This window comes from Delftia tsuruhatensis NBRC 16741 (genome assembly GCF_001571325.1).
GTDB classification, from domain to species: domain Bacteria; phylum Pseudomonadota; class Gammaproteobacteria; order Burkholderiales; family Burkholderiaceae_C; genus Comamonas; species Comamonas tsuruhatensis.
The window spans coordinates 1-99,152 of record NZ_BCTO01000043.1 but is presented as its reverse complement, the minus strand read 5'-3'; the positions used below and the strand labels follow the sequence as shown (position 1 = coordinate 99,152).

The following is a 99,152-nucleotide window of genomic DNA, read 5'->3' as shown; positions in this document are numbered from 1 at the left end:
AAACCGGCAGCAGCCCAGCGCCCCGTGCGGGCGCGTGGATTGAAACATTGCAGGAGCTGGCGGCGGTGGGTCTAGCTGGGAGGTCGCGCCCCGTGCGGGCGCGTGGATTGAAACATCATTCGGGGGTGCGGGCGTCACCTGAACAACAGTCGCGCCCCGTGCGGGCGCGTGGATTGAAACCGTTTGCTCCCACCAATTAATTACAACCGGCAACAGTCGCGCCCCGTGCGGGCGCGTGGATTGAAACATGAGGTAGGCCACAGGCGCATAGGCCTCGACACGGGTCGCGCCCCGTGCGGGCGCGTGGATTGAAACATGCGCTACCTGCAGAGCCAGCAGGCGAGCCGTCTGTCGCGCCCCGTGCGGGCGCGTGGATTGAAACCGTCCCACCAGAACCAACTGCCGAGACCTGTGTGCAGTCGCGCCCCGTGCGGGCGCGTGGATTGAAACCTTGCTGCCGAAGTAGAAGGACCTGCCTCGGCCAGTCGCGCCCCGTGCGGGCGCGTGGATTGAAACGTCGTATGCAGGAGCAGTCCAGGGACGATCCGAGGTCGCGCCCCGTGCGGGCGCGTGGATTGAAACCAACAAGCGTCAAGGCGGGCGAAGCGTCAGCGGACGTCGCGCCCCGTGCGGGCGCGTGGATTGAAACATGATGTGCCTGCAGATGGCCATCCCGCCCATTGGTCGCGCCCCGTGCGGGCGCGTGGATTGAAACCCATGTGCGGCTGTCTTTGACGCCGCTGCGCTTTTGTCGCGCCCCGTGCGGGCGCGTGGATTGAAACGTACTGCCCGCGCTCCTGCGGGCTCTGCTCGCTGTCGCGCCCCGTGCGGGCGCGTGGATTGAAACGCCGCCTCGGCCGCCGTGTCCGCTGACTTCTGCGCGTCGCGCCCCGTGCGGGCGCGTGGATTGAAACTTCGCCGACAACCCCGGCGCGGCACTGCTGGCGGTCGCGCCCCGTGCGGGCGCGTGGATTGAAACCCGTTGATCCAGTTCGGGGGCTTGCCCCGGCCGGTCGTCGCGCCCCGTGCGGGCGCGTGGATTGAAACTGGGCGATCAGCGCGTCCTTGAACGCCGTGTACAGCGTCGCGCCCCGTGCGGGCGCGTGGATTGAAACGAGTTCTCCAGCAAGGAGACCCAAAAGGGCCTCGTCGCGCCCCGTGCGGGCGCGTGGATTGAAACAGGCATATCGGCCACCCCATCACGCTTGTCGCTGTCGCGCCCCGTGCGGGCGCGTGGATTGAAACATCGACCACCTCCGCCAATGGTCAGCGCCTTCCAGTCGCGCCCCGTGCGGGCGCGTGGATTGAAACTGGAACGAGCCAGCGCCGCCGCCAGGGGTGAACAGGTCGCGCCCCGTGCGGGCGCGTGGATTGAAACGTTCCCGGTCTTGTTGTGCTCGCGTGGGTTACTTGTGTCGCGCCCCGTGCGGGCGCGTGGATTGAAACATGCTAATGTGCGCGCGCTAATCGGCCGTCATGTGGTCGCGCCCCGTGCGGGCGCGTGGATTGAAACCAGTCCATGACTAGTAACGTGGGTCAGGCTCGCGAGTCGCGCCCCGTGCGGGCGCGTGGATTGAAACACGCCCGCCGTGGCGCCCTGCACCATACCAGGAGGTCGCGCCCTGTGCGGGCGCGTGGATTGAAACTCCAGCGCATCGTCGCGCTCGTATCGCACCCGGGTCGCGCCCCTTGCGGGCGCGTGGATTGAAACTCCTGATACGGTGAAGACGGTGCGGGGTCTGCGGTGTCGCGCCCCGTGCGGGCGCGTGGATTGAAACATCCACTCGTTGTAGTCGTAGAACTTCTCGCCCTGTCGCGCCCCGTGCGGGCGCGTGGATTGAAACACCGCTCAGGTGGCTGCCTTGCAGCAGAGGCCGGTCGCGCCCCGTGCGGGCGCGTGGATTGAAACTTCGCCCGGATGCCCGAGATCAACGCGAAAGCTGCGTCGCGCCCCGTGCGGGCGCGTGGATTGAAACAAGGCCAAGGTGCGCCATTACGATCACGGTGCACCGTCGCGCCCCTTGCGACCGCGTGGATTGAAACCCCTGCCGCCACAGCAAGCGCCCCACGCATTTGAAACGAATCGCCTGACTCACTCCTCGCCGCGCAGACCGCCATTGAGAGAGAGTCCAGCCACTGCCTGCAGCAGGTACCCGCGTGCCTCATCCAGCGAGGGACCTGCATGCCCATCGATCCGCCGGATATAGGGAGATGTGAGCACAGCCATGGCATTGCCATCAGGCCCGAGGATGGGGCAGGAGATGTCCACCACGCCATAGGACTGCAGGCTTTCGCTCTGCCTGTAGCCCGTGCTGCGTATCTGTTCCAGCATGTCGTGCAACTGCGTCTCGGGCAGTGGCACCTCGCCTTCCAAAGGCGTGTGCTCGGCCAGCATCTGCGCGCGGCGTTCGGGTGTCTGGCAGGCCAGCAGTACATGGCCTGACCCGGTGTCCAGCAGCCCGACGCGTGCGCCCAGCCTGATTGACAGGCCCCAGTTCCCGGGGCCGGGGACCTGGGCCACGATCAGGACATTGCCACGGTCGTAGAGGCCCAGGTGGCAGGACTGCTCGGCCTGCCGCGCATAGGCATCCATGACGGGCAGCGCCTGGGTCACGAGGCGGTTGACGGGCGGGTGGCGGTGCGCCAGCGCGAACATCTTGAGGCTGAGCGCATGGCGGTCGCCGCCGGCCGAGCGCATCACATATTGCCGGGCCACCAGCCGCTCGAGCATGCGGTAGATCTCACTGGGGCCCCGGCCCAGTTCCTTGACGATCTCGGCCCGCGTCAGGCCATCGGGGTGCTCGGCCAGCAGCTCCAGGATGTCCAACCCCTTGTCCAGTGCCGGCGCGCGGTAGCGCTCGCTGTCTTCTGCGTTGTCCAGTGCTTTGCTCATGCGTGCAGATCTTACGTTCGGGATAGGACAAGTCCTGTTTTTGCTGCCGACCTGCGCAAGCGGTGCGTGGGCTGGGTAAACCATAGCTGCCGAAGTGAGATTTATTTATAAATAATTAATTCATGGATGAATAAATTGCCCCAGCGATGTGCCACGCGCCATCGGCAAAAAGGCGTTCCAGCGGCACCGCCGGAGTCCCGGCACACATGAGGAGGCACTTTCCATGGCTGCACTGCACGGCGTTTTCCAGGTTCCGGCCGGATGTTCCGCAATGCTTTGCCGGCTCATGTCCGCTGTAGCCGCGCTGGCTTCAGTGGCGGCGCTGGCCGGCGCGGGGCCGGCGCTGGCGGCGGAACCTGGCCCGGCGCAGGGCAGGATCGGGGTCAACCTGCCACTGCTGACCTCGCCGTTCTGGCAGGCCTACAACGGCTACCTCCCGCAAATGGCCAAGGCCCTTGGGGTCGACATCCTGGCGCCGGTGAACTCCAACCAGGACCCGGCCCAGCAGATCACCGACGTGGCCAATCTGATCAACCTCGGCGCCAAGGGGTTGGTGGTGGCGCCATTGGATTCGGCGGCCATTGGTCGCGCGCTCGCCTTGGCCGAGCAGGGGAAGATTCCTGTGGTGGCGGTGGACGTGGCGCCTACCCGGGGCAAGGTGGCGATGGTGGTGCGTGCCGACAACCGCGCCTATGGCACGCGGTCCTGCCAGTACCTGGGCGCGCAGGTGAAGGCGGGCAAGGTGGTGCAGATCATGGGCGACCTGGCATCGGTCAACGGCCGTGATCGGGCCGAGGCTTTCCGCAGTTGCATGAAGGATTTCCCGGCGCTGCAGTTGCTGGAGATTCCCGCGGCCTGGAAGTCCGATGCCGCCGCTGCCGCGCTCGACGGCCTGCTGTCCGCGCATCCGGACCTGAAGGGCATCTACATGCACGCAGGCGGCGTCTATCTGGCGCCCACGCTGCAGACGCTGCGGCGCAGGGGGCTGCTGCATCCGGCCGGCGATCCGAGGCACATCGTGGTGATCAGCAACGACGGCATCGCCCAGGAGCTGGATGCCATCCGCAGGGGCGAGATCGACGCCACCATCTCGCAGCCCGCCGATCTTTACGCAAAGTACGGCCTGTACTACATCAAGGCAGCGCTGGCAGGGCAGTCGTTCAAGCCCGGGCCCACCCCGCATGGCAGCCGCATCGTGGAGGTGGCGCCCGGCATTCTGGAGGACCAGTTGTCCGCACCCGTGGTGACCCGCGAGAACGTGGACGACAAGTCGCTGTGGGCCAACCAGCCATGACGATGCCCCCCGGATTCATGGCTGACAGACCGGGCACGCCGGTGATGGAGGCGCGTGGGCTCGGCTTGCGTTTCGGCTCCACGACGGCCTTGCACGATGTGAGCCTGGCGGTCATGCCGGGCGAGTCGCATGCACTGGCTGGCCGCAACGGCGCAGGCAAGTCCACCTTGGTCGCCCTGCTGACCGGCCTGCACCAGCCCGGCACGGGAAGCATCCTCTTCAACGGCCAGCCCGCGCCTGCGGTGGCCGACCGCATGGCCTGGCGTCAGCATGTGGCCTGTGTCTACCAGCATTCGACCATCATCGGCGAGCTGTCTGTCGCCGAGAACCTGTTCATCAACCGGCAGCCGCTGCGCCATGGCTGGATTTCCTGGCGCGTGCTGCGGCGCGAGGCAAGGGCCTTGCTGGATGCCTGGCAGATCGATGTGCACGAGGATGCGCTGGCCCGGGATCTGACGGTGGAAGCCCGCCAACTGGTGGAGATCGCGCGGGCGCTGTCGCTGGGCGCGCGCTTCATCATCCTGGACGAACCCACGGCGCAGCTGGACCACGACGAGACGCGGCGGCTGCTCAGGCGCGTGCACGACCTGCAGCAAGGCGGCGTCACGTTTCTCTTCATCTCGCACCACTTGCAGGAGATCTATGAGATTTGCCAGACGGTCACCGTGCTGCGCGATGCGCGCCATGTGGTGACGGCGCCGGTGGCGCAGTTGCCCCGGCAGGCGCTGGTCGAGGCCATGACCGGCGAGCGGGACAGCCTGGCCGGCTCGCCTTGCGCCGCCCACGCACCCCCGGCAGGCGGGGGCGCGGGCGTTGCCCCCGTGGTGCTGGCGCTGCAGCAGGTGTGCGGCAAGGGTTTCGGGGCTGTCAGCCTGCAGGTGCGGCGTGGCGAGACCGTGGGGCTGACAGGCTCCACCAGCAGCGGGCGCACGGCCGTGGGTGAGGCGGTGGCGGGCCTGCGGCGCACCACGGCAGGCCGGATCCTGGTGTCGGGCCGCGTGCTGCCGCCCGGCGATGTGGGCGCCGCGCTGGCGCACGGCGTGGGTTGCGTGCCGCAGGACAGGCACCGCCAGGGCCTGGTGCCGGGGCAGTCCATTGCCGAGAACGCAACCATGACCATCATGGACAGGCTGGGCCGGTTCGGGTTCATCGCGCCATCGCGCAGGCAAGCCGCGGCGCTGGCGGCCATGCGCGCACTGGATGTGGCGGCCAGCGGGCCGCAGCAGGCCGTGTCCGGCCTGTCGGGCGGCAACCAGCAGAAGGTGGTGATGGCGCGCGCCCTGGCCAGCGAGCCCGATGTGCTGGTGCTCATCGATCCCACTGCGGGTGTGGATGTGAAGTCCCGGCAGGCATTGCTGGCCGTGGTGGAGGAGGAGCGACGGCAGGGCCGGGCCGTGCTGCTGGCGAGCAGCGAGCTGGACGACCTGCGCATCTGCGACCGCGTGCTGGTGATGTCGCATGGCCATGTGGTGGCCGAACTCGCCAGAGGCTGGGACGACGGTGAACTGATTGCCTCCATGGAAGGAGTGAGCCTGCATGCGCACTGAAGCCTTTGTCTCGCCGAACACGGCTGTGCCCGTGCCGGCCGCCGGGCGGCTCGCCCTGCACCGGCTGCGCGACTATGCGCTGGTGCCTGCGCTGGCCCTGCTGTTCGTGCTGGGAGCCTTGACCAGCCCCAGCTTTCTGACACCGGCCAACCTGGTCAGCATCCTGGGGGCCTCCGCAGCCCTGGCGCTGGTGGTGCTGGCGGAGTCGCTGATCATCATCACGGGCAAGTTCGATCTGTCGGTGGAGTCCACGGTGGGCATTGCGCCGGCGGTGGGCGCCATGCTGGTGATTCCTGCAGCCTCGGGAGGCTTTGGCACGGAATGGCCGGTGGCGGCGGGGCTGCTGGCCATCGCGGCCGTGGGCGCATGCACGGGTTTTCTCAATGGCCTGTTGGTCGTCAGGCTGCGGCTCAATGCCTTCATCGTCACGCTGGCGATGCTGATCGTGCTGCGCGGCGTGCTGGTGGGCGCGACCAGGGGCGGCACCCTATTCGACATGCCGCAGCCTTTCTTCGCCCTGGCCACGGCCACGCTGCTGGGGCTGCCGCTGTCGGTCTGGCTGGCGGCGCTGGCGTTCGGCACGGCCGCCGTGGTGCTACGCCACCACCGGCTGGGCCGCGCGCTGTATGCGATTGGCGGCAACCCCCATGCGGCGCGCGCGGCGGGCATCAATGTGGACCGTATTACCTGGGGCGTCTTCGTGCTGGCCGGTGTGCTGGCCGCAGTGGGCGGGCTGGTGGTCACAGGCTATGTGGGCGCGATCAATGCCAACCAGGGCAGCTCGATGATTTTCACGGTGTTCGCGGCGGCCGTCATCGGCGGGATTTCGCTCGATGGCGGCAAGGGCTCCATGTCGGGGGCGCTGTGCGGCGTGCTGCTGCTGGGCGTGGTGCAGAACCTGCTGACGCTGGCCCAGGTGCCATCGTTCTGGATACAGGCCATCTACGGCGCCATCATCCTCGGCGCCCTGATGCTGGCCCGGCTCGCAGGTGAGCAGCAGCAATAGGCGCGGCCCGCGAATCGCCCATGCAGAAGCTTTTCAAGGGAAGGAATGGCTCCATGAGACTCGCCGGAAAACACATTCTCGTCACCGCAGCCGGGCAGGGCATAGGGCGTGCCTGCGCGCTGATGTTTGCCCGCGAGGGGGCCAGCGTGCTGGCCACCGACATCGACATGCATGCGCTGGCAGAACTGGAGGGACGGGACGGCCTGCGTACGCGGCGGCTGGATGTGACCGATGCGCAAGACATCCTGGCACTGGCCGGGCAGGAGAGGGCTTTCGATGCAGTGCTCAACTGCGCGGGCTTCGTGCACCACGGCAGCATCCTGGACTGCAGTGACGAGGACTGGGCCTTTGCGTGGCAGCTCAACGTCACCTCCATGCACCGCATCATCCGCGCCCTGCTGCCTGCCATGCTGGCCCAGGGCGGCGGGTCGATCATCAACATGTCGTCCGCGGCCTCCAGCGTGAAGGGCGTGCCCCTTCGCCATGCCTATGGCGCCACCAAGGCTGCCGTGGTCGGGCTGACCAAGGCCGTGGCGGCCGACTTCGTCACGCAGGGAATACGCTGCAACGCCATCTGCCCTGGCACGGTGGAGTCCCCGTCGCTGCAGGCGCGCATCGCCGGCCAGGCCCGGCAGCAGGGCGTGCCGCTGCAGCAGGTGCGCGCGGCCTTCGTGGCGCGCCAGCCCATGGGGCGGGTGGGTCGGCCCGAGGAAATCGCCGCGCTGGCCACCTATCTCGCCAGCGATGAATCCCGCTTCGTCACCGGCACGCTGAGCGTGATCGACGGCGGCTGGTCCAACTGAACTGCACAGGAGCGCACCATGAAATTGCTGCGATACGGCCCCAGGGGCCATGAAAGACCGGGCCTGCTCGATGCGCAAGGGCGTGTGCGCGACCTCTCGGGCGTGGTGGACGACATTGCCGGCCCTGTGCTGCTGCCGGACAGCCTGGCGCAACTGGCCGCCCTGGACCCCTTGCAGCTGCCCCTGGTGGAAGGCGTGCCGCAGCACACGCTGCGCCTGGGCCCCTGCGTGGGGCGGGTGGGCAAGTTCGTGTGCATAGGCCTCAACTACTCGGACCATGCGGCCGAGGCCGGCATGCAGGTGCCGCCCGAGCCCGTGGTGTTTGGCAAGTGGACCAGTGCCATCTGCGGCCCGGACGATGCCATCGAGATTCCGCCCGGCTCCGTGAAGACGGATTGGGAGGTGGAGCTTGGCGTGGTCATAGGCCAGGGCGGGCGCCATATCGACGAGGCCCGGGCCATGCGGCACGTGGCGGGCTATTGCGTGGTCAACGACATCTCCGAGCGCGAGTACCAGCTCGAGCGCGGCGGCACCTGGGACAAGGGCAAGGGCTGCGACGGCTTCGGCCCGCTGGGGCCCTGGCTGGTCACGGCCGACGAGGTGCCCGATCCGCAGGCGCTGCGCATGTGGCTGGATGTGGACGGCCGGCGCATGCAGGACGGCAGCACGGCCACCATGGTGTTCGGCGTGGCCTTTCTCGTCAGCTACCTGAGCCGCTTCATGAGCCTGCAACCGGGCGATGTGATCTCCACCGGCACGCCGCCGGGCGTGGGCATGGGCCAGAAGCCGCCCATGTACCTGCGTGCCGGGCAGGCCATGCGGCTGGGCATCGCCGGCCTGGGCGAGCAGCGCCAGACCATGGTGGCGGCCCGCGTGCAACCGAATCCCTCGACAACCGGCAAGGCCTGAGAAGACCATGACGCGAATCCTGTCCCTGCGCGTGCTCGATGTGCGCTTTCCGACCTCCAGTCACCTGGATGGGTCTGACGCCATGAACCCGGACCCGGACTACTCCGCCGCCTATGTGATCCTGGAGACGGATACGCCCGGCCTTGAGGGGCACGGGCTGACCTTCACCATCGGTCGCGGCAACGAGGTCTGCTGCGCCGCCATCGCGGCCATGCGCCACCTGGTGGAGGGCATGGAGCTCGACTGGGTCCGCCAGGACATGGGACGCTTCTGGCGCCACATCACCTCCGACAGCCAGTTGCGCTGGATCGGCCCGGACAAGGGGGCGATGCACCTGGCCACCGGCGCCGTGGTCAATGCCGTGTGGGACCTGTGGGCCAAGGCCGAGGGCAAGCCGCTGTGGCGTCTTGTGGCCGATTTCACGCCCGAGGAGTTCGTCCGCGCGCTGGACTTCCGCTACATGACGGATGCCCTGACCGAAGCCCAGGCGCTGGAGCTGCTGCATCGCCAGTCGCCGCGCAAGGCCGAGCGCATCGGCGTGCTGGAGCGCGAGGGCTATCCCTGCTACACGACCTCGGCCGGCTGGCTGGGCTATGACGACGACAAGCTGCGCCGCCTGTGCCGCGAGGCGGTGGCCGGTGGCTTCAACCACGTCAAGCTCAAGGTGGGGCGCAGCCTGCAGGACGATATCCGGCGCGTGTCCATCGCGCGCGAGGTGCTGGGGCCGGACCGCCAGCTGATGATCGACGCCAACCAGGCCTGGGAGGTGGGGCAGGCCATCGGCTGGGTGCGGGAGTTGGCCTTTGCCAGGCCCTGGTTCATCGAGGAGCCGACCAGCCCTGACGATGTGGAGGGCCACCGCGCGGTGCGCGAAGCCGTTGCTCCGGTCCAGGTCGCCTCTGGAGAGATGTGCCAGAACCGCATTCTCTTCAAGCAGTTCATCCTGCGTGGCGCCATCGACGTGGTGCAGATCGACGCCTGCCGGCTGGGAGGGGTCAACGAGGTGCTGCTGGTACTCCTGCTGGCCGCAAAGTACGGTCTGCCCGTGTGTCCGCATGCCGGGGGCGTGGGCCTTTGCGAGTATGTGCAGCATCTGTCCATGATCGATTTCGTCTGCGTGTCCGGCACGCGTGACGGGCGCGTGATCGAGTACGTGGACCATCTGCACGAGCACTTCGTGGATCCCTGCGTGGTGCGCAATGCGGCCTACATGCCTCCCGGTGCGCCCGGCTTTTCCATCACGATGAAGCCGGAATCTCTGGCCAGGTATCGCTTCCAGGCCTGAGCCATGGCCCTGTCCCATTCCCATTCACTTTTGCATCCGCGCATCGATGCACACCTGCATTTCTGGCGCTACAGCGCCGGGGACTATCCATGGATAGGCGCGGACATGCGGGCCCTGGCGGTGGACCGCACGCCCGGCCATCTCCTGCCCCAGCTGTCTGCCTGCGGCTTCACGGGCGCCATCGCCGTGCAGGCGCGCGCCACGGTCGATGAGACGCGGTTCCTGCTGGAGCTGGCGCGGCGCAATGACTGGATACGCGGCGTGGTGGGGTGGGAAGACCTGACCTGCGAGGGCCTGGGCGAGCGCCTGCAGGACTGGCGTGCCGAGCCGAGGCTGTGCGGCTGGCGCCATCAGGTGCAGGACGAGCCCGATGCCGCAGCCTTTCTGGGCTGCGCCGCATTCGGGCGCGGCATGGCCTTGTTGCAGCGCCAGGGCTGGGCGTATGACCTGCTCGTCTTCCATCACCAGATGGAGGCGGCTGCCGCCTTCTGCGCACGGCACGACGCGCACTGGCTGGTGCTGGACCATCTGGGCAAGCCCCCGCTGGCCGTGCTGGCCCGGGAACAGGCCGCATTCGGCCACTGGCAGGCGCGGCTGGGGCGTTTTGCCGCGCTGCCGCATGTGGCCTGCAAGCTCTCGGGCCTAGTGACCGAGGCCGACTGGCGCGCCGGGCTGGACGGGGCAGGCAGGGCTTGCCTGCTGCGCTGTCTAGATATGGCCTTGCAGGTGTTCGGTCCGCAGCGGCTGATGTTTGGCTCCGACTGGCCGGTCTGCCTGCTGGCCGCGCCATACGCCACGGTCTTTGAGCTGGTGGATGGTTGGGCGTCGTCGCGGCTGTCGGCCTCCGAGCGTGAGGCGCTGTGGGGCGGCACCGCCGCGCGCTGCTACGGCCTGCATCCGCAAGGCATGACCTGACCACATGGGAGGCAGCATGGACCTGAACCTGAAAGACAAGACCTTCATCGTCACGGGCGGTGCCAGCGGCATCGGGGCGGCCATCTCGCTGCGGCTGGCCGGTGAAGGTGCGATTCCGCTGATCTGCGGCAAGGACACCATGTGCGCGCGGTTCGAGGCGCAGCTCATGGAGCTGCAGCCCCGGGCCCGCCACTTCCGCTTCGACCTGGTCGATGAACAGGCATGCGGAGAGATGGTGGCCCGCGCTGCGGCGGACTGCGGCCACATCGACGGCCTGGTGAACAACGCGGGCATCAATGACGGCGTGGGCCTGGAGGCAGGGCGCGACGCCTTCGTGCGCTCGCTGCAGGCCAACCTGGTGCACTACTACGTCATGGCCCACCATTGCCTGCCACACCTCAAGGCCAGCCGTGGCTCCATCGTCAACATCTCGTCCAAGACCGCGCTGACCGGGCAGGGCCAGGCCAGCGGCTACTGCGCGGCCAAGGGGGCCCAGCTCTCGCTGACGCGCGAATGGGCTGCCGCGCTGGCAGCCGATGGCGTGCGCGTCAATGCCGTGGTGCCCGCCGAGGTGATGACGCCGATGTACCTGCACTGGCTGGGCCGCTTCGACGACCCCGGGCGCCAGCTGGAACAGATCAGCGCCCGGATTCCGCTGGGCCGGCGCATGACGGCGGCCGAGGAGATTGCGGACACGGTCGTCTTTCTTCTGTCCGAGCGGGCATCGCACACCACGGGGCAATGGCTGTTCGTCGATGGCGGCTACACCCACCTGGACCGCGCGCTGACCTGACCACCATGGAGACACCATGCGCCAATGCCTTGCACTCGACCTCAGGGATGACCCGGCGCTGATCGCCCGCTATGAAGCCCTGCATCGCAGGATCTGGCCCGAGGTGGAAGCGCATCTGCGCGGCCATGGCGTGGTCGGCATGGAAATCCACCGCCTTGGCACGCGCATGGTGATGGTCATGGACACCGATGACGCAGTGCATGACGCCCGGGCCATGGCCCTTGCCTCCGCCACCGATCCGAAGTTGTGCGAATGGGAAGACCTGATGTGGGCCTTTCAGGCCCCCACGCCGTGGACACCACCTGGAGACGAGTGGACGCCCATGGCCTGCATTTTTCGGCTGGAGGATTCTGCGCAGGAGTGAGCGACTGAGCATCCGTCGGCCATGCCCCATCCCCGAACGTCGCTCAACCCCCTTCCAGGGGAAAACACCGGGGCGCCCGCGCCGCAAATGCATAGGTCTGCGCATGAATCGCTCAGGCCTGGCGCCATCCCTGCGGAGAATTCATGAAAGCAGCCTGCAGGGCATCGCAACCACGGGGCTGCATGCACCCGCAATAGCAAGAAGCACAAGAACAAGAAGCACAAGAAAAGGGGCTGGCGACCGGTTTCAAGCTGCTCCCCATGGCAGCCGTGCTGCGGCCATGGGGATTTTCGCCAATCGGCAATGTCAAGGAGGAGAGGGAGATGAATAAACGCATGATCCGCAGCGCTGGCCTGGCCGCGCTGGTGCTGGGCACGGCCCTGGCGGCCCAGGCCCAGAGTTCGGTCACGCTCTATGGGCGTGTGGTCGCGGGGGTGGACTACCAGAACAATGTGTACGACCCGGCCACGGGGGGCTCTGGCAATCTGTGGCGGGCCGTGGGCAACCAGTGGGGCACGAGCATGCTGGGTTTCAAGGGGGAGGAGGACCTGGGCGGAGGGCTGCATGCGCTGTTCACGCTGGAGTCGGGCTTCAGCATCGACGATGCCAGGTTCAACGGCGCAGGTTTCTTCAACCGCCGCACCTTCGTGGGCCTGCGCAGCGGCTGGGGCACGCTGAAGCTGGGCAAGGACCTGTCGATCTCGGATGCGCACTGGGCGCTGGACCCCACGGGCCAGCAGTTCATCGGCTCGGCCACGCTGGTGCGGGGGCGCAACTGGGGCGGGCATGACAACATGGTCTCGTACGAAACGCCCAGCTGGGGCGGCCTGCGCGTGCTGGCGCTGACCGGCCTGGGCGAGCAGCCGCAGGGCGCATCGCGGCTGCGCAAGGATGCGCTGTCGGTGTCCTATACCGCGCCCACGTTCGAGTTGCGCGCCATCTACGATGTGGCCCGCGATGCCAATGGTCGCTTCAGCGATCTGTACACCACATCCCGCAACCTGACGCTGGGCGGCACGGTGACGCTGTCCGCGCTCAAGCTGTTCGCGGGCTATGAGCAGCTGTCTGCGCCCGACAGCGCGGCTGGCGTGCCCAACAAGGCGCGGCAGTACTGGATGGGCGCGCGCTACAAGGTGTCAGGCCCGCTGACGCTGATCGGGGCGGGCTACCGCACCACGGTCAACAACGGCGGCGGCAGCGCCAACCTGTTCATGGCGGGTGCCGACTACGCGCTGTCCAGGCGCACGCTGCTGTACGCCAGCGTGGGCAATGTGCGCAATGGCGGCAATGCGAACTTCTCGGTGGAGACCACCAACAACAACCCGGCGCCGGGCGGCAGCCAGACCGGCCTGTACCTGGGCATGGCGCATTCGTTCTGACAGGGGCGGGGCACTTTGGCGGAGGTTGCCGGCCCTTGCTCAAGGGGCTTGCCATCCGCCGCCCAGCACTTTGTTGATCGTCACCTGGTTTTGCAGTTGCGCCAGGTGCAGGGCCGACAGGGCCAGCTGTGCGTTGCGGCTGCGCTCCTGCGCATCCAGCCAGGTGCGCAGGGGTACCTGGCCTGCGCGGTAGCGTGCCTCGTACAGGCGGGTGATTTCTGCCGATTCCTGCATGACGCGCTGCTGTGCCTGCTCCTGGCTGGCCAGCTCGGTGCGGGCGGACAGGGCTTTTTCCGTTTCCGCCAGCGCGGCGTACAGCGACTTGCGGAAGTTGACCACGGCCTCTTCATGCTGGTTGCGCGCAATGGCGGTGTTCAGCCGCATCTCGCCCACGTTCAGAAAGGGCAGGGTCATGCTGGCGCCCAGGGCCGCCACGGGGTTGGCCAGCAGGTCGAGCAGCGAGTTGCTGGAGCCCCCCAGGTTGCCGGTCAGCGACAGCGTGGGGTAGTAGCGCGCGGCGGCCGCATCGCTGCTGGCCAGGGAGGCGCGCAGCCGCAGTTCGGCGGCGCGCAGGTCGGGGCGGCGGCCCAGCAGTTCGGCGGGCAGTCCTGCGGCAATGGCAGGCAGCGCGCCCGTGGGCAGGGCCTGCGGCTCGCCACCGGGTGCCTCGGCGCCCAGGAGCAGCTCGTTGAGCGCCTGCCGCAGTTCGGCGCGGGCCTGCGTGTACTGGCTGAGCAGCGCCTGCTGCTCGGCCAGCGCCTGCCGGGCCTCGCGCCGTTCCAGGCTGGATACGGCGCCGCTGCGGTACTGCGCCTCCACCAGCTCGCCGGTGCGGCGTGTGTACTCCAGGCTTTGCCGCGCAAATTCCAGGCGCTCGTTGGCTAGGGCCAGTTGCCAGTACAGGCTGGCGGTGGTGGCCGCCAGGGACAGGGCCACGGCCTGCCTGTCCTGCTCGCTGGCCTGGGCCTCGAAGACGGCCGCATCGCGCTGGGCACCCAGGCGGTCGAACAGGTCCAGCTCCCAGCCCACGCTCAACGTGGCGCTGGACGTCTCCAGCGTGCTGCGCGGGTTGCCGGACAGCGGCCGGCTGGCCCCGGTGCTGAGCGTGCCGCCGGGTTGCGGCAGCAGGGCGCGGCCCGCCAGCTGCGCCTGCAGCGCGGCGCGGCGCACGCGGATGCCTGCCGTTGCCAGGTCGGGGTTGCGCGCAAGGGCCATGTCGATCCATGCATCCAGGCGCGGATCGCCGAAGGCGCGCCACCATGCCTCGGGCGAAGGCGCGGCCGCCGAGGGCTGCGCATGCTCGAACTGTGCGGGCAGCGCCACCTGCGGCGCCTCGTAGGTTGTGCGCGTGATGGCGCCGCAGCCGGCCAGGGCCACTGCGCATGCCAGCACGCCGGTCTTCAGCATATGCATGTCAATCTCTCGATAGAGCCTGTACGGGGTCGAGGCGCGCAGCACTGCGCGCCGGCAGGAAGCCGAAGCCGATCCCGATGAGGGAGGAGCAGGCCACGGCCAGCACGATGGAGGCGGCCGAGAACGAGAGCTGGAAGCTGGAGCCCGACAGGCTCACTGCCAGGCCCAGGCTCAGCGCCAGAGAGACACCCAGGATGCCGCCCACGATGCAGACCAGCACGGCCTCGATCAGGAACTGCTGAAGGATGTCCGACTGGCGCGCGCCGATGGCCATGCGCACGCCGATCTCGCGCGTGCGCTCGGTCACCGACACCAGCATGATGTTCATCACGCCGATGCCGCCCACCAGCAGCGCAATCATGGCGATGGCCGAGACCAGCAGCGTCAGCGTGGTGCTGGTGCGCGTGATGGCCTGGCGGATCTGGTCGGAGTTCCAGATGAAGAAGTCCTTGGTGCCATGGCGCTCGGTCAGCAGGCTGGTGGCGGCCTTTTGCGCGATCTCGGCCGGCACCGCGTCCTTGATGCGCAGCGTGATGCTGTCCAGGTGGTACTTGCCGACCAGGCGCGTGGCGGCTGCGGTGTAGGGCACGAAGAAGGTGGGCGTGGAGCCGCCGAAGCTGTTTTGCGCAGGCCGGAGCACGCCGACGATTTCCACGGGCATCTGGCCCAGCAGCACGACCTCGCCCAGCGGGCTGGGGTTGGTGGGGAACAGGGCGGTGGCGGTCTTCTGGTCGATCACCGCCACCTGGGCGTGCAGGTCCACGTCGCGCTGGTCGAAGAAGCGGCCCGATGCCAGGCGCAGGCCGCGCACGCGAAAGTGCTCGAAGCCCACGCCCGTCACCTGGGCCGTGGCCGCGTTCTCGCGGTACAGCGCCGTGACGCCGACCGACACATTGGGCGTGGCGCTGTCCACGTAGGGCTGCTCGGCCAGGGCCTGGGCGTCGGCGGCGACCAGGGTCTCGATGGCGGCCGCGCGCGTGTCGCCGAAGTCCTTGCCGGGGAAGATGTCCAGCGTGTTCGTGCCCAGCTCGCTGATCTGGTTCATCACCTGCTGCTGCGCACCGCGCCCCAGCGCCACCACCGAGACCACGGCCGAGATGCCGATGATGATGCCCAGCATGGTCAGGAAGGTGCGCAGGCGGTGGGCGTTCATGGCGCGCAGGGCCATGCGCAGGGCTTCGCCAAAGCGGTCCGACAGTCCGCGCCAGGAGGCCCGGCGCGCGCCGGATGCCGGCTCCACGGGCGGCCTGGCTTCGTGCGGGGTGCTGCGCCGGTCGGCAATGATGGCGCCGTCGCTGATCTCGATCACGCGCGTGGCGTGGGCGGCGACGGCCATGTCGTGCGTGACCAGGATGATGGTGTGGCCGTCGGCATGCAGCTCCTGCAGGATGCGCATGACCTGCTCGCCGCTGGCCTTGTCCAGCGCGCCCGTGGGCTCGTCGGCCAGGATGACGGCGCCGCCGTTCATCAGCGCACGCGCAATGGACACGCGCTGCTGCTGCCCGCCCGACAGCTGGCCCGGCCGGTGCTGCATGCGGTCGGCCAGGCCCAGGCGTTCGAGCAGGGCGGCCGAGCGCGCATGCCGCTCGCCGGCCGGTGTGGCCGCGTAGACGGCGGGCAGCTCCACATTGCCCTGGGCCGTGAGGTCGGGCAGCAGGTGGTAGCGCTGGAAGATGAAGCCGAAGTGCTCGCGCCGCAGCGCGGCCAGCGCGTCGGGCCCCAGCTCGCTGGTCTCGCGGCCCGCGATGCGGTAGCTGCCCGAGGTCGGATGGTCCAGGCAGCCGAGGATGTTCATCAGCGTGGACTTGCCCGAGCCCGAGGCGCCCACGATGGCCACCATCTCGCCGGCCTCGATGGTCAGGTCGATGTCCTTGAGTACCGCCACCGTGGTGTCGCCCGCAGGAAACTCCCGGCGCAGGCCCTGCATCTGCAGCAATGCATGGTCCATGCTTACATTCCCATCGGGTCGCTGCCGGCCGGCTTGCCGCCGGGGCTGGCCTCGCCGATCACCACCTGCTCGCCGGGCTCCAGCCCCGACAGCACCTGGGCCTGGGCGTTGGTGCGCAGGCCCACGCGCACCTTGCGCTCGGTGACCTGGCCCTGGGCATCGCGCACGCGCACGCTGTAGTTGTCGTCGGCATCGCGGCTGCCCAGCGCGGCGGCCGGCATGAGCACGGCCTTGTCGGCCTGGGCCACGCGCACGGTGACCTGGGCGGTCATGGAGGGGCGCAGCTTGCCTTCCGGGTTGGGCACGTCGAACTGGGCGTTGTAGTAGATGGCCTTGGCGGCCTGGGCGCCGGTGGCGGTCGCTGCGCCAGCGGTGGCGTCCGTGGCGATGGAGGCGGGCGCAGGCTCTATGCGCTCGATCGTGGCGGTGTGGCGCTGGCGGCCGCTGCCCAGCGTGGTGAACCAGACCGTCTGGCCCAGCTGGATCTTGTCCACGTCGGCCTCGGCAATCTCGGCGCGCACGGTCATCACGTCGAGCTTGGCCAGCATGACGATGGTGGGCGTGGTCTGGAAGGAGTTCAGGGTCTGGCCCTGCTTGGTGACCACGGCCACGATCACGCCGTCCATGGGCGCGACGATGCGGGTGTAGCCCAGGTTGATGCGCTCGGTCTCCACCTGGGTGCGTGCCTGCTCGATCTGTGCCTGAAGGGCGCCGACATCGGCCAGCGCGGTGTCCAGCGCAGCCTTGGCGGCTTCATGGTCGGCGCGCGAGGTGGCGTCGGCCTGCAGCAGCTCCTGCTGGCGCTGGAAGGTCAGCCGGGCCTGGACGAGGGCCGCGCGCCGCGCGGCCAACTGGGCCTGCAAGGCGGTGACGGATGCCTCGGCATTGCGCAGCTTGATGCGCTGCGGCTGGGCATCGACTTCGGCGATCAGGTCGCCGGCCTTGACCTTCTGGCCCAGCTCCACGTGCAGGCGCCTGACCTGGCCCGAGACCTGGGCGCCCACGGCCACCAGTTCCTTGGGGTGCAGCCGGCCCACGGCTAGCACGGTCTGCTCCAGGTCGCCGACGGTGACGGGTGCGGTTGCGAATTGGGTGGAGGGCTTGGCACTGGCCTTCCACCACACCAGGCCTGCGACCATGCATGCGCCTGCGACGGCGACCATGGCCCATTTGCGATTGAACTTCATTCTTCCCCTGCCGCGCGGTCGGCCGCAGGGGAGACAGTCCCTGCCCGGCGCCGCGCCAGATGCTCGAACTTACCAGTCTGGCGCGGTTCGATGTCCCGGCATTGACCAAGGCATGGAGATTCAGTGGAGAAAAGCGAGGAGAGGGAGCGGCCGGGCTGCCCCCTCGGCTCACCGCAAGTTCAGCGCAAGTTCAGCGCCAATATTGGCACTTGCTCTCGGCCTTGGTGGTCCAGACCTGCTCGGCCGGCAGCTTCTTGACCAGCTTGTAGTAGTCCCAGGTGCCCTTGGATTCGGCCGGGGATTTCACTTCCATCAGGTACATGTCGTGCACGTAGCGGCCGTCCTCGCGCAGGTAGCCGCTGCCGAAGAAGTCGTCCATCTTCATGCCGCGCCAGGTGGCCATGACCTTGTCGGCATCCAGCGTGCCGGCCTTTTCCACGGCCTTGAGCCAGTTCATGGTGGCCGAGTAGTCGGCCGCATGGATTTCGCTGGGGCGGCGCTGGGTCTTGGCCATGAAGGCGTCGGCGAACTTGCGCGAGGCATCGTTCATGTCCCAGTACCAGCTGGTGGTGAACTGCATGCCCTGCGTGTTCTTCAGGCCCAGGCTGTGCACGTCGGTGAAGAACACCAGCAGGCCGGCCAGCTTCATGTCCTTGGTCACGCCGAATTCGCGCGCTGCCTTGATGGAGTTGATGGTGTCGCCACCGGCATTGGCCAGGCCCAGGATCTGGGCCTTGGAGTTCTGCGCCTGCAGCATGAAGCTGGAGAAATCGCTGGCGTTCAGCGGCGTCTTGACCGAGCCCAGCACCTTGCCGCCGCGCGCCTCGATGATCTTGGTGGTATCGGCCTCCAGCGCATGGCCGAAGGCATAGTCGGCGGTCACGAAGTACCAGCTCTTGCCTCCGGCCTCCACCACGGCCGCGCCCGTGCCCTTGGCCAGGGCCACGGTGTCGAAGGCGTAGTGCACGGTGTAGGGGCTGCACTGCTCGTTGGTCAGCGCCGAGCTGCCCGCGCCGTTGTCGATGAAGACCCGCTTTTTCTCCTGCGCCACCTTGGCCATGGACAGGGCCGTGGCCGAGTTCGTGCCGCCAAACACCAGGCTGATGCCCTGCGTGTCTATCCACTCGCGCGCCTTGCTGGCGGCGATATCGGCCTTGTTCTGGTGGTCGGCCGTCAGCAGCTCGATGGGTTTGCCCAGCAGCTTGCCGCCGTAGTCGTCGATGGCCATCTGTATCGCCACGGCGCCGTTCTTGCCCTCGACATCGGCATAGAGACTGGACATGTCGGTGATGAAGCCGATCCGAACCTTGTCCTGCTGCGCCAGGGCCGGCGTTGCCAGTGCGGCGGCGCACAGTGCCAGGGCCAGCGGTGTCATCAGCGATGTCTTGGGGCGTTGCTGCATGAAGTCTCCTTGCTTTGGATGGAAAAAGCCCGCTGCTGTTGCGCAGGGGCCGGGTGATTCCATGCTGGCAGGGACAGGGGTCTGCCGCATTGGGGCAAGCACGGGCTTGGTGGCCCCGGTGCGACAGTACAGCCGCTCATCCTTGCAACGTGGCCGGCCCGTTGATTGATCGCCATGCGCTGCGTATCCCGGCCGTGGCTTGTGCGCGCGTCAGGACCTGCTTTTCCGTTCCTTGACCTGGGAATGCGAAAGCACTGGACTTGAATTAATTTGTCTGGAAAAACAATCAAAAAATTAGGTTTTGCTTAGAATAATGGACAAATGAAATCGCCAGAAAGGTCCACCCTTCTTCAGCGCCAACTGCTTTTGCAGTTCGGTGAACGGCTCAAGCGCCTGCGCAAGGAGCAGGGGCTGGGCACGGTCGAGATGGCCTCGCGCGTAGGCATATCCCGCAGCACGCTCGCTGCAGTCGAGTCCGGCGATCCCGGGCCATCCATGGGCACGTACCTGCGGGTCATGTCGGAACTGGGCATAGGGGGAGAATTGGCATTGCTGGCGGGCGACGCCCTGCAGCCCGCGCCCGCAGGAACTGCCGCAGCCCGTTCGCGCCATGCCAGGCCCGTCGTACAGGTTCTGGTGCGTGCGCAGGATGCGCGCCATGAAGTGCAGGATCTGCAAAGCCTCGCATTGCATGAAGAAGCCGTGCGCCTTGTGCGATCTGACCCGGCATTGCTGCAGCAGGCACAGGACACGTTGGAGAGGTGGTTGAGCCAGGGGGATTCGCATTCCGCCAGCCTGTGGAGGCAGTGGCAGGATGTCTTGCAAAATGGCCGCTGGCGCACCATCCTGGCCCGCACGCGAAGGGCCCAGGAACTGCGCCAGGCCTCGCCCCTGACATCGGTGCTGCCCGAACAGGTGCGCCAGCAGATACGGGCGCAGGTGGGGGATCTCAAGCGGGGCGTTGCATTGGGAGATACAGGGCGGGCCTATGAACCGAGAGGATCTTGAGCACATCATTCGTGCGAGCGGGGATGTGACGAATGAGTATGAATTCGTCATCGTGGGAAGCCAGGCAATCCTGGGCTCCATCCCGTATCCCGAGCCGGTTTTCAAGATGTCCGCAGAGGCGGACATCTATCCGCTCAACGCTCCGGATCTGGCGGACCGGATCGACGGATCCATTGGCGAAGGCACTCGCTTCCACGAGTATGGCACTGATGGAGCATGGCCATGTACAGGTCGATGCGGCACTGAAACTGGCAAGCAGCATGCCGTTGGGTGATGACGGCAAACGGCAATTGCGGGCCCGGATTCAGCGCTGGTTCAAGGGGCTGAAAAAATAAAAAGCAGCCCGCAGGCTGCTTGTCGATTGCCGTGTCCGCGCGATCAGGCCGCAGGTCGCGCGGTGCGCACTGCGCTCTTGGGGCGGAACGCCTTGCACACGCTGTCATCCGTTTCCAGATAAGGCCCGCCGATCAGGTCCACGCAATAGGGCACGGCCGCAAAGATGCCGTTGACCTTTTGCGTGCCATCGGGGTTCTTCAGACCTTCCAGGGTTTCGGCAATGGCCTTGGGCTGGCCCGGCAGGTTGATGATCAGGCTCTTGCCACGGATCACCGCCACCTGGCGCGACAGGATCGCCGTGGGCACAAAGGCCAGGCTGATCTGGCGCATCTGCTCGCCAAAGCCCGGCATTTCCTTGTCGGCCACGGCCAGCGTGGCTTCGGGCGTGACATCGCGCGGGGCGGGGCCGGTGCCGCCCGTGGTCAGCACCAGGCAGCAGCCTGCATCGACCAGTTCGATCAGCGTGGCGCTGATGCCGGCCTGATCGTCGGGGATCAGGCGCGGCTCGAACGTGATGGGGTTCCTGAGCGCGCGGGTGAGCCAGTCCTGCAGGGCCGGCAGGCCCTTGTCCTCATAGACGCCGCTGCTGGCACGGTCGCTGATCGAAACGATGCCGATGCGCACGGCGTCATGGACGGGCTCACTCATCGTCGGCTTCCTCGCCAGCGCCGTCACCGTCCTCGGCTGTCTCGCGGCCCGTGCCGCCCAACTGCTGGCGCACCAGCTGGAACAGATCGCGGTAGGCGCGGCCCTTGCGCTGGGCCAGGCCGGTGGATTCCTGCACATTGGCCTCATGGGCGCCCGGCATGTCCTTGCGGGCCTGGCGGATCAGGGCGCGCAGCTGCTGGGTGTCGGTGTCGGGGAAATGGTCCAGCCAGATGGACAGGGCCGATTCCTCGGCAATCAGGCGGTCGCGCCATTGCTCGGCCGCATGCAGGGCCATCTTCTCGGCGGCCGATCCGTTGTGCTGCTCGTCCAGCGCGGCGCGCACGGCGGCGATCTCGGTCTCGTCCAGCTTGCGCATGAGCTTGCCGACGTACTGCATCTGGCGGCGCTTGCCTTCGAAATTGGTGATGCGCTTGGCCTCGGCCAGGGCATCGGCCAGCTGGTCGGGCAATTGCAGGCGCTTGAACAGGTCGGAGCGCAGCGTCAGCAAATCCTTGCCGAGGTCCTGCAAGGCGTCGGACTCGCGCTTGAGATCCGTCTTGCTGGAGTCGGGGGTGCCTTTGAGTTCGGCCTTGAGCTGCAGGTCGAGTTCGCTGCCTTCGGCAACGAAGTGACCTTTGACGTAGTAGCCTTTTTTGGGTTTGCGTGACATGGGGTAGGGGACAAATACAGTGGCGGCGCGGAGGGCGCTGCAGTGGCGGCTATCATAGCCGCCGCTATGAAAAAACCCCGTCCCCGCGCGGCAAGCACCGCCAAACCGCAGGCTGATTCCGGCTTCAGCTACAGCCAACCGTTTTTTGAAGACCTGGTGGACCGTGCCCTGGTCCACGCCAAGAAGCTCGGCGCCACCGACGCCGGAGCCGAGGCTTCCGAGGGCTGCGGCCTGAGCGTGAGTGTGCGCAAGGGGGCGCTGGAGACCGTGGAGCGCAACCGCGACAAGTCGCTGGGCGTGACCGTCTACCTGGGCAACCGCCGAGGCAACGCCAGCACCTCGGACTTCTCGGATGCCGCCATCCAGCAGACCGTGCAGGCCGCCTACGACATCGCGCGCTTCACCGCCGAGGACCCCATGGCCGGCCTGCCCGATGCGGCCGACATCGCCCCGCCCGGCACCCACCGTGACCTGCAGCTGTTCCACCCCTGGGAGCTGACCAGCGAGGCTGCGGCGCAGCTGGCGCTGCAGTGCGAAGAAGCTGCCCTGGGCACGCACAAGCGCATCACCAACAGCGAAGGCGCTGGCGTTTCGGCCCAGCAAAGCCATTTCTTCAGTGCCCATACCAATGGTTTCCGTGGCGGCTACGCCAGCTCGCGCCACAGCCTGTCGGTGGCGCCCATCGCATCGCTGCCCGGCCGCAATGGCGAGATGCAGCGCGATGCCTGGTACAGCTCCATGCGCAACGCGGCCGACCTGGCCTCGCCCGAAGCCGTGGGCCGCTACGCCGCCCAGCGCGCCCTGAGCCGCCTGGGCAGCCGCAAGATCCCGACCACCGAATGCCCGGTGCTGTTCGAGTCCACGCTGGCCGCCGGCCTGCTGGGCAGCTTCGTGCAGGCCGTCAGCGGCGGCGCGCTGTACCGCCGCAGCACCTTCCTGCTCGACTCGCTGGGCAAGCCCGTCTTCCCCAAGCACATCGACATCACGGAAGATCCCTTCATCCTCGGCGGCAAGGGCAGCTCGCCCTTCGACGAGGAAGGCGTGCGCGTGCAGGCCCGCAAGGTGGTGGATGCCGGCCGCGTCGAGGGCTACTTCCTGTCCAGCTACTCGGCACGCAAGCTGGGCATGAAGACCACCGGCAATGCCGGCGGATCGCACAACCTGATCATGACCTCGCGCCGCACCAAGGCCGGCGACGACCTGCCCGCCATGCTCAAGAAGCTGGGCACGGGCCTGTTCGTGATCGAACTCATGGGCCAGGGCGTGAACTACGTGACCGGCGACTACTCGCGCGGCGTCAGCGGCTTCTGGGTGGAAAACGGCGAAATCGCCTTCCCCGTGCATGAGATCACCATCGCCGGCAACCTCAAGGACATGCTCAAGGGCATCGAGGCCGTGGGCGCGGATGCCTACAACTACGGCGCCAAGACCGTGGGCTCTATCCTGATCAACCGCATGAAGGTGGCTGGTAGCTGATTGGCTTGCGGCTGCGCATGCTGATGAAAAGCGGCCCGAAAGGCCGCTTTTTTGTGGGCACCCAGTCACCGCGTGCCCCGGCCGCAGTTGGCCGCACCAGCTCGCGTCCCGCGAACCCCAAGTGACCTTTGTCCTCCCCTGAGGTTCGCATTTCTGCAAGCCGTTGTTTTTGTTGAGGCATCACTGCGTCTTTCGTGGTCCTTGCCGTTTTTCCGTGACAGAGCGCGCAGGTTCGCGATGGCGAAGCTTTTTATGCAGTGGTACGGCTGGGTTATAAGCATGCCGTCGCGCCCCGTGCGGGCGCGTGGATTGAAACTTTTTCGAGCTCACGCAGACGCACAGCGAGCTCGTCGCGCCCCGTGCGGGCGCGTGGATTGAAACTGGCGGTAGGCCCGGCTGTTGTTCACTGCCTGCGAGTCGCGCCCCGTGCGGGCGCGTGGATTGAAACGGTGCTGGAGCGCCGCAAGGAGATCGCGCCGAGGGTCGCGCCCCGTGCGGGCGCGTGGATTGAAACACTCTGCGGGGCAAATCGTTTCGATGGCCTTTTTGTCGCGCCCCGTGCGGGCGCGTGGATTGAAACATGAGACCCCAGATGACGACGCCGGCCGCCATGAGTCGCGCCCCGTGCGGGCGCGTGGATTGAAACTGCTGCACTCTGTATATCAATCCCGACCACAAGAGTCGCGCCCCGTGCGGGCGCGTGGATTGAAACCTTGAAACGGAACTCGCTCATTGCGACGCCCTATCGTCGCGCCCCGTGCGGGCGCGTGGATTGAAACGGCTCTGGACAGATCGCGAGTCCGAGCCCCAGCCGTCGCGCCCCGTGCGGGCGCGTGGATTGAAACCTCAAGGACGAACTGACCGAGGTGCTGGAGCTGGTCGCGCCCCGTGCGGGCGCGTGGATTGAAACACCCCATCGGACTTACGCCTGCTGGGGCGCTGGGGTCGCGCCCCGTGCGGGCGCGTGGATTGAAACAGGGCGTCAGTAGACAGCGACCCGAGAGCGGTCTGTCGCGCCCCGTGCGGGCGCGTGGATTGAAACCAATTGATAGCAACGGAACACGACAGCCTCACCGTGTCGCGCCCCGTGCGGGCGCGTGGATTGAAACTCCCCGAGATTGAATGCAGCCCGGTCGTGTCCAGGGTCGCGCCCCGTGCGGGCGCGTGGATTGAAACGTCCATGTCGCTGCTCGCTGCGTCCTCTTGATTGGGTCGCGCCCCGTGCGGGCGCGTGGATTGAAACTGCCAGGGACAAACACCATTGCGCCCCCTGGCACTGGTCGCGCCCCGTGCGGGCGCGTGGATTGAAACGGCGGCGTGCTGGACAAGGCCCGAGGCGGTGCCGTCGCGCCCCGTGCGGGCGCGTGGATTGAAACGGCGCCAAGGCTGTTGCAGCAACTGGCATGGCCATGTCGCGCCCCGTGCGGGCGCGTGGATTGAAACAAGGCTATTTGGGACATGGCTACGGACCTTGTGTGTCGCGCCCCGTGCGGGCGCGTGGATTGAAACGCAGAGCTGATCAAAGACCTGACCACCGAAGACCGTCGCGCCCCGTGCGGGCGCGTGGATTGAAACTCTTTGAGCGTGTCCAGCTGGCTGAGCAGGGGCGTCGCGCCCCGTGCGGGCGCGTGGATTGAAACCACGGCGCCGAGCCGCCAGCGGACTGGCGCGAAGGTCGCGCCCCGTGCGGGCGCGTGGATTGAAACTAGGGCGACGATTTGCGGCCCGCTGTGCGGCAGTGTCGCGCCCCGTGCGGGCGCGTGGATTGAAACTTACGGGCGTAGTCGTCCCGGTAATAGTCTCGATCGTCGCGCCCCGTGCGGGCGCGTGGATTGAAACCTGCCTGCGACCGAGCTTGCTGGCCCCTTCGACGGTCGCGCTCCGTGCGGGCGCGTGGATTGAAACGTCGATGACGTACAGCGGACCTTGATCCTTGTCGGTCGCGCCCCGTGCGGGCGCGTGGATTGAAACGTGCAGGCCGGCAGCGACTGGCGCAGCCTCAACCGTCGCGCCCCGTGCGGGCGCGTGGATTGAAACTATGCCGTGGGCCTTCGCATTGGGATTGCAGAGGTCGCGCCCCGTGCGGGCGCGTGGATTGAAACCCGAACGCTGGATACTGGCGGAGACTGTCCCTTTCGTCGCGCCCCGTGCGGGCGCGTGGATTGAAACCGGTCAAACATGTGCACGTAGACGGTCTGGAAGTGTCGCGCCCCGTGCGGGCGCGTGGATTGAAACCAGTCCCTGTTGGTCAAGGCGAACCGGAGCATGCGTCGCGCCCCGTGCGGGCGCGTGGATTGAAACATCACGCAGGACCCGACGCTGGTGCACCAGACTCGTCGCGCCCCGTGCGGGCGCGTGGATTGAAGCATGGCCATCAAGCGCGAAATGACGGGTTCTGGCAATCGCTGACAACCCGATGCCTGCATGTCGGCAAGGCGCTGTCCTACCGGATGAGCAGGGTTTGGGAAGGCGATGCGACTGATTCAAATTGTCAAATTTGTTCCCGGATGTGTTTCTTCCGTGCCAGCAGTCTGGCCGGTTTGCGTAGGTGGTTCGAGGGAGAGCGACGTGGGTTTTCTGAGGCGTATGAAGTTGGGAACCATGCTGGGCATGGGTTTCCTTGCGGTGATCGTGGTCTGCGTGTGCGTGGCCGGCTTCGGCTGGATGAAGCTGCACGATCAGGGGGAGCAGTTGCGTGTTTTGGCTGAGGACCGCATGGGCAATCTGGCCCGGCTGCAATCGCTCAAGGACAACGCCAATGTGTCGGCGCGGGTGGTGCGCAATCTGGCGCTGATCACCGATCCGGCGCAGATGGCCGAGGAGAGCCGCCGGCTGGATGAGGTGGTCGCCAGGAACGGCCTGGTCATGAAGGAGCTGGACCAGCGCCTGCAGACCGAGCAGGCACGCCGGCTCTTTGCCGACATCAGGCAGGCGCGCCAGCCTTTCGTGGAAACCATGCGCCAGGCCGGTGACCTGGGCCTGGCCAACCAGGGCGATGCCGCCAGGGATCTGATCATGGGGCGCCTGCGCTCCTTGCAGACGACCTATTTCGATGCGGTCGAGGCACTGGTCGATTACCAGAAGGCACAGACGCAGGCCACGGTGGACGGCTCCCTGCGCAGCGTGGCCGAAGACGGCGTGGCCATGCTGGTGCTGACGCTGCTGGCCGCCGCGCTGGGCTCTCTGGTGGCCTGGATGATCACCAGGACGGTCAAGCAGCAGCTGGGCGGAGAGCCCTCCTATGCCGCCGGGGTGGCGCGCCAGATCGCGCAGGGCGATTTGTCCGTGCGGGTGCAATTGACGCCCGGCGACACCTCCAGCCTGCTGCGCGCCATGGAGGACATGCGGGCCGGTCTGGCGCGCGTGGTCGCCGATGTGCGGCAAAGCAGCGAATCCATCGCGACCGGCGCCAGCCAGATCGCATCGGGCAATGCCGACCTGAGCCAGCGCACGGAGGAGCAGGCCAGCAATCTGGAGCAGACCGCCGCCTCCATGGAGGAGATGAACGCCACCGTCAAGCTCAATGCCGATACAGTGCGCACGGCCACCCAGCTGGCCGCTTCGTCGAGCCAGGCCGCCACTGGCGGCGGCAAGATCGTGGACCGCGTTGTGGCCACCATGGAGCAGATCACCGCGAGTTCCCGGAAGATCGAGGACATCATCGGCGTGATCGACTCCATTGCCTTCCAGACCAACATTCTGGCGCTCAATGCCGCCGTGGAGGCAGCGCGGGCGGGCGAGCAGGGGCGCGGCTTTGCCGTGGTGGCATCCGAAGTGCGCAGCCTGGCCCAACGCAGCGCGGGGGCAGCCAAGGAGATCAAGGCCCTGATAGGCGAGAGCGTGTCCAAGGTGGACGAGGGCTCGGGCCTGGTGGGCGAGGCGGGTTCCGCGATGAAGGACATCGTCCAGCAGGCGCAGCGCGTTGCCGACCTGATCGGCGAAATAGGCGCGGCCACGGCCGAGCAGGCCGACGGTGTGGCGCAGGTGGGCGACGCCGTCGTACAGCTGGACCAGGTCACGCAGCAGAATGCGGCCCTGGTCGAGGAATCGGCGGCGGCTGCCGCAAGCTTGAACGCGCAGGCTGCCAAGCTGGTCGATCTGGTCAGTCTGTTCAAGCTGGACGGGGTGTCCTCGTCCGTGTCCCTGCCCGCGTCCTCACCGGCCCAGGCGCCAGCGCCAGCCGCCTCAGGCAGCAAGGGCGGCCAGCGGACGAAGGCGTCCCCAGCGGCACCCAGGGTTGCTGCAGCGCCTGCCAAGGTCACCCCGCTGCGCAATGCGGGCGAGCGTGTGGACGAGAACTGGGAAGTGTTCTGACCGCGAGCGCGGCAATGCCGCGCTGTGCGCGTGGAACCGGGGGACTTGCCGGCCTCATGCCGTCGGATGGGGTGGGGTTTGCCCAGATGCCTGCCCCGGTGCATGGGCCGGCATGTTGCGCACATGCAGGTCCAGCTGCGGGAAGGCCACGGCAATGCCAGCGTCCTTGAGCCGGTCGTTGACGCGGCGGTTGAGGTCGTGGCGCACGGGCAGGCGGTCTTCGACCTTGCCCACGTAGGCGCGCAGCTCGAAGCGCTGGCCGTTGCCTTCCAGCGCCATGAACCAGCAGTTGGGCTCGGGCTCGCGCAGCACCTGGGGGTGCTCCCTGGCAATGTCCAGCAGCATGTCGCGCACCTGCTCGGGGTCGTTGCCGTGGGCCACGGGCACGTCGATCACCAGGCGGGTCACGTCGTCGCTCAAGGTCCAGTTCGTCACCTGGCCGGTGATGAAGGTCTTGTTGGGGATGACGATTTCCTTGTTGTCGAAGTCCAGCACCGTGGTGGCCCGCGTGCGGATGCGCGTGACGGTGCCGGTGAGGGTGTCGATGGTGATGACATCGCCCACGCGGAAGGGCCGCTCCACCAGCAGGATCAGGCCCGAGACGAAGTTGGCGAAGATCTCCTGCAGGCCGAAGCCCAGGCCCACGGTGAGCGCCGCCACCATCCACTGCAGCTGGCCCCAGCGCAGGCCCAGCAGCGTGAAGGCGCTGACCGTGCCCGCGATGGTGATGGCGTAGCGCGCCAGCGTGGCCAGGGTGTAGCGCGCGGAGCTGCTGATGCGGTTGGAGGCCGACAGCGTCACTTCCAGCAGGCCCGGCAGGTTGCGTGCAAAGCTGAAGGTCAGCAGCAGGATCATCACGCCCAGCAGCGCATCCATCAGGCTCACGGGGGCGGCATGCGCGATGCCGTCGGCGCCGGTGTTGGTGGTGTACCAGAGCACCACGCCTTCGGAGCGCAGCAGCGCAGGCAGCACGGGCAGCCAGGCGTAGACCAGGGTCAGCACGACCAGCACCTGCTGCAGCAGGCCCAGCAGCCGGTGCGCCTGGGCGCCCACGGTGACCAGGGCCATCTGGGTGGCTTCGTCGGTGGGGGCCTTGCCGGTGTCCACGCCCGAGCCGCTCTGGGCCAGCCTGGCGGCTTCGCGCAGCCGGTTCAGCGCCAGGCGCCGCTCGCCCAGCAGCAGCCAGCGCCGCAGCAGGTTGACCACGACCTCGACCGCGCCCAGGAACACGAAGCTGGCCATCAGGGCCTGGATGACTTCGGTGGCCGTGTAGACATAGCCGAGCACGATGCCCACGGCCAGCGCGCTGAGCATGAGCATCAGCACCACGCTGACGATCTGGCCCCAGTGGATGCCGGGCCGCTTTTGCTGCATGACACGGCGAAAGTACAGCCAGGCCATCCAGGCCAGCCCCAGCGACAGCATGAGGATGGAGATGCGCCCCCAGGTGCTGATGGCGTGGTTGTCATGGCTGTAGAAGGCCAGGCCGCCCAGCAGTTCGGCAGGCACGATCAGCCAGGCGGCGCGGCGCACCATCTGGCGCAGCATCTGCACGCGAGCAGCCGGCCAGCCGAAGTGGGCCAGTGCCAGCCCGCCCGGGCAGAACAGGGCGTTGAGCAAGGTGGCCACGAATATGAAATCGCTGAGCTGGACCAGGGTGGCGCCCAGCGGCTCCAGCGCCGTGCCCACGGTTTCCGGGCCTTGCAGCAGGCTGCCCAGCGCCGCGGCCGCAAAGCTCCAGGGCAGGGTGTAGAGCAGGCTCCAGCCCAGCGCCAGCAGGCTCAGCCCGAAGTGGTCGCGCATGAAGTCGCCCACGCGCACGGCGATGGACTGCAACTGGCGCAGCGCGTAGCGGCGCAGGCCCAGCAGCAGGGCCACGATCAGGCCGACGGCGCCAAAGGCCCAGGGATCGTTCCAGATGCTGGCGGCCAGGGCGCGCGCGGTTTTCCAGGGGGAGCTGCTGCCTTCGATGTCCTGCTCCAGCGCCTGCCACTCGCTGAGCCAGGTACGGTCCATGGGGCGGTGGCTGGGGAACCACAGCAGCTCCTTGTCCAGCACCTGGCGCAACTCATTGCCGCTGCGCAGGGCCGCGCGCAGTGCGTCGTCGGTCTGCTCCAGCACGGCGATGCGGCGCAGCAACACCGGCTGCAGTTGGTCGGTGAGTGCCACCTGCCGGGCCAGCAAAGCGGTCTGCTGGGCAGATACCGTGGCGTTGGCGGCCGGCTCCGGTGCCGCCACGCCGCCTGCATCCGCAGCGTCGGCCGGGGCCTGTGCCGCCGTGTCCGCGCCAGGGTTCTGGCGCCATTTGCTGGAGTTGAACAGTGTCAGGCGCAGCTCGGCCAGCTGGCGCTGCACGGCCCGGTGCCTGGCCTGCAGGGTGCTGCCGGAGGACAGCTCCACGCGCTGCTGCCACAGCCACTGGCCCACGGCCGCACTGCCACCGCCCAGCCGCAGGCGTGCCTGGGTGTCGCGCAGCGTGGCGCTCAATTGGTCGCGGACATATTCGTCATTGGCCAGGGTCTTGCGCTCCTGCGCCAGTTCATTGGAGTTCTTGAGGATCTGCGCGGCCAGCGCCGCATTGCGCTGGGCCAGGTCGCGTATGGCGGGATCGGCGGCGGAAGCGTGCTGGGCGGCCAGCTCCATCTCCTGCACCTGCTGCTCCAGTTGCTGGCGGCTGCGCTCGGCAATGCGCTGGGTCAGCCAGGCGGCGCGCGGCATGCGCTCCAGCAGCTCGCGGCGCTGGGCCTGCAGCTGGGCGGCCAGCAGGCGCTGGCGGGCTTCGATGGTGGACTGCTCTTCCTGTCGCAGCGCCAGCTCCAGCAGGGCGCGGCGGTGCTCTGCGCTGCGCCGTGCCTGGCGGGCCTGGGTGAGGTCGGGGGCTTCGCCGGGCTCGGCGGTCACGGGCTCGGCGTTTTCCTGCGCGCGTTGCTGGAGGATGGACAGATCGATCCGCCCCGGGCCGGGCTGGGACACCAGATTGGCCTGGTCGGCCGCGGATTTCTCGATGCCGGCCTTGAGGGCGGCAATGGCATCGCGCTCATCGGCCAGCAGGCGTTCCAGCACTTCCTGGCTGGCGTTGGCGGGAACGCGTTCCTTCCAGCGATCGAACAGGCTGCCCAGCTGCTCGTCGCTCAGCGGCGCGGGCAGGGGCGGCACGGGCGTGCGTGCCCTGGCGCGCATGCGGTCCAGTTCCTGGGCCAGCGCATCGGCTTCCTTTGTGGCCGAGGCTGCGGCATCGAGCTGGGTCTGAATGGCGTTGCTTCGTTCCTTGTCGGACGCGGAGCCACCGCCCAGGGTGCCCTGCAAGGCACCCAAAGGGCCTGCTGCCGGTGCGGCCTTGGCCAGGCCCGGTGCCAGCAGGGCGAGCAGCAGGCCGAGCACCAGGCACATGGCCCACAGCAGGTGCATCGGCGTGACGGCAGCCAGTTTGCGCGATGGGCGACCGGCGGCAAGTAGGGGGTTGTCGGCAGGAGACATCGGTTCTGAATTCGGGCCTGTGCCGCTGTGTGAGTGCGGACTATTATTTGTCAAAAGTGGGAGCGTGAGGCGCTGTATTCACGGGCCTTGCTGCAGGCCCGGCTGGCTCAAGCCCCTGTCCCGGCGCCGCAAAAAGCGGGGTAGTCCAGGAACCTGACATTGTGACCTCGCGCGCAATGCAGACATGTGGGACGTATGAGCTATTCAAAGCGGATGCAAGGTGCTACAACAGTTCCACACGGTAGCGAATGCCTTGCAACTTCGCGGCACTGTTCGCCCTCGGGTGCCGCCGGGAGAGGTCGTATGGATGTCATCAGCAACTCGGCTGCACGTTACGTTCGCCTTCGCGAAGAAGAGATGTCGCTGGACGAATTTCTCGCCCTGTGCCAGCGCGATCCCATGGCCTACGAGGGCGCCGCCCAGCGCATGCTGGCGGCCATAGGCGAACCCGAAATGGTGGACACGCGCAATGATCCGCGCCTGTCGCGGCTGTTTGCCAACAAGGTCATCCGGCGCTATCCGGCCTTCGCCGAGTTCTACGGCATGGAAGACTCCATCGAGCAGGTGGTGAGCTTCTTCCGCCATGCGGCCCAGGGCCTGGAAGAGCGCAAGCAGATCCTCTATCTGCTGGGCCCCGTGGGCGGTGGCAAGAGCTCCATCGCCGAGCGCCTCAAATACCTGATGCAGAAGGTGCCGTTCTACGCGCTCAAGGGCTCGCCCGTGAACGAGTCGCCGCTGGGCCTGTTCGATCCGGTGGAGGACGGGCCGCTGCTGGAGGAGCAGTTCGGCATTCCCCGGCGCTGCCTCAACCATGTGCTGTCGCCCTGGGCCGTCAAGCGCCTGGAGGAGTTGGGGGGTGATATCCGCCAGTTCCGCGTGGTCAAGCGCTATCCGAGCATCTCCAGGCAGGTGGGCATTGCCAAGACCGAGCCTGGCGACGAGAACAACCAGGACATCTCCAGCCTGGTGGGCAAGGTGGACATCCGCAAGCTGGAGAACTTTGCCCAGGACGATACCGATGCCTACAGCTACTCGGGCGGCCTGTGCCTGGCCAACCAGGGCCTGCTGGAGTTCGTGGAGATGTTCAAGGCGCCCATCAAGGTGCTGCACCCGCTGCTGACGGCTACGCAGGAGAGCAACTACAAGGGAACGGAGGGCTTTGGCGCCATTCCCTTCGACGGCATGGTGCTGGCCCACAGCAACGAGAGCGAGTGGAAGGCCTTCCGCAACAACCGCAACAACGAGGCCTTCCTGGACCGGGTCTACATCGTCAAGGTGCCTTACTGCCTGCGCGTGTCGGAGGAGGTGCGCATCTACGAGAAGCTGATCCGCGAGTCCTCGCTGGCCAGCGCCGTGTGCGCGCCCGGCACGCTCAAGATGATGGCCCAGTTCGCCGTGCTCACGCGGCTGAAGGAGCCCGAGAACTCCAGCATCTTCAGCAAGATGCAGGTCTATGACGGCGAGAGCCTCAAGGACACGGACCCGCGCGCCAAGAGCTTCCAGGAGTATCGCGACTATGCGGGCGTGGACGAGGGCATGTCGGGCATCTCCACGCGCTTCGCGTTCAAGATCCTGTCCAAGGTCTTCAACTACGACAGTACCGAGGTGGCGGCCAATCCGGTGCACCTGATGTATGTGCTGGAGCAGCAGATCGAGCGCGAGCAGTTCCCTGCCGAGCTGGAGACCAAGTACACCAGCTACATCAAGGAATACCTGTCGCCGCACTATGCCGAGTTCATCGGCAAGGAAATCCAGACGGCCTATCTGGAGAGCTACAGCGAGTACGGCCAGAACATCTTCGACCGCTACGTCACCTACGCCGACTACTGGATACAGGACAGCGAGTACCGCGACAACGATACCGGCGAGGCCTTCGACCGCAACGCGCTCAACGCCGAGATGGAGAAGGTCGAGAAGCCCGCGGGCATCGCCAATGCCAAGGACTTCCGCAACGAGATCGTCAACTTCGTGCTGCGCGCGCGGGCCAACAACCAGGGCAAGAACCCCAGCTGGACCAGCTACGAGAAGCTGCGCGTGGTGATCGAGAAGAAGATGTTCTCCAATACCGAGGAGCTGCTGCCCGTGATCAGCTTCAACGCCAAGGCCAGTGCCGAGGATGCCCGCAAGCACGAGGACTTTGTCACCCGCATGGAGGCCAAGGGCTATACGTCCAAGCAGGTGCGCCTGCTGTGCGAGTGGTATCTGCGCGTTCGCAAGAGCAACTGACGGGTGGGTGCGCCGCCCTTCGGCGCGCCCGGGCTGGGGGGAACAGATGGCATTGCAAATCATCGATCGCAGGCTGGCCGGCAAGAACAAGTCGGTGGGCAACCGCGAGCGCTTCGTGCGCCGCTACAAGGCGCAGATCGCCGAGGCGGTGCGCCGCGCGGTGGACAAGCGCGGCATCCGCCACATGGAGGAGTCCGAGAGCGTCTCCATCCCGCGCAAGGACATCCGCGAGCCCGTGTTCCACCACGGGCAGGGCGGCGTCCATGACACGGTGCACCCGGGCAACACCGAGCATGTGCGCGGCGACCGCATTGCCCGGCCGCAGGGCGGCGCAGGCGGCGGCGGCTCCCAGGCCAGCGACAGCGGCGAGGGCGAGGACGACTTCACCTTCACCCTGACCAAGGAAGAGTTCATGGAACTGTTCTTTGAAGACCTGGCCCTGCCGCGCCTGCTGCGCACCCACATCGGCAACACCATGCAGTACAAGACGCGCCGCGCCGGCTACAGCCACGACGGCACGCCGCACAACCTGGCCCTGCTGCGCACCATGCGCGGCGCCCTGGGCCGGCGCATTGCGCTGACCAAGGCGCCGCACCGCGAACTCAAGGCACTGGAAGAGCAGCTGCAAGCGCTGCTGGCGCAGGACGATGGCACCAGCGAGGCGGCGGCCGAGCTGCAGCAGCGCATCGATGCGCTGAAGCTGCGCATGGGCACGGTGGCCTTTCTCGACCCCATCGACCTGCGGTTTCGCAACCGCACGCGCGTGCCTGCGCCCATCAGCCAGGCCGTGATGTTCTGCGTGATGGATGTGTCCGGCTCCATGGACCAGGACCGCAAGGACCTGGCCAAGCGCTTCTTCATCCTGCTGTACCTGTTCCTGACGCGGCACTACGAGAAGATCGACATCGTCTTCATCCGCCACCACACGCAGGCGGCCGAGGTCAGCGAGGACGAGTTCTTCCACTCCCAGGAAAGCGGCGGCACGGTGGTCAGCAGTGCGCTGGTGCTGCTGGACCAGATCATCCGCGCGCGCTACCCGTCCGGGGACTGGAACATCTACGTGGCCCAGGCCAGCGATGGCGACAACTTCGGCGACGACGGCTCCAACTGCCGCAACCTGCTGGTCGACAAGATCCTGCCGCTGGTGCGCTACTTCGCCTATGTGCAGGTGGTGCAGGAAGAGCAGAGCCTGTGGCAGGAGTACAGCCAGGTGCTGCCGCTGTTCTCGCATTTCGCCATGCGCAAGGTGTCGGACGCCAGCGAGATCTACCCCGTGTTCCGCGACCTGTTCAAGAAAGAGGGGGTATCGGTATGAACCTCTCTCACTATCCCGTGCTGGCGCCCCGCCATGCCACGCCGCAGTGGAAATCCCATCTGGCCAGCGAACGGGCCCAGCGCATCGTGCCCTCCGCGCCGCTGCCGGCGGGGGAGCGGCCGGCCGAGCCTCTGCCCGATCCCAGCGACTGGACCTTCGAGCTCATCGAACGCTATCACGCAGCGATTGCGGCCGCCGCCGAACGCTACGGCCTGGACACCTATCCCAACCAGCTGGAAGTGATCTCGGCCGAGCAGATGATGGACGCCTACGCCAGCGTGGGCATGCCCGTGGGCTACCGCCACTGGAGCTATGGCAAGGAATACATGGCGACGGAGCGGCGCTACCGGCGCGGCCACATGGGCCTGGCCTACGAGATCGTCATCAACTCCAATCCCTGCATCAGCTATCTGATGGAGGAGAACACCACGGCCATGCAGGCCCTGGTGATCGCCCATGCGGCGTACGGCCACAACAGCTTCTTCAAGAACAACTACCTGTTCGGCATGTGGACGGATGCCGGCAGCATCATCGACTACCTGGTCTATGCGCGCGACTTCATCACCCAGTGCGAGGAGCGCCACGGCCTGACGACGGTGGAGCAATGGCTGGACTCCTGCCACGCCCTGTCCAACCTGGGCGTGGACCGCTACCGCCGCCCCTCCAAGAAAAGCCTGGCGCGCGAGCGGGCCGAGCGCGAGCAGCGCGAGGCCTATGCCCAGCAGCAGGTCAACGAGCTGTGGCGCACCCTGCCGGCCCGCCCGGGCAAGGACAGCGCGGCGCAGCACAGCGAGCGCTTTCCCAAGGAGCCCGAGGAAAACCTGCTGTACTTCATCGAGAAGAACGCCCCGCTGCTGGAGCCCTGGCAGCGCGAGATCGTGCGCATCGTGCGCAAGATCGCCCAGTACTTCTACCCGCAGCGCCAGACCCAGGTGATGAACGAGGGCTGGGCCACGTTCTGGCACTACACCCTGCTCAACACCCTGTACGACGAAGGCTGGCTGACCGACGGCGTGATGATCGAATGGCTGTCCTCCCACACCAACGTCATCTACCAGCCCCCGGCCGGTCACCGCGCCTACAGCGGCATCAACCCCTATGCGCTGGGCTTTGCCATGTACCGCGACATCCGCCGCATCTGCCAGGACCCCACCGAAGAAGACCGCCGCTGGTTCCCCGACCTGGCCGGCACGACCTGGCTGCCGGCGCTGCACCATGCCATGCAGAACTTCAAGGACGAGAGCTTTGTCGGCCAGTACCTGAGCCCTCAGCTGATGCGCGACATGCGCCTGTTCGCCATCCATGACGACGCCAGCGAACGCGAGCTGCTGGTCAGCGCCATCCACGACGACGACGGCTACCGCACCCTGCGCCAGACGCTGTCGCAGCAATACGACCTGGGCGCGCGCGAGCCCAATATCCAGGTCTGGAACGTCAATCTGCGCGGCGACCGCTGCCTCACCCTGCGCCACACCCGCTACCAGGGCCGGCCGCTGTCCGACGATGCGCTGGAAGTGCTCAAGCACGCAGCGCGCCTGTGGGGCTTTGGCGTGCAGCTGGAAAGCGTCAACGGCGATGGCGACGCGCCCGTGCTGTTGCACTCGGTGCCCGCTCCACCGGCCTGATCCTCCTGCCTGAGCCAGCCAGGCCCTAGCGCAGCGTGCCCACGTACTTGCGGTTTTCCGTACGCTGGCGCATCAGCTCGCCTGCGCGCTGCATGAGCGGCGAGCGCTCGGCGGGCCCGGCCAGCGCGGCATTCCAGGCCGCTTCGAAGCGATGGGTCCATTCCACCAGTTCGGGCGTGCTGCGCGCCCCTTCCTGCTCCCGGGCGAAGCGGATGATTTCGGCGGCGTACTCGGCATTGGCCGCTAGCCATTCGGTATCGGTCACGCGGCCGCAGCTTCTGCGCAGCAGCACATGCAGGTGCGCGGCGATGGCCAGGAGTTCGCTTTCGGGCATGTAGTGGCACTCCTTCGGTTTGACGATCATCGGGCGATCGGGTGCCGGGCCGCTTCGCGGCCCGGCCGTTCATCCACTCAGGCGTTCGCGGTGCAGCGCCAGGTCCAGGCCCTGCAGCTCGCTTTCCTCATCCACGCGCAGGCCGATCAGCATGTCCAGCAACCACAGCAGCACTGCCGTGGCCACCAGCGTGAACAAGGCCACGGCCAGCACGCTCACGGCCTGGGTGAGCACGCTGGCCTGCACGCCGCCGATCTGCGGACTGGCAAACACGCCGGTCAGCAGCGATCCCACGATGCCGCCCACGCCATGCACGCCAAACACATCCAGCGAATCGTCCGCGCCCAGCAGCCGCTTGAGGCCCGTGGCGCCCCAGTAGCAGGCGACACCGGCGATCAGGCCGATGCACAGCGCCGACAGCGGCGTCACGAAACCGGCTGCCGGCGTGATCGCCACCAGGCCGCCGACCAGCCCCGAGCACAGCCCCAGCAGCGTGGCCTTGCCGCGCACCACATACTCGGCCAGCGACCAGGCCAGGGCGCCCGCGCTGGCGGCAATGTGGGTGACGGCCAGCGCCAGCGCCGCCCGGCTGTCCCCGGCCAGCGATGAGCCGGCGTTGAAGCCGAACCAGCCCATCCACAGCAGCGCCGCGCCCATCATGGTCAGGGCCAGGTTGTAGGGCTCGAAGGGCTCGTGCCCGTAGCCGCGGCGCGGCCGCAGGAACCAGGCGCAGACCAGCCCGGCCACGCCCGCGTTCACATGCACCACGGTGCCCCCGGCAAAGTCCAGCGCGCCCATGCGCGCCAGCCAGCCGCCCGGCTCCCACACCCAGTGCGCCACCGGGGCATAAACCAGCAGGCTCCACAAGCCCACGAAGATCAGCATGGCACCGAAGCGCATGCGCTCCACCCAGGCGCCCACCAGCAAGGCGGCGGTGATCACGGCAAAGGCCAGCTGGAACATGGCATAGGCTGCTTCGGGCACATGCGGCGCCAGGTGGCTCACGGCCACCAGGCCCTTGGCGGCGTTGAAATCCAGCCCCGCGAACCAGGCGCGCGAATCACCGCCTATCCACGCATTGCCGGGCGTGAAGGCCAGCGAATAGCCCAGTGCGAACCACAGAATGCTCACCAGGCAGGCAATCGCCACCACGCTGGCCATGGTGTTGAGCACGTTCTTGCGGCGCACCATGCCCGCATAGAACAGCGCAATGCCGGGCAGCGTCATCAGCAGCACCAGCACCGTGGCCGTCATCAGCCAGACCGTGTCCACGGCGCTGAGGGATTCCACCGCCACCAGCGACGGCCGCGTGATCGCCTGCTCGGCCGCCTGCGCCGTCTGCGCCACACCCAGGACCGCGACCCATCCTCCCGCCACCAATGTTCTCAATGCCCGTGCGCACCTGTGCATGCAATGACTCCCTTGTTTGTTGTGGTCATGGGGCCGTCTGCCGTTGCCGCCATGGCTGCATTGGCCGGCCTGCAGCGGCCTTGCACAAGTCGTGCCAGCGCAGACGGGGCCCTTGGGGGCCGTGCGATGCAGCCGGAACACCAAAACGGGAAAACCGCGAGTCAAAACAGGGCAGCCGGGCGGGCGGTGCACCATCGGCGTGCGGTGGTGCAGCTCTTAAACTGCCGGCATGAATCGAAGAAATCTGATGTGCGCCGCGCTGCTCGCCTGTCTGTCACAGGCGGCGCTGGCGGCTGCCGAACTGCAGGACAGGCCCGAGTGGGCCCGCTTTTTTGCCGATGCCAAGGTTGATGGCAGCATCGTCGTGGTCGATGCCAGAGGCCCGGCCGAAGCCGTCTACGTCCACAACCGTGAACGCGCGGTGAGGCGCTACTCGCCCGCTTCCACCTTCAAGATCCCGCACAGCCTGTTCGCGCTGGACGCCGGGCTGGTGCGGGATGAATTCCAGCGCATTGCCTGGGATGGCGTGAAGCGCCAGTTGCCGGCCTGGAATGCCGATCAGGACCTGCGCTCGGCCATGCGCAACTCCACCGTCTGGGTGTACGAACGCTTTGCCGGGGAACTGGGCAGCGCGCGCGAGGCTGCCTACATGCGCAAGATCGACTACGGCAATGCGCTGGCCACGGGCGAGGCGCCTTTCTGGGTGGAGGGCGACCTGGCCATCTCGGCGCTGGAGCAGGTGGCCTTCCTGCAGCAGCTGTACCGCAATCGGCTGCCATTGCCGGTGGAACACCAGCGGCTGGTGAAGGACGTGATGATCAACGAGGCCGGCACCGACTGGATACTGCGCGCCAAAACCGGCTGGACGGGCCGTATCGGCTGGTGGGTGGGCTGGGTGGAATGGCCTGCCGGCCCCGTGTTCTTCGCCATGAACATGGACACGCCCCACAGGCTGGCCGACCTGCCCAAGCGCCAGGGCATCACGCGCGACATCCTGCGCTCCATCAACGCGTTGCCCAAGGCGCCGTAGCGCGCGGGACAAGGCCCATGCGTCAGCCCATCAGCCCATCAGCCCGTCAGCCCATCAGCCCTGGAGGCCGCTTGTCGGCCTTGCGCTCCACGGGGTTGGCGGTGAGCCAGTTGGAGGGGTACTGGCGCATGAACTCGCGCGCCTTTTCCACGCGCGCGTTGAGCCAGGCGTCGTAGGCGCCCTCGTTGAGAATCGCCGGCATGCGCTTTTCCGCGCCGGGCTGCTGGTAGCGGTGCAGCAGCGCATGGCTGTTGGCGTTGACCGTGAGCAGGGCGTAGCTCAGCAGCACCTCGCCATCCGGGCCCGTCCACTGCGCCCACACGCCGGCCACGCCCATGGGCTTGCCGTCGATGCGCGAGATGCGCGTGGGCAGGGCCTTGCCGTTGCGGTAGTCATCCTCGAAAAAGGCGGCCATGGGCACGATGCAGCGCTGGCCATTGAGCCAGGCATCGCGGAAGGCCTGGGCCGTGGAGACGGTCTCCGAACGCGCATTCACCAGCTTGAGCGCGCGCAGCCGTCCATCGGAGGCTGACTTCACCCAGTGCGGCACCAAGCCCCATTGGGCGGCAACCAGCTCGCGTGCGGGCGGTGCCGCAGGCGCGGGCGGTGTGTCGGAAGCGGAGGGTTCTTGCTGTCCGGTGGCGGCATCCGCGGCCACGGCGACGCTGCGGATGAAAAAGCCGGACTTGCGCGGTGTCATGTTGCGCTCGCTGGCGGCAGGCGCCTCCACGCCGAAGGCGTCGCGGTAGGCGTCGGCTTGCGACAGGGATTCGTAGTGGGTACTCATGCGCGGATGGTACCTGCGTGCCAGCGCAAAGTCGGGCGTCAGACGGTAATGGTCCCGGTCAGATAACGCGCGCAATGGCCGGCCACCTCGACGCTGGCATCGGTCACCTCGCAAAACAGCGTGCCCGTGCGGCGAGAGGCCTGGTGGCCGATCAGACGGTTCTTGCCCAGCCTGCCTGCCCAGTAAGGCGCAAGCGCCGCATGGATGGAGCCCGTGACCGGGTCTTCCTCGCCGCCATTGGCGGGCCAGAAATAGCGGCTGACGAAGTCATGGGAGGCGCCCGCATCCGCAGGCGCCGTCACCACCACGTCCAGCGGGCCCAGCGATTTGAGGCGCTCCAGGTCCGGCTTGACGGCTCGCACCTGGTCTTCGGTTGCGTAGACGGCCACGTAGGCCTGCTGGTTCACGAGATAGGCCGTGGGTGCGGGCGTCAGGCCTTCGCGCAGTGCGGCGGGCACCTCATCCAGCGACTTGGCATCGCGGCGCGGGAAGGTCATGACGATGCGTCCGCCATCCTCCTGCGCGGCCGTGACCTTGCCCACGGCGGCGGCCCAGAACGTGATGCTGCGCAGCGCCGGGTCGGCCTCGAACAGCACGAAGGCGCTTGCCAGCGTGGCATGGCCGCAGAACGCGATCTCGGTCAGGGGGGAGAACCAGCGGATCTCGAAGGCGGCGCGCTCGGCACTCCAGACCAGGAACGAGGTCTCCGAAAGATTGTTCTCGGCGGCAATGGCCTGCAGCGTGGAATCGGCAAGCCATGCATCCAGGGGAATGACGGCGGCCTGATTGCCCTTGAATCGTTCCGATGTGAATGCGTCGATGACGTGGATGGGGAGTTGCATTTGCAAAAGGCCTTTGGGTCGGATTCGTGTGCAGCCCGTCATTGTTGTCTCTGTCTCCAATGGCTGCGCGCGGATTCTACGGTCCGGCAGGATGGAGCTGAGGCATGCATGCCCGGCATGCCGGCCCACGCGGCTGCGGGGCGCCGCGTGGGATGCCTCGCCCCATCCCTTGCTTGAAATGCCCGCTCCCGGCTGCAAGGCTCACTCAATGCCCAGAACCGTTTTCATGGCAGCCCAGGCCACGCCGTTCAGCCGGGTGGAATAGCTGAGCGCCTGGTCTTCGCTGGCAATGGCGGCAGGCAGGCGATAGCCGAATACGCTGCCGTCGAATTCCGTATAGCCCCGCGTCACGCCTTGCATGAAGGTCTTGCCAGGGAAGTCGGCAAAGCTCAGCAGGCGCACGCCCTGGGAGGTGGAGAGGGTGTACGCGCTTTGCGAATGCACGGTGCAGGCGCCCAGATCGCTGTAGGCCGGAGGGGTGGACTCACAGCTGTAGAACTGGGCGTTGGCCGCATCGATGAAGGCCACGCGCAACACATGGTTGGCATCGACCGGCCCCGCCGCCCCGACTGTCGAGGCGCGCACGGTGGCTGGAGTCGACAGGTTCACCGCGCTGGCCGGGCGGCCGGCAATCATGGCTTCCAGCGTGGCGAAGCCGAAGCGGTCCGTGGCCGTGTTGTTGATGAAGGCCGGCGACCGGTTCAACTGCACCGACAGTGCAGTGCGCATCTGTGCGCCCTGCGGGAAGACGGCCGAGCCCAGCGTGGCAGGGTCCATTTCGATGGAGCGGTCATGGCGGATGCCCTCGGCCTGCAGCGTTGTGTCTCCGGCACGCAATTGCGTAATGACTTCGGCCATGGGCTTGCCGCTGACGTCCTGCGAAGCGGTGGTAAAGCCCAGGTAGGCGGTGGACTGGTTGCACAGCAGCGTGCGCGAGGGAACCCCCTGTGTCGTCAGGCGCGCAACGGAATTGTCGCAGCGCGTCCATCCGGTGCTGGTGAGCGTGACGGACGGGAACAGCGCTTCCTGCGTACTGGGTGCACCGTTGGTTTTTCCGCTGCGTGTCTCGAACTGGTGGGCAAAGCCGTCTGCCTGGACGACGCCGTCGGACCTGCGTTCACGCACGGAGTAGTTCTGCGCGTTGCCATAGTTCAGGAACGCCAGTTGGTTCGATGCCACGGCCGCTGCGCCAGGTGCCGTCACCTGGATAGGCACGCCCAACTCAAGCGCGTAGGCGGTGACCTTGGCGGCTGTGCGCGCGGTATCCGCAAGCACGGCGGCACTGGAGGCCGCGTCGCTCTGGTAGTCGTAGATCCTGGCGGCGTCGATGCCGAGCTGGCGGGCCACTGCAGCCTCGGCCACTTCCCTGGCTGTGCCGGCCGCGATGGCCTTTTGCACCAGGCTGGTCAATGGATTGATCTGCGCCGATTTGCCAGCCGGTGCAGACAGCACGAACGCCTTGGCTGTGGCGGTGCTGGTGGGGTCCGCAGCGTCCACGGATTCGGGTGTGATGCGAGCCAGCACGGGAGCCTGGTTGAAGGCAGCGGTGGCTGCCGCATCGCCGGGTTGATAGGTCAGGCTGAACGTGCCGTCGCTGCCGGTGGCCGCTGCGCTGGGCTCGCCCGTGTCGCAGGCTGCATTGGCGTTCAGATCCACGCAGACTGCAGCGTTGCGCACGGCCTGGTCGATGGCGACGGTGCCTGACAGCGTGATGGCCGGCTGTGTCACGGTGCCGCCGCCGGTGCCCCCGCCGCTGTCGGTGCCGCCGCTGCCTCCTCCACAGGCATAGAGGCTTGCAACAAGTCCGCACAGCAGCAAAGGGCGCACGGCGGGAAAGGAAGTGGATGCACTGGGGTGGATTTGCATGGTGTCGGTACAGGAATGTGGGTGGCAAGCCAACTCTATGTGTGACACGCAACAAACAAAATGATGCAATTGCACTATCCTGAAGCGCTGCCGGGGTGGGGCAAGAGGGCACGGCTCGCGCAACACCCGCCCGTGCAGTCGATCTCAACGTATCGAAGAGAGGCAGGCAAGCCGCCATGGACGCTGCATACAACCACCTGCTGCTGAACCTCTACCGGCTATCGCACGAGCAGCCTGTCGAACATTTCCAGGACCAGGCGCTGGACCTGCTCAAACCCGTGCTGCCCTTCGACTCGGCCATGTGGGGCTCGGCCACCATGACGGCGGCCGGCATCGATATCCACACCATCCACCTTCATCGGCAGCCACCCGAAATGCTGCAGGCCTATGAAGAGGTCAAGCACCTGGACACGGCGGCGCAGGCCGTCACCATGCATCCCAGCGAGACGCTGGCCTTCGAAGCGAGGACTTGGTTCAGTGGCCGGCATCAGGGGGCGCTGCGCGACTACGGCAGGCGCTTCGAGCAGTCGCACTTCTTCATCGGCGGGATGCTGAACCCGAGCACTCTTTACACGCGCTGGCTCACGCTGTTTCGCGCCCGCACGGATGCGCATTGCACCGAGGGCGAGCGCCAACTGCTGGCCGCGCTGCTGCCCCATGTGCAGCAGGCGCTGGAACTCAACCGCCTCACGCATCTGGGGCAGCTTCGGCAGGGCCTGGCCCGTGATCGGTTGGGCTCGGCACTGGCAGACCCGCGCGGCATCATCCACCACATGGACGTCGTCTTCGAGCACGCCTTGCGCGCCGAATGGCCGGGCTGGCAAGGTCCTCGCCTGCCTGCGGCCGTGCAGACTGCGGCACAGGGCGGCGCCCATCGTCTGGTGGCCCACACCCTGGTCATCACGCTGTTCACGCAGCACGGTCTGCTGTGGTTGCGAGCGCGCCCCCGGTGCGCAGCCGACGGGCTGTCCCCCCGCGAAGCCACGGTTGCCCGGCTTGTGGTCCGGGGCCTGACCCACAAGCAGATTGCAGTCCAACTCCAGCGTGCTCCTGCCACGGTGCGCAATCAGATCCGCTCCATCTACGAAAAGCTGGGCATTGCCAACGTGGCATCGCTTGCCGAGGCACTCCGGCTGATGGATTGAGGCCAAGGTCCAGGAAAACCCTGGTGTAGTTTGCAAGTGCTTGTGAAAAATAGAATGAAGATTCGTTCTACGATCATTTCCCATGCAAGACGAGGCCTGGACCTTCTTTCCGCATGCGGGTTCGCGCCATGTGCAGACGCTGCGCGTGGCGCTCAGGCTGTTCGTGGAGCGGGGCTTCTTCAATACCTCGATACAGGACCTGTGCGCCGAGGCCGGCGTGTCCATCGGTTTCTTCTACAACCACTTTGCCGACAAGGAAGGCATTGCGCGCGAGCTGTACCGGCATTTGCTGGCGCGCATGAATGTGCTGCTCGACGATATCGAGGAGCGGCACGCGGGCAGCGCCCAGCGCTGCCGCGAGGTGCTGCGCATGCTGTTCGGGCTGGCCGAGGCCGAGCCCGAGGCCATGGGCTTCGTGGTCAATGCGCGCCACCGCGAGTTTCTGCCCGACGAGCAGGCCATCTGCTCGGCCTCGGCCTTCGTGCGCATGCGCGGCTTCGTGTTCGCCGGCATGACAGATGGCGAGATCCGCCAGATGGAGCCCATGGTGGCGGCCAGCCTGATGTACGGCAGCGCGATCCGCATGATCTGCCTGCGGCTGGACGGCATCATCGACACGCCCATAGAGCCCCTGTTCGACGCGCTCTGGGACGGGGTGTGGCGATCGCTCAAGCCTGACTGAGCGGCGCATTTTCCGGCGCGGGCGCCGTGCGGCGCCAGCGGTTGTTCCACTGAGGCGAAAGCACAAGGAGTAGCAGGGATGGCGCATCACATCTTGATCATCGGAGGGGGCATTGGCGGCACCATGACCGCCAACCACCTGGTCAGCAAGCTGTATCCGGAGGTGGTCACGGGCAAGGTGCGCATCACCATGCTGTCGAACTCGCCCTGGCACTACTACAAGCCGGCCTTCATGTACGTGGCCTTCAATGCCTTCTTCCGCGACGAGCTGCGGCGCAGGCAGCGCGGCCTGCTGCGGCCCGAGATCGACTTCCAGGTGGAAGAAGTGGAACGCTTCGACTTCGCGCTGCAGGCCGTGCACTGCAAGAGCGGCAAGCGCTTCGGCTACGACCACCTGGTGATCTCCACGGGCTGCGTGCCTTCGCCCGAGCGCATCGAAGGCCTGGCCGAGGCCGGCGACCACTTCTACCAGCACGCGCCCGCGCGGCAACTGGCCGACAAGCTGGCGCGCATAGAAAAGGGCCGCATCTTCGTCACCGTGACCTTTCCCAAGACGCCCAATGTGCCGCACCAGTGCGGCATCGCGCCCATAGAGACCACGCTGATGCTGGACGACCTGCTGCGCCGGCGCGGCGTGCGCGACAAGGTGGAGATCGTCTACACCTATCCCACGGTCTCGCAGCTGCTGCGCAACTGCCTGTTCCTGCAGAAGGACACCTGCGAGATCCTGCCCACGGTGTTCGAGCAGCGCGGCATTCGCCACCAGCGCGGCTTCACGCTGGCGCGCGTGGACCCCGAGGCCAAGGTGGCCCACTCGGAAGAGGGCCAGTCCGAGGACTTCGACATCCTCATGGCCACGCCGCCGATACGCGCCGTGCAGGCCGTGCGCGACTGCGGCTTGTCGCAGGCGCAGGACGGCGAAGGCTGGCTGCCCACCGACCACGAGACCATGCAGGTGCTGGGCCAGAGCCATGTCTATGTGCTGGGCGATACGGTGGACCTGCCGGTGAGCAAGGCCGGCGGCGCCTGCCACAACCAGTCGCCCGTGGTGGTGAACAACATCGCCTCGCAGATCCGCTTCGGCCGCACCAGCGATGCCTACGACGGGCGCGTGGTGGCCATCGCCCAGATGGGCCTGGACGGCGGCATGCCGCTTTGGTACGACTACCAGGTCGACGTCAAGCCCACGCCGCCGACCAAGCTCGGCTCCATGATGCGCAAGGGCTTCAACCGCGGCATGTACTGGGCCGTGGCCCGCGCCCTGGTCTGAGGCCAGGGCCTTTGCATTGTCATTCCAAGCACGAAGACAAGGAGCACCGAGATGAACATCGCTTCCGACATTCCCGTGGCGCAGCCCGCCGCCGGCGGCCTGCTGCAGGACGACGCCGCGCTGCAGGGGCTGGCCGAACTGATGGGCAAGCTGGAGCCGCTGCTGGCGGGCCGGCGCCTGAACCGCGTGGTCGATCTGCTGTCGGCCACGGCGGACCTGGTGGACATGGCAGACGACTACATGGTCGAGAAGGTCGCCAAGGCCTTCGAGGATGGCGTGGGCGGGGCCTGGGCCGCGGGCAATGCCGCGCGCATGGCGGCGGCCCAGGTGCAGGCCATGGAGGAAACGCCCACCCTGATCGGCCTGATGCGCATGGCACGCGAGCCCGATGTGCGGCGCGGCCTGGCCTTCATGCTGGCCATGGCCGGCGCGCTGGGGCGCCAGCATGCCCACGATCCCATCGACTACGCGGCGGACTGAAACGCAGGGCCGAGCCACGGCCGCCCGGCAGCGCACGGGCTGCGGTGGTACAAACGCCGGGGGCGGATGTGATCCGCCCTTTTTCTTTTTGCCCATTGCCCGCCATGCCTTCTTCCTGTTCCTTGCCGGTGCTGCCGGCCGCTGTCCCTGACCATTGCAGGCCCCGCTGCACCGAGGGCAGGGCATGACCGCGCAGCACCTGAGCCGTGGCGACTGGGCGCGTGCGCTGCTGGTCATCCTGATCTGGGGCACCAACTTCGTGGCCATGAAGTTCGGTCTGCTGACGCTGTCGCCCATGCTGCTGAGCGCGCTGCGCTTCGTGGTGGCGTCGCTGCCCTTTTTGCTGTTCGTGCGCCCGCCCAAGTCGGTGGGCTGGCGCTATCTGGCCGCCTATGGGTTGGTGCAGGGCGTGGGCCAGTTCGGCATGCTGTTCCTGGGCCTGAAGCTGGGCATGCCGGCGGGCATGGCCTCGGTGGTGCTGCAGACGCAGGCCTTCGTCACGCTGCTGCTGGCCGCCTTCCTGCTGGGCGAGCCCGCGCGCCTGTGGCATTGGCTGGGCCTGGTGGTGTCGCTGGGCGGGCTGGTTGCCATTGGCAGCGCCCATGGCGAGGGCGACAACGCCATGACGCTGGCCGGCTTTTTGCTGACCGTGGGCGCAGCCTGCATGTGGGCCGTGTCCAACATGATCACGCGCTATGCGGCGCGCAGCGGCCCCTACGAGCCCTTCCCCTTCATCGTCTGGAGCAGCATCTTCCCCATCGCGCCGCTGATGGCCCTGGCTGTCTGGACCGATGGCGCGGATACGGTCGTGCAGCAACTGGCGGGGATCGACCTGACCGCCGTGGCCTCCATCCTGTACCTGGCGCTGCTGGCCACGCTGCTGGGCTACGGCCTGTGGACGCGCCTGCTGCAGCGCTATGCGGCCGGCACGGTGGCGCCGCTGTCGCTGATGGTGCCCGTGGTGGGCCTGGTCTCGGCCATGCTGCTGCTGGGCGAGCGGCCCACCTTCATGCAGTGGATGGGCACGCTGGCCGTGCTGGCGGGCATGGTGATCAACCAGTTCGGCGGGCGCTGGCTGGCGGGGCGGGCGCGATAGGGGAACAGGCGCCAGGGGGATGGTCGGGGCCGGTGGCAGCAGGCCGGCTTTGCATTTCTTTAAATGACTCGGGTAATAAAAATCATTATCATTCCCGCTCTTTGAAAGGCGGCGTGCTCCAGGCGCGCGGCCAACGCCCGGCGCCGCACAGACCTTGAACTGTTGTGGCGCCTTTGTCCGTCCGGGCCTGCGCGCGGTGTCTGCAGCGGCCGCGGCGTCCATGACGGGCAACGATCCGCAAGAAAGGTCATCCCCATGCAAGCCTCGACCCCGGGAGGGTCCTCTCCATCCCTGCTGCGCTACCGCGTGGCCGTGGCCTCGCGCGCCTTGGCGGCGATCGGCGGCGGCTATCTGCTGTCGGCCGCCTGCGCCGCCACGGGCGCGCGCGCCATGGTCTGGCTGGGCGTGGAACGGGCCGATGCGGCGCTGGGCTCGACGCTGCTGGCCTTCATCATCTACGCCGTGGCGGCCATGTGGGCCTTTGGCTGCGCCAGTGCCTGGCGCGCCTGGGCCGTGATCGGCCTGCCGGGCGCGGGCCTGGGACTTCTGGCCTGGGTGCTGTCGAACGGAGCCGCCGCATGAGGGCAGACGGCAAACCCGAGGGACTGCGCCAGTCCATGTCCTGGCTGCACACCTGGAGCGGCCTGCTGCTGGGCTGGCTGCTCTACGCGGTGTTCTTCACGGGCACCCTGAGCTATTTCCGCGACGAGATCAACGACTGGATGCGGCCCGAGCTGCACGGCTCGGTGCAGGATGCCGATACCGCGCAGCGCGCACTGGAGGCCATGCAGCGCATCGCGCCGGAGGCCACGACCTGGACGCTGGGCCTGCCCGGCCCGCGCCAGGTGGCGGTGGCCGCATCCTGGCGCGAGCCCGGCGCCGCCACGGGCCGCGCAGGCACCAAACGCGCCGAGATCGACGCCGCCACGGGCGAGAAGCTGGAGCCGCGCGAGACACGCGCCGGCAACTTCTTCTACCGCTTCCACTTCGAACTGCACGCCATGCCGCGCATCTGGGGCCGATGGATCGTGGGCTTCGCCACCATGCTGATGTTCGTGGCCATCATCACGGGCGTGATCACGCACAAGAAGATCTTCACGGACTTCTTCACCTTCCGCCCGCGCAAGGGCCAGCGCTCCTGGCTGGACGCGCACAACGCCACGGCCGTGCTGGCGCTGCCGTTTCACATCGTCATCACCTTCAGCGGACTGGTGCTGCTGATGTTCATGCTCATGCCCTGGGGCATACAGGCGGCCTACAACGGCGACACCAATGCCTACTTCGCCGATGTGCGCGGTGCACGCGGGCAGGCGGCCAACCAGGGCCCTGGCGCGCGTGGTGGCAAACAAGAGCGCCAGGCCGCCGCGCTGGCCGACATCGCGCCCATGCTGGCCGAGGGCGCGCGCCGCTGGCCCGAGCACGGCGTGGGCAGCATCACCGTCAACGCGCCCGGCACCTCGCGCGCGGTGGTCGAGCTGCGCGAAGGCGGCGGCATGAGCCTCATCAACCGGGGCCAGTCCGAGACGCTGCGCTTCGACGGCGTGACCGGCCAGTTGCAGGCCAGCCCCGAGGCGCCCGCCATCTCCTGGGTGCGTGCCACCAGCAACGTGATCACCGGCGTGCACCTGGGTCGCTTTGCAGAGCCCGCCACGCGCTGGCTGCTGCTGCTCAGCGGCGTGGTCGGCACCTTCATGGCCGCGTCCGGCATGGTGCTGTGGGTGGTCAAGCGCATGCCCGAGCGCCGCAAGCTGGGCCGCACGCCCTTCGGCCACCGTCTGGTGGAGGTGCTCAACGTGGGCTCCATCGCGGGCCTGTCGGTGGCCGTGGCCGGCTTCTTCTGGCTCAACCGCCTGCTGCCCGTGCCCATGCAGGCGCGCAGTGATTGGGAGATCAACGGCTTCTTCCTGATCTGGCTGCTGTGCCTGCTGCATCCGCTGCGGGTCTCGCACCGCAATGCCTGGCTGCAGCAGATGGCGCTGGCCGCCGTGCTGTATGCGCTGCTGCCCCTGCTCAACCTGCTGACGGGCGGCGCATCGCTGGTGCAAACCATGGCCAACGGGCAGTGGAGCATCGCCAGCTTCGAGTTGCTGATGCTGGGCCTGGCCGCCATCCACGGCGTGGTGGCCTGGTGGCTGCTGCGCGGCAAGCCGGCAGCGGCTGCAGCGCCTGCAGCCCCCCGCACGCAAGCCCGCGCCGCCAGCCATGCCTCCACGCTGGAGCGCGCGTCATGATGATTCTTGCCACCCTTTGCCTGGCCTTTGCAGGCTTTGCCGTCATTGCCGCTTCCATGGACCGGCACCAGGACCAACTGGGCACCGAAGGCCTGGCACCCGCGCGCCTGAAGGCCTGGCGGCTGGCCGGCTACGCGCTGTTGGCCCTATCGCTGGCGCCCTGCCTGCTGCGCTGGAATGCCTCGGTGGCCGTGGCCGCCTGGCTGGGCCTGCTCACCTTTGCGGCCCTGGCCTTGGGCCTGCTGCTGACCTATGCGCCGCAGTTCGCGCGGCGTGTGGCGGCCGCTGCAGCGGCGGTGGGGCTGCTGGCCTGGCTGGTGGCTGGCTGATTCAATAGGCGGCAGCTGCCTGCTGTGCAGGCGCGGCCACCGGCGAATCATCGAACTGCCCCCGCAGCCTGCGCGCCGCATTCGCAAACAGCAGCACATCCACGCCCACGGCCACGAAGCTGCAGCCCAGGTCCAGGTAGCGGCGGGCCAGGGCGGGGTCCGAGGTCAGGGTGCCGGCCGCCTTGCCGCTGGCGATGATGGTCTTCATGGCGCCCTCGATGGCGGCCTGCACTTCGGGGTGGCCCGGGTTGCCGCGGTGGCCCATGGAGGCGGCCAGGTCGGCGGGGCCGATGAAGACGCCGTGCACGCCGTCCACCGCGCAGATGGCCGGCAGGTTCTGCAGCGCGGCCACGGTCTCGGCCTGTACCAGCAGGCAGACCTCGTCGTCGGCCACCTGCAGGTAGTCGGCGCGTGCGCTCCACTGCGATGCGCGGCCCACGGCGCTGCCCACGCCGCGCACGCCCAGCGGCGGGTAGCGCGTGGCGGCCACCACGGCGCGCGCCTGTTCGGCCGTGTCCACCATGGGCACGAGCAAGGTGGTGGCGCCTATGTCCAGCATCTGCTTGATCAGTGCCGTGCTGCCTTCGACCACGCGCACCACGGCCTGGGCCGGGTGCGGGGCCACGGCCTGCAGCGCGGCCAGGGTGCTGCGCACGTCGTTGGGCGCGTGCTCGCCGTCGATCAGCAGCCAGTCATAGCCGCAGGTGGCGGCCGCCTCGGCCAGGTAGGGGTCGGCCATGGACAGCCACAGGCCGATGCGAGGCTGGCCTGCGGCCAGGGCGGTCTTGAAGGGGTTATGGGCTGGCATGGTGTCCGGTGATTTCGTTGATGGAAAGATTCAGTCCAGCAGGCCCTGGCAGACGTACTTGGTGTGCAGGTAGTCGTCCAGGCCGTGGGTGGAGCCCTCGCGGCCGTAGCCCGATTCCTTGACGCCGCCGAAGGGCGCTGCCTCGGCGGCCAGCGCGCCTTCGTTGATGCCGACGATGCCGGTCTCCAACGCATCGGCCATGCGCCAGATGCGGCGCGCGTCGTTGCTGTAGAAGTAGGCGGCCAGGCCGAAGGGCGTGTCGTTGGCGGCGGCGATGACCTCGTCCTCGCTGTCGAAGACGGTGAGCGGCGCCACGGGACCGAAGGTTTCCTCGCAGGCGCAGGCCATGGAGGCATCTGCGCCTGTGAGCACGGTGGGCGCGTAGTAGTTGGCGCCCAGGGCATCCAGGCGCCTGCCGCCCGTGAGCACCCTGGCGCCGCGCGCTACGGCGTCCTGCACATGGCGCTCGATCTTTTCCACGGCGCGCGCGTTGATCATGGGGCCGATCTGCGAGGCCGGGTCGCTGGCCGGGCCCACGTGCAGCGCGGCCACGCGCGCGGCCAGCTTCTGTGCGAACGTGTCGTGCACGCTGCGGTGCACGAAGACGCGGTTGGGGCACACGCAGGTCTGGCCGCCATTGCGGAACTTGGCGGCCATGAAGCCGTCGACGGCGGCCTCGATGTCGGCATCCTCGAAGACGATGAAGGGCGCATTGCCGCCCAGCTCCAGCGAGAGCTTCTTGAGCGTGTCGGCGCTGCGCCGCGCCAGGTGCTTGCCCACGGGCGTGGAGCCCGTGAAGGTGATCTTGCGCACGCGCGCGTCGTCCAGCCAGACATCCACCACCTCGGGCGTCTTCTCGCGCGAGGCCGTGACGATGTTGAGCACACCGGCAGGCACGCCTGCCTCCTGGGCCAGCAGCACCAGGGCCAGCGAGGTCAGCGGCGTGTCTTCCGCTGGCTTGCAGACCACGGTGCAGCCGGCGGCCAGCGCGGGCGCGATCTTGCGGGCGATCATGGCGGCAGGAAAGTTCCAGGGCGTGATGGCGGCCACCACGCCCACGGGCTCGCGCAGCGCAAGCATGCGCCGGCCCGGCACGGGTGCGGGAATGATCTCGCCGTTCATGCGCGTGGCCTCTTCGGCAAACCATTCGATGTAGCTGGCCGCATAGGCGACCTCGCCTTTGCCCTCGGCCAGGGGCTTGCCCTGCTCGCGGCTGATGAGGCGGCCCAGGTCGTCCTGGTGGGCCAGCACCAGGTCGTTCCAGCGCTTGATGATGGCGGCGCGCTGTTTGGCGGGCGTCTTGCGCCAGGCGGGGAAGGCGGCATGCGCGGCGTCCAGCGCGGCGCGGGCCTCGGCGGCGCCGGAGTCGGGCACCTCGGTGATCAGTGCGCCCGTGGCGGGGTCGGTCACGGCCAGGCGCGGGGCAGGTGCGGCGGGCGTGGCCGTCGCGGTCGTCCATTGGCCGGCGATGAAGTTGGCGCTGCGCAGCAGCTCGGGGCGGGTGAGGGTCAGTGGCATGGAATCGGTGGATGCAGGTGTTGTAAAGGGCGGCTCAGCTCACGATGCCCAGGTGCCAGGGCACGAACTCATGGTCGCCCAGGCCCAGGGCCTCGCTCTTGGTGGGCTCGCCGCTGGCGTGGCGCAGGATCTGCGCGAAGATGCGCTGCCCCATCTCGGGCACGCCGCATTCGCCGTCCACGATCAGGCCGCAGTTGATGTCCATGTCTTCCTCCAGGCGCCGGTACATGGGCGTGTTGCTGGCCAGCTTGATGGTGGGCGCGGGCTTGCTGCCGAACATGGAGCCGCGCCCCGTGGTGAAGCAGATCAGGTGCGCGCCGCTGGCAATCTGGCCCGTGGAGGCCACGGGGTCGTAGCCCGGCGAATCCATGAAGACGAAGCCCGGCTCGGTGATGGGCTCGGCATATTCGTAGACGGCGCGCAGCGGCGTGGTGCCGCCCTTCATGGCCGAGCCCAGCGATTTCTCGAAGATGTTGGCCAGGCCCCCGGCCTGGTTGCCGTGGCCGACCACGCCGTTGAACTGCGCGTTCTGGCCGGCCGCGTAGCGCTCCCACCAGGCCAGGCGGTCCAGCAGCTTCTGCCCTACGGCTGGCGTGATGGCGCGGCGCGTGAGCATGAATTCCACGCCATGGATCTCGGGCGTTTCCGACAGGATGGCCGTGCCGCCGTGGCGCACCAGGATGTCCATGGCCGCGCCCAGTGCCGGGTTGGCCGTGATGCCCGAAAAGCCGTCCGAGCCGCCGCACTCCAGCCCGATCTTCAGGTGGCTGGCACTGACCGTGCTGCGCCGCGCGGCATCGGCTTCGGGCAGCATCTCTTCGATGGCGCGGATGCCTGCCTCTATGGTCACGCGCGTGCCGCCGACCTCCTGCATCACCAGGGTGCGCATGAGCCGGCCTTCGCACAGGCCCTGCGACTCCACGAGGGCATCGACCTGGTTGCGCTCGCAGCCCAGGCCCACGATGAGCACGCCGGCCAGGTTCGGGTGGCGCGCATAGCCGGCCAGCGTGCGGCGCAGCACGTCGAAATGCTCGCTGGGCGAGGACATGCCGCAGCCGCTGGTCTGGGCGAAGGCCACCACGCCGTCCACGTTGGGGAAGGCTGCCATGCGCTCGGCCGTGAAATGCGCGGCAATGCGCTTGATCACCGTAGCCGAGCAGTTCACCGACGACAGGATGCCGATGAAATTGCGCGTGCCCACGCCGCCGCCGGCGCGCACAAAGCCCTGGAAGCTGGCGCGCTGCGCCTCGGGCACATAGTCCACGGGCCGCACATCGGCGCCGAAGGCCGGGTCGCGGTAGTAGTCCACGATGCGCAGGTTGTGGCTGTGCACATAGTCGCCGGCCTCCAGCTCACGCGTGGCCACGCCGATCACGGTGTCGTACTTCTTCACCTGCTCGCCCTCTGCGATGCGGCGCGCGGCGATCTTGTGGCCCGCAGGCACCTGGGCGCGGGCGCGCACGCCCAGTTCGGGAATCTCCTGGCCCAGCGACAGAGCGGTCCTGGCGACCAGCACGTTGTCGTTGGGATGCAGGTGCAGCAGGGGGCTATCGGTGCGGGACATGCGGGGCTTTCATCGGTGTGGGTTCGCGGGCTGTCAGCCCTTCATCAATTCGCGCAGCTTGAGCTTGTCGATGAGGACGGTCTCTTTTTGATAGACCGTGTTGACGTATTTCTCGTAGTCCGGGCCGTCCAGGTAGAGCAGCGGTGCATCCAGCTTCTCGGCCACGGACTTGAACTCGGGGCTGGCCACGGCGGCGCGGAAGGCCTCGCGCAGCCTGGCCGCCACGGCCGGCTCCAGGCCACGCGGCGCGCCGATGCCGTTGGGCGCATCGACCACCACGTCGTAGCCGCATTCGCGCAGCGTGGGCACGTCCTTGAAGCGCGCCGTGCGCTGCTCGCCCCAGGTGGCCAGCAGGCGCAGCTTGCCGGCTTCCACATGGGGGGCCCAGGAGCTGGAGTCGGCCAGCGCATCCACGTGGCCGCCCAGCACACCCTGCAGTGCCTCGGCGCCGCCCTTGTAGGGCACATGGTTGAGCTGTATGCCGGCCACGCCCGCAAACTCCTCCATGCCCACATGCGTGGCACCGCCCACGCCTGCATGGGCATAGGTCACCTGGCCAGGCCGGGCCTTGGCGGCGGCCACGAAGTCCTTGAGCGTCTTGAACGGCGAATGGGCGGGCACGGCAATGCCGAAGGTCTGGCCCGAGGTGCGCGCGATGTAGGTGTAGTCCTTGCGCGGATCGGCCTGCAGGCTGCCCAGTTGCGAAAAGCGCGTGACCGAGATGGGAATCTGGCCGATGGTGTAGCCGTCCGCCCTGGCCGAGGCCAGCGCCTTGGCGCCGATCATTCCCGAGGCGCCCGCGCGGTTCTCCACCGCGATCGGCTGGCCCAGCAGCTTGCCGGCCACGGTGCACAGCGCGCGCATGGACTGGTCGGCCGTGCCGCCCGCAGGCCAGGGGCAGATGAAGGTGATGGGGCGTTCGGGCCAGCTCTGGGCGAAAAGAGGTCCGGTGGCGGCCAGTGCGCTGGCGCCGAGGGTGGCGAGCACGAATTCGCGCCGGCTTGCATGGCGTGTGCGTGGGGTGTTCATCGCTTGTCTCCTGTATTGGCTTTTTGCAGCCCTGTGATCCGGGCCCTGGGCTGACTGGCGCGATTGTTCAGTGCCTGATCATGACAATCCAATGAAAAGATAGACTGGCTTCATAACCTCAAAGCTATGAAGACCCCATGAGCAAGATAGACCGCGTGCTGCGCTCCAACCTCAAGCTGCGCCATCTGCAGCTGCTGGTGGCGCTGGACCAGTTCCGCCACCTGGGCCGCGCCGCCGAGTTCCTGGCCGTCACCCAGCCCGCCGTCTCCAAGACCCTGGCCGAGATCGAGCGCATGCTGGACATGACGCTGTTCGAGCGCTCCACGCGCGGCACCGAGCCCACGGCGGCCGGGGTCAGCATGGTGCGCTTTGCGCGCTCGGTGCTGGCGGGCTTCGAACGCACGCGCGATGAAATGGCGGCCGAGGCCAGCGGCACGCGCGGGCGCACCAGCGTGGGCGCCATGGTCGTGGCCACGCCCGTGCTGCTGGCCCGGGCCGTCGAGCAGTTGAAGGCGCGATCGGCCCAGACCACGGTGCTGGTCGAGGAGGGCGATCTCACGCGGCTGCTGCCCAAGCTGCGCATGGGCGAGCTGGACCTGTTCGTGGGCCGGCTCGAACCCGGCTATGCCTCGCCCGACCTGGAGACCGAAGCCCTGTACGACGAGCCCATGGTCGCCGTCGTGCGCCCCGGCCATGCGTTGCTGGCGCAGCCTGCGAGCTGGCAGGCGCTGGCCGACATGCCCTGCGTCATGCCCCCGCCCTGGGCATCGCTGCGCGTGAAGCTGGAGCAGCAGTTCTTCGCCCACGGCCTGCATCCTCCGGCCGATCTGGTCGAGTCCGCCTCATTCCTGTCGCAGATCAGCTTCCTGCACCAGCGCGGCGCCGTGGCCTTCATGGCGCGCGGCGTGGCGCAGCATTTCGCGCAGCAGGGGCTGGTCGCCGTGCTGGACCTGCCCGTGCCCATCGACCTGCCCCCCGTGGGCCTGATCACCCTGCGCGGCCAGCCGATGACGGCGACGACGCGGTTGCTGGTGGAGTGTTTGCGGGCGGTGGGGCGCAGCCTGGCAACGCGCTGATCCTGCGGCTGCGGCTGCGGCTGCATTGGCGCTGCGCCACCGGCGCCGCCGCATTCGGCATGAGGCTCTGTCCCTCCGTGGCCTGCACCGCATGCTCGCTGCCGCCGTGCTCCATGAAGGCAATGGAGATCATGGCGTGAGTGGGGCTTTGGAGGGGAGCGTTGGGAAACCGGGGCCGGCGCAGTGCGTGGCGGCGATGGCCTTGCGCGCAGCCATGAATTCGCCCGGCGAATTCACGCATTCGGCGGCGCACAGCTGGCCACCGCGCAGGTGCAGGACGGCGAACCTGCCGCTGGCCGGGTTGCCGCGCAGCACGGTCTGGTCGCCCTGGCCGGGCAGGCCGGCGATCTGCAGCCTGGTGTCGTACTGATCGGACCAGAACCAGGGCGTTTCATGGGCGGGCAGTTCGCTGCCCGTGATGGCGCAGGCCGCGCGCCGGGCCTGTTCGAGCGCGCTGGGCACGCTTTCGAGCCGGTGCAGCCCGGGGTAGCCGGCCAGCGGGCGGCGCGTGGCATCGCCTATGGCGTAGATGCCGCTCATGGCGGTACGGCCTTCGCCATCCACGGCAATGCCGTCGGCGCAGTCCAGGCCGAGGGATTGCGCCAGTTCCATGCAGGGCGCCGCGCCCACGCCGATGAGCACGGCATCGCACTCCAGTCGGGAGCCATCGGCCATCCACAGGGCCGTGATGCGGGTGGGGCTGTCTCCCTGGATGGCGGCGACCGCTGCATTGAAATGCACCTCCACGCCCTGGCCTGCATGCAGCTGCAGCAGATGCGCAGCCATCTGCGGCGAGGCGCTGCGCGTCAGCAGCCTGCCTTCGCGCTCGATGATCCGGACCTGCACGCCCAGCTTGCGGGCCGTGGAAGCGATTTCGAGGCCCGCATAGCCGCCGCCGATGATGGCCAGGCAGCGCGCGGTCTGCAGATGGCCCCGCAGCGCCTGCGCGTCTTCCATGGTGCGCAGGTAGGTGATGCCAGGCCGCTCATCCCCGGGCAGGACCAGCCAGCGCGGCGCGGAGCCTGTGGCAATGACCAGGTGTTCGTAGTGCAGCACCGATCCGTCGTTCAGCGCCACCTGCCGCGAGCCCGGCTCTATGGCCATGGCGCGCATGCCCGGGCGCAGGGCGATGGCCTGGTCCGCGGAGGCGCCGGCGGGCCGCGGCAACAGCTCGTCCGGGCCCATGGCCTGCTGCAGCCAGGCCCTGGACAGCGGCGGGCGCAGGTAGGGCTGCAGGTCCTCGCCGCCGACCACAGTGATCGGGCCCGGGTGGCCGTACTGGCGCAGCAGGGCGGCCAGGGTGCCACCGGCGTGTCCGGCGCCGATGATGACGGCATGGCCTTGGGGGTGTTGTGCGGGGTTCATGCTGCACCTTCGCAGGAGGCCCGGAGTACGGGGCGGGCGCAGATCTCGTCCCAGGCTTGCCGCATGAAGCGCGCGGCCGCCACGTTCTGCTCCAGCAGGTCATAGCCTGCGCCCAGGCCGTAGTCGGGGAGATTGATGAATTCGGTGGTGAGGTAGCGCAGCGGGCTGTGCGGCTGCGCATGGTGGCAGGCCAGCACCTTGCGGATGGCCTCTTTGGAGGGCTCCAGCAGGTAGGCATGCCAGGGCGAATGCCATTCGCCGGGTCCGGGCCGCAGCATGGGGTACTGGATGCCCCGGCCCGGGCTGCCGTCCTCGTCGCGGTGCCACAGGTTCAGGGGCTGGTTGGGGCCGGCCGCGCGCAGCTGGGCCCAGCGCACGATGCCCATGTCCAGCCATTGTTCGCACAGCGAGCCGGGCTCGAACGGGTCCAGCACCAGTTCGCCGCGCTCGAGCAGCCCGCGCACGCCCGACCGGTCCAGCTCGGCCGGGTTGCCGATCTTGAAGTTCACATGGCTGTAGTCCAGCGTGAAGTGAAAGGGCACGCCGCGTGCCTGCACGCGCCCGGCCACGCTGCGCACGCGCAGGAAGTCTTCGGTCCACGTGTTCACATGCAGCGCGAAGCTGGGCTCCACGCCCAGGCCCATGGCGTCGTCATAGACCCGCAGATAGTGTTCGGCGATTTCCACATCGGACAGCACATGGCCGTCGCGGTGGTGCTTGAAGGTCATGATGTTGTGGCAGCGCACGCCGATCTCGCGGCAGATGCGCAGGTTGCCGGCCAGCAGGACCTCGTCCTCGCCCAGGCGGTAGAACCAGCTGGCGGTGTGCACGGGCAGCTTGAATTCGGCGATGGCCGACTCGTAGTCGGCCAGCTGGTGGCGCAGCGGCAGGCGGTCGAAGCAGTCGAACACGCCGGTCTCGCTGACGAGGCGGAACTGCTCGCGTATGGGCAGCTCCTGCAGGCCGATGGGCTGGTGGCGCGAGGAGCGCTGCACGCCACGGCCGTTGCAGCCGATGGGCGGGAGGGTGGGGCGGGGGGCTTCGTGCATGACCTGCCCCTCAGCCGCCAGTGGGCGCGCCCACGATCATGCGGTCCGCCGGCAGAGGGTGGCCCGCGTTGCGCGACCCGGTCAACGGGGACCGGGCATCGAGTACATCGGTTGTCATGGATCTGTCTCCTTGTTGAGTGTGGTGTTGCGCCCCGGCCGCTGCTCAGCCCCATAGGCGCTGCGGGCCAAGAAGGCTTCATCGGCCAAGCGGCTCCCGGCGCCGCTGCCCGCACGGTGGAAGGCCTCCAGCGCGAACACTGCTTTCAGTCTGCTGCCCGGCGCGTGCGTTTGCCGCAGGGGCCAGAAGCTGGCCTGCATGCCGCCTGGCGCGGGCTCGCCATGCCCTGTCTTCGAATGCAGTCTGGGCATGGGATGTCTCCTGGGCTCCGATCGCGGCTCTCGACCCATGGCTGCTGGGTCGATGCGGAAAATCAAGGTGTATGCACTCGAATTAAGTCGGATTGCCTACAAAGAAACACCAAGGCTTTCCATGGAGCAATGCCTCTTTTTCCCCGCGTACAAGGATTGTGAATTTTTCGATTTGACTTGACTATCGGGAAAATACTTTATTTGTTTTTGACTATTTATTTGGGTGTTTGAGCGTAGGCGCTTGAAATTCCCGCGGTGGACGGATGTTTCCACCGGGGCCAGCGTGGCGACGCAGGACCCTGGACGGTGGCAATGCACCGCAAGCAGCTGAAATGTCAGCCCATAGCCATGCAGGCAGCGGCGGCATGCAGGGGCAGGAGGTCCATGTCGGGGGAAGGAAAAGGAGAAGGAGGAGGAGCGGAGCCGGCTGCGGATCGCGCGCAGCTTGCGGCTGCCCACCAGCGTCCGCGAGGCTGGCGTCAGGAGCACGGCGCAGATCGGCCGGCTCACGGCCATTCCCGATGCCTTCGCCCACCTGGGCGGCCTGGTGGCCCCCCTATTTGCCGGGCTGGCTCAAGGAGCTCACGCGCTCGCCCGGCGCGTGCCCTGCCCAGGGCGGTGGTCAACCGCCGAAGGCAGGTGGTGCGCGCCGTTCAGCGCATGGTCACGAACTCTTCTGCCGCCGTGGGGTGGATGGCCACGGTGTCGTCGAAGTCGCGCTTGGTGGCGCCCATCTTGAGCGCCACGGCAAAGCCCTGCAGCATCTCGTCCATCCCCAGGCCGATGCCGTGTATGCCCACGATGCGTTCCTCGGGGCCCACGCAGACCAGCTTCATGCGCGCGGGCTGGCGGTGGCGCGTGACCGCCGTGTACATGGCGGTGAAGGCCGACTGGTAGATCTTGACCTGATCGTCGCCAAATCGCTCGCGCGCCTGCGGCTCGGTCAGGCCCACGGTGCCGATGGGCGGGTGGCTGAAGACCACGGTGGGCACGTTGTCGTAGTCCAGGTGCTCGCCGGTCTTGCCGTTGAACAGGCGCTCGGACAGGCGCCGGCCTGCAGCCACGGCCACGGGCGTGAGTTCGATACGGCCCGTGATGTCGCCCACGGCGTGGATGCCGGGCACATTGGTGTCCTGGAACTTGTCCACCGCGATGTGGCCGCTGTCCTGCAGCGCCACGCCTGCGGCCTCCAGGTTCAGGCCCGAGGTGTCGGGCCTGCGGCCCACGGCCCAGACCACGCAGTCCACGGTGTGGCTGCTGCCGTCCTGCAGTTGCAGGTCCAGGCTGCCGTCGGCATTGCGGACCACGGCCTTCGGGGTGGCCTGGCGGTGCACGGCGGGGCCTTCGGCCTCCATGATCTCCATCAGGGTCTGGCTCAGCAGCGGATCGAATCCGCGCAGTGCCGAGTTCTGGCGCAGGAACAGATGGGTCTGCGAGCCCAGCGCGTGCAGCACGCCGGCAATCTCCACGGCGATATAGCCGGCACCCACCACGGCCGTGCGCGCAGGCAGGGCCTTGAGGGCGAAGAAGCCGTCGGAGTCGATGCCCAGCTCGGCGCCAGGTATGTCGGGCCGTGCCGGGCGCGTGCCCGTGGCGATGAGGATGTGGTCGGCACTGAGCCGCTGGCCGCCCACCTCCACGGTGCGCGCATCCACGAAGCGGCCAAAGCCCTGGATCAGCTCGACCTTGTTGCGTGCCAGGCCGCTTTCATACGAGGCATGGATGCGGTCGATGTAGGCGCTGCGGCTGTCCAGCAGGCGCTGCCAGTCCAGGCCCTCGACGGTGGCATCCCAGCCGTAGTCGGGGCCGTAGCGGTGCATGGCCTCGCCGATCTGGGCTGCATGCCACATGACCTTCTTGGGCACGCAGCCCACGTTGACGCAGGTGCCGCCGATCTCGCCGGCTTCGATCAGCGCGCAGTGGCGCCCGTGCATGGCGGCGCGGTTGGCCGATGCAATGCCGCCGCTGCCGCCGCCGATGACGATGTAGTCGTAGTGCTTCATGGAGATTCCGTGCTGTGTCTGAGCGGCCCGAATGCCGCAGCCGGCCATCTTGCCCTGTTCGCCGGCCAGGGGCCTGCGGCGGGGGCAATGCCGCCATCTCCGCGCCCAGACGACGGCCCGGTTGGACGGCGTATCGCCGCTTTGCAGGGCCGGGGGCAGCAGGCGTTTGGTGGCAAATGAACGGACGGTGGCGCGGCAGCCCGCGTTGCGCAGGGGGCGGGACGCACTGTCAAGAAAAGCGCAACGCGCAGTCAAGGCGCGGGCAGGTGCGGCCGCTAGGCTCCTGCATTGCCGGTACCCCCGGCACGGACCAGAAGAACAGCAAGTTGAAACGGGAGTGCATGTGAGAGAACGAGGCAGTCGCCTTCAGGCGGAATTTTCCAGGGCCATGATGCCGTGGGTGGTGGTATTCGGAGCCGGCCTGCATTGCGTCGCGGCCGTGGCCGCGCCGGCGCAGGGGCTGGTCATGACGGGCTACCAGACGCAGTCCAACGCTTGGTATACGTCCATGGTGACCGAATACACGTTCAGCGTGGGCGGCGTGGTGCAGCAAGGCGGCTCGCCGCCCTCCACTGCGGATTGGGTCACCCCTTCCAACTACTGGGATGACGGCTGGGGTCTCAACAGTTGGAACGAGGACTACACATACAGCTACCAGGGCCAGGTCCTGCGGACGACCGATCCCATGGGAATTCCCGCAGCGGCAGCCTGGGCCACGATCAGCTCCTTTCAGATCGAGGGGTCCTCCCTCCCGCGCCCCATCGACAGCACTGTTTTCCACTATTCGCTCGATGGCATCCAGACCCTGCTCGCCATGGACGCATCGTCCATCCCCGCCAATGCGGTCTGGGCGGGTCTGTCATCCCTGTCCGATGGGTGGCATGCAGCGCAAAACCCTGGGTTTGCCGGCTATGTGCTGGGCCGCCCGGTCTTCAGTCTGGCTCCCGTCGTCGACCCGCAGGCGGGCGGCGTGACGGCCAAGGCCCGCGTGGCGCTGGACCGGGACGGCACGGGCTACTGGCAGGTGCTTGCTGCGGCCGCCGCGGCGCCGGATGCCGCCACGCTGCAGGCCGGCGGCTCCCCGGTCGGCATGACGGCAGGCGTGGTCCACGATATCGATATCGGGGGGCTGGCGGTGAATACGGCCTACAGGCTGCACTTCATCGCCAGGGATGGCGCAGGCCGCGTGCAGCCGGATGTGGCCAGCGTGCCCTTCACCACGCTCAGGCTGGAGCAGAGCATCGACTTTGCGCAGCCGTCGGCGCAAACCTTCGGCACGGCATTCACGCCCGTTGCAACGGCTACCTCCGGCCTGGCCGTGACGTTTTCCGCATCTGCGCCAGAGGTTTGCACCGTCGATGCCGCAGGGGTGTTCAGCTTCCATTCCGCAGGCACTTGCACGATGACGGCCCGGCAGGGCGGCGACGCGACCTATGCTCCCGCCCCCGAGGTGGCTTACCCGGTGACGGTGCAGCCTGCTGCGCAGAACATCGTCTGGAGCATGCCGGCGCCCCTGGTCGTGGATGCACGGGTGGCTCTGAGCGCCGCCGGCGGTGGCTCGTCCCAGGCCGTGCAGTTCAGCTCCCTGACGCCGGCGGCGTGCTCCGTCAGCGGTGCCGAGGTGTCCGGCAGGCTGGCGGGTACGGACAACTGCCTGCTGGCCGCCGATCAGCAGGGGGATGCCAACCACCTGCCTGCGGCCCGGCAAGTCCTGTCCCTGAGCATCGGCAAGGGCGCGCAGGCCATTGCCTTCACTTCCGTGGCGCCAGCGGCCGCCAAGGTGGGCGATACCTATGCCGTGGCAGCAACGGGCGGGGCTTCCGGGAAGGCGGTGGTGTTCTCCGTGGATACGGCGACGGCTGCCCATTGCACCATCGCGGGCGGTTCTGTCTCCTTCATTGCGCCGGGACCCTGCCGCATCCTGGCAGACCAGGCCGGCGATGCGAACTACGAGGCGGCGGCAAGGCAGCAGCAAAGCGTGCAGATCGCCCAGGCCACAACCACCCTGGCGATCACCTCCACCCCCAACCCTTCCTGGCCCGGCGACGATGTGACCATCAGCGTGTCGGCCGTGACCGGGGCGCAGGACCGACGGGGGGCGCTGCGGGCGATGGCGGCGGCGCTCCCCTCGGGCAGCATCACGGTCTCGTACAACGGGGCGCAGCTGGGGTCGGCGCCCCTGGTTGGCGGCGCCGCCAGCATCACGGTCCGGCTGCCCGTGGCGGCCGGATCCCACGGCCTTGTGGTCGACTACAGCGGGGATGCAGTCCACGCCCCGATGAGCCAGGGCTTCACACAGGCCGTGGTGGCGGCGCCGGTGCCCACGCCTGTGCCGGCCCTGCACACCGTGGCGCTGGTCATGCTGAGCCTGCTGGCGGCCGGGATGGGGGCCGGCAGGCTGCCCAGGGGCAGCATGGGCCGCATGGGCCGGTAGGCCAGGCTGCCGGGCGGCATGAACCCCGGCGCGGCGCCTCAGGCGGCAGCGATGCGCCGGGCGATGGCCTGGCCCACCTCGGTGGTGCTGGCCGTGCCGCCCAGGTCGGGCGTGCGCGGGCCGCTCCTGATGACTTCCTCGATGGCCGAGACGATGGCGTCGTGCGCCGCGCGGCCTGCGCCCTGGCCGTGGGTCAGGAAGTCCAGCATCAGCGCCGCCGACCAGACCATGGCGATGGGGTTGGCGATGTTCTTGCCGTAGATGTCGGGCGCCGAGCCGTGCACGGGCTCGAACAGGCTGGGGAAGCTGCGGTCGGGATTGAGGTTGGCCGAGGGAGCCAGGCCGATGGTGCCCGTGGTGGCCGGGCCCAGGTCGCTGAGGATGTCGCCGAACAGGTTGGTGGCGGCCACCACGTCGAAGCGGCCCGGCTGCAGCACGAAGCGCGCGGTCAGGATGTCGATGTGCTGCTTGTCCAGCGTGACTTCCGGGTAGGCCTTGGCCACGTCCTCGGCGCGCTGGTCCCACCAGGGCATGCTGATGGCGATGCCGTTGCTCTTGGTGGCCAGGGTGACGTGCTTGCGCTCGCGGCTTTGGGCCAGGTCGAAGGCGTACTTGAGCAGGCGCTCGGCACCCTTGCGCGAGTAGACCGATTCCTGGATCACGATCTCGCGGTCCGTGCCCTCGTACATGATGCCGCCCAGCGAGGTGTACTCGCCTTCGGTGTTCTCGCGCACCACGTAGTAGTCGATGTCGCCGGGCTTGCGGCCGGCCAGCGGGCAGGGCACGCCTTCGAACAGGCGAACGGGGCGCAGGTTGATGTACTGGTCGAACTCGCGGCGGAACTTGAGCAGCGAGCCCCACAGCGAGACATGGTCGGGCACGGTGGCGGGCCAGCCCACGGCGCCGAAGAAGATGGCATCCATGCCGGACAGCTGCGCCTTCCAGTCGTCGGGCATCATTTTTCCGTGGGCCAGGTAGTAGTCGCAGTGGGCCCAGTCGAAATGGTGGAATTCGAGCTTGATCGCAAAGCGGCTGGCGGCAGCTTCCAGGGCGCGCAGGCCTTCGGGCATGACTTCCTTGCCAATGCCGTCACCGGCGATGACGGCGATCTTGAATGTGTCTTGCATGGTGTCTGTCCTTGTATCGAATGGATGGATATGAAGCGGCGCCGCTGACAGCCTGGCCGCATGCATGGCATTGTTGGCTGCGCCAGGGCTAAATACAATCGGCCAACTGTGGTTCCATTATTTACAGATCGTGAATAAACAGCCGTCTCCCGAAGACCTGCGCGTCTTCACCGTGGTGGCCCGCAAATCCGGCTTTGCCGCTGCGGCCGAGGAATTGGGGGCTTCGCCCGCTTATGTGAGCAAGCGCATCCGCCTGCTGGAGGAAGAGCTGGGCGTGAAGCTGTTGCACCGCACCACGCGCCGCGTGGCCGTGACCGAGGAGGGCGAGCGCGTCTTCCACTGGGCGCAGCGCATCCTCGACGACATGGACCAGCTGATGCAGGAGGTGGCCATCACGCGCAGCGAGCCGCGCGGCCTGCTGCGCGTGAGCAGCAGCTTCGGTTTCGGGCGGCATGTGATCGCGCCCGCGCTTTCCAGGCTGGTGGAGCGCCATCCGGGGCTGCAGGTGCGGCTGGACGTGTTCGACCGGCTGGTGGATGTGGCGGGCGAGGGCTTCGATCTGGATGTGCGCGTGGGCGACGAGATCGCGCCCCACCTGATTGCGCGGCGCCTGGCCGACAACCACCGCGTGCTGTGCGCCGCGCCTGCCTACCTGGCGCGCCGTGGCACGCCGCGCACGCCGGCCGAGCTGTCGGCCCATGACTGCCTGGCCATCAAGGAGCGCGACCAGGCCTTTGGCGTGTGGCGGCTGCGCGCGGGCGCGGCCGAGCAGGCGGTGAAGGTCACGGGGCCGCTGTCGGCCAACAACGGCGAGATGGTGGTGCAGTGGGCCGTGGACGGTCGCGGCATTGCGCTGCGCTCGCTATGGGATGTGGGCGCCCATCTGCAGGCCGGGCGCCTGGTGCAGGTGTTGCCCGAATGGCGGCAGGAGGCCAATGTCTGGGCTGTGTATCCGACGCGGCTGCAGCTGTCGGCCAAGGTGCGGGTGTGCGTGGAGTTCCTGCAGGAACACTTCAAGAAGGAGTGGATGGCAGCCGCTCCCTGAGCGGGGCGGCTGCTGCAGCGGACTGGCCGGGGATCAGCCTGCCAGGGCGGCCTTCACTGCGGCGGAGACCTGGCCCATGTCGGCCTTGCCTGCCAGTTGCGCCTTGACCGCGCCCATGACCTTGCCCATGTCGCCGGGGCCGGATGCGCCCAGTTCGGCCACGATGGCCTTGACGGCGGTGGCCACTTCCTCGGCCGACATGCGCTCGGGCAGGTAGGCGGTCAGCACGGCCATCTCGGCCTTTTCCTTGTCGGCCAGGTCCTGGCGGCCCGCGCCCTCGAAGGCGGCGATGCTGTCCTTGCGCTGCTTGATCAGCTTGTCCACGATGGCGATGACGGCGGCGTCGTCCAGCTCGATGCGCTCATCGACTTCCTTTTGCTTCATCGCTGCCTGCAGCAGGCGGATGGTGCCCAGGCGCTCGCTGTCCTTGGCGCGCATGGCGGTCTTCATGTCTTCGGTGATCTGGGCCTTGAGGCTCATGGCTTTTCTCCTGAGGTGATGGCGTCGGAAAACACGGAACAAAAAAACAAAAAACCCGCGCCTGGCGTCCCGAGCGCGGGTTTTGCGGCTGACGAGAGCCGGCTGGTCAAGGGCTGATCAGTACAGCTTCTTGGGCAGCTGCATGCTGCGAACGCGCTTGTAGTGACGCTTGACGGCGGCAGCCTTCTTGCGCTTGCGTTCGGCAGTGGGCTTCTCGTAGAACTCGCGAGCGCGCAGGTCGGTCAGCAGGCCGAGCTTTTCGATGGTGCGCTTGAAGCGGCGCAGGGCAACTTCATAGGGCTCGTTTTCTTTTACGCGGATGGTGGTCATTAGCTAGATTTCCAGATATCTGTGCTGACAGCGGGTTCCCGGGAAGATCGGGCCTGAGAGCCATGTTCAGCGGTTGGTCCCCGTCCAAAGTTAACTAGTATTGGCCGACGGGGCGATTGCCAGCAAAGCGGGCGATTATACGCGAGACGAAAGCGGTCTGACAAATCAGGCAGAAGGCAAGGCCTGCGCACAGGCGTGCCCACTGGCCCAGGCCCATTGGAAGTTGTATCCGCCGAGCCAGCCGGTGATATCCACCACTTCGCCAATGCAGTACAGGCCCGGCTGGGTCTTGCATTCCATGGTCTGCTGCGAGAGCGCCCGCGTGTCCACGCCGCCCAGCGTCACTTCCGCCTTCTTGTAGCCTTCCGTGCCCGTGGGCACGATCTCCCAGCGTGACAGGCGCTCGGCCAGCTGGTTCAGGGCCTTGTCGGAGGCTTCGGCGATGGGGCGCTGCCAGGCAGCATCCTGCTGCACCCAGGCATCGGCCAGTCGCGAGGGCAGCCACTGCGCCAGTTCATTGGCGATGAGCTTGCGCGAGCGCGACTTGGCCCTGAGCAGCTCGCCCTGCAGGTCCACCTCGGGCGCGAGGTTGATGCTCAGGGGCGTGCCGGGCTTCCAGTAGCTCGATATCTGCAGCACGGCCGGGCCCGACAGGCCCCGGTGCGTGAACAGCAGGTCTTCCATGAAGGCCATGCGCTCTTTCTTGCTGCCGGTGCTGATCTCCACGGGCAGGGCCAGGCCCGCGAGCTGGGCGTAGGGGGCCCAGGCGTCGCCATCGAAGGTCAGCGGCACCAGGCCCGGCGTGCGTTCGACCAGGGGCAGGCCGAATTGCTGGGCCAGGCGGTAGCCGAAGTCGGTGGCGCCGATCTTGGGGATGGACAGGCCGCCCGTGGCGATGACCAGGCTGTGCGCCTGCACGGCGCCCCGGCTGGTCTGCAGGCGGTATTGGCCGTCCGAGTGCGCCACGGAATCGACCTTGCAGGGCTGCCAGCGCTGCACGCCGCCGGCCTGGCATTCGGCCAGCAGCATGGCGATGATGTCTTCGGCCGAGCGGTCGGCAAACAGCTGGCCCTTGTGCTTTTCATGGTGGGCGATGCCGTGCCTGTCCATGAGCGCAATGAAGTCGGCCGGCGTGTAGCGCGACAGGGCCGAGCGGCAGAACTGCGGGTTGCCGCCCACGAAGTGCTTGTGGGGCGCGCGCACGTCCAGGTCGCGGTTGGTGAAGTTGCAGCGGCCACCGCCCGAGATGCGGATCTTCTCTGCCACCTTCTCCGCGTGGTCCAGGAGCAGCACCGACAGGCCACGCTGTCCGGCCTGGGCCGCGCAGAACAGACCGGCCGCACCGGCGCCGATGACGATGGCGTCGAAAGAGAGGGAAGAGGTCACAAAAAAGTCACTCGGGGGGCAAAAGGGCGCCCATTCTCGCGCACTTGAGCCAGCCCTTCGCGTGCCCTGTGAAACTGGCGTGTCCTGAAGCCAGGGACACCGAGGAAGGGCCGCCCCGCACCGAGGGTGTCGTCCCCCTCTGGGGGAAGGCGCGCAGCGACTCAGGGGGACCTAAAATCCAGCGATGAATTTCCCATCGCACCAGCTGAGCATGACTGTGCTCATGTCGCCCGACATGGCGAACTTTTCGGGCAACGTCCATGGCGGCGCCGTTCTCAAGCAGCTCGACCAGGTGGCCTATGCCTGCGCCAGCCGCTACGCGGGCCGCTATGTGGTCACGCTGAGCGTGGACCAGGTGATGTTCCTGCAGCCCATCCACGTGGGCGAGCTGGTGACCTTCCTGGCCAGCGTCAACCACACGGGCAAGTCGTCGATGGAGATCGGCATCAAGGTGGTGGCCGAGGACATCCGCACCCAGGTGGTGCGCCATGTGAACAGCTGCTTTTTCACCATGGTGGCCGTGGACGAGAACAAGCAGCCGGCCGCCGTGCCGACGCTGGTGCCGTCCAACGACGAGGAAAGGCGCCGCTGGCAGGCTGCGCTGATCCGCAAGGACCTGCGCCGCGAGCTGGCCCAGCGCTTCGAGCAAAGCCGCGTGACGGCCAGCAGCACGGTCAGGCCGGGCTGAGCGTGGAGGGCGCGGCGGGCGGCGGATGCCAGGTGCCGGGCGTGCCGCCCTGCAGCTCGTTCCGCACCTGTTCGATGACGCGCCTGAGGTCTTCCATGGCAGCCGGCTTGGACAGCACCTCGTCGGCGCCGGCCTGCAGGTAGCGCAGCGCTTCGGAGGCTTCGGGGCTGGCGGTCAGCGCGATCACGCGGCAGCGGCGCAGCTGGTTTTCGGCCTCGCGCTGGCGCAGGCGCCGGATGAACTCGAAGCCGTCCATGAGCGGCATGCGTCCATCGGTGATGATGAGATCGAAGGACTCGACCAGGCAGCGTGCCCAGGCTTCCTGTCCATCGCCGGCCAGGCAGATGCCGTGGCCCAGCGCGGCCAGCTGGCTCTTGAGCAGCTCGCGGTTGAACAGATAGTCTTCCACGGCCAGGATTCTGAGGTCGGACCCGGGCTGTGATGCGGGCAGGGGCTCGGCACTGGCCTGGGGCTTTCCTTGCAGCGCCACCGAGGCGGGCAGCACCAGGGGCAATATTCCCTCTGACGCGGGCGTGACGTCGGCCTGCATGCGATGGTCCGGCTCCACCAGTGGCAGGCTCAGCCTGACCGTGAAGCGCGAGCCTCGGCCCGGTGCGCTGTCCACCGTGATGGTTCCCCCCATGTGCTCCAGCAGGCGCCGCGTGATGCTCAGGCCCAGGCCGCTGCCAAAGGCCCTGTCCTGGTGGGCGCCTTCCACCTGCGAGAAAGGCTGGAACAGCCGGGCCTGGTCCTGCGGCGCAATGCCGATGCCCGTGTCCTCGACCTCCATCTGCAGCAGCAGGCGGTCATGCCGGCTGGCGCCATGCGCGCGCAGGGTGACGCTGCCGCGCTCGGTGAACTTGATGGCATTGCTGAGCAGGTTGAACAGCACCTGCTTGAGGTGAAGCGGGTCGGCCGTCACGCTGTGGTCCACGCCGCTGCCCACTTCGGTGCGCAGCGACAGCCGCTTGCCGTGGGCCAGTCCTTGCAGCAGCGGGGCCATGTCTTCGATCAGCGGGCGCAGTGCCACGGGCTGGAGCGTGGAGTCGATATGGCCCGACTCGATGCGGTGCAGATCCAGCACATTGCCCAGCAACAGCAGCATGCCCTGGGCGGCCTTGTGGGCGGAGGCCAGCATATCGCGGTGGGGCAGGCCGAGCTTTTCCCGGTCCTGCGCCAGTTCCAGCAGGCCGATGACGGCGCTCAGCGGCGTGCGTATCTCGTGGCTGGTGGTGGACAGAAACAGGCTCTTGGCCTGGTTGGCGGCCTCGGCGCGCCGCTCGGCCCGGCGTGTCCTGCGCATCTGGCGGCTCAGGTAAAAGCCCCAGACCAGGGAGATGACCGTGACCAGGGCCAGCGCCCCGGCCAGCAGCAGCAGGCGCTGGCGGTGCTCGCGCCAGAAGCTCGCGCCGTTGCCGTTATGGTGCGGCGCCCAGTGGTGGACGATTTCGGCCACCTCTTCGGGTGCGATGGACAGCTGGGCCTTTTCCAGGATGCCCAGCAGTTCAGGTTCGGCGGCGTGCACGGCCAGGCTGATGGGGCGGGTGTAGTCGTCCAGGATGCCGGTGAGCTGCAGCCGGCTGCCCAATTGCTGGGCGTTGGCATAGCGCGCCGCGTAGTCGTTGCCCACGAAGGCATCGCTGTCATTGGCCGCCACGCTGGCCAGGGCCTGGGTCAGGTCGGCATACAGCTGCAGCCGTATGCTCGGATGTTCCCTGCGCACCGTGCTTTCGAGAAAGAAGCCCGCCACCATGGCCACGCGCTTGCCCTCCAGTCGCTGGAGGTGGTGTATGGGCTTGTCGCGCGGGGTGCCTGCGTTGGCCTCGGGCCGGGCCATCACCACGACCGTGCTGCGCAGATAGGGCGGCAGCAGCCTGATATCGGGCGAGGCCGTGGGCGGCGAGGTGTACGCCGGGGTGAGCAGGGCCTTGCCGGAGCCCAGCACGGTTTCGAGTTCGGAATAGTTGCGCGCGGCGATGTACTCGAACTGCAGGCCGGCGCGGCGGCTGATCAGGTCCAGGTAGTCGGGGCCGATGCCCTGGGCCTGGCGGTCGGCATCGAGCTGTCCCAGCGGACCCAGCGAGCCGTTGAGGACCACGGGAATGCGCGGATGGGCATCCAGCCACTGCTTTTCCGAGGGCGTCAGCGCCACGCGGTCGCCGCCCAGCAGCGGGCGGCGGCTTCCACTCCAGCTGCGCAGGATGTCGTCGCCGTGCTGCACGGTGATGCTGGGCAGGGCCTGGTCCAGGTAGGCCTTCAGCTGTGCATCGCCATGCCTCACCAGCATGCCGAAGCCACGGCTTTCTATGGGCGCAAAGCCCTGCACGCGCAGGTTGAGCAGGTAGTTGGCCTGGATCAGGTAGTGCACCGTGACCGTGTCGCCGACGAAGCCGTCGATCTCGCCCAGGCTCAGCGCCTCCAGCGCGCGGCGGGGTGTTTCATAGGTCAGCAGCTCGCTGAGGGGATAGGCGGCAGCCACCTGGGAGCGCAGCAGCTGGTCGGGCGTCATGGCCAGCCGCGCACCCCGGCGCCGGGCGTCGAAGGGAGCATTCGACGGGGAGACCAGCACGGGCTGGCTGGGCAGGTAGGGCACGCTCAGGGCCAGGTCGGCGCGCTCGGCTTCCAGCTCGGTGCCGCCGCAGGCCAGGTCGATCTCGCCGCGGCGCAGCGCATCGAGCACGGCCGCACGCGATCCATAGGACTTGAAGCGCACGGGCGTGGGAAAAAGCAGGCCCAGGTGGTCGGCCGTGATGCCCTGGAAGCGATCGCCATCGATCATGCCCAGCGGCGGATGGTCCGGCGTGGAAATGCCCAGCGTCAGCGGCCCGCGCGCCTGCAGCCATTGGCGGTGCGCAGGCGTGAGCCAGGGCTTGGCGCCTGCCGTGACGCGCGTGGCCAGCACCATGTCGGCGCCGCTGGCCAGGCCGGGCATGGGCATGGCCATGCCAAGTGCGCAGCCGGCCAGCAGTTGGGCCGCCAGGTGTCGGCATGCCGGCCACCATGCCTGCGTCGCTGTGGAAGTGAGAGTACGGCTTGATGTTTTCATTGAATCCCCCGGTGGCGCTGCCGCCGTCCGGCGCAGCTGACGGCCTGCGAAAACGGTCTAGACGCTGTTTTCGGCAACCAACAGGAGATTTTTAATGAAAACTAATGATTTTATCTATCGATAGATTTTTTCTTTGTTGCAGCTCGGCACTCAGGCGGCAGCAACCGCAGGGTTGGGCTGCTCCTGGGGTTCGGCCATTGCCCGAATGCCATGGACCACATCTCCAACGACGATGACGCTGGGGCTGCCCAGGCCGGTGTCGGCAATGCATTGCACGAGCGTGTCCAGCGTGGCCAGTGCATGGCGCTGCTGCGGCAGGCTGGCGTGCTGGATCACGGCCACGGGCGTGGCGGCGGGCAGGCCGTGCAGCAGCTCGGCGCGGATGTGTTCCACGCTGCTCACGCCCATGTAGATCACCAGGGTGAGCCGGGCATCGCGCGCGGTGGCGGCCAGCTGGCGCCAGTCCGTGCCGCTGTCGCCGGGCTTGGCGTGGCCGGTGATGAAGACCACGCCGTGCGCCCGGTCGCGGTGCGTGAGCGGCGCGCCCAGGCTGGTGAGCCCGGCCAGGCCGGCCGTGATGCCGTTGACGACCTGGACCTCGATGCCGGCCTCGCGCAGATGCTCCACCTCTTCGCCGCCGCGCCCGAAGATGAAGGGGTCGCCGCCCTTGAGGCGCACCACCGTCTCGCCATCCTGCACGGCGGACAGCATGAGCTTTTCGATGAAGGCCTGGGGCGTGCTCTTGCAGCCGCCGCGCTTGCCCACGTAGACGATGCGCGCCGTGGGCGAGGCATGGGCCACGATGGCATCGCTGACCAGGTCATCGACCAGCAGCACGGTGGCCGTCTGTATGGCCTTGAGGGCCTTGATGGTCAGCAGCTCCGGGTCGCCGGGGCCGGCGCCGACTAGGGTGCAGCTGCCGCGCCGGGCGGTGTTTGCGGGGGTGTGGGACGGGGTCGTCATGGCGGGGCTCCGTTTTTCTGGGGTGTTCAGCGAATCTGATCGGCAAGGTGGACGATGTGTTCCACCTGGCGCGTGAGCGCCGGCGGCACGGGCAGGCGGCCCGCAAGCACGTCCTCGGTGTAGCGCGCCGTGGTGTCCACGTCGATCTCGGCGGGCAGGCCCGGGATTTCGGAGGCCGTGCCGCTTTGCTGCTCGGCCAGCAGCTGGTGGGCGCCTGCGACGAATCCGTCGTAGCGCGGCAGCCGGCGCGGGTCGGCCGCGACCTCGCCTTCCAGCCCGCGCGAGAGCAGCACATTCATGCCCAGCGTCCCGAAGGTGCCGTGCAGCATGGGCAGGTACTCGGGATGGGTGTAGGCCGTCACCAGCAAGGACGGGCCGTCGCAGGGCGCCAGCAGCTTGACCACGCTGTGGCCCGGATTGCGCAGGCCGATGACCTCGCGCACGGACAGCAGCCGGGCCAGCGCCGGATGCAGGTGTTCGGTATGCAGATGGGCCACCTGGCCGCCATCGAGTGCCTGGGGTGCCTGCAGCGGCGCAATGCCCAGCGCCTGCAGCACATCGCTGGCCAGGATGCGCCGCGCCTCGGTGCGCATGCCGTGCAGCAGCACGGGCAGGCCTTCGCGCGCCAGCAGCAGGGCCAGCAGGGGCGTGAGCACGGGCAGGCGGCGCGCGCCGTTGTAGCTGGGCAGCACGATCACGGGGCGGCCATGGGCCGAGGCGGGAAAGCGCGCGGCGCGCGCATGCACGGCATCCAGGAAGCCGCTCATCTCCTCGACCGTCTCGCCCTTGATGCGCATGGCGATGCAGAAGGCGCCGATCTCCAGGTCGCTGACGCCCCCGTCCAGCACCTGGCCGAACAGGTCGGCGGCCTGCGCGCGCTCCAGCGCCTTGGCTCCGCGTGCGCCGCGGCCTATTTCCTTGATGTATTGGCTGATGCCCATGGCGTGGTGATCGTGGGTGGAATCCTGTGGGCGCATATTTTCCCGCAGGTTTCATTACTTTTCGCTATATATGCAAACCTGTCGTTCCATGGCCTCTTTCATGCCGCCTGCGGGCTGGGCGCGAGGGGGATGTGGCGCACCAGGCGCTTGAGTTCAGGCAGGCAGGAGCCGCAGTTGGTACCGCAGCGCAATTGGCCTTGCAAAGCGGCCAGGCGGGCATCGTCGCTGCCCTCGCAGCGTGCAAGCACGCCTTCGATGGCGGCCTCGTCCACGTCGAAGCACGCGCAGACCTGGCGCGTGCGCTGCGCCAGGGGCAGGGGTGCCGAGGCCGAGGACATGAGCAGCAGGCGCCCATAGTCCTGGGCCGGCAACTGGTCCTTCAGCAGGGTGCCCAGCCAGCTGCCGGCGCGTGTGTCTCCGGCCAGCAGCAAGGCTTCGACCGTGGTGGACAGGCTGGTGCGGTCCAGCCGCAGCGCACGGCTGTGCTGGCGGCGGCGGTCGCTGTAGCGCAGGGTGTCGGCGGCATCCAGGCCCAGCAGGGACTCGATCTGCGCGATGAGGGCGTCGTCGGGCGCCTCATGCGCGGCGGCGCGCAGCAGCACGCCGTGGCGGGCGCGGGCGGCGTCCTGCAGCGGCACGGCATTGCCGAAAGGCACGCAGCTGGCAAAGCCGAAGTGCGGCATGAGGGCGGACAACTGCTCGCGCACGGCCAGCACGCGGTCCTCGGGCAGCCAGGCCATGGCCAGCAGGGTCCAGGGCAGAGCGGCCTTTTGCAGCTTGACGGCCGTGTGCTTGAGTTCAGGCTGCTTGGATGCGGGGCAGAAGGCTGGCGTGGTCAGTGCGTTGAGGCCCCCCGTGGCCGTGCCGCCCAGGTACTCGCCGCCCCAGTGCATGGCCATGAAGAGCTGGGAGGGCGCGAGCGTGGCATCGGGCTGCACCGGCACCAGCAGGGCACCGCGGCGGCTGCTCATCTGCACCAGGTCGCCCGCGCGCAGGCCGCGCTCGGCCATGTCCTGCGGATGCATCTGCACACTGGGCTCGGCAGCCTGGCCGAACAGTCGTCCCAGCTGGCCCGTGCGGCTCATGCCGTGCCACTGGTCGCGCAGCCGGCCCGTGGTCAGGCTGAAGGGGTAGCTCGCATCGGGCGACTCGGCCAGCGGCTGCCAGGGCAGCAGGGCAAAGCGGGCGCGTCCATCGGGCGTGGGAAAGCGGCCGTCTTCGTAGAGCCGTGCGCGGCCCAGGGCTGCGCCTTCGGGCAGCGGCCATTGCTGGGGGCCTTGCGCGTCCAGCAGATCCCAGGACAGGCCGGTGATGTCCAGGTCACGCCCGCGCGTGCTTTCGCGGTGCTCGTTCCAGATGGCTTCGGCGCCTGCGGCGGCGTCCTCGGTGTCGTAGGGGAAGAGGCTGGGCCGGCCCGGGCGCAGCCGCGTTTCCATGCGCCGCGCGCAGTCCACGGCGATGTGCCAGTCATGGCGCGCGGCGCCCGGTGCGGCCACGGCGGGGCGTACGCGCGAGATGCGCCTTTCGCTGTTGGTCACCGTGCCGATCTTCTCGCCCCAGGTGGTGGCGGGCAGCAGCAGGTCGGCGTAGGCGCAGGTGGCGGTGGTGGCGAAGGCCTCCTGCACGATGACGAATTCGGCCCGCTGCAGTGCGCGCCGCACCAGGGCCTGGTCGGGCATGCTTTGCGCGGGGTTGGTGCAGGCTATCCACAGCGCGCGGATCTCGCCCTCGGCGGCGGCCTCGAACATCTCCACGGCGGTCTTGCCAGGGCGGGGCGGCACGGCGTCCACGCCCCACAGGGCGGCCACTTCGGCGCGGTGGGCGGGGTTGGCCAGGTCGCGGTGCGCCGACAGCAGATTGGCCAGCCCGCCCACCTCGCGCCCGCCCATGGCATTGGGCTGGCCCGTGAGCGAGAACGGCCCTGCGCCTGCGCGTCCGATCTGGCCCGTGGCCAGGTGCAGGCCAATCAGCGCGGCGTTCTTGGCCGTGCCGTTGCTGCTCTGGTTCAGGCCCTGGCAGTACAGGCTGAGCGTTGCTCCACGGGCGGCGCCGTCCCGCGCATCTCCTCCCAGCGCGAACCACTGCGCGGCCTGGAAAAGGTCGTGGCTGGGCAGGCCGCAGACCTCGCTCACGCGCTCGGGCGTGGCCTCCCGCACCAGGGCCTGCAGGTCGGCAAAGCCGCTGGTGTGGCGCGCGATGTAGGCCCGGTCCAGCCAGCCTTCCAGCTCCATGATGTGCAGCATGCCGTGGAACAGCAGGGTGTCGCTGCCGGGGCGCAGCGGCAGGAAGAGGTCGGCCATGCCGGCCGTGTCGGTGCGGCGTGGGTCGGACACGATGATCTTCATCTGCGGCCGCGCGGCACGCGCCTGCTCGATGCGCCGCGTGAGCACGGGATGGGCCCATGCCGCGTTGCTGCCCACGATGAACAGGCAGTCCGCATGGTCCACGTCCTCGTAGCAGGCCGGCGGCGCGTCGGCGCCCAGCGTGGCCTTGTAGCCCGCCACGGCGCTGCTCATGCACAGGCGCGAATTGGTGTCGATGTTGTTGGTGCCGATCAGGCCCTTGGCCAGCTTGTTGAAGACGTAGTAGTCCTCGGTCAGCAACTGGCCGCTCACATAGAGGCCCACGGCGTCGGGGCCGTGCTCCTGCACGATGGAGGCCAGCCTGCCGGCTGCCAGGTCCAGCGCGGCATCCCAGCTGATGTCCCGGGGCGCCGCCCCGCGCGTGGTGCGCAGGGCGGGCTGCAGCAGCCGGGTCTGCCGCGCCAGGGCGGGCGAGGCCGTCAGATGCAGCGTGCTGCCCTTGGTGCACAGGCGGCCGTGGTTGGCGGGGTGCGCCGGATCGCCACGCACGCCCGTGATGCGCGCACCATCGCTTTCGATGATGACGCCGCAGCCTGTGCCGCAGTAGGGGCAGGTGGATCGGGTTTCTTGCATGGTGGGCCTGGGGTGGATGAGGGAAGGGCAGGGCACGGGGGCGGGCGCCGTCACGGGCCGCTGGCCGGGTCGGCCTGGCTGGCTTGACTTTCGCCGAACATGAGGCGGTCGCGCAGTTCCTGCACTGCCACGCCATCGCGCAACAGGCGGAAGTACCAGCCACCGTCCTCGGTGTCGCCATACAGGCAGGCGCCGACCAGTCTGTCGCCGCGCAGCACCAGCTTGCGGTACACGCCCGCGCCGGGGTCGCTGAGCACGATTTCCTCCGTGCCGTCGTCGCCGCGGAAGTCGCCTGCGCTGAACAGATGGATGCCCGTGACCTTGAGCTTGGCCGAGGTCTGCGAGCCCGGATAGCGGCCGATGCCGATTTCGGCCAGGTGGTTGGCCAGCACCTTGCCCTGCTCGAACAGCGGCGCCACCAGCCCGTAGGCCACGCCCCGGTGCGCCGCGCATTCGCCCACGGCATAGATGCGCGGGTCGGTCACGGTCTGCAGCGTGTCGCTGACCACGATGCCGCGCTGCACGTGCAGGTGCATCTGCTCGGCCAGCGTGGTCTCGGGCCGGATGCCCACGGCCATGACCACGAGCGAGGCCGGCGCATCGCGCCCGTCCTGCAGGTGCACGCAGGCCACGCGGCCCCGGCCATCGCCCGTCAGCGCGCGGGTCTGGGCCTGCATCAGAAAGCGCATGCCGCGCTCGGCCAGCGAGGCCTGCAGCAAGGCGGCGGCGGTCTCGTCGAGCTGGCGGTCCAGCAGGCGCTCGCCCGCATGCACCACGGTGACCTCCATGCCGCGCTTCATGAGGCCGTTGGCGGCCTCCAGGCCCAGCAGTCCGCCGCCGATGACCACCGCCTGGCGGTGGCTGGCGGCCGCCGCGATCATGGCCTGGGTGTCGGCAATGTCGCGGTAGCCGAGCACGCCTTCCAGCTCGCGCCCGGGCACGGGCAGCATGAAGGGGCGCGATCCCGTGGCCAGGATCAGGCGGTCGTACCCGGCGCTCACGGGCTGGCCGGTGGCGTCCACGGCATGCACCACGCGGCGCGCCCGGTCCACCGCATGCACGCGGCAGCCTGCATGCAAGGTGATGCCGTGCCGGGCATACCAGGACCAGTCGTTGAGGATGATTTCGTCCAGCTGCTGCTCGCCCGCCAGCACGGGCGACAGCATGATGCGGTTGTAGTTGGGGTGCGGCTCGGCGCCGAACACGGTGATCTCGTAGAGGTCGGGCGCGATCCTGAGCAGCTCTTCCAGCGTGCGCACGCCGGCCATGCCGTTGCCCACCATCACCAGCCTGGATTTCTTCATTGCGCCCCCGCATCGGTTCGAAAAGCAAAAAGGCGTCATCCCCACTGCGCGGCTGCTGCCTGCGCGCGGGTTGACGCCTTTGTCCCTGGGGCAGCGGCACCTCGTTGCGCCTTGCCCCCATGGCCTGCAATGGCCACGCACGGGATGAAGCAAGCGGCATGCCAGGGCGCGCAGCCCTGCGCGGGCGCTGTCCTCGGGGCTGCCGCCCGGCGGCCGAGCCATGGTGGTGCGTCGCATGCCTCAAGGCGGTGCGCCCGCTATCGAGAGCGCGCAATCAGATGTCTGAATCGAATGGAGGTTTTGTGGCGATTTGTTTCAAATGCGACGAATCGGGGTACAACAAGCCACCGGGTCCTGCAGTAAGCCAGGGCCGCAATGACGTGAAGGATTTTTCTTCTTCAAGGGACCACGCCTATGAGAGTGAATCTGCCAGTCAGCACGCGTGAATACGCATTTCCCAAGGGCCAGACCCTGGTGTCCACCACGGACCTGAAGGGGCGCATCCTCTACTGCAACCCGATGTTCATCGAGGTCAGCGGCTACGAGCGCGAAGAACTGCTGGGCCAGCCCCACAACATGATCCGCCACCCCGACATGCCCGAGGAAGCCTTCCGCGACATGTGGGCCACCATCTCGGCCGGCCTGCCCTGGTCGGCGCCCGTGAAGAACCGGCGCAAGAACGGCGACTTCTACTGGGTCATGGCCAATGTCACGCCGCTGATGGAAGGCGACCGGCCCTCGGGCTACATGTCGGTGCGCACCGAGGCCACGCGCGAGCAGACGGATGCGGCCGAGCGCCTCTACGCCACCATGCGCGCCGAAAAGGACGCAGGGCGCAAGGTCCACGTGCTGCGCGCCGGCCATCTGGTGCGCAACAACCTGCGCGGACGCCTTGCCAGCGCGCTGAGCCTGGGCCTGGCAGGCAAGCTGGTGCTGATCTTCTTCCTGGTGGTGGCGGCAGCCTTTGGCGCGGCGATGGCGGGAGGGCACACGCTGGATGCATGGTCCGCGCTGGCCTGGCTGGCGGTCTGCATCTTCACGGGGCTGGCCGGGGCCTGGGCGTACCGGCTGACCGTGGCGCCGCTGGCGCAGATGGTGCTGCAGGCCAACCGCCTGGCGGCCGGCGACCTGACGCAGACCATACGCATCACGCGCAAGGACGTGGTGGGCGATCTGCAGAAGGCGCTGAGCCAGCTCAATGTGAACCTGCTGTCCATCGTGCGCGATGCGCGCGAGGAAAGCGACAAGATGCAGATCTCCACGCGGGAAATCGCGCAGGGCAACCAGGACCTGTCCGCGCGCACGGAAACCCAGGCCGGCAACCTGCAGCAGACGGCGGCCTCGATGGAGGAGATCACGGGCACGGTCAAGCACACGGCCGAGTCGGCGCGCCAGGCCACGGACCTGGCCACCCAGGCCAGCGAGGTGGCCGAGCGCAGCAGCGGCGCCGTCGACGGCGTGGCGGCCACCATGAAGCAGATCCAGGCCGCGTCGGGGCGTATCGGCGAGATCACGCAGCTCATCGACTCCATCGCCTTCCAGACCAACATCCTGGCGCTGAACGCCGCCGTGGAGGCCGCGCGCGCGGGCGACCAGGGCCGGGGATTTGCGGTGGTGGCGGCCGAAGTGCGCAGCCTCTCGCAGCGCACGCAGGCAGCGGCCAAGGAGATCCGCGAACTCATAGACGACTCCGCCGCCAAGGTGCTGGATGGCAATCGGCGCACCGAGGTCGCGCAGAAAACCATGACCGAATCGCTGGACCTGGTGCGGCGCGTGAACCTGCTGATCGGCGAAATCCACAGCGCCTCCAACGAGCAGCTCAGCGGCATCTCGCAGGTCAACGCGGCCGTGGCGCATCTGGACAACATCACGCAGCAGAACGCGGCGCTGGTGGAGCAGAACGCGGCATTGGCCATGGCCTTGCAGGCCCAGGCGCAGACCGTGTCGGAGACCGTGCAGGTCTTCCGGCTGGACGCCACGGCCCGGGCACCGGCGGCCGTGGCTGATGCAGTGGCGCTGCGCCGGTCCATGAAGGCGCAGGCGCCGCTGCCGCCGCTGCGGCCGCCGCGCACCCAGCCGCAGCCGGCGCTGACCACGGGCTGAGCGCGATCCGGGCGCTGGAAAACATCGTTGACACTTGGGGCGCTGCGCCGTCATGCCCGCTGCACCGGCCGGCGCTACCATGTGACTTTGTGTTGACCGGGCGACCGGATGAAGGAACGACCATGAACTCCAGCTCTTCCCTGGCCGCGGAACTGATGGCCCAACTGCAGGGCGCGCCCATGCAGCAGATGGCAGACCAGATCGGCGCCAGCCCCGCTCAGACCGAAAGTGCCGTGGGCGCGGCCCTTCCCGTGCTGCTGGGTTCGCTGGGCCGCAATGCGGCCGATCCGCAGGGCGCGGCCAATCTCTTCGGCGCGCTGCAGCGCGACCACGGCGCGGCCAGCGGTGGCGCCGGCGGGCTGGATCTGGGAGGCCTGCTGGGCTCGCTGCTGGGCGGCGGCGCAGGCGCAGGCGGCAATGCGGGCGGCGGGCTCGACGGCGCAGCCATCCTGGGCCATATCCTGGGCGGCAACCAGCAGCGCGCGCAGGACGGCCTGGGCCAGGCCACGGGCCTGGGCAGCGGCGGCGCGGCCCAGCTGCTGCAGCTGCTGGCCCCCATCGTCATGTCCTTTCTTGCACAGCGCGTGAGCGCAGGCGGCATGGATGCCGGCGGCCTGGGCCAGGTGCTGGGCCGCGAGCATGCGCAGGCGCAGCAGCAGGGCGGCCTGGGTGGTGGTTTGCTGGGAAGCCTGCTCGATCAGGATGGCGACGGCCAGGTAGGTCTCAGCGATCTGATGAAGATTGGTGGCAGCCTGCTGGGCGGCCGCCGCTGAAGGGCCGCATTCACTGAATCGGGCAGGGCCGGTGCGTGTGCATACACGCGCTGGCCCTGTTGCTTTTTGGGCGCAGTTCGGATGACACTAGAACCGAATTGGCGAACGACTGAAAGGCACCCATGACAGCAGTTGCAGACATTCTCAAGTCCAAGGCCACCAGCGCGGTGTACAGCATCGCGCCTACCGATTCCGTGCTCGATGCGCTGCGGCTCATGGCCGACAAGGGCATTGGCGCCCTGCTCGTGATGGAGGGCAGCGAGATCGCCGGTATCGTCACCGAGCGCGACTACGCGCGCAAGATCGCGCTGCTGGGGCGCACCTCCGGCGCCACCCTGGTGCGCGACGTGATGACGCGCGACGTGCTGTTCGTCGGCCCCACCCAGACCACGCAGGAGTGCATGGCGGTGATGACCGAGAACCGGCTGCGCCACCTGCCCGTGGTGGACGAAGGCGGCAAGCTGCTGGGCCTGATCTCCATCGGAGACCTGGTCAAGGACATCATCTCCGAGCAGAAGTTCATCATCGAGCAGCTGGAGCACTACATCTCGGGCCGGCACTGAGCCGGGGCTCGGCCTGCCCGCCATGGGCAGGGTCTCGAAGGCGGCAGGACCTGCGAAGGTTCAGGCCGCCTTTTCCACATGCCCCTGGCGGGTGTAGAGGAAATCGATCACGGCCTTGCGGCACTGGCGGTAGAGGTCGTCCTCGGCCAGCGCCACGCGGTTGCGCGGGCGGGCCAGGCCGACCTGCAGCACCTCGCCGATGGTGGCGGCCGGGCCGTTGGTCATCATCACGATCTTGTCGGACAGCAGCACGGCCTCGTCCACATCGTGCGTGACCATGACCACGGTGCTTTGCGTGCGCGCCACGATCTCCAGCAGCTCGTCCTGCAGCTTGGCGCGCGTGAGCGCATCGAGCGCGCCGAAGGGCTCGTCCATCAGCAGCACCTGCGGCTCCATCGACAGCGCGCGCGCAATGCCCACGCGCTGCTTCATGCCGCCCGATATCTCGCCGGGCCGCTTGTGCGCGGCATGGGCCAGGCCCACCAGTTCCAGCGCGGCCAGGGTGCGGGCCTTGAGCTGGGCGCGGCTTTCCGTGCGGCCATAGACGCGCTCCACGGCCAGGTGGATGTTGCCCTCGCAGGTCAGCCAGGGCAGCAGCGAGTGGTTCTGGAAGACCACGGCGCGCTCGGGTCCCGGGCCCTTGACCTCCTTGTTGGCGCACAGCAGCACGCCCGTGGTGGGCGTGGTCAGGCCCGCGATCAGGTTCAGCAGGGTGGACTTGCCGCAGCCCGAGTGGCCGATCAGCGAGACGAACTCGCCCCGCGCAATGGTCAGGTCGATATTGCGCAGTGCTGGAAACAGGCCCTTGGCGGTCTTGAAGCTCTGCTCCACGCCCTGGATCTCGATGAACTTGGACGATGCATTCATGCCTTCACCTCTTCGAACGTAAATGCCGTTGCCAGCTTGACCAGGGCCATCTCCAGCAGCAGGCCCACGATGCCTATCACGAAGATCGCGATGATGATGTTCTTGACGTTGAGGTTGTTCCACTCGTCCCAGACCCAGAAGCCGATGCCCACGCCGCCGGTGAGCATCTCGGCCGCGACGATGACCAGCCAGGCCGTGCCCACGGCCAGGCGCACGCCGGTCAGCATGTAGGGCAGCACGGCCGGGAACAGGATGGTGGTGGCGATCTTCCACTCGCTGAGGTTGAGCACGCGCGCCACGTTCATGTAGTCCTGGGGCACGCGCTGCACGCCCACGGCGGTGTTGATGAGCATGGGCCAGATCGAGCAGATGAAGATGGTCCAGATGGCCGCCGGGTTGGCGCCCTTGAAGACCAGCAGGCCTATGGGCAGCCAGGCCAGCGGCGACACCGGGCGCAGCAGGCTGATCAGCGGGTTGAACATGCGCGACAGGAAGTTGAAGCGCCCGATCACGAAGCCGGCCGGAATGCCGACCAGGGCCGCCAGGCCGAAGCCCACGGCCACGCGCTGCAGCGAGGCGAGCACGTTCCAGCCCACGCCCTGGTCATTGGGGCCGTTGCGGTAGAACGGGTCGCTGAAAATCTCCACCGCCTGCTGCCAGGTCGCCAGGGGCCCCGGAATGCTCTGGCCCGAGCCTGCGGCCACCAGGGACCACACGCCCACGAGCAGGCCGAGGCCGCACAGCGGCGGCAGCACGGCCAGCCAGAAGGCGCGCGGCAGCGCCGCCCAGTCGCGCGCAGGGGCGGGAGTCCTGGGCGTTGCCGGTGCAGCCTGCATGGCCGGGACCGGGGATGCAGCGGTGGGGGAAGCCGGCGCAGGCGGGGCGGCGGCGGTGGAGGACTCTGCCGGGAAGTGGAAGACGGCGCTGACCATGGTGTGTTCCTCGGTGGGATGGGTCTTCAAAGGGGATCTCTCAGGCCTTGAGGGCGAAGCTGTCCGCGTACTTGCGCGGGTCCTTGCCGTCCCAGACCGTGCCGTCCATCAGCTTGCTGCTGCGCATCTCGCCCTTGGGCAGCGGGGCCTTGGCGGCGGTGGCGGCCTGCTGGTAGATGTCCAGGCGGTTGATGGAGCGGGCCACGCCCAGGTAGTCGGGGTGGTCCTTGAGCAGGCCCCAGCGCTTGTGCTGGGTGAGGAACCACATGCCGTCGGACAGATAGGGATAGCCCACGCTGCCGTCGCCATAGAACTTCATGTGGTGGGGGTCGTCCCAGGTCTTGCCCATGCCGTCCTGGTAGCGGCCCAGGATGCGCTGGTTGATGGCGTCCACGCCGGTGTTCACATAGGCCTTGCCGGCAATGGTGTCGGCCATGCGGGTCTTGTTGGCCAGGCTCTCGTCGATCCAGCGGCCGGCCTCGATGATGGCGGCCGTCACGGCGCGTGCCGTATTGGGGTTCTGGCGGGCAAATTCGGCCGTGGTGCCCAGCACCTTCTCGGGATGGTCCTGCCAGATGGCCTGGGAGGTGGTGGCCGTGACGCCGATGCCGTCCATGATGGCGCGGTGGTTCCAGGGCTCGCCCACGCAGAAGCCGTCCATGTTGCCCACGCGCATGTTGGCCACCATCTGCGGCGGCGGCACGGTGATGACCTTGGCATCCTTGAGCGGGTGGATGCCGTTGGCCGCCAGCCAGTAGTACAGCCACATGGCATGCGTGCCCGTGGGAAAGGTCTGGGCAAAGGTGTATTCGCGCTTTTCGCTGGCCATCAGCTTGGCCAGGCCTGCGCCGTTGACGGCGCCCTTGTCGGCCAGCTTCTTGGACAGCGTGATGGCCTGGCCGTTGTGGTTGAGCGTCATCAGCACGGCCATGTCCTTCCGGGCGCCGCCCACGCCCAGGTGCATGCCGTAGACCAGGCCGTACAGCACATGGGCAAAGTCCAGTTCGCCATTGGCCAGCTTGTCGCGCACGCTGGCCCAGCTCGCTTCCTTGGAGGGAATGATCCTGACGCCGTACTTCTGGTCGATCCCCAGCACCGAGGCCATGACCACGCTGGCGCAATCGGTCAGCGGAATGAAGCCGATGCGCACTTCCTTTTTCTCGGGCGCATCCGAGCCTGCCGCCCAGGCGCCGTGGTGGCCCAGCTGGGTGTAGAGCGCCGCGCCGCCTGCCAGCGTGCCGGCCTGGCGCAGAAAATCGCGCCGGGGCAGTGCCGGGCCGGAGGTGAGAGGGCCTGTGGTGGGCTGGGGCGTGGACGCCATGGCGGAACTCCTTCGATCGTCGGGAATGGAACACTTGCAAACCGGCATGTCCCAAGCAAAACGGCGTCCTCTCCGGCCGCGCTGCGCGGGGAGAGTGACGCCGTTGTCCTGGGGCCCTGAATCAAGACCGGGTTCCCGGCCGCCTTTGGCCGGGATTTGCCAGAGTCAATGCAGAAACCGTGCCAGGCGGCGTTCAAGGGGGACCATGCACTCCACCGGCCTTGCCGTCCGCGCCGGGCCACCTTCTGGTGCGCGACTTGCCGCAGCACTGCACCAAGTCGGTGCTGCGCTGCAACATGGCGCGCAGCGGCCCGGGTTCATGGGGCGGGCGGCAGCAGATCGGCCATGGAAAGCACGGCCTGCGCCACTTCGGCCAGGCGGCGGTTCTGGTTCATGGCGGTCTGGCGCAGCAGCTTGTGGGCCTCGCCTTCGCTGAGCTGGCGCCGTGTCATCAACAGGCCCTTGGCGCGCTCCAGCAGCTTGCGTTCCGTCAGCGTGGCGCGCACGGTCTCCAGCTCGGCCTGCATGGCCTGCAGCCGCTGGGACTGGTCCTGCACCAGGTCCATCACGGATCGGTCCAGCTGCGGGCCCAGACGCGCGGCCGGGGGCTGCAGCCCGCCCAGCGCCAGCGTGGCGGAGACGGGCGTGATCTCCATTGCCTGCGGCGCCTGCAGCAGCGTCTGCAGGGCGGCGCGCGCATCGACAATGCAGCGCTGGCACTGCTGCTGCAGCTCGGCCGTCAGGCGGGCCTCGACGGTGTGCAGCGCATCCATGCGCCGCGAGCAGCTGTCGAACCAGGGCTCGGCCATCTCCGGCGCCAGGGGAGTGCCCGGCGCGGCCGTGCAGCCCACGCGGCGCAGGCGTTCGATCACGGCCAGCGTGGCGTCGGCCGCGCTGCTTTCTTGCCACAGGGCCAGGGAATGGGGCGGCGCGAACTCCGCAAAGACCTGAAAGCAGCGCTCCTGCGAGGCGATCAGGTGCAGCCAGTGCTGCTGGCGCGGCGCATCGCTGACGCCCGCACCAAAGGCGGCCACGCCCGTGGCACGCTCCTGGCCCGCGAATTCCTTGCCCTGCATGAAGTTGAACAAGGCCACCAGCAGGCGCGAGATGCCGGGCTCGGGTGCGCTGTCGGCCGCCTCGAACACCACGGCCAGCAGGCCTGCCACCAGCTCGATGTAGATGGCGGTGGCCGCCTCCGGCGACAGGTCGTGGCTGGCGACGCGCTCGCGCAGCGCAGGCAGGGCGTCCAGGCACTGCAGCACATGGGCGATGCGGCTGAACAGCCGCGCGCCATGGCCGGGGTGTCCCGTGGAGTCTGTTTGGCCGGGCTGCATGTCCAGCCGGTCGAAGCCGTCAAGCGCCGCCGCGGCAATCCGGTCGCACTCGGCCATCTGCGCCAGCCGTGCCTCGCCGCCATGCGCGCCCGCGCTGGCCAGAAAGACGTTGGACAGGCCGCGCTCCTTTTGCAGCGCATGGATGAGGCGGCTGAGCAGATCCACCAGTGCGCTGGTGCGCTGCAGTTGCTCCAGCTCGCCGATTTCGCACTGGCGCGCGGCCACAAGAAAGTTGAGAGCGGTTTTCATGGGGGACGGGTCCTGTCTGCCTGCGTTGATGCAATTCCCATGCCGGGCCTGCCGTGGCGCAAAAGGACAAGTAGAAGCAAGGCGCAGGGTTTGATAGAATTTTTCTAACGTTTTGAAATCGTCGATACAAATTTGGACGCGCGAATGTGTCGAATATTTGCCGGGCACCCTTCAGGAAAAAGCCCGGCTTTCCGGCACACACGACACCCATGGCATAGCCATCCACAAGATCGGGCTGCGCAATGCGGCAGCGAGGCTGAATCAGCATGAGCTTGCAATATCACGAGAAGATCGGATGTCCCCCGTGCGCTGGCGGTTCATGACCCAGGCGGTGTTGCGGCGGACTGCTGTGCGCCGGCGTGGCCCGTCCCTGGCTGCGCTGCTGCTGGGCCTGGCGCAGTGCCGGGCACTGGCGGGGGGCGAGCTCCTGGCCGCATCGGCGCCATCCGATGGCCAGGGAAGCTGGGCCGCGGGGTGGAGCGCTTTCGGCCTGTGGGGCGCCATTCCCGTTCTGATATTCCTGCTGGTTTCGCTGGTGGTCCATGTGCGCCTGCGCGAGAAGGCTCAGCGCCTGACGCAATCGCTGCAGCAGACCAATGAAAAGCTGCTGCGCGCCAATGTGAAGCTCAAGCGCATCGCCTTCAGGGACCCGCTGACCGGCACGGCCAACCGGGCGCTGCTCGAGTACCGGCTTGGCCGGGCGATTGCGCGCGCCGACAGCTCGGTGGAGCAGCCAGGGCCCGGCGGACCGGTGCGCGTGGGCCTGCTGTACATCGATCTGGACGGATTCAAGCCCATCAACGACGTGGAGGGCCATGCCGCAGGTGACGCGCTGCTGTGCCAGGTGGCCGTGCGCCTGAACCGTATGACGCGCAAGTCGGACACGCTGGCGCGCGTGGGGGGCGATGAGTTCGTGCTGCTGCTGGGCTGCCTGGCATCGGAGGACGATGCCGTGGCCATGGCCGGCCGGGTGCAGAAGGTTTTGGGTCAGCCCTTCGATCTGCCGGGAAAGTCCATCTCCATCGGCAGCTCCGTCGGCGTGGCCATCTATCCCGATCATGGCCAGAAGGAAAAGCTCATGGCGGCGGCCGACCTCGCCATGTACACGGCCAAGCGCGCCGGCGGGAATTCCTGCGCCATCTTCAAGGAAAGCATGCGCAAGGATGTGGCCGTGCAGTTCGACCTGCAGCAAGCCCTGCGCCGCGCCGTGGCAAGCCAGCAGCTGGTGCTGTTCTACCAGCCCAAGATCGATGCCCGCACGGGCCGCATCCGCAGCGTGGAGGCGCTGGTTCGATGGAACCATCCCCGATTCGGCCTCATCAGCCCCCGCGTGTTCATTCCGCTGGCCGAGCGCTTCGGCCTGATCAGCGAGATCGGCGACTGGGTCATCGACGAGGCCTGCCGCCAGACTGCCCAGTGGACGCGCCAGCGGCGCTTCATGCGCGTCTCCATCAATATTTCGGGCTATCAGCTCTTTCAGACGCGGCTGGCGCAGTACATCGGCGAAGCGATCGAGCGGCACCGCATTCGGCCCGAGCAGCTGGTCTTCGAGATCACCGAGTCCGTGGCCATGGAGGACGACAAGACCACCATGGCCGTGATTGCCGAGTTGACGGGCATGGGCGTGCAGATTTCCATCGACGACTTCGGCACCGGCTACTCCAGCCTGGCCCTGCTGCGCCAGCTGGGCGCCGACGAGGTCAAGATCGACCGCAGCTTCGTGCGGGACGTGGCCATCAAGAGCGACGCGCGGGCCGTGGTCGATGCCATCGTGCGCCTGGCCCATGCGCTGGAGCTGCGCGTGGTGGCCGAAGGCGTGACCGACCAGCAGCAGCGCGAAGTGCTTCAGACGCTGGGCTGCGACGAGCTGCAGGGCTTTTACTTCGCTCGCCCCATGAACGCCCAGGCGCTGATCGCCAGCGAAATCTGGACCTCCGACGGCATCGAGCCCGTGCAGTTCTCGCGCTCGTCATACCTGGACAACCTGTAGCGGCCCGCCGGCCCCGCAACTGCCCGCCGGCCAGGGGCCATTGACGCGGGCGGCCGTGCGCCGCGCCCGCAGGTTCTACACTTCAGTCCCATGAGTTTGCTGATTCTGGGGATCGAATCCTCCTGCGATGAAACCGGCGTGGCCCTGGTCGAGGCCCCCGATGGCACGGGCGTGCCCAGGCTGCTGTCCCATGCGCTGCACAGCCAGATCGACATGCACCGCGCCTATGGCGGCGTGGTGCCGGAGCTGGCCAGCCGCGACCACATCCGCCGCGTGCTGCCGCTGACCGAAAGCGTGCTGGGCGAGTCCGGCCGCACGCTGGACCAGGTCGATGTGATCGCCTTCACGCGCGGCCCCGGCCTGGCCGGCGCGCTGCTGGTGGGCGCGGGCGTGGCCTGCGCCATGGCTGCGGCGCTGGACAAGCCCGTGCTGGGCGTGCACCACCTGGAAGGCCACCTGCTGTCGCCCTTCCTGAGCGCCGATCCCCCCGAATTCCCCTTCGTGGCCCTGCTGGTCTCGGGCGGCCACACGCAGCTGATGCGCGTGGACGGCGTGGGCAGCTACGCCATCCTGGGCGAGACCATCGACGACGCGGCCGGCGAGGCCTTCGACAAATCGGCCAAGCTCATGGGCCTGCCCTATCCGGGCGGCCCCGTGCTCTCGCGCCTGGCCGAGGGCGGGGACGCGCAGGCCTTCAAGCTGCCCCGGCCGCTGCTGCATTCGGGCGACCTGGACTTCTCGTTCGCCGGCCTGAAGACGGCCGTGCTGACCCAGGCGAAGAAGCTGGGCGATGACCTTGAGGCGCGCAAGGCCGACCTGGCCGCCAGCACGCAGGCGGCCATCGTCGAGGTGCTGGTCAAGAAGACGCTGGCGGCGCTGCAGCAGACCGGCATGAAGCGCGTGGTCGTGGCCGGCGGCGTGGGCGCCAACCGTCTGCTGCGCGCCCAGCTGGATGCGGCCTGTGCCAAGCGCAAGCTGCGCGTGCACTACCCCGAGCTGCACCTGTGCACCGACAACGGCGCCATGATCGCCATGGCCGCCGCCATGCGCCTGCAGGCAGGCCGCGAAATGGCGAACAGGCACTACGCGTTCGACGTCAAGCCGCGCTGGCCGCTCGATTCGCTGGCCTGATGGTCCGGGGCCGCGTGCCCGGCCTGCACTGCACGGCAGGCGCAAAAAAAGCCCGGCGCGGGCCGGGCTCTGGAAACGGGCTGTCACCTTGCCAAGAGGATGGAAGAAAGGATGGTTGACAGCCCGGGTGCACAAACGCGCTGACCGTGACCGGACTTACTGGATGCTCAGCATGGTGGCCTTGCTCTGGGGTTCCAGGCGGGCCAGGGACAGCGTGAGCACGCCGTTTTCCAGCTTGGCGCTGCTGGCGGCCGTGTCGATTTCATGGTCCAGCTCCCAGGCGCGCTGCACCTGGCGGGGCGCGCCCTCGACGCTGGACAGACGGACCACGGCGCCTTCGATGCTCAGCTGCAGCTGCTCGCGGGACAGGCCGGGCACATCCAGCTGCAAGGTCGTGGCCTTTTCATCGCGCTGAACCTGCACCGACGAGAGCGAAGGGGCCGCGTTGCCCAGGGTGCCTTGCAAGAAGCGCTGCAGGGCCAGATCGGCGGCTTGGGGAGCGAAGGCGTTGCGGCGGAGAACAGGCGTGAAGATCATGGTGGGTTGGCTCCTATAAACTGCGCGGCTTCATCGAAGTTGTCGCCGCATGGAGCCTAGTTAAGCGGTGTTGAACGCATTTCAAGAGGAAAAAGCCATGAATAAATTGCGCCGCAAGGTCTTGAAAAGCGGCGCCATGGCGCTATTTGCGGCGCCCGCGCTGCTGGCCCGGGCGTCAAGCGGACACGACCGGCCCGTGTCGCCGCCGCGCGGCGAGCCGATACGGCTGGCGCTGATCGAAAGCCTGTCCGGCCCCTTTGCCAACACGGGCGAGGCCGTGTTCCGCAACCTGCTGTGGGCCGCCGAGCGCGTGAACGCGCGCGGCGGTGTGCTGCTGCCGGCCGCGCAGGGCGGCGCCCGGCCCCTGGCCATCGAACGCCATGACAGCAAGGGCCAGAACGAGGAGGCGCTGTCTGCGCTGCGCGCAGCCATCGACGGCGGCGCGCGCGTGGTCATGCAGGGCAATTCATCGGCCGTGGCCGCCGTGCTGGTCGACGCCATTGCCAAGCACAACGAGCGCGATCCGGCCCGGCGCGTGCTGTACCTGAACTACTCGGCCGTCGATCCTGCGCTCACCAACGAGCGCTGCAGCTTCTGGCACTTTCGCTTCGACGCCCATGCCGACATGCGCATGGCCGCGCTGATGCAGGTGCTGCGCGAGGACGGGGCCGTGCGCAGCGCCTACCTGATCGGGCAGGACTACAGCTTTGGCCAGGCCGTGCTGCGCGAGGCACGGCGCCAGCTGGCCGCGCAGCGGCCCGATGTGGCCATCGTGGGCGACGAGCTGCACCCCGTGGGCCGCGTCAAGGACTTTGCGCCCTATGCCGCCAAGATCAAGGCCAGCGGCGCCCAGGCCGTGATCACGGGCAACTGGGGCAACGATCTGATGCTGCTGGTCAAGGCCGCGCGGGAGGCGGGTTTTGACGGCCGCTTCTACACCTTCTACGGCAATGCGCTGGGCGCGCCAGCCGCCCTGGGCGAGGCCGGCGTGGGCAAGGTGCTGGCCGTTGCCGACTGGCTGCCCAACGTGCCGGGGCCCGACAGCCAGGCCTTCTACAAGGCATTCCGCGAGCGCTTTCCCAGGCCGGCCGATGACTATGTGCACATGCGCATGCAGCTGATGATCGAGGCCCTGGCCCAGTCCATGGCGCGCGCGGGCAGCACGGACACCGTTGCCGTGGCGCAGGCGCTGGAAAGCGCGGACGTGACCCTGGCCGGACGCAGGGGCCGCATGCGCGCGGCCGACCACCAGTTCCAGCAGGCGCTGGTGGTCGGCGTCATGGACAGGCAGGGCGCGCCCGGCGTGCCCTTCGATGTGGAAGGCTCGGGCTACGGCTTCCGCGTGGTGCGAGAGATCGAGGCCGCGCGTGCCGAGCAGCCCGCGATGTGCCGCATGCGCCGGCCCTGACCGCCTCGACGGTTTGGATGGCCTGGATCAGCGGCCCATGGCTGCCGCGACTTCCTGGCCCAGCTCGATCACGGACAGCGCGTAGTAGCTGGACCAGTTGTAGCGCGTGATGGCATAGAAGTTCTCCGTGCCCGCGATGTACAGCGGCTGGCCCTGCGCGCCGTTTTCCAGCTTGACCAGGGCCAGCGGCCCCGGGTGCGCGGCGCCGTCGCCTGGCAACTGCACGCCGCGTGCGGCCATCTCGTCGGCCGTGAACTGGGGAAGGATGTCGGGCGCCAGCAGGGCGGCCAGGTCGGCGCCCTGGGCCTGCATGATCACCGGGTAGTGGGTGGGCATGCCGCTTTTCCAGCCATGCGCGACAAAGTAGTTGGCCACCGAGCCGATGGCATCGGCCGCGCTGCCGAACAGGTCGATGCGGTCGTCGCCGTCGAAGTCCACGGCCCACTTCACCCAGCTGCTGGGCATGAACTGGCCCATGCCCATGGCGCCTGCGTAGCTGCCGCGCAGCGAGAACGGGTCCGTGCCCGCACGGTGGGTGAAGCGCAGGAACTGCTCCAGCTCGCCACGGAAGTACTCGGTGCGCGCCGCAGCGCGCGGGTGGGCGGCAGGGAAGTCGAAGCTCAGCGTGGCCAGGGCGTCCATCACGCGGAAGTTGCCCATCTGCTGGCCGTAGATGGTCTCCACGCCGATGATGCCGACGATGATTTCGGCCGGCACGCCGTACTGCTTTTCGGCACGCGCCAGCGCAGCGGCATTGGCCTGCCAAAAGCGTGTCCCGGCACGTATGCGCACGGGCTCGACAAAGCGGCTGCGGTAGACGCCCCAGTTCTTGGCCGTGCCCTGGACGGCCGGCGTCATCAGGCGCGGCACCTGGGGCAGAAAGCGGGCCTGGGCGATGGTCTCGCGCACCCAGTCCACCGGCAGGTCGTGGCGCATCGCAATGTCGGCGGCCATCTGCATGGCTTCAGGCCGTTCGCCGTAGGGCGTGCTGCCCTGCACGGTCCTGGCCACGGCGGCGCCGCCAGCGGCCGTAGCGGCGGCAGCAGCGGCCGTGCGCTTTTTCGTGGAAGGTTTGGCCGTGGACTTGGCGGCAGTCTTGGCTGCGCCGGTCTGGGCGGGCGCCGGCTTGCTGGCCAGCGCGCCGCAGGGCAGGGCGGCGGCCGCAAGCAGCAGCAGGGCGGAGGGGATCAGTCGTTGCTTGGTCATGGTGTGCTTGTCGTGGGGCCGGCAGCGGCGGCTTGTGGCCGTGGCTGCGGAGTGCGTGGCCAGTCCAGCGCCCGCCATTGGCGTCGCAGGGCGGGCAGGCCGGGGGTGTCGGGTGCGGATGAGGATGGGGATGGCCGTGCGTAGCGCTGGCGCTCCATGCCCAGGAGCCAGTCGTGAAGGGCCTGGGCCGCCTTGGCATCGTCCCGGCCCCAGCGGTCCATGACCTGGGCTGCCAGCGCACGTGGGGGCAGGCTGGCGTCGGCGTCCAGGCCGATGCGCCGCAGCCGGGCGCGGGTCCTGTCCATGAGGCGCAGCCATTCGTCGCGGCTGGTGCGCTGGGCGCGGGCCATCCAGGCCAGCCACGCCAGCGCGGCCACGCCGGCCAGCGCGCCCAGCAGGCGCAGCATGTCCACCCACGAGGGCGATTGCACGCCCAGGTTCTTGAGCAGGTCCAGCTGGCGGCTTTGCGTGTAGTTGAGCACCCACTGGTTCCAGCCGTTGTTGACGGCCTCCCACACGGCGCGCATCTGCTGCAGCATGCCCACGCCCACGAAGTTGCCCATGGCTCCGGCGATGGCGCCCTGCGGCGCGCGCAGGCGCTGGAACTCGCCCACGCGCGACGGGGCCACGGCGCCGGTGGGGTCGATGCGAACCCAGCCCTCATCCTCCAGCCACACCTCGGTCCAGGCATGGGCGTCGGCGTTGCGCACGGTCCAGTAGCCGTCGACCGGGTTGCGCTCGCCACCCTGGTAGCCGGTGACGATGCGGGCAGGCACGCCCATGCCGCGCATCAGCACGGCGAAGGCGGAGGCGATGTGCTCGCAAAAGCCCTCTTTGCTGTCGAACCAGAAGTCATCGGCCGTGTGCACGCTGTCCACCACGCCGGGCTCCAGCGTGTAGGTGTAGCCGCCCTTGCGCAGGCGCGCCAGCGCGGCCTGCACCCAGGCGCGGGGCGTGGCATCGGCCAGTTGCGGGTCGGCACGCATCTGCCGGGCCAGTTCCAGCGTGCGCGGGTTGCTGCCTTCGGGCAGCTGGGTGTAGCGGCGCAGGCCGCGCGTGGGCTTGAGCGGGCCGTAGCTGAACTGCACATGGCTTTGGGCGCTGATGCGCACCACGTCGGTGATGGGGCGCCAGGTCAGCCATTGCAGCTGGGGTGTCATGCGGGCGGTGCCCATGCCCTGGGGCAGTTCGGGGGGCTGGGGCGTGGCGTCAAGCATGGTCAGCCAGGGGCGGCGGCTGGGCTCTATGGTCATCTGGTAGCGCACGCCTTCGCCCGAGACGCGCAGCTGGGCGCTGTCCAGCCCGGCCTCCGTGTCCATCTGCCATTCCTGGCCGTCGAAGCGCGACAGCACGGGGCCGCGGAAGTACAGGGTGTTGGCCGGTGGCGGGGCGCCGTCGGGCGTGTCGAAGCGCAGGCGCAGTGCGATGTTCTCGTCCAGCACCAGCGAGGCCATGGAGCCCACGCGCATGTTCTCCGACAGGCCGCTGCGGCCCGCCAGGTCGTTGCCCGGCACGCCCCACAGCGGGGCCATGCGTGGAAAGAACAGGAACAGCGCCACCATCACCGGCGTGCCCCATAGCGCCAGCAGGGCTGCCGTGCGCAGCGCCTGGGTCAGCGGCGGCCGGCCGGCGGTCATGTGGGCATTGACCAGGGCCGTGAGCAGGCCCAGCAGGCCCAGCACCATGGCCAGGGCCAGCAGCAGGGACTGCGAGTAGAAGAAGTTGGCCAGCAGCGCGAAGAAGCCCAGGAAGAACACCACCATGGCGTCGCGCCGGGCGCGCAGCTCCAGTGTCTTGAGCGCCAGCAGCAGCACGATCAGCGTCACGCCCGCATCGCGCCCGACAAAGGTGCCGTGCGAGACCCAGGTGGCGCCCAGGGCCAGCAGCAGCAGTCCGCCCAGCAGCCAGCGGCCGGGCAGGGGCTGGCCACGCCAGGCCAGCAGGGCGCGCCACAGCAGCAGGCCGGCCACGAAGACCATGGTCCACCAGGGCGTGTGGGCGGCCTGGGGCATCAGCACCCAGGCCACCACGGCCAGCAGGAACAGGGTGTCGCGCGCATCGCGGGGCAGGGCGGCCAGGCGCTGGCGCCAAGTGGCCGCAGGCTGCGCAATGGCTTGGAAGGAGGAGGGCATGGACGTGCGATTCATGGGCAGGCCGCCAGGGCTTCCAGGCAGAGCGTGGCATGGGCCGGGCCCTGGTCGGGGGCGATCTCGCGGCCGTCGGGCAGGCGCAGGCCCCAGGTCAGGTCCTGCTGGCGCGCGGCCAGCACCCAGGCGGTCAGGCGGCTGAGGCGGGCCTCGGGGTCGGCCAGGCCGGTGGCCTTGGCATCCAGCCACAGGCGGTGCTGCTGGGACAGCGGGCGGTCGCGGCTCACCAGCTGGTTGCTGCCCGTGGCAAAGGCCTGTGCAGCCTTTTTCCAGACCACCAGCTTGAGCGGATCGCCGCGACGGTAGGCCCGCACACCGTCGAACTCGTCGCCGTGCCGCGTGGCAGCCGCGCTGCGGCCGCCGGCATCGGCGCTGGCCGGTGGCAGGGGCGGCGGATTGTGCTCGGGCGCCGGGTAGATCCAGGCCTGCGTCTGTGCGCGCCACAGCGCCCAGACGCGGAAGGTGCCCAGCGGATAGCGGGTGGCCGCCGTGATCGTGGGCAGCGGCTGCCGTCCCCGGCGCAGCGGCGTGAAGGCCAACTGTGCCGTGGTGCTGCCCTGTGCCGGTACATCGATCCAGGTCCAGTCGGTGGCCGGGACATCGCCCTGCACGGCCAGGCCTATGCCCCAGCGCGTGCTGCGGCGGCTGTTGTGCAGCACCACGTCGAAGCGGCAGGGCTGGCCGGCAAAGCTGCCGGCCGGCGGCAGCAGGTGCATTGCCAGGCCGCGCAGGTTGCCGTGGCCGACCACCATGCCCGCAGCCGCGCTTCCGGCCAGCAAAAAGGTCAGCAGGTAGCCCAGGTTGAGCTGGTAGTTGATGGCCGCCACCAGCAGCACGCACAGCGTCAGCGCCAGGGCCCAGCCTGCGCGCGAGGGCATGATGTAGACATTGCGCTGGGTCAGCCTGAGGCTGTCGGTGCGCGGCAGGCGGGCATGCCACCACTGGCGCACGCGCCGCGCAGGAGACCAGCGCTGGCGCAGCGATGCCCCCGGCTGGGCGGCGCCGGGCGAGGACGCGGGAGCGGCCGGCATCAGCGCAGCGCCACGGCGTCCAGCATGGCGCGCACCTGCTCCACGGCACCCCGGCCGCTGGAGCCTATGGGCACCAGGCGGTGGGCGGCCGTCTGCGGCAGGATGGCCTGCACATCGTCGGGCGCCACGTAGTCGCGCCCCTCCATCAGGGCCACCGCCCTGGCCGCGCGCAGCAGCGCAATGCCCGCGCGAGGCGACAGGCCCTGCACGAACCACTGGCCCGAGCGCGTCGCCTCCAGCAGGTCCTGCACATAGTCGAGCAAGGCATCGCTGGCATGGACCTGCAGCACGGCGGCCTGCAACTGCTGCAGCTCGTCCGTGGCCAGCAGCGGGAGCAGTGCATCGGCCTGGGCGCGCCGGCCATTGCCGGACAGCAGGGAGCGCTCGGCCGCGCGGTCGGGATAGCCCAGGCTGATGCGCATCAGAAAGCGGTCCAGCTGGCTTTCGGGCAGCGGGAAGGTGCCCAGCTGTTCCTGCGGGTTCTGCGTGGCGATCACGAAGAAGGGCTCGGGCAGGCGGTGCGTGCGGCCTTCGGACGAGACCTGGCGCTCTTCCATGGCTTCGAGCAGGGCGCTCTGTGTCTTGGGGCTGGCGCGGTTGATCTCGTCGGCCAGCAGTACCTGGGCGAAAACGGGACCTGGATGGAAGACGAAGGACTCGCTGCTGCGCTCATAGATGGACACGCCGGTGAGGTCGCTGGGCATGAGGTCGGCCGTGAACTGCACGCGCGAGAACTGCAGCCCGAAGCTGTGCGCCAGCGCATGGGCCAGCGTGGTCTTGCCCACGCCGGGAACGTCTTCCAGCAGCAGGTGTCCCCCGGCCAGCAGGCAGGCCACGCTGTCGCGGACCTGAGCCGGCTTCCCTACAACCACCGTGTTAAGCTGATCCAGAAGCGCCTTGATCTTGTGTGTAGCTTGCATGGCGCGACGTTATCCTAAAAAAAACATCGCGGAGACATCACTGTGGGCAAGACGGGTTATTTCACCCATAGGGAGTGCTGGCGGCATGAGATGGGGCCGGGGCACCCAGAGTGCCCGGCCCGGCTGGACGCCATCGAGGACCGGCTGCTGGTGACCGGAGTGGCCGATGCGCTGGAGCGGCACGAGGCCCCCCAGGCCTCGCTGGCCGACATCGAACTGGCCCATGACCGCATGCATGTGGCCGCGCTGCAGGGCCTGACCCAGCGCCTCATCGAGGAGCAGCAGGCCGGCGGCCCCGAGTACTCCCAGATCGACACCGACACATCCATCAACAGCCACACCTTCTCGGCCGCGCTGCATGCGGCCGGTGCCGCGCTGGCGGCCACCGATGCGGTGATGGCCGGCGAGCTGGAGAACGCCTTTTGCGCCGTGCGCCCTCCCGGCCACCATGCCACCCGCCACCAGGCCATGGGCTTTTGCTTCTTCAACAACGTGGCCGTGGGCGTGAAGTACGCGCTCAGCCGCCACCACCTCAAGCGCGTGGCCGTGATCGATTTCGACGTGCACCACGGCAATGGCACGGAGGACATCCTCTCCGGCGACGACCGCGTGCTCATGTGCGGCATCTTCCAGCACCCCTTCTATCCCTTCAGCGGCGACCAGCACCCGGCCGCCAACATGGTCAACGTGCCGGTGGCCGCCTATACCAAGGGCATGGACATCCGCGAGATCGTCGAGATGATGTGGATCCCGCGACTGGAGGCCTTCAAGCCCGAGCTGATCTTCATCAGCGCCGGCTTCGACGCCCACCGCGAGGACGACATGGGCCAGCTGGGCATGACCGAGCAGGACTTCACCTGGATCACCTCGCGCATCAAGGACATTGCGCGGCGCTTCTCCAAGGGGCGTATCGTCTCCTGCCTGGAAGGCGGCTACGTGATGGGGCCGCTTGCGCGCAGCGTGGAAGCGCACGTGCGCGTGCTGGCCGACCTCTGAATCCGATCTGGAGCACCATGAACGCGAGCACCCATCCTTCTGAAGCCAGCCCCCTGCTCGACGTGCAGCGCGACGCGCGCGGCGTCGTGCGGCTCACGCTCAACGATCCGCAGCGCTTCAATGCCCTGGGCGAGCAGATGCTCACGCAGCTGCAGCAGGCGCTGGACGATGTGGCGCGTGACGAGTCGGTGCGCGTGGTCGTGCTGGCTGCAGCCGGCAAGGCCTTTTGCGCCGGACACAATCTCAAGGACATGGCGGCCCATCCGCAGCTGGACTACTACCAGAAGCTGTTCGCCCAGTGCAGCCGCATGATGCTGTCCATCCACCGGCTGCCCGTGCCCGTGATTGCGCGCGTGCACGGCATTGCCACGGCGGCGGGCTGTCAGCTCGTGGCCCAGTGCGATCTGGCCGTTGCTGCGCAGGCGGCGCGCTTTGCCACCAGTGGCATCCACTATGGCCTGTTCTGTGCCACGCCCAGCGTGCCCTTGGTGCGCAATGTGCCGGCCAAGCAGGCCATGGAGATGCTGCTCACGGGCGACTTCATCGACGCGCAGCAGGCGCTGGACCAGGGCCTGGTCAACCGCGTGGTGGCCGAGGAGGCGCTGGACGATGCGGTGGAGCACTTCGTGCAGTCCATCGTCAGCAAGCCCCGCGCGGCCGTGGCCATGGGCAAGGCCCTGGTCTACCGCCAGCGCGAGATGGGCATCGAGGCCGCCTACCAGCTGGCCGGCCAGACCATGGCCGCCAACATGATGGATGCCGACGCCCAGGAGGGCGCCCAGGCCTTCGCCGCCAAGCGCGAACCGGCCTGGAAGACGGGCCGCTGACCGACCTGCATGTAGGCCCCGGTCCGGTTGGCCTGTCCTGGATCTGCGCGATGATGGCGGCCTGCACCCTTGCGGCGGAACGGCCCTGATCCATGGACATCTTCGACAAGCTCATCAACGACTTCCAAAGCTCCAGCGCCTGGCTGGAGTTCTCCGTTCTCATCGGCTGCCTGCTGTTGGCCTACGGCGCCATGCGCGGCCTGCATGCGCGCTACGGCCATCTGAACGATGGCAAGCCCTCCGTATGGATTGGCCGCCATGCGCTCGATGGCGCACTGTTCCCGCTGCTGGCGCTGGTGCTGGTCTTCACCAGCCAGGAGATCCTGGCGCGGTTTTCCACGGTGTTCTGGTTGCGCGTGGCCGTGTCGCTGCTGGTATCCCTGTCGGTGATCCGCTTCGTGGCGCGGGTGCTCAGCCGGACCTTCCCCCACTCCACCGTGGTGCGCCTGATCGAGCGCATTTTTTCCTGGCTGGCCTGGGGCGCGGCGGTGCTGCACAGCATCGGCCTGCTGCCGCAGGTCATGGAGGAGCTGGAGGCCCTGCAGTTCAACATCGGCAAGACGCCGGTCAGCCTGCTCAACCTGATCGAGGGCACGCTGTCGGCGGGCCTGATGATGGTGGCCGTGCTCTGGCTGTCCACGCTGTTCGAGCAGAAGGTCATCAACCAGTGGGTCAGCGACCTGTCCATGCGCAAGGTGGCCATGAACATCACGCGCAGCGTGCTGATCCTGGTGGGCCTGCTGGTCTCGCTGTCCATGGTGGGCGTGGACCTGACGGCGCTGTCCGTCATGGGCGGCGCCATCGGCGTGGGCCTGGGTTTCGGCATGCAGAAGATCGCCTCCAACTACGTCAGCGGCTTTCTGGTGCTGATCGAGCGTGCGCTGCGCATCGGCGACAACGTGCGCGTGGACGGCTTCGAGGGCCGCATCACCGACATCCGCACGCGCTACACCATCATTCGCGCGCTCAACGGCCGCGAATCCATCGTGCCCAACGAGACGCTGATCACCCAGCGTGTGGAGAACCTCACCGGATTCGACGTCAAGTTCGGCCTGTCCACCAACATCGTCGTGGGCATGGACAGCGATGTGGAGCAGGTGCGCGGCATCCTGCTCGAAGCCGCAGCCGCGCAGCCGCGCGTGCTCAAGACGCCCGCGCCTTCGGTGGCTCTGGTCGACTTTGTGGAGCAGGGCCTGCAGTTCAGTCTCAGCTACTACATCAACGACCCGCAAAATGGCCAGGGAAATGTGCGCTCCGAGGTCAACCTCGCCGTACTGCGCGGCCTGCGTGCCGCAGGCGTGAGCCTGCCGGTCCCCAGGCAGGTGGTACAGATCACCGAACGCGGGGGCGTGGTGGCCCAGGCGGCAGAGAAAAGCAGCTAGGATTATTCCTAGGTGCATACCCTGAGTTCAGGCTGTTCCCCTGCAGGAAATCTCAATGGTCGTGCTTAAAATGGCACGATCGTTCTTTTTTGTGAGCGCGCATGCGGCCCTCGGCCGTGAGGGAAACCTGCCGCAGCTGCTGCAGCGCCGCATACAATGATTTCGGTTTACGTAAACGTCAATCTATCAATCAATCAGGAGCCGCTGCAATGAAGGTTTTGGTCCCGGTCAAGCGCGTGG

At 68.0% G+C, this 99,152-nt stretch carries 78 protein-coding genes and 2 CRISPR repeat arrays; of the genes, 39 read left to right on the top strand and 39 right to left on the bottom strand.

From position 1 onward, the window contains the following. Positions 1-14: 14 nt before the first annotated feature. A CRISPR array of direct repeats spans positions 15-2,043; the repeat unit is 32 nt; unit sequence GTCGCGCCCCGTGCGGGCGCGTGGATTGAAAC. A gap of 49 nt (positions 2,044-2,092) precedes the next feature. Continuing rightward, complete coding sequence (locus DTS01S_RS20660; protein WP_061288629.1) at positions 2,093-2,893, bottom strand: IclR family transcriptional regulator; 801 nt, start codon at positions 2,891-2,893, stop codon at positions 2,093-2,095. Between the two features lie 286 nt (positions 2,894-3,179). Between DTS01S_RS20660 and DTS01S_RS20655 the strand changes: the two genes are divergently transcribed. The 10 genes from DTS01S_RS20655 to DTS01S_RS20610 all read left to right on the top strand — a co-directional run bounded on the left by DTS01S_RS20655 (position 3,180) and on the right by DTS01S_RS20610 (position 13,188). Further along, on the top strand, positions 3,180-4,187 hold the full coding sequence (locus DTS01S_RS20655; RefSeq protein ID WP_217649278.1) for a sugar ABC transporter substrate-binding protein: 1,008 nt from the start codon (positions 3,180-3,182) through the stop codon (positions 4,185-4,187). A gap of 17 nt (positions 4,188-4,204) precedes the next feature. After that, positions 4,205-5,734, top strand: a complete 1,530-nt coding sequence (locus DTS01S_RS20650) for a sugar ABC transporter ATP-binding protein (RefSeq protein ID WP_061288631.1) — start codon at positions 4,205-4,207, stop codon at positions 5,732-5,734. Beyond that, complete coding sequence (locus DTS01S_RS20645) at positions 5,724-6,740, top strand: ABC transporter permease (RefSeq protein WP_017405721.1); 1,017 nt, start codon at positions 5,724-5,726, stop codon at positions 6,738-6,740. The genes DTS01S_RS20650 and DTS01S_RS20645 overlap by 11 nt, the downstream gene beginning before the upstream one ends. Before the next feature lie 53 nt (positions 6,741-6,793). Beyond that, a complete protein-coding gene (locus DTS01S_RS20640) occupies positions 6,794-7,543 on the top strand; it encodes an SDR family oxidoreductase (protein ID WP_026062467.1) in 750 nt (249 codons plus the stop codon). Between the two features lie 18 nt (positions 7,544-7,561). Next, on the top strand, positions 7,562-8,452 hold the full coding sequence (locus DTS01S_RS20635; protein ID WP_026062466.1) for a fumarylacetoacetate hydrolase family protein: 891 nt from the start codon (positions 7,562-7,564) through the stop codon (positions 8,450-8,452). A gap of 7 nt (positions 8,453-8,459) precedes the next feature. Next, the gene (locus DTS01S_RS20630) at positions 8,460-9,737 is read left to right on the top strand and encodes an L-fuconate dehydratase (RefSeq protein ID WP_026062465.1); all 1,278 of its coding nucleotides are present in this window, start codon (positions 8,460-8,462) and stop codon (positions 9,735-9,737) included. Positions 9,738-9,740: 3 nt separating this feature from the next. After that, entirely contained in the window at positions 9,741-10,652 is a 912-nt protein-coding gene (locus DTS01S_RS20625; protein ID WP_046241208.1) for an L-fucono-1,5-lactonase, read from the top strand. 16 nt (positions 10,653-10,668) lie between these two features. Then, positions 10,669-11,445 (top strand): SDR family oxidoreductase, encoded by a 777-nt coding sequence (locus DTS01S_RS20620; RefSeq protein ID WP_026062464.1) that lies wholly within the window; start codon positions 10,669-10,671, stop codon positions 11,443-11,445. A 16-nt stretch (positions 11,446-11,461) separates the two neighbouring features. Further along, positions 11,462-11,809, top strand: a complete 348-nt coding sequence (locus tag DTS01S_RS20615; protein ID WP_061288625.1) for an L-rhamnose mutarotase — start codon at positions 11,462-11,464, stop codon at positions 11,807-11,809. A 323-nt stretch (positions 11,810-12,132) separates the two neighbouring features. Next, entirely contained in the window at positions 12,133-13,188 is a 1,056-nt protein-coding gene (locus DTS01S_RS20610; RefSeq protein WP_026062463.1) for a porin, read from the top strand. Positions 13,189-13,227: 39 nt separating this feature from the next. Here DTS01S_RS20610 and DTS01S_RS20605 read toward each other — a convergent pair whose 3' ends face one another. The 4 genes from DTS01S_RS20605 to DTS01S_RS20590 all read right to left on the bottom strand — a co-directional run bounded on the left by DTS01S_RS20605 (position 13,228) and on the right by DTS01S_RS20590 (position 19,138). Next, positions 13,228-14,601, bottom strand: a complete 1,374-nt coding sequence (locus DTS01S_RS20605; protein WP_061288623.1) for an efflux transporter outer membrane subunit — start codon at positions 14,599-14,601, stop codon at positions 13,228-13,230. Position 14,602: 1 nt separating this feature from the next. Next, positions 14,603-16,549, bottom strand: a complete 1,947-nt coding sequence (locus DTS01S_RS20600) for a MacB family efflux pump subunit (protein ID WP_017405712.1) — start codon at positions 16,547-16,549, stop codon at positions 14,603-14,605. Between the two features lie 2 nt (positions 16,550-16,551). Further along, on the bottom strand, positions 16,552-17,736 hold the full coding sequence (locus tag DTS01S_RS20595; protein WP_017405711.1) for an efflux RND transporter periplasmic adaptor subunit: 1,185 nt from the start codon (positions 17,734-17,736) through the stop codon (positions 16,552-16,554). A gap of 190 nt (positions 17,737-17,926) precedes the next feature. Next, positions 17,927-19,138 carry an ABC transporter substrate-binding protein gene (locus DTS01S_RS20590; RefSeq protein ID WP_016449656.1) on the bottom strand — a complete coding sequence of 404 codons (1,212 nt, stop codon included), beginning with the start codon at positions 19,136-19,138 and terminating at the stop codon, positions 17,927-17,929. A gap of 321 nt (positions 19,139-19,459) precedes the next feature. Here DTS01S_RS20590 and DTS01S_RS20585 point away from each other — a divergent pair, with 321 nt between their 5' ends. Further along, positions 19,460-20,146: a helix-turn-helix transcriptional regulator gene (locus DTS01S_RS20585; protein WP_017407501.1), complete on the top strand. Its 687-nt coding sequence runs from the start codon at positions 19,460-19,462 to the stop codon at positions 20,144-20,146. Beyond that, entirely contained in the window at positions 20,127-20,420 is a 294-nt protein-coding gene (locus DTS01S_RS29860; RefSeq protein ID WP_074931994.1) for a hypothetical protein, read from the top strand. Before DTS01S_RS20585 ends, DTS01S_RS29860 begins: the two co-directional genes overlap by 20 nt. Before the next feature lie 104 nt (positions 20,421-20,524). On the opposite strand, the gene mog is transcribed toward DTS01S_RS29860, so the two are convergent. Both mog and yjgA read right to left on the bottom strand, forming a co-directional pair. Further along, on the bottom strand, positions 20,525-21,130 hold the full coding sequence (mog, locus tag DTS01S_RS20580) for a molybdopterin adenylyltransferase (protein WP_061288621.1): 606 nt from the start codon (positions 21,128-21,130) through the stop codon (positions 20,525-20,527). Beyond that, the gene (yjgA, locus tag DTS01S_RS20575) at positions 21,123-21,800 is read right to left on the bottom strand and encodes a ribosome biogenesis factor YjgA (protein ID WP_016449652.1); all 678 of its coding nucleotides are present in this window, start codon (positions 21,798-21,800) and stop codon (positions 21,123-21,125) included. The genes mog and yjgA overlap by 8 nt, the downstream gene beginning before the upstream one ends. A 66-nt stretch (positions 21,801-21,866) precedes the next feature. Between yjgA and pmbA the strand changes: the two genes are divergently transcribed. Continuing rightward, a complete protein-coding gene (gene pmbA, locus DTS01S_RS20570) occupies positions 21,867-23,276 on the top strand; it encodes a metalloprotease PmbA (RefSeq protein WP_017407500.1) in 1,410 nt (469 codons plus the stop codon). 284 nt (positions 23,277-23,560) lie between these two features. Next, positions 23,561-25,643: a CRISPR direct-repeat array (repeat unit 32 nt; unit sequence GTCGCGCCCCGTGCGGGCGCGTGGATTGAAAC). Positions 25,644-25,862: 219 nt separating this feature from the next. Next, positions 25,863-27,590 (top strand): methyl-accepting chemotaxis protein, encoded by a 1,728-nt coding sequence (locus DTS01S_RS20565; protein WP_017407591.1) that lies wholly within the window; start codon positions 25,863-25,865, stop codon positions 27,588-27,590. 54 nt (positions 27,591-27,644) lie between these two features. On the opposite strand, the gene DTS01S_RS20560 is transcribed toward DTS01S_RS20565, so the two are convergent. Continuing rightward, positions 27,645-30,998 carry a mechanosensitive ion channel domain-containing protein gene (locus tag DTS01S_RS20560; protein ID WP_017407592.1) on the bottom strand — a complete coding sequence of 1,118 codons (3,354 nt, stop codon included), beginning with the start codon at positions 30,996-30,998 and terminating at the stop codon, positions 27,645-27,647. Positions 30,999-31,370: 372 nt separating this feature from the next. On the opposite strand from DTS01S_RS20560, the gene DTS01S_RS20555 reads away from it, so the two are divergent. The 3 genes from DTS01S_RS20555 to DTS01S_RS20545 are packed head-to-tail and all read left to right on the top strand — an operon-like array spanning position 31,371 to position 36,233. Then, the gene (locus DTS01S_RS20555) at positions 31,371-33,293 is read left to right on the top strand and encodes a PrkA family serine protein kinase (RefSeq protein WP_016449756.1); all 1,923 of its coding nucleotides are present in this window, start codon (positions 31,371-31,373) and stop codon (positions 33,291-33,293) included. Between the two features lie 46 nt (positions 33,294-33,339). Continuing rightward, entirely contained in the window at positions 33,340-34,608 is a 1,269-nt protein-coding gene (locus tag DTS01S_RS20550; RefSeq protein ID WP_016449755.1) for a YeaH/YhbH family protein, read from the top strand. Continuing rightward, the gene (locus DTS01S_RS20545; protein WP_061288619.1) at positions 34,605-36,233 is read left to right on the top strand and encodes a SpoVR family protein; all 1,629 of its coding nucleotides are present in this window, start codon (positions 34,605-34,607) and stop codon (positions 36,231-36,233) included. The genes DTS01S_RS20550 and DTS01S_RS20545 overlap by 4 nt, the downstream gene beginning before the upstream one ends. Positions 36,234-36,258: 25 nt before the next feature. Here DTS01S_RS20545 and DTS01S_RS20540 read toward each other — a convergent pair whose 3' ends face one another. Then, complete coding sequence (locus DTS01S_RS20540) at positions 36,259-36,567, bottom strand: hypothetical protein (RefSeq protein ID WP_026062944.1); 309 nt, start codon at positions 36,565-36,567, stop codon at positions 36,259-36,261. A 69-nt stretch (positions 36,568-36,636) separates the two neighbouring features. Continuing rightward, positions 36,637-37,977 (bottom strand): ammonium transporter, encoded by a 1,341-nt coding sequence (locus DTS01S_RS20535; protein ID WP_026062945.1) that lies wholly within the window; start codon positions 37,975-37,977, stop codon positions 36,637-36,639. A 229-nt stretch (positions 37,978-38,206) separates the two neighbouring features. Between DTS01S_RS20535 and blaOXA the strand changes: the two genes are divergently transcribed. Then, positions 38,207-39,007 carry a class D beta-lactamase gene (gene blaOXA / locus DTS01S_RS20530; RefSeq protein ID WP_074931988.1) on the top strand — a complete coding sequence of 267 codons (801 nt, stop codon included), beginning with the start codon at positions 38,207-38,209 and terminating at the stop codon, positions 39,005-39,007. A 46-nt stretch (positions 39,008-39,053) separates the two neighbouring features. Here blaOXA and DTS01S_RS20525 read toward each other — a convergent pair whose 3' ends face one another. The 3 genes from DTS01S_RS20525 to DTS01S_RS20515 form a co-directional block, all read right to left on the bottom strand. Continuing rightward, the gene (locus DTS01S_RS20525) at positions 39,054-39,794 is read right to left on the bottom strand and encodes an SOS response-associated peptidase (protein WP_017406928.1); all 741 of its coding nucleotides are present in this window, start codon (positions 39,792-39,794) and stop codon (positions 39,054-39,056) included. Positions 39,795-39,832: 38 nt separating this feature from the next. Beyond that, the gene (locus DTS01S_RS20520; protein ID WP_017406927.1) at positions 39,833-40,636 is read right to left on the bottom strand and encodes a PhzF family phenazine biosynthesis protein; all 804 of its coding nucleotides are present in this window, start codon (positions 40,634-40,636) and stop codon (positions 39,833-39,835) included. A 201-nt stretch (positions 40,637-40,837) separates the two neighbouring features. Continuing rightward, on the bottom strand, positions 40,838-42,502 hold the full coding sequence (locus tag DTS01S_RS20515) for a hypothetical protein (RefSeq protein ID WP_026062782.1): 1,665 nt from the start codon (positions 42,500-42,502) through the stop codon (positions 40,838-40,840). Between the two features lie 176 nt (positions 42,503-42,678). Between DTS01S_RS20515 and DTS01S_RS20510 the strand changes: the two genes are divergently transcribed. From DTS01S_RS20510 to DTS01S_RS20475, 8 genes are all read left to right on the top strand, one after another. Then, positions 42,679-43,647: a helix-turn-helix transcriptional regulator gene (locus tag DTS01S_RS20510; protein ID WP_016449747.1), complete on the top strand. Its 969-nt coding sequence runs from the start codon at positions 42,679-42,681 to the stop codon at positions 43,645-43,647. 82 nt (positions 43,648-43,729) lie between these two features. After that, a complete protein-coding gene (locus tag DTS01S_RS20505) occupies positions 43,730-44,329 on the top strand; it encodes a TetR/AcrR family transcriptional regulator (protein WP_012204257.1) in 600 nt (199 codons plus the stop codon). 78 nt (positions 44,330-44,407) lie between these two features. Next, positions 44,408-45,598 (top strand): NAD(P)/FAD-dependent oxidoreductase, encoded by a 1,191-nt coding sequence (locus tag DTS01S_RS20500; RefSeq protein WP_017406925.1) that lies wholly within the window; start codon positions 44,408-44,410, stop codon positions 45,596-45,598. A 51-nt stretch (positions 45,599-45,649) separates the two neighbouring features. After that, positions 45,650-46,078 carry a DUF1641 domain-containing protein gene (locus DTS01S_RS20495; RefSeq protein ID WP_012204259.1) on the top strand — a complete coding sequence of 143 codons (429 nt, stop codon included), beginning with the start codon at positions 45,650-45,652 and terminating at the stop codon, positions 46,076-46,078. A 184-nt stretch (positions 46,079-46,262) separates the two neighbouring features. Then, positions 46,263-47,174, top strand: coding sequence for an O-acetylserine/cysteine exporter (locus DTS01S_RS20490; protein ID WP_013803501.1), 912 nt, complete (start codon positions 46,263-46,265; stop codon positions 47,172-47,174). Between the two features lie 255 nt (positions 47,175-47,429). Next, positions 47,430-47,756 carry a DUF3649 domain-containing protein gene (locus tag DTS01S_RS20485; RefSeq protein WP_016449744.1) on the top strand — a complete coding sequence of 109 codons (327 nt, stop codon included), beginning with the start codon at positions 47,430-47,432 and terminating at the stop codon, positions 47,754-47,756. Next, positions 47,753-49,405, top strand: coding sequence for a PepSY-associated TM helix domain-containing protein (locus tag DTS01S_RS20480; protein ID WP_017406923.1), 1,653 nt, complete (start codon positions 47,753-47,755; stop codon positions 49,403-49,405). The genes DTS01S_RS20485 and DTS01S_RS20480 overlap by 4 nt, the downstream gene beginning before the upstream one ends. Next, entirely contained in the window at positions 49,402-49,734 is a 333-nt protein-coding gene (locus DTS01S_RS20475; protein ID WP_026062781.1) for a DUF3325 domain-containing protein, read from the top strand. The genes DTS01S_RS20480 and DTS01S_RS20475 overlap by 4 nt, the downstream gene beginning before the upstream one ends. Position 49,735: 1 nt before the next feature. Here DTS01S_RS20475 and hpaI read toward each other — a convergent pair whose 3' ends face one another. Genes hpaI through DTS01S_RS20455 form a run of 4 tightly spaced genes read right to left on the bottom strand, consistent with a single transcriptional unit; the run spans position 49,736 to position 54,653 of the window. Continuing rightward, a complete protein-coding gene (hpaI, locus tag DTS01S_RS20470) occupies positions 49,736-50,542 on the bottom strand; it encodes a 4-hydroxy-2-oxoheptanedioate aldolase (RefSeq protein ID WP_017406921.1) in 807 nt (268 codons plus the stop codon). A gap of 30 nt (positions 50,543-50,572) precedes the next feature. Then, positions 50,573-52,060: an NAD-dependent succinate-semialdehyde dehydrogenase gene (locus DTS01S_RS20465; protein WP_017406920.1), complete on the bottom strand. Its 1,488-nt coding sequence runs from the start codon at positions 52,058-52,060 to the stop codon at positions 50,573-50,575. Between the two features lie 34 nt (positions 52,061-52,094). Further along, the gene (locus DTS01S_RS20460) at positions 52,095-53,624 is read right to left on the bottom strand and encodes a UxaA family hydrolase (protein WP_016453813.1); all 1,530 of its coding nucleotides are present in this window, start codon (positions 53,622-53,624) and stop codon (positions 52,095-52,097) included. 33 nt (positions 53,625-53,657) lie between these two features. After that, on the bottom strand, positions 53,658-54,653 hold the full coding sequence (locus DTS01S_RS20455) for a Bug family tripartite tricarboxylate transporter substrate binding protein (RefSeq protein ID WP_061288615.1): 996 nt from the start codon (positions 54,651-54,653) through the stop codon (positions 53,658-53,660). Positions 54,654-54,790: 137 nt separating this feature from the next. Here DTS01S_RS20455 and DTS01S_RS20450 point away from each other — a divergent pair, with 137 nt between their 5' ends. Beyond that, positions 54,791-55,729 carry a LysR substrate-binding domain-containing protein gene (locus DTS01S_RS20450; protein ID WP_017406917.1) on the top strand — a complete coding sequence of 313 codons (939 nt, stop codon included), beginning with the start codon at positions 54,791-54,793 and terminating at the stop codon, positions 55,727-55,729. Positions 55,730-55,858: 129 nt separating this feature from the next. Here DTS01S_RS20450 and DTS01S_RS20440 read toward each other — a convergent pair whose 3' ends face one another. The 4 genes from DTS01S_RS20440 to gorA form a co-directional block, all read right to left on the bottom strand. Then, positions 55,859-57,094, bottom strand: coding sequence for an NAD(P)/FAD-dependent oxidoreductase (locus DTS01S_RS20440; RefSeq protein WP_017406915.1), 1,236 nt, complete (start codon positions 57,092-57,094; stop codon positions 55,859-55,861). Then, complete coding sequence (locus DTS01S_RS20435; RefSeq protein WP_016449735.1) at positions 57,091-58,143, bottom strand: hypothetical protein; 1,053 nt, start codon at positions 58,141-58,143, stop codon at positions 57,091-57,093. Before DTS01S_RS20435 ends, DTS01S_RS20440 begins: the two co-directional genes overlap by 4 nt. A 114-nt stretch (positions 58,144-58,257) precedes the next feature. Further along, positions 58,258-58,512 (bottom strand): hypothetical protein, encoded by a 255-nt coding sequence (locus tag DTS01S_RS20430; RefSeq protein ID WP_026062780.1) that lies wholly within the window; start codon positions 58,510-58,512, stop codon positions 58,258-58,260. A 653-nt stretch (positions 58,513-59,165) separates the two neighbouring features. After that, positions 59,166-60,515, bottom strand: a complete 1,350-nt coding sequence (gene gorA / locus DTS01S_RS20425) for a glutathione-disulfide reductase (protein ID WP_016449732.1) — start codon at positions 60,513-60,515, stop codon at positions 59,166-59,168. A 388-nt stretch (positions 60,516-60,903) separates the two neighbouring features. Here gorA and DTS01S_RS20420 point away from each other — a divergent pair, with 388 nt between their 5' ends. After that, positions 60,904-62,949 carry an Ig-like domain-containing protein gene (locus tag DTS01S_RS20420; RefSeq protein ID WP_017406913.1) on the top strand — a complete coding sequence of 682 codons (2,046 nt, stop codon included), beginning with the start codon at positions 60,904-60,906 and terminating at the stop codon, positions 62,947-62,949. A gap of 38 nt (positions 62,950-62,987) precedes the next feature. On the opposite strand, the gene DTS01S_RS20415 is transcribed toward DTS01S_RS20420, so the two are convergent. Further along, positions 62,988-64,076, bottom strand: coding sequence for a tartrate dehydrogenase (locus DTS01S_RS20415; RefSeq protein ID WP_017406912.1), 1,089 nt, complete (start codon positions 64,074-64,076; stop codon positions 62,988-62,990). Positions 64,077-64,206: 130 nt separating this feature from the next. Here DTS01S_RS20415 and DTS01S_RS20410 point away from each other — a divergent pair, with 130 nt between their 5' ends. Further along, positions 64,207-65,121 carry a LysR substrate-binding domain-containing protein gene (locus DTS01S_RS20410; protein WP_017406911.1) on the top strand — a complete coding sequence of 305 codons (915 nt, stop codon included), beginning with the start codon at positions 64,207-64,209 and terminating at the stop codon, positions 65,119-65,121. A gap of 33 nt (positions 65,122-65,154) precedes the next feature. Here the strand turns inward: DTS01S_RS20410 and DTS01S_RS20405 are convergent, their stop codons facing one another. The 3 genes from DTS01S_RS20405 to DTS01S_RS20395 form a co-directional block, all read right to left on the bottom strand. Next, positions 65,155-65,601: a GatB/YqeY domain-containing protein gene (locus tag DTS01S_RS20405; RefSeq protein ID WP_016449728.1), complete on the bottom strand. Its 447-nt coding sequence runs from the start codon at positions 65,599-65,601 to the stop codon at positions 65,155-65,157. A 117-nt stretch (positions 65,602-65,718) separates the two neighbouring features. After that, positions 65,719-65,931 (bottom strand): 30S ribosomal protein S21, encoded by a 213-nt coding sequence (gene rpsU / locus DTS01S_RS20400; RefSeq protein WP_003052999.1) that lies wholly within the window; start codon positions 65,929-65,931, stop codon positions 65,719-65,721. A 165-nt stretch (positions 65,932-66,096) separates the two neighbouring features. Next, positions 66,097-67,317, bottom strand: a complete 1,221-nt coding sequence (locus DTS01S_RS20395; protein WP_017406910.1) for a BaiN/RdsA family NAD(P)/FAD-dependent oxidoreductase — start codon at positions 67,315-67,317, stop codon at positions 66,097-66,099. Positions 67,318-67,501: 184 nt separating this feature from the next. Between DTS01S_RS20395 and DTS01S_RS20390 the strand changes: the two genes are divergently transcribed. Beyond that, positions 67,502-68,005, top strand: coding sequence for an acyl-CoA thioesterase (locus DTS01S_RS20390; protein WP_017406259.1), 504 nt, complete (start codon positions 67,502-67,504; stop codon positions 68,003-68,005). Here DTS01S_RS20390 and DTS01S_RS20385 read toward each other — a convergent pair. The 5 genes from DTS01S_RS20385 to DTS01S_RS20365 form a co-directional block, all read right to left on the bottom strand. Beyond that, positions 67,992-70,949 carry an ATP-binding protein gene (locus DTS01S_RS20385; RefSeq protein WP_017406258.1) on the bottom strand — a complete coding sequence of 986 codons (2,958 nt, stop codon included), beginning with the start codon at positions 70,947-70,949 and terminating at the stop codon, positions 67,992-67,994. The two genes, DTS01S_RS20390 and DTS01S_RS20385, sit on opposite strands and share 14 nt — an antisense overlap. A gap of 252 nt (positions 70,950-71,201) precedes the next feature. After that, positions 71,202-72,014, bottom strand: a complete 813-nt coding sequence (gene cobA, locus DTS01S_RS20380) for a uroporphyrinogen-III C-methyltransferase (RefSeq protein ID WP_017406257.1) — start codon at positions 72,012-72,014, stop codon at positions 71,202-71,204. A gap of 26 nt (positions 72,015-72,040) precedes the next feature. After that, the gene (gene ybiB, locus DTS01S_RS20375; protein ID WP_016453799.1) at positions 72,041-72,955 is read right to left on the bottom strand and encodes a DNA-binding protein YbiB; all 915 of its coding nucleotides are present in this window, start codon (positions 72,953-72,955) and stop codon (positions 72,041-72,043) included. A 98-nt stretch (positions 72,956-73,053) separates the two neighbouring features. After that, complete coding sequence (locus DTS01S_RS20370) at positions 73,054-75,891, bottom strand: nitrate reductase (RefSeq protein ID WP_061288613.1); 2,838 nt, start codon at positions 75,889-75,891, stop codon at positions 73,054-73,056. A 50-nt stretch (positions 75,892-75,941) separates the two neighbouring features. After that, positions 75,942-77,195, bottom strand: coding sequence for an NAD(P)/FAD-dependent oxidoreductase (locus tag DTS01S_RS20365; protein ID WP_017406255.1), 1,254 nt, complete (start codon positions 77,193-77,195; stop codon positions 75,942-75,944). 414 nt (positions 77,196-77,609) lie between these two features. On the opposite strand from DTS01S_RS20365, the gene DTS01S_RS20360 reads away from it, so the two are divergent. From DTS01S_RS20360 to DTS01S_RS20350, 3 genes are all read left to right on the top strand, one after another. Then, complete coding sequence (locus DTS01S_RS20360; protein WP_061288611.1) at positions 77,610-79,298, top strand: methyl-accepting chemotaxis protein; 1,689 nt, start codon at positions 77,610-77,612, stop codon at positions 79,296-79,298. A gap of 122 nt (positions 79,299-79,420) precedes the next feature. Next, positions 79,421-80,071 (top strand): DUF937 domain-containing protein, encoded by a 651-nt coding sequence (locus DTS01S_RS20355; protein WP_016449719.1) that lies wholly within the window; start codon positions 79,421-79,423, stop codon positions 80,069-80,071. A 122-nt stretch (positions 80,072-80,193) separates the two neighbouring features. Further along, positions 80,194-80,634, top strand: coding sequence for a CBS domain-containing protein (locus tag DTS01S_RS20350; RefSeq protein ID WP_016449718.1), 441 nt, complete (start codon positions 80,194-80,196; stop codon positions 80,632-80,634). Between the two features lie 60 nt (positions 80,635-80,694). Here the strand turns inward: DTS01S_RS20350 and DTS01S_RS20345 are convergent, their stop codons facing one another. From DTS01S_RS20345 to DTS01S_RS20330, 4 genes are all read right to left on the bottom strand, one after another. Next, positions 80,695-81,501: an ABC transporter ATP-binding protein gene (locus DTS01S_RS20345; RefSeq protein WP_061288608.1), complete on the bottom strand. Its 807-nt coding sequence runs from the start codon at positions 81,499-81,501 to the stop codon at positions 80,695-80,697. Beyond that, positions 81,498-82,433 (bottom strand): nitrate ABC transporter permease, encoded by a 936-nt coding sequence (gene ntrB, locus DTS01S_RS20340; protein ID WP_026062885.1) that lies wholly within the window; start codon positions 82,431-82,433, stop codon positions 81,498-81,500. The genes DTS01S_RS20345 and ntrB overlap by 4 nt, the downstream gene beginning before the upstream one ends. A 40-nt stretch (positions 82,434-82,473) precedes the next feature. Continuing rightward, the gene (locus tag DTS01S_RS20335; RefSeq protein ID WP_017407365.1) at positions 82,474-83,754 is read right to left on the bottom strand and encodes a CmpA/NrtA family ABC transporter substrate-binding protein; all 1,281 of its coding nucleotides are present in this window, start codon (positions 83,752-83,754) and stop codon (positions 82,474-82,476) included. A 317-nt stretch (positions 83,755-84,071) separates the two neighbouring features. Then, entirely contained in the window at positions 84,072-85,337 is a 1,266-nt protein-coding gene (locus DTS01S_RS20330; protein WP_017407366.1) for a nitrate regulatory protein, read from the bottom strand. Between the two features lie 295 nt (positions 85,338-85,632). Between DTS01S_RS20330 and DTS01S_RS20325 the strand changes: the two genes are divergently transcribed. Next, on the top strand, positions 85,633-87,327 hold the full coding sequence (locus DTS01S_RS20325; protein WP_016453792.1) for a putative bifunctional diguanylate cyclase/phosphodiesterase: 1,695 nt from the start codon (positions 85,633-85,635) through the stop codon (positions 87,325-87,327). A gap of 90 nt (positions 87,328-87,417) precedes the next feature. Further along, entirely contained in the window at positions 87,418-88,458 is a 1,041-nt protein-coding gene (gene tsaD, locus DTS01S_RS20320; protein WP_016449712.1) for a tRNA (adenosine(37)-N6)-threonylcarbamoyltransferase complex transferase subunit TsaD, read from the top strand. Between the two features lie 156 nt (positions 88,459-88,614). Here tsaD and DTS01S_RS20315 read toward each other — a convergent pair whose 3' ends face one another. Next, complete coding sequence (locus DTS01S_RS20315) at positions 88,615-88,995, bottom strand: Hsp20/alpha crystallin family protein (RefSeq protein ID WP_016449711.1); 381 nt, start codon at positions 88,993-88,995, stop codon at positions 88,615-88,617. Between the two features lie 97 nt (positions 88,996-89,092). Between DTS01S_RS20315 and DTS01S_RS20310 the strand changes: the two genes are divergently transcribed. After that, on the top strand, positions 89,093-90,403 hold the full coding sequence (locus DTS01S_RS20310; protein WP_061288606.1) for a branched-chain amino acid ABC transporter substrate-binding protein: 1,311 nt from the start codon (positions 89,093-89,095) through the stop codon (positions 90,401-90,403). A 27-nt stretch (positions 90,404-90,430) separates the two neighbouring features. On the opposite strand, the gene mltB is transcribed toward DTS01S_RS20310, so the two are convergent. Genes mltB through DTS01S_RS20290 form a run of 4 tightly spaced genes read right to left on the bottom strand, consistent with a single transcriptional unit; the run spans position 90,431 to position 95,707 of the window. Further along, positions 90,431-91,609, bottom strand: coding sequence for a lytic murein transglycosylase B (gene mltB, locus DTS01S_RS20305; RefSeq protein WP_026062736.1), 1,179 nt, complete (start codon positions 91,607-91,609; stop codon positions 90,431-90,433). Further along, entirely contained in the window at positions 91,606-93,756 is a 2,151-nt protein-coding gene (locus DTS01S_RS20300) for a transglutaminase family protein (protein WP_017406775.1), read from the bottom strand. Before DTS01S_RS20300 ends, mltB begins: the two co-directional genes overlap by 4 nt. Then, a complete protein-coding gene (locus DTS01S_RS20295) occupies positions 93,753-94,787 on the bottom strand; it encodes a DUF58 domain-containing protein (protein WP_017406774.1) in 1,035 nt (344 codons plus the stop codon). Before DTS01S_RS20295 ends, DTS01S_RS20300 begins: the two co-directional genes overlap by 4 nt. Next, complete coding sequence (locus DTS01S_RS20290; RefSeq protein WP_016449706.1) at positions 94,787-95,707, bottom strand: AAA family ATPase; 921 nt, start codon at positions 95,705-95,707, stop codon at positions 94,787-94,789. Before DTS01S_RS20290 ends, DTS01S_RS20295 begins: the two co-directional genes overlap by 1 nt. Positions 95,708-95,797: 90 nt before the next feature. Between DTS01S_RS20290 and DTS01S_RS20285 the strand changes: the two genes are divergently transcribed. The 3 genes from DTS01S_RS20285 to DTS01S_RS20275 all read left to right on the top strand — a co-directional run bounded on the left by DTS01S_RS20285 (position 95,798) and on the right by DTS01S_RS20275 (position 98,912). Next, the gene (locus tag DTS01S_RS20285; protein ID WP_017406772.1) at positions 95,798-96,703 is read left to right on the top strand and encodes a histone deacetylase family protein; all 906 of its coding nucleotides are present in this window, start codon (positions 95,798-95,800) and stop codon (positions 96,701-96,703) included. Positions 96,704-96,720: 17 nt separating this feature from the next. Next, positions 96,721-97,530: an enoyl-CoA hydratase gene (locus DTS01S_RS20280; RefSeq protein WP_016449704.1), complete on the top strand. Its 810-nt coding sequence runs from the start codon at positions 96,721-96,723 to the stop codon at positions 97,528-97,530. A gap of 92 nt (positions 97,531-97,622) precedes the next feature. Continuing rightward, positions 97,623-98,912, top strand: a complete 1,290-nt coding sequence (locus DTS01S_RS20275; protein ID WP_017406771.1) for a mechanosensitive ion channel family protein — start codon at positions 97,623-97,625, stop codon at positions 98,910-98,912. The last annotated feature ends 240 nt before the right edge of the window (positions 98,913-99,152 follow it).

Bases quoted from the DNA above. Each gene is read 5' to 3' on its own strand.
- DTS01S_RS20660 (WP_061288629.1), bottom strand. From the start codon at position 2,893: ATGAGCAAAGCACTGGACAACGCAGAAGACAGCGAGCGCTACCGCGCG.
- DTS01S_RS20655 (WP_217649278.1), top strand. From the start codon at position 3,180: ATGTCCGCTGTAGCCGCGCTGGCTTCAGTGGCGGCGCTGGCCGGCGCG.
- DTS01S_RS20650 (WP_061288631.1), top strand. From the start codon at position 4,205: ATGGCTGACAGACCGGGCACGCCGGTGATGGAGGCGCGTGGGCTCGGC.
- DTS01S_RS20645 (WP_017405721.1), top strand. From the start codon at position 5,724: ATGCGCACTGAAGCCTTTGTCTCGCCGAACACGGCTGTGCCCGTGCCG.
- DTS01S_RS20640 (WP_026062467.1), top strand. From the start codon at position 6,794: ATGAGACTCGCCGGAAAACACATTCTCGTCACCGCAGCCGGGCAGGGC.
- DTS01S_RS20635 (WP_026062466.1), top strand. From the start codon at position 7,562: ATGAAATTGCTGCGATACGGCCCCAGGGGCCATGAAAGACCGGGCCTG.
- DTS01S_RS20630 (WP_026062465.1), top strand. From the start codon at position 8,460: ATGACGCGAATCCTGTCCCTGCGCGTGCTCGATGTGCGCTTTCCGACC.
- DTS01S_RS20625 (WP_046241208.1), top strand. From the start codon at position 9,741: ATGGCCCTGTCCCATTCCCATTCACTTTTGCATCCGCGCATCGATGCA.
- DTS01S_RS20620 (WP_026062464.1), top strand. From the start codon at position 10,669: ATGGACCTGAACCTGAAAGACAAGACCTTCATCGTCACGGGCGGTGCC.
- DTS01S_RS20615 (WP_061288625.1), top strand. From the start codon at position 11,462: ATGCGCCAATGCCTTGCACTCGACCTCAGGGATGACCCGGCGCTGATC.
- DTS01S_RS20610 (WP_026062463.1), top strand. From the start codon at position 12,133: ATGAATAAACGCATGATCCGCAGCGCTGGCCTGGCCGCGCTGGTGCTG.
- DTS01S_RS20605 (WP_061288623.1), bottom strand. From the start codon at position 14,601: ATGCATATGCTGAAGACCGGCGTGCTGGCATGCGCAGTGGCCCTGGCC.
- DTS01S_RS20600 (WP_017405712.1), bottom strand. From the start codon at position 16,549: ATGGACCATGCATTGCTGCAGATGCAGGGCCTGCGCCGGGAGTTTCCT.
- DTS01S_RS20595 (WP_017405711.1), bottom strand. From the start codon at position 17,736: ATGAAGTTCAATCGCAAATGGGCCATGGTCGCCGTCGCAGGCGCATGC.
- DTS01S_RS20590 (WP_016449656.1), bottom strand. From the start codon at position 19,138: ATGCAGCAACGCCCCAAGACATCGCTGATGACACCGCTGGCCCTGGCA.
- DTS01S_RS20585 (WP_017407501.1), top strand. From the start codon at position 19,460: ATGAAATCGCCAGAAAGGTCCACCCTTCTTCAGCGCCAACTGCTTTTG.
- DTS01S_RS29860 (WP_074931994.1), top strand. From the start codon at position 20,127: ATGAACCGAGAGGATCTTGAGCACATCATTCGTGCGAGCGGGGATGTG.
- mog (WP_061288621.1), bottom strand. From the start codon at position 21,130: ATGAGTGAGCCCGTCCATGACGCCGTGCGCATCGGCATCGTTTCGATC.
- yjgA (WP_016449652.1), bottom strand. From the start codon at position 21,800: ATGTCACGCAAACCCAAAAAAGGCTACTACGTCAAAGGTCACTTCGTT.
- pmbA (WP_017407500.1), top strand. From the start codon at position 21,867: ATGAAAAAACCCCGTCCCCGCGCGGCAAGCACCGCCAAACCGCAGGCT.
- DTS01S_RS20565 (WP_017407591.1), top strand. From the start codon at position 25,863: ATGAAGTTGGGAACCATGCTGGGCATGGGTTTCCTTGCGGTGATCGTG.
- DTS01S_RS20560 (WP_017407592.1), bottom strand. From the start codon at position 30,998: ATGCACCTGCTGTGGGCCATGTGCCTGGTGCTCGGCCTGCTGCTCGCC.
- DTS01S_RS20555 (WP_016449756.1), top strand. From the start codon at position 31,371: ATGGATGTCATCAGCAACTCGGCTGCACGTTACGTTCGCCTTCGCGAA.
- DTS01S_RS20550 (WP_016449755.1), top strand. From the start codon at position 33,340: ATGGCATTGCAAATCATCGATCGCAGGCTGGCCGGCAAGAACAAGTCG.
- DTS01S_RS20545 (WP_061288619.1), top strand. From the start codon at position 34,605: ATGAACCTCTCTCACTATCCCGTGCTGGCGCCCCGCCATGCCACGCCG.
- DTS01S_RS20540 (WP_026062944.1), bottom strand. From the start codon at position 36,567: ATGCCCGAAAGCGAACTCCTGGCCATCGCCGCGCACCTGCATGTGCTG.
- DTS01S_RS20535 (WP_026062945.1), bottom strand. From the start codon at position 37,977: ATGCACAGGTGCGCACGGGCATTGAGAACATTGGTGGCGGGAGGATGG.
- blaOXA (WP_074931988.1), top strand. From the start codon at position 38,207: ATGAATCGAAGAAATCTGATGTGCGCCGCGCTGCTCGCCTGTCTGTCA.
- DTS01S_RS20525 (WP_017406928.1), bottom strand. From the start codon at position 39,794: ATGAGTACCCACTACGAATCCCTGTCGCAAGCCGACGCCTACCGCGAC.
- DTS01S_RS20520 (WP_017406927.1), bottom strand. From the start codon at position 40,636: ATGCAACTCCCCATCCACGTCATCGACGCATTCACATCGGAACGATTC.
- DTS01S_RS20515 (WP_026062782.1), bottom strand. From the start codon at position 42,502: ATGCAAATCCACCCCAGTGCATCCACTTCCTTTCCCGCCGTGCGCCCT.
- DTS01S_RS20510 (WP_016449747.1), top strand. From the start codon at position 42,679: ATGGACGCTGCATACAACCACCTGCTGCTGAACCTCTACCGGCTATCG.
- DTS01S_RS20505 (WP_012204257.1), top strand. From the start codon at position 43,730: ATGCAAGACGAGGCCTGGACCTTCTTTCCGCATGCGGGTTCGCGCCAT.
- DTS01S_RS20500 (WP_017406925.1), top strand. From the start codon at position 44,408: ATGGCGCATCACATCTTGATCATCGGAGGGGGCATTGGCGGCACCATG.
- DTS01S_RS20495 (WP_012204259.1), top strand. From the start codon at position 45,650: ATGAACATCGCTTCCGACATTCCCGTGGCGCAGCCCGCCGCCGGCGGC.
- DTS01S_RS20490 (WP_013803501.1), top strand. From the start codon at position 46,263: ATGACCGCGCAGCACCTGAGCCGTGGCGACTGGGCGCGTGCGCTGCTG.
- DTS01S_RS20485 (WP_016449744.1), top strand. From the start codon at position 47,430: ATGCAAGCCTCGACCCCGGGAGGGTCCTCTCCATCCCTGCTGCGCTAC.
- DTS01S_RS20480 (WP_017406923.1), top strand. From the start codon at position 47,753: ATGAGGGCAGACGGCAAACCCGAGGGACTGCGCCAGTCCATGTCCTGG.
- DTS01S_RS20475 (WP_026062781.1), top strand. From the start codon at position 49,402: ATGATGATTCTTGCCACCCTTTGCCTGGCCTTTGCAGGCTTTGCCGTC.
- hpaI (WP_017406921.1), bottom strand. From the start codon at position 50,542: ATGCCAGCCCATAACCCCTTCAAGACCGCCCTGGCCGCAGGCCAGCCT.
- DTS01S_RS20465 (WP_017406920.1), bottom strand. From the start codon at position 52,060: ATGCCACTGACCCTCACCCGCCCCGAGCTGCTGCGCAGCGCCAACTTC.
- DTS01S_RS20460 (WP_016453813.1), bottom strand. From the start codon at position 53,624: ATGTCCCGCACCGATAGCCCCCTGCTGCACCTGCATCCCAACGACAAC.
- DTS01S_RS20455 (WP_061288615.1), bottom strand. From the start codon at position 54,653: ATGAACACCCCACGCACACGCCATGCAAGCCGGCGCGAATTCGTGCTC.
- DTS01S_RS20450 (WP_017406917.1), top strand. From the start codon at position 54,791: ATGAGCAAGATAGACCGCGTGCTGCGCTCCAACCTCAAGCTGCGCCAT.
- DTS01S_RS20440 (WP_017406915.1), bottom strand. From the start codon at position 57,094: ATGAACCCCGCACAACACCCCCAAGGCCATGCCGTCATCATCGGCGCC.
- DTS01S_RS20435 (WP_016449735.1), bottom strand. From the start codon at position 58,143: ATGCACGAAGCCCCCCGCCCCACCCTCCCGCCCATCGGCTGCAACGGC.
- DTS01S_RS20430 (WP_026062780.1), bottom strand. From the start codon at position 58,512: ATGCCCAGACTGCATTCGAAGACAGGGCATGGCGAGCCCGCGCCAGGC.
- gorA (WP_016449732.1), bottom strand. From the start codon at position 60,515: ATGAAGCACTACGACTACATCGTCATCGGCGGCGGCAGCGGCGGCATT.
- DTS01S_RS20420 (WP_017406913.1), top strand. From the start codon at position 60,904: ATGATGCCGTGGGTGGTGGTATTCGGAGCCGGCCTGCATTGCGTCGCG.
- DTS01S_RS20415 (WP_017406912.1), bottom strand. From the start codon at position 64,076: ATGCAAGACACATTCAAGATCGCCGTCATCGCCGGTGACGGCATTGGC.
- DTS01S_RS20405 (WP_016449728.1), bottom strand. From the start codon at position 65,601: ATGAGCCTCAAGGCCCAGATCACCGAAGACATGAAGACCGCCATGCGC.
- rpsU (WP_003052999.1), bottom strand. From the start codon at position 65,931: ATGACCACCATCCGCGTAAAAGAAAACGAGCCCTATGAAGTTGCCCTG.
- DTS01S_RS20390 (WP_017406259.1), top strand. From the start codon at position 67,502: ATGAATTTCCCATCGCACCAGCTGAGCATGACTGTGCTCATGTCGCCC.
- DTS01S_RS20385 (WP_017406258.1), bottom strand. From the start codon at position 70,949: ATGGCCATGCCCATGCCCGGCCTGGCCAGCGGCGCCGACATGGTGCTG.
- cobA (WP_017406257.1), bottom strand. From the start codon at position 72,014: ATGACGACCCCGTCCCACACCCCCGCAAACACCGCCCGGCGCGGCAGC.
- ybiB (WP_016453799.1), bottom strand. From the start codon at position 72,955: ATGGGCATCAGCCAATACATCAAGGAAATAGGCCGCGGCGCACGCGGA.
- DTS01S_RS20370 (WP_061288613.1), bottom strand. From the start codon at position 75,891: ATGCAAGAAACCCGATCCACCTGCCCCTACTGCGGCACAGGCTGCGGC.
- DTS01S_RS20365 (WP_017406255.1), bottom strand. From the start codon at position 77,195: ATGAAGAAATCCAGGCTGGTGATGGTGGGCAACGGCATGGCCGGCGTG.
- DTS01S_RS20360 (WP_061288611.1), top strand. From the start codon at position 77,610: ATGAGAGTGAATCTGCCAGTCAGCACGCGTGAATACGCATTTCCCAAG.
- DTS01S_RS20355 (WP_016449719.1), top strand. From the start codon at position 79,421: ATGAACTCCAGCTCTTCCCTGGCCGCGGAACTGATGGCCCAACTGCAG.
- DTS01S_RS20350 (WP_016449718.1), top strand. From the start codon at position 80,194: ATGACAGCAGTTGCAGACATTCTCAAGTCCAAGGCCACCAGCGCGGTG.
- DTS01S_RS20345 (WP_061288608.1), bottom strand. From the start codon at position 81,501: ATGAATGCATCGTCCAAGTTCATCGAGATCCAGGGCGTGGAGCAGAGC.
- ntrB (WP_026062885.1), bottom strand. From the start codon at position 82,433: ATGGTCAGCGCCGTCTTCCACTTCCCGGCAGAGTCCTCCACCGCCGCC.
- DTS01S_RS20335 (WP_017407365.1), bottom strand. From the start codon at position 83,754: ATGGCGTCCACGCCCCAGCCCACCACAGGCCCTCTCACCTCCGGCCCG.
- DTS01S_RS20330 (WP_017407366.1), bottom strand. From the start codon at position 85,337: ATGAAAACCGCTCTCAACTTTCTTGTGGCCGCGCGCCAGTGCGAAATC.
- DTS01S_RS20325 (WP_016453792.1), top strand. From the start codon at position 85,633: ATGTCCCCCGTGCGCTGGCGGTTCATGACCCAGGCGGTGTTGCGGCGG.
- tsaD (WP_016449712.1), top strand. From the start codon at position 87,418: ATGAGTTTGCTGATTCTGGGGATCGAATCCTCCTGCGATGAAACCGGC.
- DTS01S_RS20315 (WP_016449711.1), bottom strand. From the start codon at position 88,995: ATGATCTTCACGCCTGTTCTCCGCCGCAACGCCTTCGCTCCCCAAGCC.
- DTS01S_RS20310 (WP_061288606.1), top strand. From the start codon at position 89,093: ATGAATAAATTGCGCCGCAAGGTCTTGAAAAGCGGCGCCATGGCGCTA.
- mltB (WP_026062736.1), bottom strand. From the start codon at position 91,609: ATGACCAAGCAACGACTGATCCCCTCCGCCCTGCTGCTGCTTGCGGCC.
- DTS01S_RS20300 (WP_017406775.1), bottom strand. From the start codon at position 93,756: ATGAATCGCACGTCCATGCCCTCCTCCTTCCAAGCCATTGCGCAGCCT.
- DTS01S_RS20295 (WP_017406774.1), bottom strand. From the start codon at position 94,787: ATGCCGGCCGCTCCCGCGTCCTCGCCCGGCGCCGCCCAGCCGGGGGCA.
- DTS01S_RS20290 (WP_016449706.1), bottom strand. From the start codon at position 95,707: ATGCAAGCTACACACAAGATCAAGGCGCTTCTGGATCAGCTTAACACG.
- DTS01S_RS20285 (WP_017406772.1), top strand. From the start codon at position 95,798: ATGGGGCCGGGGCACCCAGAGTGCCCGGCCCGGCTGGACGCCATCGAG.
- DTS01S_RS20280 (WP_016449704.1), top strand. From the start codon at position 96,721: ATGAACGCGAGCACCCATCCTTCTGAAGCCAGCCCCCTGCTCGACGTG.
- DTS01S_RS20275 (WP_017406771.1), top strand. From the start codon at position 97,623: ATGGACATCTTCGACAAGCTCATCAACGACTTCCAAAGCTCCAGCGCC.